Source organism: Roseateles cavernae (assembly GCF_040187885.1).
Lineage (GTDB): Bacteria > Pseudomonadota > Gammaproteobacteria > Burkholderiales > Burkholderiaceae_C > Roseateles_E > Roseateles_E cavernae.
The window spans coordinates 155902-270108 of the sequence record NZ_JBDPLH010000005.1 but is presented as its reverse complement, the minus strand read 5'-3'; the positions used below and the strand labels follow the sequence as shown (position 1 = coordinate 270108).

Below are 114207 nucleotides of genomic sequence, written 5' to 3'. Positions count from 1 at the left end.
CGCCAGGCCATCAATGCGCCGATGCAGGGCACGGCCGCCGACCTGATCAAGCTGGCGATGATCGCGGTGCAGAAGGCGCTTGACGAACAGGGCAAGGCCACCCGCATCATCATGCAGGTGCACGACGAACTGGTGTTCGAGGTGCCCGAGGCCGAGCTGGACTGGATCAAGACCGAGGTGCCGAGGCTGATGGCCGGCGTGGCCGCGCTGAAGGTGCCGCTGCTGGCCGAGGTGGGGGTCGGGTCGAACTGGGATGAGGCGCACTGAAGCGCGCTAAGACGCACTCAGGCGCCGCGCTCAGAGGCCGGCGCCCAGCCGCTCCTGGCGCCGGTGCAGAAAGGCTTGCGCCATGCCCGACTCGGGCTGCAGGCGCTGGCCGATATAGAGCTCCTGGCGGCGCTCGGCGATCTGGGTGCGCAGCCGGCTGGCCATCACGGCCAAGGGGTCCAGGCCCTTGGCCTCGGCCTGGACGATGGCCTTGCAGAGCTGGTGCATGGGGTGCGCGGCCAGCGCCACCAGATGGGCTTGCACGACGCGCAGCCGGCCCTGCACCGCGAGCTCGCTGCGGCGCAGCCATTCGAGCACCGCATCGGCATTGCCGCCGGTGACTTTGACCGGATGCTCGCCGGCGGCCAGCAGCAGGGTTTCGAGCCGGCTACGGTCATTGGCTGCATAGGCCTCGTTGACCGTCATCATCGCCTGCTCGCGGTGGCGGCGCTCGGCATCGCTGGGCGCCAGGTCGGGGTGCAGGCGCATGGCAGCACGCCGGTACAGCTGCTTCAGCGAGGGCGGGGCCAGCTCGACCAGGCCGCCCTCGGGCTCGGCCGGCGGCGGCGCGCCCATCGGCAGCTGCGGGATCTGCGGCAGCGCGGTGGCCTGCGGTGCGCGCGGTTCGCGGGCATCGACGCCGTTGCGGCGCAGCGCCTCGTAGAGGTATTGGGTGGCACAGAAGAGCTGCGATTCCAGCGCGTCCAGCTCCAGATAGAGCGGCCCCAGGGCCTCGATATAGCGACCGACAAAGGCCTGCACCTGATCGCGCAGCGCGCCGAACTCCTGCTCCTGCGTCAGCAGGTAGCGCTGCAGATCGCCCAGCTGGGCGCGGCGGCGCGAAAGCTCGTGTGGCGTGATGGCCCGGCTGCTCATCATGGCGATAGAAATCCCTGTGTCCCTGTGCGGCTGATTGTGGGGCCTGGCGGGCCGGCTTCAAAGTAGAAACAGCCCGCATGCGGGCTGTTTTTTTGGGGCTTGGTGCTCAGGGCTGGGAGGCCGGTGCGCTGGGTGGCAGCGCCGCTGGTTCGGAGGCCGCGAGCGCCGGGGCTGACGCTTCGGCTGCCGGGGCCACGACCGGCACCGCCGGCTTGGTGCTGGCGGCCGTCATCGGCAGCAGCGGCACGATCAGCAGCGCGACGATGTTGATGATCTTGATCAGCGGGTTGACGGCCGGGCCGGCGGTGTCCTTGTAGGGATCGCCGACGGTATCGCCGGTCACCGCGGCCTTGTGGGCCTCGCTGCCCTTGCCGCCGTGGTGGCCGTCCTCGATGTATTTCTTCGCGTTGTCCCAGGCGCCGCCGCCGGTGCACATCGAGATCGCGACGAACAGGCCGGTGACGATGGTGCCCATCAAGAGCCCGCCCAGCGCGGCCGGACCCAGCAGCAGGCCGACCAGGATAGGCACGACCACCGGCAGCAGCGAAGGCACGACCATCTCCTTGATCGCGGCCGAGGTCAGCATGTCGACCGCCGCGCTGTAGTCGGGCTTGCGCTGGCCGGCCATGATCTGGCCGTCCTGGAACTGGCGCCGCACCTCGACCACCACCGATCCGGCCGCACGGCCCACCGCCTCCATCGCCATCGCACCGAACAGATAGGGGATCAGGCCGCCGATGAAGAGGCCGACGATGACCTTGGGATCGCTCAGGTCGAAGGCGATGCTCATGCCGCGCGCTTCCAGCGAGTGGGTGTAGTCGGCAAACAGCACCAGCGCGGCCAGGCCGGCCGAGCCGATCGCATAGCCCTTGGTGACGGCCTTGGTGGTGTTGCCCACTGCGTCCAGCGGGTCGGTCACATCGCGCACGCTCTTGGGCAGCTCGGCCATCTCGGCGATGCCGCCGGCGTTGTCGGTGATCGGGCCGTAGGCGTCGAGTGCAACGACGATGCCGGCCATGCTCAGCATCGCGGTGGCGGCCACCGCGATGCCGTAGAGGCCGGCCAGCTGGTAGGCGGCGATGATGGCCAGGCAGACGAACAGCACCGGCCAGGCGGTCGAGCGCATCGACACGCCGAGGCCGGCGATGATGTTGGTGCCGTGGCCGGTGGTCGAGGCCTGGGCGATGTGCTTGACCGGCGAGTACTGGGTGCCGGTGTAGAACTCGGTGATCCAGACCAGGGCGGCGGTCAGCACCAGGCCCACGGCGCAGGCGCCGAACAGGCGCAGCTGTGTGCCGGCCCCGAGCGCGTCATCGGGCACCGCCGCCTTGGTGACGAAGTAGAAGGCGATCAGCGACAGCACACCGGCCACCGCCAGGCCTTTGTAGAGCGCCGGCATCACGTTCTTCATGCCCGGCGAGGCCTTGACGAAGCCGCAGCCGATGATGGAGGCGATGATGGAGACGCCGCCCAGCAGCAGCGGGTAGAGCACGGCCGCCATCGGCGCCGCAGTCACGACCAGCGCGCCCAGCGCCATCGTCGCGATCAGGGTGACCGCGTAGGTTTCGAACAGATCGGCCGCCATGCCGGCGCAGTCGCCGACGTTGTCGCCGACGTTGTCGGCGATCACGGCCGGGTTGCGCGGGTCATCCTCGGGGATGCCGGCCTCGACCTTGCCGACCAGATCGGCGCCGACATCGGCGCCCTTGGTGAAGATGCCACCGCCCAGGCGCGCGAAGATCGAGATCAGCGAGGAGCCGAAGGCAAAGCCCAGCAGCGGCTTCAAGGTGGCCGGATCGACCTTCTCGCCGCCGCTCAGGTACCAGAAGAACAGGCCCACGCCCAGCAGGCCCAGACCGACGACCAGCATGCCGGTGATCGCGCCGCCCTTGAACGCGACATTCAGCGCTGGGCCTATGCCCTGGGTGGCGGCCTGGGCGGTGCGCACATTGGCGCGCACCGAGACGTTCATGCCGATGAAGCCGCAGGCGCCCGACAGCACGGCGCCGATCACGAAGCCGATGGCCGAGGTCAGGTCCAGGAAGACCGCGATCAACACGGCCAGCACGATGCCGACGACGGCGATCGTCTTGTACTGACGGGCCAGATAGGCGGCCGCACCCTGCTGGATGGCGGAGGCGATTTCTTGCATGCGGGCGTTGCCCGCGTCCTGACTCAGGATCCAGCTGCGTTGAATAAACCCATACAAGACTGCGGCGAGGCCGCAGGCCAGCGCGAAGTACAGCGCCAAACTCGTCGACATGTAGATGTCTCCTCTGTTGTATCTGCCGTTTTGGATGAACGCCCGCACACAACGCCAGTCCCGCACGCTTGAACAGGTCGGTCGGCGCATGCTAAGGGAGCGGCCCGCCCCGGCGATTGAGCGTTTACCAGTGGATCGGTCGCCGACACGGGTGTCAGGCGCTGGCAAGGCCTGCCGCTAGAATTCGGGTTTCCCCTGGCGTTTCAAAAATCATGAGCCTGCACAACGTGACCCCCGGCGCCAAGGCGCCCGAGCAATTCAATGTCGTCATCGAAATCCCGATGAACGCCGACCCGATCAAGTACGAGGTCGACAAGGAAAGCGGCGCGCTGTTCGTCGACCGTTTCATGACGACGGCGATGCACTATCCCTGCAACTACGGTTATATCCCGCGCACGCTGGCCGATGACGGCGATCCGGTTGACGTGCTGGTGATCACGCCCTTCGCGCTGACCCCGGGCGTGGTCGTGACCTGCCGCGCCATCGGCGTGCTGCAGATGGACGACGAAGCCGGCGGCGACGCCAAGCTGCTGGCCGTGCCGATCGACAAGGTGCTGCCGATCTACTCGCACTGGCAAAAGCCCGAGGACATCAACCAGATGCGCCTGAAGGCCATCCAGCATTTCTTCGAGCACTACAAGGACCTGGAAGCCGGCAAGTGGGTCAAGGTCAAGGGCTGGGAAGGCCCGGAGGCTGCCAAGGCCGAGATCGTGTCCGGTCTGGCCAACTATGCCAAGGCTGAGCAGAAGTAAGCAAGACCTGCCCCCCCGGTTGAAGAAAGCCCCGCCCGCAAGGCCGGGGCTTTTTTACGCCTTGAACGGGCGGTGCTCTTCCAGTTCGTTGACGTAGCCACGCATGGCCTGCCCCTCCCTGGCGAGGAAGTCGCCGACCGCATCGCGAAAGTCGGGGTGGGCCAGCCAGTGGCTGGAACCGGTGGCCACCGGCATCAGCCCGCGGGCCATCTTGTGCTCGCCCTGGGCTCCGCCCTCGAAGCTGTGGAAACCGTTCTCTATGCACCAAGTCAGCGGCTGGTAGTAGCAGGCGTCGAAGTGCAGGCAGGAGATGGTCTCGGTGGCGCCCCAGTAGCGACCATAGGCATGGCCGCGCTCGGGGTCCAGCGCGAGCAGCGATGCCGCCACGCGCTCCTCACCCCGCCGGGCGATGAAGAGCAGCCAGTGCTCGGCCATGGTCTCGGCCATGGCCTGGAAGAAGGCCCGCGTCAGATAGGGCGTGCTGTGGTGGGCGCGGTAGGTCAGCCGGTAGCAGTGGTAGAAGAAGTCCCAGTCCTCGGCCCGGATCTGCGCACCGCGCCGGGCCTCGAAGACGATGCCGGCCTCGCGTACCTTGCGCTGTTCCTGCTGGATCTTCTTGCGCTTGTCGCGCTGCATCGTGGCCAGGAATTCCTCGAACGAGCCATAGGGCGGGGGTTCGCGGTTGCGCCAATGGAACTGCACGCCGCTGCGCGCCATCCAGTCCTGCTGCTGCGCGGCGGCCTGGTCCGGCGCGTCGCCGAACAGCAGATGGGCCGAGGACAGGCCCTGCTGCTCGGCCAGCGCCTGCAGTCCTCGCATCAGCAGCGCGCGGGCCTCGTCATCGCGCGCCAGCAGCCGGCTGCCTGGCACCGGCGTGAAGGGCACGGCCACCAGCAGCTTGGGGTAGTAGTCCAGGCCATGGCGGCGGTAGGCATCGGCCCAGGCCCAGTCGAACACATACTCGCCGTAGGAGTGGCTTTTCAGATAGGCCGGGCAGGCGGCGATCAGGGTCTGCTCGTCTTGCCAGGCGCTGAGGTAGAGCGGCTGCCAGCCGGTGGCCTCGACGGCCGAGCCGGAATCGTGCAGGGCCTGCAGGTACTCGTGGCGCATGAAGGGCGTCGGCCGGGCCGATGCCGCCAGCAAGGCGTTCCAGGCTTCGGGCGCCAGGGCTAGGGGGTTGTCATCAACGCGCAGCGTCGCAGGGGAGGGTTTCATGGATCAACAAATCTTAGGGGCAAGCGCAATTCCTTCGCTTTGATGGCAGGATTCGTCCATGCGTTTCGACAACCTCTACAACCACGATTTCGCCCGCGTCGCCGTCGGCGTGCCGCTGTGCCGGGTCGCCGACCCGGCCTATAACGGCCAGCAGACCGCCGCGCTCTTGATCGAGGCGGCGGCCAGCGGTGCGGCCGTGGCGGCCTTCCCCGAGCTGGGCCTCTCCAGCTATAGCTGCGACGATCTGTTCCACCAACGCGCGCTGCTGGACGGCTGCGAGGCCGCGCTGGCTGCGGTGCTGCGGGCCTCGGAAGCGCTGCCGACGCTGGCCATCGTCGGCATGCCGCTGCGGGTCGAGCAGCGCCTGTTCAACTGCGCCGTCGTGCTGCAGCGCGGCCGGCTGCTGGGTGTCGTGCCCAAGACCTATCTGCCCAACTACGGCGAGTTCTACGAAGCGCGCCAGTTCAGCGCGGCCGAGGAGGCCACCGTCGGCGAGATCACACTGCTGGGCCAGCGTGTGCCTTTCGGCAGCCAGCAGCTGTTCGCGGCCGCCGATCTGCCACTGCTGCGCGTGCATGTGGAGATCTGCGAGGACGTCTGGACGCCGATCCCGCCGTCCTCCTTCGCGGCGCTGGCCGGCGCGACCGTGCTGGTCAATCTGTCGGCCTCCAACGTCATCGTCGGCAAGGCCAACTACCGCCGGCAACTGGTCGCGCAGCAGTCGGCGCGCTGCCTGGCGGCCTATGTCTACAGCTCGGCCGGGGCCGGCGAATCGAGCACCGATCTGGCCTGGGACGGCCAGGCCCTGATCTACGAGAACGGCGAGGCGCTGGCCGAGTCGGCACGCTTCCAGCGCCGCTCGCAGCTGATCACGGCCGATGTCGACCTGGAGCGGCTGGCGCGCGAGCGCATGCGCCAGACCAGCTTCGGCCAGTCGGTGCGCAGCCACGCCGCCGCCGTCAAGGCGCATCGCACGATCGAGTTCGACCTGGACATCGAGCGCGAGGCGCCGCTGGCCTTGCAGCGCAGGGTCGAGCGTTTCCCGTATGTTCCGGCCGATCGCGGCCGCCGCGACGAGCGCTGCGAGGAGGTCTACAACATCCAGGTGCAGGCCCTGGTGCAGCGGCTGGCGTCCAGCGGCATCGCCAAGCTGGTCATCGGCGTGTCCGGCGGGCTCGATTCCACCCATGCCTTGCTGGTGGCCGCGCGGGCGATGGACCAGCTGGGCCTGCCGCGCAGCCATATCCTGGCCTACACCATGCCCGGCTATGCCACCGGCGAGCGCACCCGCGACCAGGCCTGGCGGCTGATGCGGGCGATCGGCTGCAGCGCGTCCGAGATCGACATCCGACCCAGCTGCGAGCAGATGCTGAAGGACCTGGGCCATCCCTACGCGGACGGCAAGCCGGTCTACGACATCACCTTCGAGAACGTGCAGGCCGGCGAGCGAACCAACCACCTGTTTCGCCTGGCCAACCACCAGGGCGCGCTGGTGCTGGGCACTGGCGATCTGAGCGAGCTTGCCTTGGGTTGGTGCACCTATGGCGTGGGCGACCATATGTCGCACTACAACGTCAACGCCAGCGTGCCCAAGACCCTGATCAAGTACCTGGTGCGCTGGGTGGCCGAGACCGGTCAGCTGGGCGAGGCCGACCACCAGGTCTTGCTGGACATTCTGGATACCGAGATCAGCCCCGAGTTGGTCCCCATCACACCCGGTTCGGGCAGCGAGGGTCAGGTCTTGCAAAGCACCGAGGCCATGATCGGGCCCTACGAGCTGCAGGACTTCCACCTGTTCTACACGCTGCGGCACGGCTATGCGCCGAGCAAGATCGCTTTCCTGGCGCGCCATGCCTGGGGCTCGCGCGAGCGCGGCGCCTGGCCGGACGAGGCCCATGTGCAGCGCAACGAGTACACGCTGGCCGAGATCAAGCGGGTGTTGCGCATCTTTGTGCAGCGTTTCTTCAAGGGCAGCCAGTTCAAGCGCAGCTGTGTGCCCAACGCGCCCAAGGTGGGCAGCGGCGGTTCGCTGTCGCCGCGGGGCGATTGGCGTGCGCCCAGTGATTCGGAGTCGGCGATCTGGCTGGCCGATCTCGATCGCATCCCCGATTAGGCCCCGGGTTCGTGCTTAAATCACAAACAGTTCAAATCCCCTCGGAGCCCCCGCCATGAAGCAAATCACCGCCATCATCAAGCCCTTCAAGCTGGACGAAGTCCGTGAGTCGCTGGCCGAGGTCGGCGCCTCGGGCCTGACCGTCACCGAGGTCAAGGGTTTCGGTCGTCAGAAAGGTCATACCGAGCTGTACCGCGGCGCCGAGTACGTGGTCGACTTCCTGCCCAAGGTCAAGGTCGAGGTGGTGGTCAAGGACGAGGATGTCGAGCGCTGCATCGACGCCATCCTGAAGGCCGCAAAGACCGGCAAGATCGGCGACGGCAAGATCTTTGTGACTCCGGTCGAGCAGGTGGTGCGCATTCGCACCGGCGAGACCGACGAAGCGGCGGTCTGAGCGCTGCGGCCTCGCCCGGTCAGCTCAGCGCTTGACCGGGCGCTGGGTGATCAGCCGGGTGCCGCAGATCGCATCATGCAGGAACTGGCGCTGCGGATGCAGCCAGGCCAGCGCCGCGTAGGCGAGCACACCGGCGAACAGACTGCCGAAGATCGCACCCAGGCCATGCAGGCCCAGGAGCCAGACGCTCAGCAGCGCCGGCAGAAACCACAGCCAGCTGAGCAGATAGCGCGCCAGCGCGCGCCATTGACCCAGCGGGCGCTGCTGGCTGTCGACGACACGGATATGCCAGGCCTTCATCGCCACCGTCTGGCCGCCGTGCGACCAGAACCAGATGAAGTAGATGCCCAGCACGATGAACAAAAAGGCCTGCAGCCCATGCTGGCCCTGCATCGCATGGCGCTGCTGAGTCAGGGTCGAATACAGATAGCCCGAGATGAAGACCACGCCGAACAGCAGCACGCCTTCGTAAATGAAGCAGGCCAGGCGGCGGGCCACGCCGGGGGCGGCGTCGCCGGCTGCGCCGCGAGAAGATTCAGTCATCGGTGGATCAATTGTTGTCTGAGGCGCGTGGCCGGGCCGGCTTGGGCAGCAAGGTGGCGCTGTCGACCAGGCTGGCATCGAAGCCGGGCTTGACCCGGCCTGTCGGGCGCTGAGCACCCTTGCCCTGATTGATGAGCACCGTGCTGGCGCCGGGCTTGGCCTGCAGCAGCGTCGGGCCCAGCGGCAGCTCGGGCTGGTTCTTGGGCAGCACAGGGACCATCAGCGGCTGTGCGGTGGGCGGCGCCGGCGCCTTGGTGGCGGGGCGCGCGCCCGGCTTGCTGCCGCTGGTCGGCTGGCTCAGCTTCTGGGCGGCCTTGTCGGCCAGCTCCTGGCGACGCTCGGTGGGCAGGGCCTGGTAAGCCTCCCATTTGGCCTGCCGCTCGTCGGCCTTGAGTTCGCGCGCGGCGCGAAAACCGAGGCGGGCCTGCTGGCGCTCGGCCGGGCTCAGCTTGGCCCAGCTGCTGATGCGCTCCTGCACGCGCAGCTGCTCATCGGCCGGCAGGCTGGGATAGCGGGCCGCCAGTTCCAGCCATTTACCCTTGCGGGACGGGTCCATCTCGCTCCACTCGCCCTCCAGCGCCGCGAGCAGATGCTGCTGGCTCGGCTTCAGTGTCTGCCACTGGGCGCCGGAATCGATGGCGGCTGGTTTTCTGACCGGCAGCGCTGCGGAGGCTCCGACCGCCGGCTCAGACGGCGGCGCCGTCTCCGTACCGGTCGGCGGCGGCATTGGAGATTGGGCCTGGGCCTGGGCCGAGGCGATCAGCACGGCGGTGCCGAGGGCCCGCAGCATGGAACGGGCGAGAGGAGGAGCGACGGAAAGGGCTGAGCGCAGCGTCGGGGCAGGACATGTCATGCGGCCGGCTCGTTACTTCTGCTCGCGCGCTTGCTGTTGCTGCTGCTCGGGCGGCTGCTGGGCCTGCTCCTCGTCGCTGAGGTACTCCCGGAAGCCCGGATCGCCATAGGCGGCCGGCGGCAACTGGTCGGAGAGCAGGGCGGCATCCACTTCGGCGGCTGCGGTGATCTGCTGGTACCACTGGCTGTGCTGGATCAGCAGCAGGCCCAGGACCAGCAGCAGCAGCGGCAGCAAGGAGGCCAGCTTGAGCCAGCGACCGCCGCCGGGGCCGCGCAAAGCCAGGCTCGCGCCACCTTGCTGCACCGCCTCGGTGGCGAGCTGCGGCTGCGCGGCGCGGGCGCTGCGCGCCTTCAGCAGGGCCTGCTCGCGGGCGAAGCGCAGGCGCTCGCTGACGTCTTGCGACAGCTGCTCACCCTGTTCGGTCAAGCCTGCGGCGACGCGCAGGCCAAAGCGTGACACGAGGGTGTCCTGCTCCTGTGCGAGATGCGAACGCTGAGGCTTGTTCATAGTGTGATTCCCTTGGCCTTCAATGATTTTGCAAGCGAATGGACGGCCCGGGAGCAATGCGTCTTGACACTGCCCTCCGAACATCCCATCACGGATGCGGTCTCCGCCACATCCAGCTCTTCCCAGTAACGCAGCAGAAAGGCTTCGCGTTGACGCGTTGGCAACTCCGAGACTTCCTTGTCGATCGCCTGCAGGATTTGCTGTCTCGACACCTCATCTGCTGCGCTCAGCGCCCCGAGGGCACCGTCGCGGGTTTCGAGCGATTCCAGCAGGTCGAAGTCGCCATCGGCATCTGCAGACTCGAAGTCTGACATGTTCTGCATCACGGCGCGTCGCACCTTTTGCCGGCGGAACCAGTCCATCGTCGCATTCGACAAGATGCGCTGGAACAACAGCGGCAGCTCCGCCGCCGGGCGGTCGAAGTATTTTTCGGCCAGGCGGATCATGGCGTCCTGCACGATGTCCAGGGCGGCATCGTCATCGCGCACCATATAGGCGCTGCGTTTGAACGCCCTTTTTTCGACGCTGCGGAGGAATTCGTTGAGTTCTTTGTCGGTGGCCAAAAGTTTGGCGGGCGAGCCCTGAGCTGGCGAAAACGCCGCGAATTATTGCATTAGGCCCGTCAGTCTCCGTCGAAATGGCGAATAAGCGGCAAGTCCGTGCATAATGCTGCTTCGCACAAGAGCTGAATTTGGTCTTTAGCTGGCCGCCCGACTGGGGCGCCACCTTTTTGATCGCGCAGGCTCCACATCCGCCTCACGAGGGCGCGAGAAGGAGCACCAATGGTTTTTCGTCAGAGAAATTCACAGAGGTTCGAAATGGACATGTCTAGCGCGGAAGTCAAGCGTGCCACCGCGGCACAACTGCATTCCCCCCCATCTTCCCCCGCGTCTTCGGAGCTGAACGGCTCGGAGATCCTCGTTCGCTGCCTGCAGGCCGAAGGTGTCAAATACCTTTGGGGCTACCCGGGCGGCGCAGTGCTGTACATCTACGACGCACTGTACAAACAAGACACCATCCAGCATGTGCTGGTGCGCCATGAGCAGGCAGCGGTCCATGCGGCCGACGGCTATGCCCGCGCCACCGGCGATGTCGGCGTGGCCCTGGTGACCTCGGGCCCCGGCGTCACCAATGCGATCACCGGCATCGCGACCGCCTATATGGACTCGATCCCGATGGTGATCGTGACCGGCCAGGTGCCGACACCGGCCATCGGCCTGGATGCCTTCCAGGAATGCGACACCGTCGGCATCACCCGCCCCATCGTCAAGCACAACTTCCTGGTCAAGGATGTGCGCGATCTGGCGATGACGATGAAAAAGGCCTTCCACATCGCCCGCACCGGCCGGCCCGGCCCGGTGGTGGTGGACATCCCCAAGGATGTGTCGCTGTACAAGACGCACTTCGCCTATCCGCAGCATGTGGAGATGCGCAGCTACAACCCGGTGCGCAAGGGTCATTCCGGCCAGATCCGCAAGGCGGTGCAGCTACTGTTGCAGGCCAAGCGCCCCTATATCTACACCGGCGGCGGCGTGGTGCTGGGCGAGGCCTCGGCCGAGCTGCGCGAGCTGGTGAACCTGCTGGGCTATCCCTGCACCAATACCCTGATGGGTCTGGGTGCGATGCCGGCGAGCGACCCGCGCTTCCTGGGCATGCTGGGCATGCACGGCACTTACGAAGCGAATATGACGATGCAGAACTGCGATGTTCTGCTGGCCGTCGGCGCCCGCTTCGATGACCGCGTGATCGGCAACCCGCAGCACTTCGGCTCGGTCGAGCGCAAGATCATCCATGTGGACATCGACCCCTCGTCGATCTCCAAGCGGGTGAGGGTGGACATTCCCATCGTCGGCGACGTCAAGGACGTGCTGCAGGAGCTGATCCATCAGCTCAAGGAAGCCCAGGCCAGGCCCGACAGCCAGGCGCTGAACAGCTGGTGGAGCCAGATCAACGAGTGGCGTGGGCGCGACTGTCTGGCCTATGACAAGGACAGCGCCGTCATCAAGCCGCAGATGGTGGTCGAGACGCTGTGGAACCTGACCCGCAACCGCGACACCTATGTGACCTCGGACGTCGGCCAGCACCAGATGTGGGCCGCGCAGTTCTACGGCTTCGAAGAGCCGCGCCGCTGGATCAACTCCGGCGGCCTGGGCACGATGGGCGTGGGCCTGCCCTATGCGATGGGCATCAAGCTGGCCAAGCCGGAGTCGGATGTGTTTTGCATCACCGGCGAAGGCTCGATCCAGATGTGCATCCAGGAGCTGTCGACCTGCAAGCAGTACAACACGCCGGTCAAGGTCGTCTCGCTGAACAACCGCTACCTGGGCATGGTGCGGCAGTGGCAGGAGCTGGACTACGGCAAGCGCTATTCGCACAGCTATATGGAAGCGCTGCCTGACTTCGTCAAGCTGGCCGAGGCCTATGGCCATGTCGGCCTGCTGGTCGAGAAGCCCGGCGATGTCGAGGGCGCGCTGCGCGAGGCGATGCGCCTGAAGGATCGCACCGTGTTCCTGGACATCCGCACCGATCCGACCGAGAACGTCTGGCCCATGGTCAAGGCGGGCAAGGGCATCTCGGAAATGCTGCTGGGGTCCGAAGACCTCTGAGTTTCGACAAGCCAGGCCGGGGCCGCTGCGTTACCGCGTAGGGCCGAAAGCCTGGTCGACGAATCCCAGGGCCCGGACCGACTCCCTTTCAATCGAAGAGCGTGGCCAAGAGCCGTCGGTTACCGCCGCCGGCTTGAAGAGCGCGAAGGACGAGACTCTATGAAACACATCATTGCACTGCTCATCGAGAACGAGCCGGGCGCGCTGTCGCGCGTCGTCGCGCTGTTCTCGGCCCGCGGCTACAACATCGAGAGCCTGACGGTGGCGCCCACCGAGGATCCCTCGCTGTCGCGCATGACCATCGTCACGACCGGCTCGGACGAGGTGATCGAGCAGATCACCAAGCACCTGAACCGGCTGATCGAGGTGGTCAAGGTGGTCGACCTGACCGAAGGCAACTTCACCGAACGCGAGCTGATGCTGATCAAGGTGCGCGCGGTCGGCAAGGAGCGCGAGGAGATGAAGCGCACCGCCGACATCTTCCGTGGCCGCGTCATCGACGTCACCGAGAAGACCTACACGATAGAGCTGACCGGCACGGCCTCCAAGCTCGACGCCTTCATCGGTGCGCTGGACCGCGGCTCCATCCTGGAGACGGTGCGCACCGGCACCAGCGGCATCGGCCGCGGCGAGCGCATCCTGCGCGTCTGAGTTTCTAGATTTTCCCCACCCAACAACACCCGACCCGTTTTTTCCTGGAGCACGACATGAACGTTTATTACGACAAGGACGCCGACCTGAGCCTGATCAAGGGCAAGAACGTCACCATCATCGGCTACGGCTCACAAGGCCATGCCCACGCGCAAAACCTGAACGACAGCGGCGTCAAGGTCACCGTCGGTCTGCGCCGCGGCGGCGCGTCCTGGGCCAAGGCCGAGAACGCCGGCCTGAAGGTCGCCGAGATCGCCGATGCGGTCAAGGCTGCCGACGTCGTGATGATTCTGCTGCCCGACGAGCAGATCGCCGAGGTCTACAAGCGCGAAGTCGAGCCCCATATCAAGCAAGGCGCCTCGCTGGCCTTCGCCCACGGTTTCAATGTCCACTACGGCCAGGTCACGCCGCGTGCTGATCTGGACGTCTGGATGGTCGCCCCCAAGGCCCCGGGCCACACGGTGCGCGGCACCTACACCCAAGGCGGCGGCGTGCCCCACCTGATCGCCGTCTATGCCGACAAGACCGGCAAGGCCCGTGACTTGGCGCTGAGCTACGCCTCGGCCAACGGCGGCGGCAAGGCCGGCATCATCGAGACCAACTTCCGCGAAGAGACCGAAACCGATCTGTTCGGCGAGCAGGCCGTGCTGTGCGGTGGTGCCGTCGAGCTGATCAAGGCCGGCTTCGAGACCCTGGTGGAAGCCGGCTACGCGCCCGAGATGGCCTACTTCGAGTGCCTGCACGAGTTGAAGCTGATCGTCGACCTGATCTATGAAGGCGGTATCGCCAACATGAACTACTCGATCTCGAACAATGCCGAGTACGGCGAGTACGTGACCGGTCCCAAGGTCGTCACCGAAGCCACCAAGGAAGCGATGCGCCAGTGCCTGAAGGACATCCAGACCGGCGAATACGCGAAGAGCTTCATCCTCGAGAACAAGGCCGGCGCACCGACGCTGCTGAGCCGCCGCCGCCTGACCTCGGAGCACCAGATCGAGCAGGTCGGCGAGAAGCTGCGCGCGATGATGCCCTGGATCAAGAAGAACCGCCTGGTCGACCAGAGCAAGAACTGATCCGTCAAGCCGGATTCGAAAGCCGCGAAGCCCTCAGGCCTCGCGGCTTTTTCTATGGAGTGCCTGTTGTATCCTCCCGCCCCATGACCGAACCGAACAAGAAGAGCCCGACCGAGCTGCTGTACGAGGACGAGGACACCGTGCCGGCGCCGGTGCGCCCGCGTCGCAAGGGCATTTATGTGCTGCCCAATGCCATCACGCTGGCGGCACTGTTCTCCGGCTTCTACGCCATCGTGATGTCGATGAATGGCCGCTTCGAGCTGGCCTGCATCGCAATCTTCTGCGCCGCCGTGCTGGACAGCCTGGACGGCCGCGTTGCGCGCATGACCAATGCACAGAGCGCCTTCGGCGAGCAGATGGACAGCCTGTCGGACATGGTCAGCTTCGGCGCGGCGCCGGCGCTGATCGTCTATGTCTGGGCCTTCAAGGACATGGGCAAGCTCGGCTGGATTCCGTCCTTTGTCTATATCTCGGGTGCGGCGCTGCGCCTGGCGCGCTTCAACGTCAATATCGGCGTGGTCGACAAACGTTTCTTCCAGGGCCTGCCCAGCCCGGCCGCCGCGGCCATCGTGATCGGCATGATCTGGGCCTTCGATGACTATGGCTTCAAGCAGGTCACCCATCTGCCCTGGGTGGTCTGGACCGCCTTCGGCATGACCTTGTTCGCCGGCTTGTCGATGGTGACCAACGCGCCCTTCTACAGTTTCAAGGTCGTTGGCGCCCGGCGCACCGTGCCCTTCGTGGTGCTGGTCGCGATCGCGCTGGCCATCGTGCTGATCAGCCAGAACCCGCCGCTGGGCCTGTTCGCGATCTTCTGCGCCTATGGCCTGTCGGGCTATGTGATCTATTTCTGGCGCAAGGCCAAGGGCAAGCAGGTCAGCATGATTGCCACATCGACCGACGAGCCCGATGAGCAGGGCCTGCATCGCTGAACTCACGTGCTATATTCATCGCCCATGAAGACCTTGTTCGCGTTCGCGCTGCTACTACTAGGTGAACCTCGGGTTCGCTGATCGCGCACGTCCAAGCGTTTTTGATCTCAACGGCCCGTATGCACCCTGCAGCGGGCCGTTGGTCTTTTCGAGTCTGCAGGTTGCGATCCAGACTCACCAGGAAGCAAGATCCATGTTGAAGCAACCCAACGTCAAGTACCGCGCCTTCCCTGCCATCGGTCTGCGCGACCGGACCTGGCCGGACGCCCAGCTGAGCCGCGCACCGATCTGGCTGAGCACCGATCTGCGCGATGGCAACCAGGCCTTGATCGAGCCGATGGATGCCGAGCGCAAGCTGCGCATGTTCGAGATGCTGGTGCGCATCGGCTTCAAGGAGATCGAGGTCGGTTTCCCCTCGGCCTCGCAGACCGATTTCGACTTCGTGCGCCTGCTGATCGAGCAGAACCTGATCCCTGATGACGTGACCATCCAGGTGCTGACCCAGGCGCGCCAGCCGCTGATAGCGCGCACCTTCGAGTCGCTGCGCGGTGCGCGCCGCGTCATCGTCCATCTCTACAACGCGGTGGCGCCGGTGATGCGCCAGGTCGTCTTGGGCATGGACGAGGACCAGATCGTCGCGCTGGCCGTCACGCACACGCAGATGATCCGCCGCATGGCAGAGGAGCAGCCAGAGACCGAGTTCCGGTTCCAGTACTCGCCCGAGATGTTCTCCGGCACCGAGCTGGCCTTCTCCAAGCGCGTCGTCGATGCGGTGACCGAAGCCTGGGGCGCAACGCCCCAGCGCAAGGTCATCATCAATCTGCCGGCCACCGTCGAGCACTCGACGCCCAATATCTTTGCCGACATGGTCGAGTGGATGCACCGCCATATCGAGCGCCGCGATAGCGTCGTGCTGTCCATCCATCCGCACAACGACCGCGGCACCGGCACGGCCGCGGCCGAGTTCGCGCTGATGGCCGGCGGCGACCGCATCGAGGGCTGCCTGTTCGGCAGCGGCGAGCGCACCGGCAATGTCGACATCGTCAATATCGCGCTGAACCTCTACACGCAGGGCGTCTCGCCCGAGCTGGACTTCTCCGACATCGACGAGGTGCGCCGCTGCGCCGAGCATTGCACCCAGCTGCCGGTGCATCCGCGCCATCCCTATGCCGGCGATCTGGTCTACACCTCGTTCTCGGGCTCGCACCAGGACGCGATCAAGAAGGCCTTCGCCGCCCGCAAGGACGGCGACATCTGGGACATGCCCTATCTGCCGGTCGATCCCAAGGACCTGGGTCGCAGCTATGACGCGGTGATACGCGTCAACAGCCAGTCGGGCAAGGGCGGCATCGCCTATCTGCTGGAGGCCGAGTACGGCGTCGAGCTGCCGCGCCGCCTGCAGATCGAGTTCAGCCAGGTCGTGCAGGCCGTGATGGACGACAGCGGCAAGGAACTCAGTGCCGCCGACATCTGGGGCATCTTCGACCGCGAGTACGGCATCAGCGCCGGTGCGGCCCTGCATCCGGCGATCAGCGAGTCGGCCGAGGGCCGGGTCAGCCTGCGCGCCAGCGCCGATCTGCGCGAGCGCCAGCTGCAGGTGCAGGGCGAGGGCAGCGGCCCGATCGACGCCTTCATCAACGGCTTGAACGCCCAGCTGAGCACCGCCGTGCGCGTGCTCGACTATCACGAGCATTCGATAGGCAGCGGCGCCGACGCCAAGGCCGTGGCCTATCTGGAGCTGCGCATCGGGGACGCCCTGACACTCTTCGGTGTCGGCATCGACGCCAATATCGTCTCGGCCTCCTTGAAGGCCATCAGCGCCGGCCTGCGCCGCGCCGCCGAGCGCGGCCAGTTGCAGTTCGCCACCTCCATCACCGCCTGAACAAATCCACCGGGAGCCCGCTCATGAGCCAGCAGCTGATCATTTTCGACACCACCTTGCGCGACGGCGAGCAATCGCCCGGCGCCTCGATGACCAAGGACGAGAAGCTGCGCATCGCGCGCCAGCTGGAACGGCTCAAGGTCGATGTGATCGAGGCCGGCTTCGCGGCCTCCAGCAATGGCGACTTCGAGGCTGTCAAGGCGATTGCCGACGCGGTGCGCGACAGCACGATCTGCTCGCTGGCGCGCGCCAATGACCGTGACATCGCGCGCGCGGCCGAGGCGCTGAAGGGCGCGGCGCGCTCGCGCATCCACACCTTCATCGCCACCAGCGAGCTCCATATGGAGAAGAAACTGCGCATGACGCGCGAGCAGGTGCTGGAGCAGGCCATCCAGGCGGTGCGCTTCGCCCGCAATCTGACCGACGATGTCGAGTTTTCGCCCGAGGATGGCTACCGCTCCGATCCAGAGTTCCTGGCCCGCGTCGTCGAGGCGGTGATCAAGGAGGGGGCGCGCACGATCAACATCCCCGACACGGTCGGCTATGCGATCCCCGAGCTCTACGGCAATTTCATCAAGACCCTGCGCGAGCGCGTGCCCAACGCCGACCAGGCGATCTGGAGCGTGCACTGCCACAACGACCTGGGCATGGCGGTGGCCAACTCGCTGGCCGGCGTGATGATAGGCGGCGCGCGTCAGATCGAATGCACGATCAACGGCCTGGGCGAGCGCGCCGGCAACTGCTCGCTGGAAGAGGTGGTGATGGCGGTCAAGACCCGCCGCGACTACTTCGGCCTGGACGTCGGCATCGACGCGACCCAGATCGTCGCGGCCTCGCGCCTGGTCTCGCAGACCACCGGCTTCGTGGTCCAGCCCAACAAGGCCGTGGTCGGCGCCAATGCCTTCGCCCATGCCTCCGGCATCCACCAGGACGGCGTGCTGAAGGCGCGCGACACCTACGAGATCATGCGGGCCGAGGATGTGGGTTGGAGTGCCAACAAGATCGTGCTGGGCAAGCTCAGCGGCCGCAATGCCTTCAAGCAGCGCCTGCAGGAACTGGGTATCGCGCTGGAGTCCGAGGCCGAGATCAATGCCGCTTTCGTGCGCTTCAAGGATCTGGCCGACCGCAAGAACGAGATCTTCGATGAGGACATCATCGCGCTGGTGATGGACGAGTCGGTCACCGCCGAGCAGGAGCATTACCGCCTGCTGGCCCTGTCCCAGCACTCGGAAACCGGCGAACGCCCCCATGCCAAGGTCGCTTTTGCGGCCGGCGGCGTCGAGCACCATGCCGAGAGCGACGGCAACGGCCCGGTCGACGCCAGCCTGCGCGCCATCGAGTCCAAGGTCCAAAGTGGCGCCGAGTTGCTGCTCTATTCGGTCAATGCCATCACCAGCGGCAGCACAGAATCTCAGGGCGAAGTCACGGTGCGTTTGCAGCACGCCGGGCGCGTGGTGAACGGCGTTGGTGCCGACCCCGATATCGTCGTGGCCTCGGCCAAGGCATATTTGAGCGCACTGAACAAGCTGCAAAGCAAGACCGAAAGAGTCGCGGCGCAGGGCTGAACCGGGGCCGGTTGGGAACTAAGTTACGCGATGCTTCACTTTAGGAGGCGTGCATAAGTTTTTGATCTTGCCCGACTTTTTCCTTTGACCTACACTTGCGACGCAAGCATTGGGGGCTGGATTGAAGACTTTTGTGACTTTGTTGTCGAGCGCGGTGATGAGCTGCGCCCTCATGGCCGGCGGAGCGCTGCTGCCGACCCAGCAAGCCCATGCGGCCAGCGCCAGCAAGAGCAGCGGCAAGGCCGGCAAGACGGTGCGCAAGGCCAAGCCCGCCTCCCGCACGTTGCGCGCGCCGCGCAAGGCCGTGATGGCCGCCGCCCCGGCCCGGCCCTCGTTTGGCCAGATCTACGGCCTGCACGCGGTCGAAGACCCGCTCGATCTGAAGTCCAGCGTGGCCCTGGTGATGGACCAGGAGACCAACGAGGTGCTGCTGTCCAAGAATTCCCAGGCGGTGTTGCCGATCGCGTCCATCACCAAGCTGATGACGGCCCTGGTCGTTGTCGAGGCCAAGCAGCCGCTCGACGAGATGCTGACCGTCACCGACGAAGACATCGATACCGAGAAGGGCACCCGCTCGCGTCTGGCGATCGGCACCACCTTGAGCCGCAGCGAGATGCTGCATCTGGCGCTGATGTCGTCCGAGAACCGCGCCGCCAATGCGCTGGGTCGCCACTATCCCGGCGGCCTGAAGGCCTTTGTCGCGGCGATGAACCAGAAGGCGCAGACCCTGGGCATGAGCGACACCCATTATGTCGAGCCCACCGGCCTGTCCAGCCGCAATCAGAGCAGCGCCAAGGATCTGGCCGCGCTGGTGCGGGTGGCGCATGAGTTTCCGCTGCTGCGCGAGCTGTCGACTTCCAAGGAGCATCTGGTGACCCTGGGCCGTCGCCAGGTGGCTTTCCACAGCACCAACGGCCTGGTGCGCAGCGGTTCCTGGGATATCGGCCTGCAGAAGACCGGCTTCATCAACGAGGCCGGCCGCTGCCTGGTGATGCAGGTGCAGATGGCCGGCCGCAAGCTGATCCTGGTGTTCCTGGACTCGGCCGGCAAGTACTCGCGTATCGGCGATGCCGAGCGGGTGCGCAAATGGATCAGCGCCAATCCCGAAGCCAGCGCCGTGCTGCCGGGCATCTCGGGCTGAGTTCCTAGCCCAGCCATTCAACAGAAAGCGCGCCACTGGCGCGCTTTTCTTATGGAGCGCTGGGTGTCAGCCGCGGTAGCCGAGCGCCTGCGAGATCTGGGCGGCGGTCTCGCGCAGCCGCGCCAGCCAGCTCTCCTCCAGCCGGTCCGCCGGCGCCGAGATCGACAGGCCGGCGATCAGCTTGCCCTGGTCGTCATAGATGCCGGCGGCCATGCAGCGCACGCCCAGCTCCAGCTCTTCGTCGTCGCGCGCCACGCCGCGCTGGCGCACCAGGGCCATTTCGCGCTCCAGTGCGCTGATCTCGGTCAGGCTATTCCGGGTGTGGCCGGCCAGGCCGGTGCGGGTCGCGTAGGCGCGCACCCGCTGGGCGTCGTCGCTGGCCAGGAAGAGCTTGCCCACCGAGGTCAGGTGCAGCGGCGCTCGGCCACCGACGGCCCGCACCACCTGCATGCCCGAGCGTTCGCTGTAAGTGCGCTCGATATAGACGATCTCGTCACCCTGGCGCACCGACAGATTGACCGGCTGATGGGTGAATTTGTGCAGCTCGCGCATAGGCCCCAGCGCCGCATCGCGCACATCCAGCCGCGCCTTGACCAGATTGCCCAGCTCCAGCAAGCGCATGCCCAGCCGATAACTACCGGCCTCGGGCCGGTCGACGAAACGGCCGATCGCCAGGTCGTTGAGAATGCGGTGCGCCGTCGAGGGGTGGAGACCGGTGGTTTCGCTGATCTGCTTCAGTGAAACGGGGTCTTGATGGCTGGCCAGAACGTCCAGCAAGGTAAAGGCGCGTTCCAGGACTTGAACTGCGGGCGTCTGCCCCTCTTTGTTTTTCATGCTTTCATTGTGCGGGATTTTGTGAATTTTCTACATGGCGAAATGAAGACAGCGGCCGCGCTGCTGGCCGGGCTGATGCTGGTGGCCACCGCCCAGGCCCAGTCCCCAGCCTCGCCGCAATGGCTGCGGGTGCCACCGACCGCAGGCCGGCTGACGGCCGCCGATATTGCCGTCGTGATCAACACGGCCGATCCCTATTCGGTGGCGGTGGGCGAACATTACGCCCGGCGGCGCGGCTTGGCCGCCGAGCAGGTCCTGCGGGTCGAGCTGCCGCTGCGGCCGAGCTTGAGCCCGGCCGAGTTCGATGAACTGCAGGCACAGTTGCAGCGCCGCCTGCCGGGTCGGGTACAGGCACTGGCGCTGGCCTGGAGCCAGCCCTATGCGGTGGCCTGCAACTCCATCACCGGCGCGCTGGCGCTGGGCTTTCAGGCCGAGCTCTGCAAGCAGAGCTGCGCGCCTTCCAAGCCCTCGCCCTATGTGGCCTATACCGGCCACAAGCCCTTCAGCGATCTCGGCTGGCGGCCGGCCATGCTGCTGGCCGCGCGCTCGGTCGAGCAGGCCCGGGCGCTGATCGACCGCGGCGTGGCCGCCGACCACAGCCTGGCGCAGCGCGGCACGCCGCCGGTGCAGGCGGTGTTCGCCAGCACGGCCGACAAGGCCCGCAATGTGCGTGCGCCGCTGTTTCCGCCGCCGGGTCGGCTGTGGGCCTGGGGCGTCGAGGTGCGCCAGCTCGATCAGGACCAGTTGCCGCCGCTGGCCGAGGTGGTGCTCTACCAGACCGGGCTGGCGCGGGTCGAGGGCCTGGACCAGATCCCTTTCCTGCCCGGCGCGCTGGCCGATCATCTGACCTCGCTGGGCGGGCAGTTGGAGCGCACCAGCGGCCCGCAGATGAGCGCGCTGGACTGGCTAGCGGCGGGGGCCACAGCCAGCCACGGCGCGGTCAGCGAGCCCTGCAACCATCTGCAGAAGTTCCCGCATCCGCAGCTGCTGTTGCTGAACTATCTGCAGGGCGTCAGTGCGCTCGAGGCCTATTGGCGCAGCGTGCTCTGGCCGGCGCAGAGTGTGTTCGTCGGCGAGCCGCTGGCGGCACCGTTTGCGCGCCAGCCGGATCAGCCCTGATCAGCCTTGCTGGATGGCGGCCGCAGCCGCCTGACCCGCGCGCACCGCGCCCTCCAGCGTGGCCGGGTAGGGGCCGTCGATATAGTCGCCGGCCGCCCATAACCCCGGCGCGATCACCGCCGGCGGGCGCCGCAGCCCCGGCGTGCAGGCAAAGGTGGCGCGCTTCTCGGCCAGTACCCGCAGCACGCTCGGCGGGCTGTGCCAGCGCAGCACCGCCAGCGCCTGGGCCAGCACCGCGCTGCCGGCGGCCTCCAGGCCGCGCTCGATCCAGGGCGCGGCGCCGCTGATCACAAAAGCGAAGCGGCCGCTGGCATGGCCGAGCTGGCCGAGGTCGAAGACGAACTGGGCCGGCGCCTCAGGGCCTTCGTGCAAGGCCAGCATCGGTGCAGGCAGCGCCGAGCCGGGGCTTTCCAGATAGACGGTCACGATGGGCTCAAAGCGCAGCCCGCGGGCCAGCGCGGCCCAGCCGGGCGCAAGCGGCTCGGCCAGGCGCGCGGCCTCGGTGGCGCTGCAGGCCAGGATCACGGCGTCAAAGCCTTCGCCATCGACCCGGCCATGGGCATCGACATGATCGACGCGCCGGCCCAGCCGCAGCTCAACGCCGCGCGCGCGCAGCCATTGCGCCGCCGGCTCGGCCAGCAGCTCGCTCAAGGGCAGGCGCGGCAGCAGCAGGTCAGCCGAGCCGCGGCCGCTGAACAACGCATCGCGCAGCACGCGCAGAAACACCGCCGCGCTGGCCTCGGTCGCCGGCGTGTTCAGCGCGGCCACGCACAGCGGGTCGATCAGCTCCTGCCGCACCGGCGCGGGCAGGCCGCGGCACAGTGTGTCAACGCTGAGCTCCTCATCGCAGCGAAACCCCGCCAGCGCCCAGCCCAGGCTGGCGCGCAGCAGCGCCAGCCGGGCAGCAAGCGGCCAGGCCCGGCAAGCCAGCACCGCGCGGGTGAAGGCGATCAGCGGCGGCCCCGGCGGCAGGCGCAGGCCCTCATGCTCGGGATAGCGCAGCCGCAGCGGCGCGCGCCACAGCGCCACCTCGGGGTCCACGCCGACCCGGCGCATCAGCGCCAGGCTCTCCACATAGGCGCCGATCAGGATGTGCTGGCCGTTGTCCAGCCGTGGCGGCTGCGCCAGGCTGCGTGCGCGGCCGCCCAGCTGCGGCGCCATCTCGATCAGCGTGACGCGGCGCCCGGCGTCGGTGGCCCGCACCGCCGCCGCCAGGCCGGCCCAGCCGCCGCCGATGACGGCGACGCGCTTCACCGGCCGCGCCAATTGGTCTTCATCGCGATCCAGAGCTTGCGCAGCGGCGTCAGCGAGATGCGCTGATGCAGCACCTGGAACTGCTCGGCCTCGATCTCCCGCAGCAGCGCGCGGTAGATATGGGCCATCATCAGCCCGGGCTTTTGCGTGCGGCGGTCGGTCTCGGGCAGCAGCGCGAAGGCTTCGTCGTAGAGCGCATGGGCACGCCGGGCCTGGAACTGCATCAGCGCGCTGAAGCGCTCGCTATAGCCCCAGGGCTTCTCGCGCTTGAGGATCTCGTGGGCCTTGACGTCGAACTGCTGCAGCTCCGAGATCGGCAGATAGATGCGGCCGCGCCGCGCATCGTCGCCGACGTCGCGGATGATATTGGTCAGCTGCAGGGCCTGGCCCAGCTTGTGGGCGTAGGCGATGGTGGCCGGCTCGCTGCGGCCGAAGATGCCGGAGGCCACCTCGCCGACCACGCCGGCCACCAGATGGCAGTAGCGCTGCAGGCCCGGGTAGTCCAGATAGCGGGTCTGCTCCAGGTCCATCTGGCAGCCCTCGATGACCGCCATCAGATGCTCGAGCCGGATGTCGTAGTCGGCCACATGGGGCATCAGCGCCTTCATCGCCGGATGCTGGGGCGAGCCGGCAAAAGCGCCGGCCGCTTCCTTGCGCCACCAGGCCAGCTTGGTGGCGGCGATGCCGGGGTCCTGGATCTCGTCGACCACATCGTCGATCTCGCGGCAGAAGGCGTAGAAGGCGGTGATCGCGGCGCGGCGCGGCGGCGGCAGAAAGAGGAAGGCGTAGTAGAAGCTCGACCCGCTCTTGGCCGCCTTGTCCTGAACGTATTGCTCGGGTGTCACTGGGCCTCCACGCGAGCGTTCTGGCCCGCCTTCATACGCAGGGCCCGCCACAGCATCGTGGGCAGGTCTATCGCATGCAGACGGGGGCGGGTGAGCAGGGTGGCGTGATCCATGGCCTTGATTTTCGCAAGAATGCGCAGGCCGCCTTGTACCACCAGGCGCAGCTCCCAGCCGGCCCGGCCGGGCAGGCGGTGTACCAGCGGCGCGCCCTCGTGCATCAGGCGCTCGGCCCAGTCGCACAAGTCGCGCAGCAGGGCGCGGGCGGCGGGGCTGTCTTCGCAGCGCTGCAGGGCCTCGGCGCTCAGGCCGTGGCGTGCCAGGTCTTGCTGGGGCGCGTAGGCGCGGCCGCGCGGGCCGTCGCGGCTCATGTCCTGCCAGAAATTGATCAGCTGCAGGCTGGAGCAGATCGCGTCCGACTGGCGCAGCGCCTGTGCGTCGCCGACGCCATACAGATGCAGCAGCAGCCGGCCGACCGGGTCGGCCGAGCGGCGGCAGTAATCGAGCAGCTCGGCGCGGTCGGCATAGCGGGTCTTGACCAGGTCCTGCTCGAAGGCGTCCAGCAGCGCTTCGAGCAGGGGCAATGGCAGCCGGTGGCGCTGCAGCACCGGGCCCAGTGGCGTGAAGACGCGGGCGGCCCAGCGCGGCGAGGGCGGCTGGCCCCGCGAGACCGCCTGCAGATCGGCGCGGTATGCGCGCAGCTCGGCCAGGCGCTGCTCGGCCGAGGCCTCGCCTTCGTCGGCGATGTCGTCGGCGGTGCGGGCGAAGTGGTAGATCGCGGCAATGGCCGGGCGCAGGGCCGGCGGACAGAGCCAGGAAGCGACGGGAAAATTTTCGTAGTGTTCTATGCTCACGGCCGGCATTGTGTGCGCAGCCGGAGGGTGTGCCGATGCGCGAGGTCGCCAAAACAAGGCACAGCCGGGTTTGACAGGCCTCAAAGCGACAAATACATTACTGACCAATTAGTCAGTTACTGCGGCGCTGCCGGCTTTGATGAGGTTACCCATGTCCCAAGTCCAATCCCTGGGTCTGCTGCTGGCGTCGGCCCTGCTGCTGTCCGCCTGCAGCAAGCCCGCTCCCGCGCCCGAGCCCGAGCGGGCCGTGCGCACCCTGGTGGTGGCCAGTGACAGCGCCGGGCTGACCCATGAGTACGCGGCCGAGCTGCGCGCCCGCACCGAGTCGCGCCTGTCCTTCCGGGTCAGCGGCAAGCTGCTGGAGCGCCGCGTCAATCTGGGCGATGCCGTCAAGCCGGGTCAGCTGCTGGCCCGCATCGATGCGCAGGACCTGCTGCTGGCCCAGGACGCGGCGCGCGCCGGCATGCAGGCCGCCCGCGTCAACCGCGATCAGGCCGGTGCCGACTACAAGCGTTTCATCGAGCTGCACCAGCAGGGCTTCATCAGCGCGGCCGAGTTGGAGCGGCGCGACGCCGCCTTCAAGGCCGCTCAGGCCCAGCTGGACCAGGCCAAGGCGCAGTCCAGCGCGCAGAGCAATCAGTCGGCCTATGCGCAGCTGACGGCCGATGCCGGCGGTGTGGTGACGGCGGTGTATGCCGAGCCGGGCATGGTGGTGGCGGCCGGCACGCCGGTGCTGCAACTGGCCCATGCGGGGCCGAAAGACGTGGTGTTCTCGGTGCCCGAGCAGATGATCGCCAGCCTGCGCGCGGCGGCCAGCCGGCCCGGCGCGCTGACCGTCAAGCTCTGGGGCAGCGAGCAGGCGGCGCAGCCGGTGCAGCTGCGCGAGGTGTCGGCGGCGGCCGATCCGACCACGCGCACCTTCCTGGTCAAGGCCGATGCCGGCAAGCTCGATGCGCGGCTCGGCCAGACGGCGACCGTGCTGCTGGAGCTGCCCAAGCAGGCCCATGTGATCAAGCTGCCGCTGACGGCGGTGCTGGAGCAGCAGGGCAAGACCTCGGTCTGGCTGCTCGACGGCAAGACCATGACGATCAAGCTGCAGCCTATCCAGGTGGCCGGTGCCGACGGCAATGAGGTGGTGGTGTCCGGCGGGCTGGCGCCCGGCCAGGAAGTCGTGACCGCCGGTGTCCATGTGCTGACGGCGGGCCTGAAGGTCAAGCGTTATGCCGAGCCCGCAGCCGCGGCCGCTTCCCGTTAAGAACAAGGCCAGGCGCGCATGAGCACTTCGACCAAGCCCTATGTGGGCTCACGCTTCAATGTGTCCCGCTGGGCCTTGGAGCATCCGGCCCTGACCCGCTATCTGATGGTGGTGCTGATGGTGATGGGCTTTGCCGCCTATTTCCAGCTGGGCCAGGACGAGGATCCGCCGTTCACCTTCCGCATCATGGTGGTCCAGGCCTTCTGGCCCGGCGCGACCGCGCAGCAGGTGGCCGAGCAGGTGACCGACAAGATCGAGAAGACGCTGCAGGAGGTGCCGCATGCCGACAAGATCCGCAGCTTCACGAAGCCGGGCGAGTCGCTGACCCTGTTCCAGCTGAAGGACAGCACGCCGGCCAAGGAGGTCGCGGGCACCTGGTATCTGGTGCGCAAAAAGGTCGGCGATATGCGCCACACCCTGCCCCAGGGGGTGCTCGGGCCGCTGTTCAATGACGAATTCGGCGATGTCTACGGCTCCATCCTGGCGCTGTCGGCCGATGGCTTCAGCCGCGAGGAATTGCGCGAGCATGCCGACCGGGTGCGGGCCCAGCTGCTGAAACTGCCCGATGTCGCCAAGGTCGAAACCTTTGGCGCCCAGGCGGAAAAACTCTTCATCGAGATCTCGCAGAAGCGCCTGGCCGAGCTGGGCCTGGACTTCGGCCAGGTGATCAATCAGCTCGGGGCGCAGAACGCGGTCGAGGGCGCCGGCGTGCTGAATGCCGGCAGCGGCAATCTGCAGGTCCGTATCGGCGGCCAGCTCAATTCGGTGCAGGCGCTGAAGGACTTTCCGATCCGCGCGATCAATCCGGCCACCGGCATCGCCAGCAGCATCCGCCTGTCCGACATCGCCGAGATCAAGCGTGCCTACGCCGACCCGCCGTCCATCATGGTGCGCCACCAGGGCAAGGATGTGGTGGCGCTGGGCATCTCGATGTCCAAGGGTGGCGACATCATCGCGCTGGGCAAGGCACTGCAGGCAGCCAGCGCCAAGATCCGCAAGGAGCTGCCGGCCGGCATCGAGCTGGCGCAGATCCAGGATCAGCCGCAGGCGGTGACGCGCTCGGTCAACGAGTTCGTGCAGGTGCTGATCGAGGCGGTGGTGATCGTGCTGGCGGTCAGCTTCATCGCGCTGGGTCTGCACACCAAGCCGCTGCGCATCGACATCTGGCCCGGCCTGGTGGTGGCGATCACGATCCCGCTGGTGCTGGCGATCACCTTTGTGACGATGTTTTACTGGAGTGTGGGCCTGCACAAGATCTCGCTGGGCTCGCTGATCATCGCGCTGGGCCTGCTGGTCGACGACGCCATCATTGCGGTCGAGATGATGGTGCGCAAGCTCGAAGAGGGCTACGACAAGATGCACGCCGCGACCTTTGCCTATGACGCGACGGCAATGCCCATGCTGACCGGCACCCTGATCACGGCGGTGGGCTTCCTGCCCATCGGCATGGCCCAGTCGGCCACCGGTGAATACACCTTCGCGATCTTCGCGGTGACGGCGGCCGCGCTGGTGATCTCCTGGGTGGTGTCTATCTATTTCGTGCCCTATCTGGGCTCGCTGCTGCTGCGCAGCCATGTGGCCGGCGAGGGTGGGGCGCATGAGCTGTTCGACACGCCGTTCTACAACCGCTTCCGCCGCCTGGTGCTGTGGTGCGTGCAGAACCGCTGGAAGACCATCGGCATGACGGTGCTGATCTTCGCGCTGGGTCTGGTCGGCATGGGGCGGGTGCAGCAGCAGTTCTTCCCGGACTCCAGCCGCCCAGAGATCCTGGTCGACTTCACGCTGCCCGAGGGCGCGACGATAGAGCAGAGCCGCGCGATCGCGCAGCGCTTCGAGGCACGCATGATGAGCGAGCCGGGCGTCGATTCGGTCAGCACCTGGATAGGCAGCGGCGTGCCGCGCTTTTATCTGCCGCTGGACCAGATCTTCCCGGCGCCCAACGTCAGCCAGGCCATCGTACTGCCGAAGAACCTGCGCGAGCGCGAGGCCTTGCGCAAGCGCCTGCCGGCGCTGGTGGCGGCCGAGTTCCCCGAGGTGCGCAGCCGCGTCAAGCTGCTGCCCAATGGGCCGCCGGTGTCGTATCCGGTGCAGTTCCGCGTCGCCGGCAGCGATGTCGCGACCGTGCGGCTGTGGGCCGACCAGGCCAAGGCGATTCTGCGCGCCAACCCGAATATGCGCGGCGTCAACGACAACTGGAACGAGTCGGTCAAGTCCCTGCGCCTGGAGGTTGATCAGGACAAGGCGCGTGCGCTGGGTGTCAGCAGCCAGAGCCTGGCGCAGGCCTCGCGCACCCTGCTGTCCGGCAGCACGATAGGTCAGTACCGCGAGGGCGACAAGCTGATCGACATCGTGCTGCGCCAGCCGCTGGCCGAGCGCGAGGCCATCACCGATCTGGGCAATGCCTATGTGCCGACCGCCAGCGGGCGCAGCATTCCGCTGACCCAGATCGCCAAGGTCAGCTTCGAATGGGAGCCGGGTCTGCTGCAGCGCGAGGGCCGCAACTACGCGATCACGGTGCAGGGCGATGTGGCCGAGGGCCTGCAAGGGGCCACGGTCTCGGCCCAGATCTGGCCGCAGCTCAAGGAGCTGCAGGCCAAGATGCCGCTGGGCTATTCGATCGATGTGGCCGGGGCGGTGGAGGAGAGCAGCAAGGGCCAGGGCTCGATCGCGGCCGGTGTGCCCATCATGCTGTTCATCACCTTCACCTTGCTGATGCTGCAGCTGCAGAGCTTCTCGCGCTCGATGCTGGTGTTCCTGACCGGGCCGCTGGGCATCGCCGGCGTGGCGGCGGCGCTGCTGCTGCTGGACCGGCCCTTCGGCTTTGTCGCGCTGCTGGGCGTGATCGCGCTGATGGGCATGATCATGCGCAACTCGGTGATCCTGATCGACCAGATCGAGCAGGACCGCGAGCGCGGCGTGCCGGCCTGGCAGGCGATTGTCGAGTCGGCCGTGCGGCGCTTCCGGCCTATCGTGCTGACGGCCGCGGCCGCCGTGCTGGCCATGGTGCCCCTGTCGCGCTCGGTGTTCTGGGGGCCGATGGCGGTGGCCATCATGGGTGGCCTGATCGTCGCGACCGCGCTGACCCTGCTGGCGCTGCCGGCGATGTATGCGGCCTGGTTCCGCATCCAGCGCCCCAGCGAGGCGGCGTCGCGCTTCTGACGGTCCGGGTTTACCTGGGCCAAATTTTCATGCCGGCGAGAGGCTACAATCTCCGGTTTGCCGAATTGCCACAGGGTTGAGGCGGCGCCGGGGATCTTCTTCGGCGTCAACACAATCCTGGATCCACTCGCGCGGGTGGCGAAATTGGTAGACGCACCAGGTTTAGGTCCTGACGCCTTCACGGGCGTGCCGGTTCGAGTCCGGCCCCGCGCACCAGATAACTTTGTATTGAGTCAACTATGGCTGTCACCGTCGAAACCCTCGAAAAGCTCGAACGCCGCATCACGCTCACGCTGGCGGCCGCTGACATCAACAGCGAAGTCGAAACCCGTTTGAAGAAGCTGGCCCGCACGGTCAAGGCCGACGGCTTCCGCCCCGGCAAGGTGCCGATGAGCGTGGTCACCCAGCGTTATGGCTACTCGGTCCAGTACGAGGTCATGAACGACAAGCTGGGCGAGGCCTTCTCCAGCGCCGCCAACGAAGCCAAGCTGCGCGTGGCCGGCATGCCCCGCATCGCCCAAAAGGACGAGGCCGGCGAAGGCCAGATGGCGTTTGACGCCACCTTCGAGGTCTATCCCGAGGTCAAGATCGGCGACCTGTCGGCCGCCGAAGTCGAGCGCATCGGCAGCGAAGTGACCGATGCCGCGATCGACAAGACCGTCGAGATCCTGCGCAAGCAGCGTCGCACCTTCGCTCAGCGCGCCGCCGCCGAGGCTGCCAGCGACGAGGACCGCGTCACGATCGACTTCGAAGGCAAGATCGACGGCGAGCCCTTCGCCGGCGGCAAGGCCGAGGCCTTCCAGTTCATCATCGGCGAAGGCCAGATGCTGGAAGCCTTCGAGAAGGCCGTGCGTGGCATGAAGTCGGGCGAGTCCAAGACCTTCCCGCTGGCCTTCCCTGAGGACTACCACGGCAAGGACGTGGCCGGCAAGGAAGCTGACTTCCTGGTGACCTTGAAGAAGATCGAGGCCCAGCATCTGCCCGAAGTGAACGAGGCCTTTGCCAAGTCGCTGGGCATCAAGGAAGCCACGGTCGAGGCGCTGCGCGCTGACATCAAGAAGAACCTCGAGCGCGAGGTCAAGTTCCGCGTGCTGGCCCGCAACAAGGGCGCCGTGATGGACGCCCTGGTGGCTTCTGCCGAGCTGGATGTGCCGAACGCGCTGATCGCCAGCGAGACCGAGCGCCTGGTCGCCAATGCCCGCGAGGATCTGAAGAAGCGCGGCATCAAGGACGCCGACAAGGCGCCGATCCCCGAGGAGCTGTTCAAGCCCCAGGCCGAGCGCCGCGTGCGCCTGGGCTTGGTGGTGGCCGAGCTGGTGCGCGCCAACAGCCTGCAGGCCAAGCCCGAGCAGCTGCAAGCCCATATTGAAGAGCTGGCGCAGAGCTACGAGAAGCCGGCCGAGGTGGTGCGCTGGTACCTGAGCGACCGCGAGCGTCTGGCCGAGGTCGAGGCCGTCGTGATCGAGAACAATGTGACGGACTTTGTGCTGTCCAAGGTCAAGGTCACCGACAAGGCCCTGCCGTTCGACGAGCTGATGGCGACCGCCAACTGAGCGTTGGTCTGAGCTGAGCGCAAGGGCGCCGCGCCGCAAGGCCGGCGCCTTTGCCCTTTCTGCGGCCTCCCGTCTTGAAGCGACATAATCAGCCCCAATAACAAAGCATCACTTGCGAGGAAATTCATGAGCGCGCTGGAAACAAGCAATCTGGGCATGGTGCCCATCGTCATCGAACAATCGGGCCGCGGCGAGCGCGCCTATGACATCTACAGCCGCCTGCTGCGTGAGCGCATCGTCTTCCTGGTCGGCCCGGTCAATGACGCGGTGGCCAATCTGGTGGTGGCCCAGCTGCTGTTTCTGGAAAGCGAAAATCCGGACAAGGACATTTCCCTCTATATCAACTCCCCCGGCGGTAGCGTCTCGGCCGGCATGTCGATCTTCGACACGATGAATTTCATCAAGCCCCAGGTGGCGACCCTGTGCATGGGCATGGCGGCCAGCATGGGCGCCTTCCTGCTGGCGGCCGGCGCCAAGGGCAAGCGCATGTCGCTGCCCAATGCCAAGATCATGATCCACCAGCCGCTGGGCGGCGCCCAGGGTCAGGCCACCGATATCGAGATCCATGCCCGCGAGATCCTGAAGACCCGCGAGCAGCTCAACCGCATCCTGGCCGAGCGCACCGGTCAAAGCCTGGAGAAGATCCAGCTGGACACCGAGCGCGACTATTTCATGTCCGCTCCCGAGGCGCAGAGCTACGGCCTGATCGATCAGGTGCTCGAAAAGCGCCCCTGAGCTCGGGGCCGGACTCAACTGGTGCTGGATCGGGGCCCTTATCGACGCAAGGGCCCCTTCGGCGTTTGAACTATCATCCCATCAGGCACTCACGCCTGAATTTGAAGCAGATCCATGGCCGAGAAAAAAGGCAACTCCAGCGAAAAAGTCTTGTACTGCTCCTTCTGCGGCAAGAGCCAGCATGAGGTGAAGAAGCTTATCGCCGGCCCGTCGGTATTCATCTGCGACGAGTGCATCGAGCTGTGCAACGACATCATTCGCGATGAAGTGCCGACCGACAGCACGCCGGCGCGCGCCAGCAAGTCCGATCTGCCCGTGCCCAGCGAGATCAAGGCCAGCCTCGACAACTATGTGATTGGCCAGGACGTCGCCAAGCGCACCCTGGCGGTGGCGGTCTACAACCACTACAAGCGCCTGCGCCATATGGCCGGCAACAAGGATTCGGTCGAGCTGTCCAAGAGCAACATCCTCCTGATCGGCCCCACCGGCTCCGGCAAGACCTTGCTGGCCCAGACCCTGGCGCGCCTGCTGAATGTGCCCTTCGTGATCGCCGATGCGACCACGCTGACCGAGGCCGGCTATGTCGGCGAGGATGTCGAGAACATCATCCAGAAGCTGCTGCAGAACTGCAATTACGACGTCGAGCGTGCCCAGCGCGGCATCGTCTACATCGACGAGATCGACAAGATCAGCCGCAAGGCCGACAACCCCTCGATCACCCGTGATGTCTCGGGCGAGGGTGTGCAGCAGGCCTTGCTGAAGCTGGTCGAAGGCACGATGGCTTCGGTGCCGCCGCAGGGCGGGCGCAAGCATCCGAACCAGGACTTCCTGCAGATCGACACGACCAACATCCTGTTCATCTGCGGCGGTGCTTTCGATGGCCTGGAGAAGGTCATCCAGAACCGTTCCGAGAAGTCGGGCATCGGCTTTGGCGCGACGGTCAAGACCAAGACCGAGCGCCGCGTCTCCGAGGTCTTCCGCGAGGTCGAGCCCGAGGATCTGATCAAGTTCGGTCTGATTCCCGAACTGGTCGGCCGTCTGCCGGTCGTGGCCACCCTGGGCGAGCTGACCGAGGACGCGCTGGTGCAGATCCTGACCGAGCCCAAGAACGCCTTGCTGAAGCAGTACCAGCAGTTGTTCGCGATGGACGGTGTGGAGCTGGAAGTGCGACCCTCCGGTCTGGCGGCGATCGCCCGCAAGGCCCTGGCTCGCAAGACCGGTGCCCGCGGCCTGCGCTCCATCATGGAGCAGTCGCTGATCGACACCATGTTCGAACTGCCCGCCCTGGATGGTGTGGCCAAGGTGGTGCTGGACGAGCACAACATCGAGGAAGAGGCCAAACCCCTGCTGGTGTATCGCGAGCAGGCCAAGGCCAGCGCCTGATCTATCCTTCCCCTTCGGCGTCTTGCATTTACCCCCTCAGGCCGCAGATGGGCCTGAGAAAGAGAGGTTTTCATGTCCGGTCATCCCGTTCTGCCCGCCGAACCCATCACCCTGCCGCTGCTGCCGCTGCGCGATGTGGTGGTGTTCCCGCATATGGTGATCCCGCTGTTCGTGGGGCGCCCCAAGTCCATCAAGGCTTTGGAAGCCGCGATGGAAGCCGGTCGTCAAATCATGCTGGTGGCCCAGAAAGCCGCCGGCAAGGACGAACCCAAGCCCGACGATATGTTCGAGGTCGGCTGCGTCTCCAGCATTCTGCAGATGCTCAAGTTGCCCGACGGCACGGTCAAGGTGCTGGTCGAGGGCCTGCAGCGCGCCAGCACCAGCAGCATCACCGAGACCGAGGAGCACTTTGTTGCCGAGGTCGTGCCGATCCCGCCGGAGGCCGATACCAAGCCCGAGGCCGAGGCGCTGCGCCGTGCGGTGACCCAGCAGTTTGACCAGTACGTCAAGCTCAACAAGAAGATCCCGCCCGAGATCCTGACCTCGATCGCCGGCATCGACGATGCCGGTCGCCTGGCCGACACCATCGCCGCGCATCTGCCGCTCAAGCTCGACGCCAAGCAATCGGTGCTGGACCTGTCCGAGGTCGGCAAGCGCCTGGAGAAACTGCTCGATCTGCTCGAGCACGAGGTCGATATCCTGCAGGTCGAGAAGCGCATCCGTGGCCGCGTCAAGCGCCAGATGGAGAAGAGCCAGCGCGAGTACTACCTGAACGAGCAGGTCAAGGCGATCCAGAAGGAATTGGGCGACGGCGAAGAGGGCGCGGACCTCGAAGACCTGGACAAGAAGATCCAGGCCGCCCGCATGCCCAAGGAAGCCCGCAAGAAGGCCGACAGCGAGCTGAAGAAGCTCAAGCTGATGTCGCCGATGTCGGCCGAAGCCACCGTGGTGCGCAACTACATCGAGACCCTGGTCAACCTGCCCTGGAGCAAGAAGACCAAGATCAAGTACGACCTCAGCAATGCCGAAGGCGTGCTGAACGAAGACCATTACGGTCTGGACAAGGTCAAGGACCGCATCCTCGAATATCTCGCGGTGCAGCAGCGCGTCGACAAGGTCAAGGCGCCCATCCTGTGCCTGGTCGGCCCCCCGGGTGTCGGCAAGACCTCGCTGGGTCAGTCGGTGGCGCGCGCCACCGGCCGCAAGTTCGTGCGCATGGCCTTGGGCGGTGTGCGCGACGAAGCCGAGATCCGCGGCCACCGCCGCACCTATATCGGCTCGATGCCGGGCAAGGTGCTGCAGTCGCTGTCCAAGGTCGGCACGCGCAATCCGCTGTTCCTGCTCGACGAGATCGACAAGCTGGGCATGGACTTCCGCGGTGATCCGTCATCGGCGCTGCTGGAGGTGCTCGACCCCGAGCAGAACCACACTTTCGGCGACCATTACGTCGAGGTCGATTTCGACCTCAGCGATGTGATGTTCGTGGCGACCTCGAACTCGATGAACATCCCGCCGGCCCTGCTGGACCGGATGGAGGTCATTCGCCTGTCCGGCTACACCGAGGACGAAAAGGTCAATATCGCCCAGCGCTACTTGCTGCCCAAACAGCGCAAGAACAATGGCGTCAAGGACGAGGAGATGGACGTCACCGAGTCGGCCATCCGCGGCATCATCCGCTACTACACCCGCGAGGCTGGCGTGCGCTCGCTGGAACGCGAGATCTCCAAGATCTGCCGCAAGGTGGTGAAGAATCTGGCGCTGAAGACCGTCGAGGGCCAGGCCGTCGTCACCGAGGACAACCTCAACGACTTCCTGGGCGTGCGCAAGTACGACTTCGGCCGTGCCGAGAAGAAGAACCAGGTCGGCCAGGTGGTCGGTCTGGCCTGGACCGAGGTGGGCGGCGATCTGCTGACCATCGAGGCCACGGCGATGCCGGGCAAGGGCAACATCATCCGCACCGGTTCGCTGGGCGATGTGATGAAGGAATCGGTCGAGGCGGCCCGCACCGTGGTGCGTTCGCGCGCCCGCCGCCTGGGCATCAAGGACGAGGCCTTCGAGAAGCGCGACGTGCACATCCATGTGCCCGATGGCGCGACGCCCAAGGACGGCCCTAGCGCCGGCGCGGCGATGACGACGGCCTTTGTCTCGGCGCTGACCGGTATCCCGGTGCGTGCCGATGTGGCGATGACCGGCGAAATCACGCTGCGTGGCGAGGTCACCGCGATCGGCGGCCTGAAGGAAAAGCTGCTGGCTGCGCATCGTGGTGGCATCAAGACCGTGATGATCCCGGAAGAGAACGTCAAGGACCTGCAGGACATTCCGGAGAACGTCAAGAACCAGCTCGAGATCGTGCCGGTGCGCTGGATCGATCGGGTGCTGGAGGTGGCGCTGGAGTCGATGCCGGTTGCGCTGCCTGATGAAGAGCCGGCCGTGGCGGCCAAGGCCGAAGCGGCCGTGGCGGCGCCTCCGGCGGCGACGCACTGAGATTTGAGTCATGCAAGGCCTCGAGGCCTTGCATGAGTTCTAAAATCCGGTATAGAATAGCTGCTTCAGCGCAAACGGCGCAGGACGATTGAAGAAATTCAAACATCCAGCGAGCAGTGTGTTGAAACAATGCGGGTGTAGCTCAGTTGGTAGAGCGCGACCTTGCCAAGGTCGAGGTCACGAGTTCGAGCCTCGTTACCCGCTCCAGGCATATAAATGGGAAGCCCCGGCTTCCCATTTCCATCAGTGCTTCACCAAAAGCAGTGATGGCGGTAAGAAAATCTGATTTCTAAGGCGCGGTAGCAAAGCGGTTATGCCCCGGATTGCAAATCCGGTTAGTCCGGTTCGACTCCGGACCGCGCCTCCAAGAATTCAATGCGGGTGTAGCTCAGTTGGTAGAGCGCGACCTTGCCAAGGTCGAGGTCACGAGTTCGAGCCTCGTTACCCGCTCCAGAAAACCGGTTCGCGCCGGGTTCGGCCACCAGGCCGGATAAAATGCGGCAAATGAAATGCGGGTGTAGCTCAGTTGGTAGAGCGCGACCTTGCCAAGGTCGAGGTCACGAGTTCGAGCCTCGTTACCCGCTCCAGAATACCGGTTCGCGCCGGGTTCGGCCCCCAGGCCGGATAAAATGCGGCAACTGAAATGCGGGTGTAGCTCAGGTGGTAGAGCGCGACCTTGCCAAGGTCGAGGTCACGAGTTCGAGCCTCGTTACCCGCTCCAAAATGAAAAGGGAAGCCTGATGGCTTCCCTTTCTCATTTGTGCCGCAGTGATAATGCAGCCCACGCCCGGGTGGTGAAATTGGTAGACGCAGCGGACTTAAAATCCGCCGACCTTGCGGTCGTACGGGTTCGATTCCCGTCCTGGGCACCATGCCCTTCGAGGGCCATAAAGACCAACGAGGGGTGGCTGTGGGACTGTTTGCGCAAGAGTTGCTGAATCCGGGCGTCAAGAAACGTGAGGTGTTCGGCTGGTCGATGTATGACTTCGCCAACTCGGGCTACACCACGGTGGTGCTGACGGCCGTCTACAACGCCTACTTCGTCGGCGTCATCGCGCAGTCCAGCGCTTCGGCTACCCTGCTGTGGACCGCGCTGATCGCGCTGTCCAGCTTTCTGGTGATGCTGATCATGCCGGCGTTGGGGGCATATGCCGATGCGCGCGCGGCCAAGAAGCGGCTGCTGATGCTGATGACGGCCGGCTGCGTCATCTCGACGATAGGGCTGGGCTTGGCCGGCCAAGGGCAGCTGGCCTGGGCCGCGCTGGCGGTCGTCGTCTCCAATACCTGCTATGCCTGCGGCGAGGCTTTGATCGGCGCCTTCCTGCCCGAACTGGCGCGGCGCGATTCGCTGGGGCGGGTGTCCGGCTGGGGTTGGGCCTTCGGCTACTTCGGCGGCATGCTCGCGCTGGGCCTGAGCCTGGCCTATGTGCTGCATGCGCAGGCGGCGGGGCTGAGCGCCAGCGAGTTCGTGCCGGTGACCATGTACATCACGGCCGGTGTCTACGCGCTGGCCGCGCTGCCGACCTTTCTGCTGCTGCGCGAACGGGCCCAGCCGCAGCAGTCAGCGACGCAATCGGCGCTGAGTCGCCTGAAGGCATCCTGGCAGCGGGCGCGTCGCTACCCCGATTTCATGCGCTTTCTGGCCTGTGGTGTCAGCTATCAGGCGGGCATTGCCGTGGTGATCGCCTTGGCAGCGGTCTATGCCGAGCAGACCCTGGGCTTCAAGCAGGCCGAGACCATGGCTTTGGTGTTCCTGGTCAATATCGCGTCGGCGGTCGGGGCCTTTGTTTTCGGCTATTTCGAGGATCGTGTCGGCCACAGCCGGGCCTTGAAGTTCACCCTGCTGGGCTGGGTGGCGATGATCCTGCTGGCCTTTGTCGCCCAAGGTCCGGCGTTGTTCTGGGTGGCTGCCGTGTTGGCGGGCCTGTGCATGGGCTCGAGCCAGTCCTGCGGCCGAGCGATGGTCGGTGCGCTGGCGCCGCCGGCCAGCCTGGCCGAGTTCTTCGGCCTGTGGGCTTTTGCGACCCGGCTGGCGGCCGTCGTCGGGCCGCTGACTTATGGCCTGGTGACCTGGTTGACGGCCGGCAATCACCGCCTGGCCATCCTCAGCACCGGCGTCTTCTTCCTGCTGGGCTGGTGGGTGTTGGCCGGTGTCAATGTGCAGCGCGGCACGGCGGCCGCGCGCGCCTAGATATGGACCTGGCGCGTTGATGGCGCGGTCCCGCCCAGCGCGCTACAGGCTAGGCGCTTGAGTACGGCGGGGTCGCCGGTGCTTTCCAGGATCAGGCTCGGTTGGCCATCACCGGCCCAATAGCGCTGGGCCTGCTTGGCAACGGCCGCCTCGATCTTCAGCAACTGGACCTCTGGGCCCAGTGCTTGCTGGAACAGGGGCTGGACCAGCGGGTAGTGGGTGCAGCCCATCAGCACGGTGTCGACACCGGCCTCGCGCAGCGGTGCGCAGCAGCGCTCGATCAGGTCCCGCAGGGCCGGACTGCCCAATTCACCGGTCTCGATCAGGTCGGCCAGTCCGGGGCAAGGCTGGCTGAAGACTTGGACGCCTCGGGCATGGGCCTCAATCAAGGTTTGGTAGCGCGCACTGGTGATGGTGGCGGGTGTGGCCAGCACGCCGATGCGGCCATTGCGGCTGGCCGCCACGGCCGGCTTGATGCCGGGTTCGATGCCGATGATGGGCAGCTCGGGCCAGCGCTCGCGCAAGGCGTTGACCGCGTGGGCGGTGGCCGTATTGCAGGCGACGACCAGCATCACCGCGCCTCGGTTCAGCAGGTACTCGCCGATCACCAGGCTGCGGGCGGCGATGAAGTCGCTGCTTTTCTCGCCATAGGGTGCATAAGCGGTATCGGCCAGATAGTGCAGCGGCGCGCCCGGCAGGGCCTCGCGCAATTCGCGCAGCACGGTCAGGCCGCCGACGCCGGAATCGAAAACGCCCAGGCAGGGGGAAGTGAGGCTGGAGGTGCTTGTCATCAGGTTGCGCAGTCTAGTTTGTCGGACCCCTCGCGCCCAAGACGTCGCTAGAATAGAACGGTCGTGCTATTTTTTCGGACATTTGACGCCTGGATGACTCAGCGTTGCCGGGGCTGGCCCGTAGAATCCGATTAACGTTAACGTCAATTAGCCTTGGAGTACTTCGATGAAGGTCTTGGTTCCTGTCAAACGAGTGGTCGATTACAACGTCAAGGTGCGCGTCAAGAGCGACGGCACCGGTGTGGACATCGCCAATGTGAAGATGTCCATGAACCCCTTTGACGAGATTGCCGTCGAAGAGGCCGTGCGCCTGAAGGAAAAAGGCGTGGTTACCGAGGTGATCGCCGTCTCCTGCGGCGTGACCCAGTGCCAGGAAACCCTGCGCACCGCGATGGCCATCGGCGCCGACCGCGCCATCCTGGTCGAGACCGACGCCGAGTTGCAGCCGCTGGCCGTGGCCAAGATCCTCAAGGCCCTGGTCGACAAGGAACAGCCGCAGCTGGTGATCCTCGGCAAGCAGGCCATCGACGACGATTGCAACCAGACCGGCCAGATGCTGGCCGCGCTGGCTGGCCTGCCGCAGGGCACCTTCGCCTCCAAGGTCGAAGTCGCCGACGGCAAGGTCTCCGTGACCCGCGAGGTCGACGGCGGCCTGGAAACCGTCAAGCTGAACCTGCCGGCGGTGATCACGACCGATCTGCGCCTGAACGAGCCGCGCTACGTGACCCTGCCCAACATCATGAAGGCCAAGAAGAAGCAGCTCGACATGGTCAAGCCGGCCGATCTGGGCGTGGACGTGGCGCCGCGCATCAAGACTCTCAAGGTCGAGGAGCCGCCCAAGCGCAGCGCCGGCATCAAGGTGCCGGATGTGGCCACGCTGGTGAACAAGTTGAAGAATGAAGCGAAGGTGATCTGAGATGACTGCTCTGGTAATTGCTGAACACGACAACGCCTCCATCAAGGGCGCGACGCTGAACACCGTCACCGCTGCCGCCGCCTGCGGTGGTGATGTCCATGTGCTGGTGGCCGGCTCCAATGCCGCCGCCGCTGCCGCTGCCGCCGCGCAGATCGCCGGCGTCAGCAAGGTGCTGCACGCCGACGCTGCCCAGCTGGCCGATGGCCTGGCCGAGAACCTGGCCGCGCAAGTGGTCGCCATCGCCGGTGGCTACAGCCACATCCTGTTCCCGGCCACCGCCTCGGGCAAGAACGTCGCGCCGCGCGTCGCGGCCCTGCTGGACGTGGCCCAGCTGAGCGATGTCACCAAGGTCATCAGCGCCGACACCTTCGAGCGCCCGATCTACGCCGGCAACGCGATCGCCACCGTGCAGTCGAGCGACGCCACCAAGGTGCTGACCGTGCGCACGACCGGCTTTGACGCCGCCGCCGCGGGCGGTTCGGCCGCCGTCGAAACGCTGGCCGCCCCCGCCGATTCCGGCAAGAGCAGCTTCGCCGGCCGTGAAGTGACCAAGAGCGACCGCCCCGAGCTGACCGCCGCCAAGATCATCGTCTCCGGTGGCCGCGCCCTGGGCAGCAGCGACAAGTTCAACGAAGTGCTGACCCCGCTGGCCGACAAGCTCGGCGCAGCGCTGGGCGCCTCGCGCGCCGCCGTGGATGCCGGCTACGCGCCCAATGACTGGCAGGTCGGCCAGACCGGCAAGATCGTGGCGCCCCAGCTCTATATCGCCGCCGGCATCTCCGGCGCGATCCAGCACCTGGCCGGCATGAAGGACTCCAAGGTGATCGTCGCGATCAACAAGGATCCGGAAGCGCCGATCTTCTCGGTGGCCGACTACGGCCTGGAAGCCGATCTGTTCACCGCCGTGCCCGAGCTGATCAACGCCCTCTGAGCGCCCGCTCGAAACCGATGAAGGGCGCCCGACTGTCTGGTCGCGGCGCCCTTGTTGTATCTGGAGAGAAGACACCATGAGCTACCGTGCCCCCGTCAAAGACATGCTGTTCAATATGCAGGAGCTTGCCGGCCTGCAGGCGCTGACCGAGATCCCGGCCTTTGCCGACTTCGGCATCGATACGGCCCAGGCCGTGCTGGAGGAATGTGCCAAGCTCAATGAGGATGTGATCGCGCCGCTGAACTTCGAGGGCGACAAGAACCCCTCCTACTTCAAGGACGGTCAGGTCTTCACGACCCCGGGTTTCAAGGAGGCCTTCCGCCAGTTCGCCGACGGCGGCTGGCAGGGCTTGCAGCACCCGACCGAATTCGGCGGCCAGGGCCTGCCCAAGACCATAGGCGCGGCCTGCGGCGAAATGATCAACAGCGCCAATGTCAGCTTCGCCTTGTGTCCGCTGCTCAGCGATGGCGCCATCGAGGCCCTGCTGACGGCGGGCAGCGATGAGCAGAAGGCCATCTACTTGCCCAATCTGGTGGCCGGCAAGTGGACCGGCACGATGAATCTGACCGAGCCGCAGGCGGGGTCAGATCTTGCCCAGGTGCGCACCCGCGCCGAACCGCAGCCCGATGGCAGCTACAAGATCTTCGGCACCAAGATCTTCATCACCTATGGCGAGCACGATATGGCCGAGAACATCGTCCATCTGGTGCTGGCCCGCGTGGTCGGAGCGCCCGAGGGCGTCAAGGGCATCAGCCTCTTCATCGTGCCCAAGTTCCTGGTCAATGCCGACGGCTCGCTGGGTGCGCGCAATGACGCGCACTGCGTCTCGATCGAGCACAAGATGGGCATCAAGGCCAGCCCGACGGCGGTGCTGCAGTTCGGCGACCATGGCGGCGCGATCGGCACCCTGGTCGGCCAGGAGAACCGCGGCCTCGAGTACATGTTCATCATGATGAACGCCGCCCGCTTCGGCGTCGGCGTGCAGGGCATCGCGGTGGCCGAGCGGGCCTATCAGAAGGCGGTCGGCTACGCGCGCGACCGCGTCCAGTCGCGACCGGTCGACGGCTCGGTGGCCGGCAGCGCCGCCATCATCCATCACCCCGATGTGCGCCGCATGCTGATGACGATGCGCGCGCTGACCGAGGGCTGCCGTGCGATGTCCAGCGTGGCAGCCGCAGCCTATGACGCGGCCCACCACCATCCCGACGCCGACACGCGCAAGCAGAACCAGGCCTTCTACGAATTCATGGTGCCGCTGGTCAAGGGCTACAGCACCGAGATGAGCCTGGAGGTCACCGACCTCGGCGTGCAGGTGCATGGCGGCATGGGCTTCATCGAGGAGACCGGTGCGGCCCAGCACTACCGCGACGCCAAGATCCTGACGATTTACGAAGGCACGACCGCGATCCAGGCCAATGACCTGGTCGGCCGCAAGACCACGCGCGACGGTGGACAGCTCGCCCGCGCCATTGCCGGCCAGATCGAGGCCACCGAAGGACTGCTGAAGCAGCGCAGCAGCGCGGCATCCAAGGCCGTGGCCAAGCGCCTGGGCGCGGCCCGCCAGGCCTATCTCGATGTGGTGGACTTCATCGCCGCCCAGGGCAAGGGCAATCCGAACGCGGCCTATGCCGGCTCGGTGCCCTATCTGATGCTGGCCGGCAATCTGGTGGCCGGCTGGCAGCTGGCGCGCGCGCTGATCGTGGCCGAGGACAAGGTCGCCGCCGGCGAGGAGCTCCCCTTCATGAGCGCCAAGATCGCGACGGCGCGCTTTTATGCCGAGCACATCCTGAGCCGCAGTTCGGGCCTGCGCGACGCCATCGTCGAAGGCGCCGACAGCGTCACCGCGCTGGCGCTGGACGCCTTCTGATCCCACTGACACAACGAACGGAGACCTTTGTGGCCCTGCCTCCCGCCCTGCAAAACCTGCCCCTGCCCATCATCGGCTCGCCGCTGTTCATCATCAGCAATCCCAAGCTGGTGATCGAGCAGTGCAAGGCCGGCGTCGTCGGCTCGATGCCCGCACTCAATGCCCGTCCGGCCGAGTTGCTGGACGAGTGGCTCAACGAGATCACCACCGAGCTGGCGGCCTATAACAAGGCGCACCCCGACAAGCCGGCCGCGCCGTTTGCGATCAACCAGATCGTGCACAAGAGCAATGACCGCTTGGAGCACGATATGGCGCTGTGCGCCAAGTACAAGGTGCCCATCATCATCACCTCGCTGGGCGCGCGCGAGGATGTCAATGCCGCCGTGCATGCCTGGGGTGGTGTCGTGCTGCACGACATCATCAACAACAAGTTCGCGAAGAAGGCGATCGAGAAGGGCGCCGACGGCCTGATCGCGGTGGCGGCCGGGGCCGGCGGCCATGCGGGCGTCAAGAGCCCGTTTGCGCTGATCCAGGAAATCCGCGAGTGGTTCGATGGCCCGATCGCGCTGTCGGGTGCGATCGCCAGCGGCGATGCGGTGCTGGCCGCCCAGGCGATGGGCGCGGACTTCGCCTATATCGGCTCGGCCTTCATCGCGACCGAGGAGGCGCGCGCCACCGAGGCCTACAAGCAGATGATCGTCGCCTCCAACAGCGATGACATCGTCTACAGCAATCTGTTCACCGGCGTGCACGGCAACTATCTGCGCGGCTCCATCGTCAATGCCGGCATGGACCCCGACAAGCTGCCCGAGAGCGACCCCAGCGCGATGAACTTCGGCGGCGACTCGAAGAAGGCCTGGAAGGACATCTGGGGCAGCGGCCAGGGCATCGGTGCGGTGCGCGAGATCGTGCCAGCACGAGCGCTGGTCGATCGTCTGGCGCGCGAGTACCGGGCGGCCCGCGAGCGTCTCGCCCTGGCCTGATACGGCGCCTGCATTGAAAAGGGCCACCCTCGGGTGGCCCTTGGCGTTGAGGCGCTGCGCTGCCTACTTGATGTTGGTGAAGCGCGCTTCCGGGCGGTCGTCCGAGCGGTGCACGGTCGAGACGCCCTTCTTCATCGCCCAGGGGCGCATCTGGTGGTGGATGGGGATGAACAGATGCTCGTCGCGCATGCGCAGCAGGGCCTCGCGGATCAGACCGTTGCGCTTGCTGACGTCGGACTCGATCTTCATCGCATCGGTCAGCTGGTCGATCTTGGCGTCGCTGATGCGGAAGTAGTTCCAGTTGCCATCGGCACCGGTGGTCTTGGTGCGCACCAGGGACTGGATGGTGTAGAGCGCGTCATAGGTCGGCACGCCCCAGCCGAACAGGAAGAGCTGGTGCTCGAAGCCCTGGATCTTGGGGCTGAAGGTCGACATCGGCTCGGTCTGCAGCCTGGCCTTGATGCCTATCCTGGCCCACATCGAGACCACCGCCTGGCAGATCTCCTCGTCGTTGACGTAGCGGTTGTTCGGGCAGTTCAGCGGCACCTCGAAGCCGTCCGCATAGCCGGCCTCGGCCAGCAGCTTCTTGGCCTTGTCGGCATCGACCTTCAGCGGCGTGTCGATGTCCGGTGTGTTGCCGTTGACGCCCGGGGCGACCATGAGGCCGGCCGGCACCGACAGGCCGCGCATGATGGCGCGCTTGATCGCCTCGCGGTCGATCGCCACCGACAGGGCCTCGCGCACGCGCTTGTCCTTCAGCGGGTTCTTGCCCTTGATGTTGGAGCCGCGGATCTCGTCGCTGCCCTGGTCCATCGCGATGAAGATGGTGCGGATCTCGGTGCCTTCCAGCACCGCCAGCTTGGCGTCGTTGCGCAGCTTCTGCACGTCCTGGGTCGGCAGGTCGGTCAGCAAGTCCACCTCGCCGGACAGCAGGGCCGCGACGCGGGTGGCGTCGGACTTGATCGGCGAGTAGGTGACGCTGTCGACATTGCTGGCGTTGGCGGCATCCCACCAGTCCTTGTTGGCCACCATGCTGATCTTCTGGTCGGGCTGCCAGCCGGTGATCTTGTAGGGGCCGGTGCCGTTGGTGTTGCGGGTCGCGAAGGTCTCTTCCTTGACCTTCACGTCCGGCAGGTTGACCGACTTGTTCTTCTCCGCCCAGCTCTTGCTGACCATGCGGAAGTCGACGATGTTGCGCAGCAGGATGGGGTTCGGGGCCGACAGGATGAAGTCCACTGTGTGGCTGTCGATCTTCTTGATCTCGGCGATGCCGTTCACGAAGGCCTGCAGGGTGCCCTGGGGCTGCTTGATGCGGGCCAGCGAGAACACCACGTCGTCGGCGGTGAAGGGGGTGCCGTCATGGAACTTGACACCCTTGCGCAGCTCGAAGCGCACCTGGGTCGGGCTGATCTGGGTCCACTTGGTGGCCAGTGCGGGCTCGATCTGGTAGGTCTTGCTGTAGCGGGTCAGGCCTTCATAGGCATGGGCCAGGATGGCGCTGGTGGTGCCATGGTTCTGCGAATGCGGATCCAGGGTCAGCACATCGTTCTGCGCGGCCCAGTGCAGCGGCACGGCCTGCACACCGCTGGCGGCCATCATGCCAAGCGAGAGGCCCAGCGACAGGCACAGCGCGGCCAGCTTGAACTTGCGATTCGGCATCTTCTTCCTCCGTGGAATACTGAAAAGCGGGCATCCTAGCCCGGCATCCACGGAGCAGCTCTACTGACTTGCCCGGGGCAGATGCCCCGGGCGGCCACGGCTTACTTGATGTTGGTGAAGCGCGCTTCCGGACGGTCATCCGAGCGGTGCTCGGTCGTCACATTGGCGCGCATCGCCCAGGGGCGGACCTGGTGGTGCAGGGGCACGAACAGGTACTCGTCGCGGGTGCGCAGCAAGGCCTCCCGGATCATCGCGTTGCGCTTGGGGATGTCGACCTCGGTCTTCATCGCATCGACCAGCTGGTCGATCTTGGCGTCGCTGACCTTGGAGTAGTTGAAGTTGCCGTCGGCACCGGTGGTCTTGGTGCGCACCAGCGACTGCAGCGCGTACTGCGCGTCATAGGTGGCCACGCCCCAGCCCAGCATGTACAACGAGGTGTCGAACTTCTGGAAGGTCACGCTGTGCTGGGCCATCGGCGTGGCCACCAGGCGGCCCTTGACGCCGATCTTGGCCCACATCGCGACGACGGCCTGGCAGACCTCTTCGTCGTTGACGTAGCGGTTGTTCGGGCAGTTCATCTGGATCTCGAAGCCCTCGGGGTAGCCGGCCTCGGTCATCAGCTTCTTGGCCTTGTCGACATCGACCTTGAGCGGCTGGTCGATGTCCGGCGTGTTGCCGTTGACGCCCGGCGCCACCATGATGCCGGCCGGGATCGACAGGCCGCGCATGATGGTGCGCTTGATCGCCTCGCGGTCCACGGTCAGGTTCAGCGCCTCGCGCACGCGCTTGTCCTTGAAGGGGTTCTTGCCCTTGACATTGGAGCCCTTGAGTTCGTCACTGCCCTGGTCCAGCGCCAGGAAGATGGTGCGCACCTCGGGGCCTTCGACGACCTTGAGCTTGGGGTCGGACTTGAGCTTGGCGACGTCCTGCGTCGGCAGGTCGGTCAGCAGGTCGACGTCGCCGGACAGCAGGGCGGCCACGCGGGTCGGGTCCGACTTGATCGGCAGGTAGCTGACCTCGGTAATGTTGCTGGCGCGGGCCTTGTCCCACCAGTCGGGGTTCTGCACCATCGCGATCTTCTGGTCGGGCTGCCAGCCGGTGATCTTGTAGGCGCCGGTACCCATCACATTGCGTGAGGCGAAGTTGTCTTCCTTGGCCTTGTAGTCCTGGGTGTTGACGGTGTTGTTCTTCTCCGCCCAGGCCTTGCTCATGATGCGGAAGTCGATGATGTTGCGCAGCAGGATGGGGTTGGGCGCTTCCAGGATCAGATCGACGGTGTGGCTGTCGATCTTCTTGACCTCCTTGATGCCGGTCACATAGATCTGCATCGTGCCCTGGGGCTGCTTGATGCGGCCGAAGGAGAACACCACGTCGTCGGCGGTGAAGGGCGTGCCGTCATGGAACTTGACACCCTTGCGCAGCTCGAAGCGCACCTGGGTCGGGCTGATGAAGGTCCATTTGGTGGCCAGGGCCGGCTCGACATCGTATTTGTTGCTGTAGCGAGTCAGACCCTCATAGGCGTGCATCAGGATCGCATTGGTGGTCGCATGGTTCTGCGAGTGCGGGTCCGTCGTCAGGATGTCGTTTTGCGCTGCCCAACGCAGCGGTACGGCATGGGCCGAGGTCGCGGCCAACAGGCCCAGGGCCAGCGAAATCGAAGCCAGCTTGAGCTGATGATTCATAGTCTGCGCACTCCACAACTGTTAGGAAGATTGATCCTAGCCCTTGGGTCTGTGCGCTGCTCTAGTGGCTTGCCCGGGTCTCAGTGCGGGCGCTGTTCGCCCGGCGCTGGCTGCACCAGCAGATCGGCATCACAACCCTTGCCGGCGGCGATCATGCGGCGCGCCCAGGCGCCGATCAGGCGGTTCAGCCAGCGTGGCCCCGGGCGGGCCCAGCCCAGGGCCGTCAGCGGCTCGATCAGCATGCCGCAGACATAGCGCCCGCCCTCGTCCGACCAGCGCAGGGCCGCGCAGGCGCCGTGCCGACGTCGGCTCGCCAGCACGCCCACGGGGCAGGGCTCGGCCAGGCAGCAGACGCCGCAGCCATTGCATGTCGCGCCCAAGGCCGGCTTGGGCGGCGCCTCGGGGTGGATGTGGATGAGCTGGGGCATGGGCCACTGTAGAGCAGCGCGTCGCAAAAAGCCGACCTTGGGGTCGGCTGTGGTGTGCGGCCGGCTTACTTCTTGACGCCCAGCTCGCGCAGCCGCTCTTCCAGATAGGCGTGGGCGGTGTAGCGGTCCGACAGCACGACCTCGTCGCGCGGGTGCAGGAACAGCGGCAGCGAGACCCGGCTCTTCTTGGCGCCGTCGCCCGTCGGGTTGACGACGCGGTGCTGGGTCGACGGGTAATAGCCCTGTGAGGCTTCCTGCAGCATGTCGCCGATATTGATGATCAGCATGCCGAAGTCGCAGGGCACGTCGAACCATTCGCCGTCCTTGCCCTGCACCTGCAGGCCCGGCTCGTTGGCGGCCGGCAGGATGGTCAAGAGATTGATATCGCCATGCGGGGCGGCGCGCAGCGAGCCGGCCGGCTCGTTGCCGGTCAGCGGCGGATAGCGCAGCACGCGCAGCAGGGTCAGCTGGCTGTCCTGGATCATCTGGGACAGCGGTTCGCGGTAATGCCTGGCGATCTCGGCCGGCGTGTAGCGCTCGACCCAGGACAGCAGTTCCTGCGCGAGGCCGTTGGCCTGGCTGTAGTACTGCATCGCATCTTCCTTGAGCGGCGCCGGAATGCGGCCCCAGGGGTAGATGTGGAAGTACTCCTTGATGTCCTTCTGGGTGAAGCCCTTGGCGGTCTCCGAGATCTCGGTGGAGAAGTAGCCGTCCTGCTTCTCCTTCGAGAAGTCGTACTGGTGCTTCTCGTCGCCGTTGAAGAAGCCCAGCCAGTCGGCATAGATCTTCTCGACCAGGGCCTGCTGGATCGGATGGTTGACGAGCACGCCGAAGCCGGTTTCGTGCAGCGAGCGGGTGAACTGCTCGGCCGCGTCGGCGGCGCGGTAGTCGACGACTTTGACTTGCATGGGATCTCCTCGATAGTGTCCCGACGCCAAGCCATTCAATCGCGGGGCTGTGGCGCGCGAGCTGAAGTCTAGGCCAAGCTCGCCAGGTTCGCAAACGTTTGCCGACAAAGATGAAGCGAGGGCACTGCGCCAAAAGAGACTTCAGTTCGAGGACCACATGGCCGAAACTCCCGGCGTGAAAGTCTCACGATGCAAAAGCGCCGCCGGGCTCCTAGGGTTAGCCAGGAGTGCTACAGTCCGCCCCTTGAGACTTGAGGTCCTTCCCGTCCCCTTTTCTGGCAACAGTGAAGGCGGGTCGCAATCCGCCAACCGGTCGAGCCGTGTCGCGGAAGGTTTATTTACCAGCCAAATCCCTGGAAGCCGGGGTAAGAGGTGAGCGAAATGATGCAGCAATACAGGTCGAATTCGTACCTGTTCGGGGGCAATGCGCCCTACGTCGAAGAGATGTACGAGGCCTACCTCGACAACCCGGGCTCCGTGCCCGACAACTGGCGGGCGTATTTCGACGCCCTGCAGCATGTGCCTGCCACCGATGGCAGCGATGGCCGCGATGTGGCCCATGCGCCGGTGATCGAATCCTTCGCGCAGCGCGCCAAGGCCAATGCCTTCGGCAACAAGGCCTCCGGCGCCGAACTGGCCGTGGCCCGCAAGCAGGTCCATGTGCAGTCGCTGATCGCCGCCTACCGCAATGTCGGTTCGCGCTGGGCCGACCTGGACCCGCTCAAGCGCACCGAGCGCCCCAAGATTCCCGAGTTGGAGCCGGCGTTCTATGACCTGAGCGAGTCCGATATGGACATCTCGTTCAGCGCCACGAACACCTATTTCTCCAAGGCCGAGACCATGACCCTGCGCGAGATCGTGCAGGCCTTGCGTGAGACCTATTGCAGCTCCATCGGCGCGGAGTACATGCACATCACCGACCAGGTGGAGAAGCGCTGGTGGCAGGAGCGCCTGGAGTCGGTGCGCGCCAAGCCCGCCTTCTCGGCCGAGAAGAAGCAGCACATCCTCGGCCGCCTGACCGCCGCCGAAGGCCTGGAGCGCTATCTCCACACCAAGTACGTCGGCCAGAAGCGTTTCTCGCTGGAAGGCGGCGAAAGCTTCATCGCGTCGATGGACGAGCTGGTGCAGCGCGGCGGCGAGATGGGCGTGCAGGAAATCGTCATCGGCATGGCCCACCGCGGCCGCCTGAACGTGCTGGTCAACACCCTGGGCAAGATGCCCAAGGATCTGTTCGCCGAGTTCGAGCACACCGCGCCCGAGGACCTGCCGGCCGGTGACGTCAAGTACCACCAGGGCTTCTCCAGCGATGTGACCAGCCCCGGCGGCCCGGTCCACCTGAGCCTGGCCTTCAACCCCTCGCACCTGGAAATCGTCAACCCGGTCGTCGAAGGCTCGGTCAAGGCCCGCATGGACCGCCGTGGCGATGCCAGCGGCGCGCAGGTGCTGCCGGTGCTGGTGCACGGCGACGCCGCCTTTGCCGGCCAGGGTGTCGTGATGGAGACGCTGGCGCTGGCCCAGACCCGCGGCTACTACACCGGCGGCACGGTGCACATCGTCATCAACAACCAGATCGGCTTCACGACCAGCGACCCGCGCGACAGCCGCTCGACGCTGTACTGCTCCGACGTCGTCAAGATGATCGAAGCCCCGGTGCTGCACGTCAACGGCGACGATCCGGAAGCCGTCGTGCTGTGCACGCAATGGGCGCTGGAGTACCGCCAGCAGTTCAAGAAGGACGTGGTCGTCGACATCGTCTGCTTCCGCAAGCTCGGCCACAACGAGCAGGACACGCCGGCGCTGACCCAGCCGCTGATGTACAAGAAGATCGCCGCCCACCCCGGCACCCGCAAGCTCTATGGCGACCGTCTGGTGGCCCAGGGCGTGCTGGGTGCCGATGGCCCGGACGCGATGTTCAAGGCCTTCCGCGCCGCGATGGACGAGGGCCGCCACACGGTGGACCCGGTGCTGACCAACTTCAAGAGCAAGTACGCGACCGACTGGTCGCCGTACCTGGGCAAGAAGTGGACCGACAGCTGCGACACCGCGCTGCCGGTGGCCGAGTTCAAGCGCCTGGCCGAGAAGATCACGACCATCCCCGCGAACTTCAAGGTGCATCCGCTGGTCGAGAAGGTGATCGCCGACCGTGCGGCCATGGGCCGTGGCGAGATCAATATCGACTGGGGCATGGGCGAGCACATGGCCTATGCGTCGCTGGTGGCCTCCGGCTATCCGGTGCGCCTGTCCGGTGAGGATTGCGGCCGCGGCACCTTTGTGCACCGCCACGCGGTGCTGCACGACCAGAACCGCGAGAAGTTCGACGAAGGCACTTACATCCCGCTGCAAAACGTTGCCGAGGGCCAGGCCCCCTTCGTCGTGATCGACTCCATCCTGTCCGAAGAGGCGGTGCTGGGCTTCGAGTACGGCTATGCCAGCGCCGATCCGGTGACCCTGACGATCTGGGAAGCCCAGTTCGGCGACTTCGTCAACGGCGCCCAGGTCGTGATCGACCAGTTCATCGCCTCCGGCGAAGTCAAGTGGGGCCGCTCCAATGGCCTGACCCTGATGCTGCCGCACGGCTACGAAGGCCAGGGCCCGGAGCACAGCTCGGCACGCCTGGAGCGTTTCATGCAGCTGGCCGCCGACAACAATATGCAGGTGGTGCAGCCGACCTCGGCCTCGCAGATCTTCCACCTGCTGCGTCGTCAGCAGCTGCGCATGTTCCGCAAGCCGCTGATCATCATGACGCCGAAGTCGCTGCTGCGTAACAAGGACGCCACCTCGCCGGTCAGCGAATTCACCAAGGGTGAGTTCAAGACCGTGATCAGCGAGCAGAACGCCGAGATCGACGCCGCCAAGGTCAAGCGCATCGTGGCTTGCTCGGGCAAGGTCTACTACGACCTGGTCAAGGCGCGTGGCGACAAGAAGGACGTGGCCATCATCCGCGTCGAGCAGCTCTATCCCTTCCCGCACAAGGCCTTCTCGGCCGAGATCAAGAAGTACCCGAACGTCACCGACATCGTCTGGTGCCAGGACGAGCCGCAGAACCAGGGCGCCTGGTTCTTCGTGCAGCACTACATCCACGAGAACATGGTGGAAGGCCAGAAGCTCGGCTACGCCGGTCGTCCGGCCTCGGCCTCGCCGGCGGTGGGTTATGCCCATCTGCACCAGGAGCAGCAGAAGGCGCTGCTGGATCAGGCCTTCGGCAAGCTCAAGGGCTTCATCCTGACGAAGTAAGTTTGTGACCGCCCCGGCCCACCGCAACAGGTGCCCAGCCGGGGCGCGACGCTTCAAGAACAGAAAGCAATAGACATCATGGCAATCGTAGAAGTCAAAGTTCCCCAGCTGTCCGAGTCCGTCGCCGAAGGCACGCTGATCTCCTGGAAGAAGAAGCCCGGCGAAGCCGTGGCCATCGATGAGATCCTGGTCGAGATCGAGACCGACAAGGTGGTGCTGGAAGTGCCGGCCCCCAGCGCCGGCGTGATGGCCCAGATCGTCAAGAACGACGGCGAGAGCGTGGTCAGCGAGGAAGTCATCGCCCGCATCGACACCGACGGCCAGGCCCAGGTCAGCCCGCTGGAAGTCAAGGCCGTCGTGGCCACCGCACCGGCCGCGCCGGCGGCCACCGGCGGCAACAAGGGCGATGTGGCGATGCCCGCCGCCGCCAAGATCCTGGCCGAGAAGGGCCTGGCCGCCACCGATGTGGCCGGCTCCGGCAAGGACGGCCGCGTCACCAAGGGTGATGCGCTGGCCGCCTCGGCCAAGCCTGCTGCCGCCCCGGCCATCGCCGTGGCCGCTGCGCCGGCCGTCGCCAAGCCGCTGCCGGCCGTGGCCGCGCCGGTGGCCCCGAACCTGGGTGACCGCCCCGAGCAGCGCGTTCCGATGACTCGCCTGCGCGCCCGCGTCGCCGAGCGTCTGCTGCAATCGCAATCGACCAACGCCATCCTGACCACCTTCAACGAGGTGAACATGGCGCCGGTGATGGAGATGCGCAAGAAGTTCCAGGAGAAGTTCGAGAAGGAACACGGTGTCAAGCTGGGCTTCATGAGCTTCTTCGTCAAGGCCGCCGTGGCCGCGCTGAAGAAGTACCCGGTGCTGAACGCCTCGGTCGACGGCAACGACATCGTCTACCACGGCTTCTTCGACATCGGCATCGCCGTCGGCTCGCCGCGCGGCCTGGTCGTGCCCATCATCCGCAATGCCGACCAGCTGAGCTTTGCCGACATCGAGAAGACCATCGCGTCCTTCGGCCAGAAGGCCAAGGACGGCAAGCTGTCGATCGAAGAGCTGACCGGCGGCACCTTCTCGATCTCCAACGGCGGTACCTTCGGCTCGATGCTGTCGACCCCCATCATCAACCCGCCGCAGTCGGCCATCCTGGGCGTGCACGCGACCAAGGACCGCGCCGTCGTCGAGAACGGCCAGGTGGTGGTGCGCCCGATCAACTATCTGGCCATGTCCTACGACCACCGCATCATCGACGGCCGCGAAGCCGTGCTGGGCCTGGTGACGATGAAGGAAGCGCTGGAAGATCCGGCCCGCCTGCTGTTCGACATCTAAGCCGGAGACGAGATCAATGAGCGCTAAGCAATTCGATGTCGTCGTGATCGGCGGCGGCCCCGGCGGCTATATCGCCGCCATCCGCGCGGCCCAGCTGGGCTTCAACGTGGCCTGCGTGGACGAGTGGAAGAACGACAAGGGCGGCCCCGCTCCCGGCGGCACCTGCACCAATGTCGGCTGCATTCCGTCCAAGGCCTTGCTGCAGTCCAGCGAGCACTTCGACCATGCCAACCACCATTTTGCCGACCACGGCATCTCGGCCGACAACGTCAAGATCGACATCGCCAAGATGCTGGGCCGCAAGGACCAGGTGGTCAAGCAGAACAACGACGGCATCCTCTACCTGTTCAAGAAGAACAAGGTGAGCTTCTTCCACGGCCGCGGCTCCTTTGTCGCAGCCAAGGACGGCGGCTATGAGCTGAAGGCCGGCGACGAGACCCTGCAGGCCAAGCATGTGATCCTGGCCACCGGCTCGAACGCCCGCGCGCTGCCGGGTGCCGCCTTCGACGAGGAGAACATCCTGTCGAACGACGGTGCCTTGCGCATCGGCGCGGTGCCCAAGAAGCTGGGCGTGATCGGCTCCGGCGTGATCGGCCTGGAAATGGGTTCGGTGTGGCGCCGCCTCGGCTCCGAAGTGACCGTGCTGGAAGGTCTGCCGACCTTCCTCGGCGCGGTCGACGAGTCGGTCGCCAAGGAAGCCGCCAAGCTGTTCAAGAAGCAGGGCCTGAAGATCGAGCTGGGCGTCAAGATCGGCGAGGTCAAGTCGGGCAAGAGGGGTGTGGCTGTCGCCTACACCGACGCCAAGGGCGAGGCTCAGACCCTGGAAGTGGACAAGCTGATCATCTCGATCGGCCGGGTCCCGAACACCATCGGCCTGAACGCCGAAGCCGTGGGTCTGAAGCTCGACGAGCGCGGTGCCATCATCGTCGACGACGACTGCAAGACCAGCCTGCCCAATGTCTGGGCGGTCGGCGATGTGGTGCGCGGCCCGATGCTGGCGCACAAGGCCGAGGAAGAGGGCGTGGCCGTGGCCGAGCGCATTGCCGGCCAGCATGGTCATGTCAACTTCAACACGATTCCCTGGGTCATCTACACCAGCCCGGAAATCGCCTGGGTCGGCCGCACCGAGCAGCAGCTGAAGGCGGACGGCGTGGCCTACAAGGCCGGCCAGTTCCCCTTCCTGGCCAATGGCCGGGCGCGTGCGCTGGGCGATACCAATGGCTTCGTCAAGTTCCTGGCCGATGCCAAGACCGACGAGATCCTGGGCGTGCACATCATCGGCCCCTTCGCCTCCGAGCTGATCTCGGAAGCCGTGGTCGCGATGGAGTTCAAGGCCTCGGCCGAGGACATCGCCCGCATCTGCCATGCGCACCCGAGCCTCAGCGAGGCGACCAAGGAAGCCGCGCTGGCCGTCGACAAGCGCACCCTCAACTTCTGATCGCCGCAGGCGTTTCAAAGTGAAAGGGGCGGCCTCGGTCGCCCCTTTGCCTTGCTGGATTCCCGATGACTTCTGTGACCGAGCTCTATCAGCAGACCCTTGCCGAGCGTGGCTACACGGCCGACGCGGCGCAGCTGCGCGCGATCGCCTCGCTGCAGCGCTGCCAGGACGAATGGGCCGACTACAAGGCACGCCGCAGCAATGCGGTGACCAAGCTGCTGGTGCGCCCGCCGCTGCCACGCGGCGTCTATATGTACGGCGGCGTGGGCCGGGGCAAGAGCTTTCTGATGGACTGCTTCTTCCAGGCCGTGCCGCTGACGCGCAAGACCCGGCTGCACTTCCACGAGTTCATGCGCGAGGTGCACCGCGAGCTGCAGGACCTCAAAGGCATTGCCGACCCGCTCGAGGAGCTGGGCAAGCGCATCGCCAAGCGTTTCCGGCTGATCTGCTTCGACGAGTTCCATGTCTCGGACGTCACCGACGCGATGATTCTGCACCGGCTGCTGGACTCGCTGTTCAAGCACCGCGTCTCCATCGTCACGACCTCGAACTTCCACCCGGACGGTCTCTATCCCAACGGCCTGCACCGCGACCGCATCCTGCCGGCCATCGAGCTGCTCAAGGACAAGCTCGAGGTCATCAATGTCGATGCCGGCACCGACTACCGGCGCCGCAGCCTGGACCATGTCGAGCTCTATCACACGCCGCTGGATGCGGCGGCCGACGCCTCGCTGAGCCAGGCCTTCGAGTCGCTGGCCGAGGCCCGCGACGAAGACCCGCTGCTGCATATCGAGCATCGCGAGCTGCGTGCGCGGCGCCGCGCCGGCGGCGTGGTCTGGTTCGATTTCCAGACCCTGTGCGGCGGCCCGCGCTCGCAGAACGACTATCTGGAGCTGGCCACCCAGTTCCACACGCTGATACTCTCCAATGTGCCGGCGATGCCGCCGCGCCTGGCCAGCGAGGCGCGGCGCTTCACCTGGCTGGTCGATGTGCTGTATGACCGGCGCGTCAAGCTGCTGATCTCGGCGGCCGTGCCGCCCGAGCAGCTGTATACCGAGGGGCCGCTGGCCCATGAATTCCCGCGCACCATCTCGCGCTTGCAGGAAATGCAAAGCTCGGAATACTTGTCGCTGGCCCGCCGCGAGGTGGATACCTCGCTGACCTGAGGAACCATGCCATGTCCAAGACCTCCCTGCTGCTGAGCCTGATGCTGCTGAGCGCCGCGTCGGCCGGTGCGGCCGGCGAGCGCGAGGCGCTGGCCGAGCAGCGCCGGCACATCGAGGCCCGACATGCCAAGGCGCAGCAGGCCTGCGCGCCGCGCTTCAATGTCAATGCCTGCGAGCAGCAGGCCCGGCTGGAGCGTTCGGCGGCGCTCAAGCCGCTGCTGGCGCGTGAGCAGGAGCTGGACAGCGCGCAGCGCCAGGCGCGCGCCCAGGCCCAGCGCGAGCGGGTGCAGGCCAAGCAGCAGGCCTTTGCCAGCGAGGACGGCAAGCGCATGCAGCGCTCCTTGCTGGCCGACCTGCCAAAGCCGGCTGCGGCCGCTTCCAAGCCGCATCGCGTCGTCGATGAGCAGGCCCATGGTCGCGCGGTGCAGGCCGAGATCGCGCGCGGCGAGCGCGCCGCAGAACGGCGTCGCCAGCAGGCGGCCGAGCGCCAGCAGGAGGCCCAGGCGCGGCGCGCGGCGGCACAAAAGCGTCAGCAGCAGCGTGCGCAGTCCAGCAAGCCGGCGGCCAGCCTGCCGCAGCCGACGGCGGACGAGATCGCCAAGCTGCCGCCGGCCAAGCCCTAGCCCCGCAGGGAACTCAGGCCAGCGCTTCGACCCGTACGATGGCCAGCGACAGGTTGTCGCCGGCACCGTGGGCGCGCTGACGCGCCTTCTCGATCAGCAGCTCGGCGGCCTCGCGCGGCGGCAGGCCGTGCATCACGGTGCCCAGCTCGCGCGGGCTGAAGTAGTGCCATAGCCCGTCGCTGCAGGCCAGCAGGCTGTCGCCAACCTGCAGCTGCTCGGTGATGTCCAGGCTGGGCGTCGGGTCCTGCACCGTGCCCAGGCAGCCGGTCAGCAGATTCGACTGCGGATGCACGGCGGCCTCGGCCTCGCTGATCTGGCCCTCGTCGATCAGGCGTTGCACAAAGGAGTGGTCCAGGCTGCGCTTGAGCATCTCGGCGCCGCGGAAATGGTAGAGCCGCGAGTCGCCGGCATGCACCCAGTGGCAGCGCCGGTCCGGGCTGACCAGAAAGGCCGCCAAGGTGCTGTGCGGCTCCTCCTCGGTGGCGATGGCGGTCAGCTTGATCATCAGATGGGCTTCGGCCGCCATCTGGGCCAGGAAATCGGCCGGCGGCTCCTCGCCGGGCACATAGCGCTCGAACAGCTGGCCGGCGGTCAGCACCACCTGGTCGGCCGCCTTGCGCCCGCCGCTCTTGCCGCCCATGCCGTCGGCCAGCACGGCCAGCAGGCAGCCGGTCTGGCGCGCGTGGGTAAACACCTCGACCTGGTCCTGCTGATAGAGGCGGTCCCCGCGATGGGTGCCGGTGGCGGCGCTGAGTCGAAATCCGGGGGAGCTGCGCGTCATGGGAAGAACTGTGGGTTTCGCAAAAACTATAATCGTCAACCGATGTCCAGCGTGCACTCAGCGCGCCATCCGTGCCAGCTTACCCTTTCATGGATGAACAGCTTCACTCTTTATCGCGCCGCCTGATCGAATTGCGCATGGAACACGCCGATCTGGATGTGATGATCGATCGGCTGGCCCAGCAGCAACCGCTCGACGAGCTGGCGCTGCGGCGGCTGAAGAAGCGCCGCCTGGCGCTGCGCGATCTGATTTCCCGCCTGGAGCAGGCCAATGACCCGGCCGAACCGGCCTGAACGAGGCACAGCCTGTTGAGCGAACAAGAAGCGGCGTTCCTGCGCGACCAGGACGACATCAGCGAGAAGGTCGAGAAGAGCGAGCTGGAGCAATGGGTGGCCGCCGCCTTCGACCGTGGCGGCCCGCTGTCCCGGGCCGATCCCGGCTATTCGCCGCGCGAGCCCCAGCTGCTGATGAGCCAGGCGGTCGCCCGGGCGATGGCGCGGCGCGAGGCCCTGGTGGTGGAGGCGGGCACCGGCGTCGGCAAGACCTTTGCCTATCTGGTGCCGGCCCTGCTGTCGGGCGGCCGCGCCCTGATCAGCACCGCGACCAAGAGCTTGCAGGATCAGCTTTTTCTGCGTGATCTGCCGCGCCTGTGCGAGGCCTTGCAGACGCCCACCCGCATCGCCTTGCTGAAGGGCCGCAGCAGCTATCTGTGCCTGCATCGGATGAAGCATGCGCGCCACAGCGCCGAGCTGCCGGACCGGCGCGCGGTGATGCTGCTGGCCCGCGTCGAGCAATGGGCGCAGCAGACCGTCAGCGGCGATCTGGCCGAGATGGAGGGCCTGGACGAGCGCTCGCCCATCATCCCCATCGTCAGCTCGACGCGCGACAACTGCCTGGGTTCCGACTGCCCCGAGTTCCGCGCCTGCCATGTGGTGAAGGCGCGCCGCGAGGCGATGGAGGCCGATGTGGTGGTGGTCAACCACCATCTGTTCTTTGCCGATATGGCGTTGCGCGACAGCGGCGTGGCCGAGCTGCTGCCCGGGGTCGATGTTGCGGTATTCGACGAGGCCCACCAGCTGCCCGAGGCCGGCGTGCAGTTTCTCGGCACCATGCTGGGCACGGGCCAGCTGCTGGACTTCGCCCGCGATGTGCTGGCCCAGGGCCTGAGCGAGGCACGCGGCCTGCAGGACTGGCAGGGCCTGCACGCCGGACTGGAGCGGGCCGCGCGCGAGCTGCGCCTGGCCTGCGCCGGCTCGATGAAGGAGGTGCGCGGCATCCTGAAGCTGCGCTGGCAGGAGCGCGCCGGCAAGCCCGGTTTCGCCCCGGCACTGGGCGAGGTGGCGCGGATGGCCGATCTGGCGGTCGAGATGCTGGCCACGGTCAACGAGATCTCGCCCGACTTCGTGCGCCTGCACGAGCGCGCTCAGCAGCTGGCCGAGCAGGCCCGGCATTTCGCGGCGGCGCCCGAGGCCGGCGATGTGCGCTGGATCGATCTGAGCCCGCACCAGGCGCGCCTGGTCGAATCGCCGCTGGACATCCGCGATGCGATGCAGGAGCAGCTGGCGGGGCCACCGAAAGCCTGGATCTTCACCTCGGCGACGCTGGGCGACGATGAGCGGCTCTCCTGGTTCACCGAGCCGGCCGGCCTGGACAGCGCGCGGGTGCTGCGCGTCGGCAGCCCCTTCGACTATCCCGCGCATGCGCGGCTCTACGTCCCGCGCGGCTTCCCCAAGCCCAGCGAGCCCGATCACCCGCTGGAGGTGGCGGCAATGGCGGCGCGCTGTGCCCGCGCGCTGGGTGGCCGCACCTTTGTGCTGACCACCACCTTGCGCGCCTTGCAAAGCATCGGCGACGCCTTGCGCGAAGAGTTCGAGCGCGGCTTCGATGCGATCAAGGTGCTGGTCCAGGGCGCGGCGCCCAAGCGCTTGCTGCTGCAGCAGTTCATGGCCGACCCCTGTGCGGTGCTGGTCGGCTCGGCCAGCTTCTGGGAGGGCATCGATGTGCCCGGCGACGATCTGCAGTGCGTGCTGATCGACAAGCTGCCGTTCCCGCCGCCCAGCGACCCGCTGGTCGAGGCCCGCGTGCAGCGGCTCGAAGCCGCCGGCCGCAATGCCTTTGCCGAGTTCTTCATCGCCGAGGCCGCGATCGCGCTGAAGCAGGGCGGCGGCCGGCTGATACGCAGCGAGACCGACCGTGGCCTGCTGATCGTCTGCGATCCGCGCATGGCCGGCATGAACTACGGCCGGCGCCTGCGCGAGGCCTTGCCGCCGATGACGCGGCTGGCCAGCGAGGACGAGGCGCTGGACTGGCTGCGTCTGCTGGCCGCCGAGCGGGCGTAAGGGCGGGCGTAAAAAAGCCCGCTGCTGCGGGCTTGGTCTTCAGCGCTGCGGCTTACCAGACCTGCCACCAGGCGCGCTTCTTGCCGGCAAAGCCGGCGCTCAGATAGGCGCTGTCCGGAAAGTTCTGCTTCAGCACGCGCTCGGCGTCGTCGCGCAGCGGCTTCAGGTTCAGCTTCTCGTAGCTTTGCATCATGATGTAGAGCGCCTCCTCGGCCGACGGTGCGCGCTGGAACTCGGTCACCGCCTGCTGGGCGCGGTTGGCCGCCGCGACATAGGCGCCGCGGGTGTAGTAGTAGCGCGCCACATGGACCTCGTAGCTGGCCAGCGTGTTGGTGATGTAGTCGACGCGCAGGCGCGAGTCGTCGGCGTACTTGGAGTCGGGGAACTGCTCGGCGACCTGCTTGAAAGCCAGCAAGGCATCGCGCGAGGCCTGCTGGTCGCGCTCCGAGATGTCCTGGCGGGCCAGGCGGCCGAACAGGCCCAGGTCCTCGTTGAAATTGACCAGGCCCTTCAGGTAGAGCGCGTAATCCAGCGCCGCGCTTGACGGGTTGTTCTTGATGAAGCGGTCCAGCGTGACGATGGCGGCGGCGCGCTCGCCGCTGCGGTACTGGGCCCAGGCCAGATCGAGCCCGGCCTGCTGCGCCATCAGCGTGCCGGCGGCGCGGCCTTCGATGCGCTCCAGCGTCTTGATGCCGCGGTCGTAGCTGCCGCTGGCGATGTCGGCCTTGGCGTCTGCGTACAATTTGTCCAGATTGGCCTGCGAGTTCGGATCATCCGCCGGAGTGGAAGAGCAGGCCGCCAGCAAGGCCAGGGCGCCGGCCGCGACCAACGTGGCGAGCCGCGAGGCGGTTGCTGGGTTCGCCGGCGCCTGGAGGCGCTGCACGCAGTTTTCTGTCATGGTCCATGCCGGTGCCATGGCACCGAACTTCAGCTGAAATTGGAGAATTGATTATATGGTTCAGGCCTCGCCTGCCCTGGAGCTCTCGTCCGAGAGCGACGCCAGTGAAGAATTACAAGAACTCGAACAGGCGGAACAGCGCGAGGCCATGGTGGATGAGGCCGGCCATGGCCAGCGCCTGGACAAGTGGCTGGTGGCTCTGGCGCCGGAGTTTTCGCGCAACCATCTGCAGAGCCTGATCGAGCGCGGTCATGTGCAGATCAACGGCCAGGTCGCCACCAGCGCCTCGCGCAAGCTGCAGGCCGGCCAGCGCGTGCAGGTCGAGTTGCAGCCGACTGCCGAGAGCCGTGCCTTCCGTGCCGAGCCGCTGGCGTTGAACATCGTCTTCGAGGATGAGCATCTGATGGTGCTGGACAAGGCGCCGGCCATGGTTGTTCATCCGGCCGCCGGCAACTGGTCGGGCACGGTGATGAACGGCCTTCTGGCCCATCATCCGGCCGCCGCGACCCTGCCGCGCGCCGGCATCGTGCACCGCCTGGACAAGGACACCTCGGGCCTGATGGTGGTCGGCAAGACCCTGGAGGCGGTCACCGCGCTGACCCGCATGATCGCGGCCCGCGAGGTGCATCGCGAGTATCTGGCGCTGACCCACGGCCGGGTGCCGGAGCAGATGACGGTCGATGCGCCGCTGCGGCGTGATCCGGCCTCGCGGGTCAAGATGGCGGTGCTGTCCAGCGGCAAGCCCTCCCGCACCGACGTCTATGGCCTGGCCCAGACCGAGATCGAGAACCGCAGCTACAGCGCCGTGCACTGCGTGTTGCACAGCGGCCGCACCCACCAGATCCGCGTCCATCTGGCCAGCAAGGGCTACCCTCTGGTGTCCGATGCGCTCTATGGCGGCGCGCCGGCTTTCGGCCTGGCGCGCCAGGCCCTGCATGCGGCGCGGCTGAGTTTTGCCCATCCGATCCAGGGTCGGCCGCTGGTGTTTGATGCGCCGCTGCCACAGGATTTGGCCAATAGTTGGGCTTTGGCCGGGCTGCCGATGCCGGAGCTGCCGCCGTTGGCGGATTGAGCGCGCTACAATCGTGGCAACTTGGTTCAGCCGAGCGCGGCGGATGTCGTACCAATCCGCAGCGGCGCCTGGACCGAGGCCGTGCAGGCCATGCTCATCCCCGTGAGGGCTAGTTTGAAACCGCTCGGCCGATATGCCCCGCCTCCCATGCCGCTGAACAGGTCAGCCCCGGGGCCGGTTGCCCTGACCCGAACAGCCCGCTGAGAACAGCGACTCGATCAATGCCCGCCCGTACCGGTGAGCCAGCCGACAGCAGTCGATGAACACACAGGATGCAAAGCGCGTCCTCGAGACCGCGCTGATTTGCGCCCAGCAGCCGCTCACCTTGCGTGAGCTGCGTACCTTGTTTGCCGACGGCGTCGGCCCGGATACCGTGCGCAGCCTGCTGGACGAGCTGGTGCGCGACTGGGACGGGCGGGGCGTCGAACTGGTGGCGGTGGCCTCGGGCTGGCGCTTCCAGAGCCGACCGGAGCTGCGCGAGTATCTGGACCGCCTGCATCCGGAGAAGCCGCAGCGCTATTCGCGGGCCGTGATGGAGACGCTGGCCATCATTGCCTACCGTCAGCCGGTGACGCGTGGTGATATCGAGGACATCCGCGGCGTCGTGGTGTCCACACAAATTGTCAAACAGCTGGAGGACCGGGGCTGGATCGAGGTGATAGGCTATCGCGAGGCGCCGGGTCGTCCGGCCCTGTATGCGACGACCCGCCAGTTTCTCGATGACCTCGGGCTGTCCAATCTGGAGCAATTGCCCCTGTTGAGTGCCGGTGGCGAGCCGGGCCCCGAGTTGGGCCAGCTGCTGCAGGCACAGAGTTCGCTGCTGGAAGACGGCAGCCAAGAGGCGCAGGCTGCCAGCGCGCCTGCCGCCGCATCTGAATCCGAATCCGCGCCCATGGCTTCCCATGCGGGCGCTCCCGTTCCGGCTCTGCCGGACTCCGACCCTGAAGCCACCGAGAAGGTGCAAGCCGACGCATGAATTCCAACGACACCGATCCCAAGGCCGCCGAGGCCCCGAGCGACGCTCCCGAAGCCGCGCCGAAGCGACGCCGTGCGCCGGCGCGCGCCAAGGCCGAGGCCGTGGTCGAAGCAGCGGCGCCTGAGGCTGCGGCCGAGGCCAAGCCTGTGAAGCCGCGCGCACCGCGCAAGACGGCGGCCAAGAAGGTCGATGAGGCTGTGGCCGAATCGGTGATCGAGGCGGCGGCGCCGGTCGAGGCTGCCGTGGCCGAAGAGGCTGTGGTGACCAAACGCCGCGCACCTCGCAAGACGGCGCTCAAGACCGAATCGCTCGACGCAGCGCCGGTGCAGCTGACGCTGGAGGCGGCGCCTGTCGCCGAGCCGGTCGCTGTCGATGCCGGCGAGGCCCAGGAGTCGGCGGAGAGTGCCGAGGGCGCAGAGGGTGCCGAGTCTGCTGGCGAGCGCGAGCCGCGTGGCAACCGCAACCGCCGTCGTGGCCGCAAGGATCGCAATGAGGCTGCCGATGGTGCCGAGTCTCGCGAAGCCCGTGAGCCCCGTCCTCCGCGTCAGGACGCCGTCGCGCCCGAGCAATTGCAGGCCGAGACGGTCGAACGCTTTGCCCAGGTGCTGGCCGGCGAGTTCGATGCGGCCGATGAGGAGCCGGTGGCCGAGGTCGAGGAGCAGGAGGTCGAGACCAAGCGCGTGCTGGCGCCCGAGCCCGATGCCCCCAAGCTGCAGAAGGTGCTGGCCCAGGCCGGCATCGGCTCGCGCCGCGATATCGAGGACATGATTGCCGAGGGCAAGATCGAGGTGAACGGCGAGGTGGCCCATATTGGCCAACGCATCTCCTTCGGTGACCGCGTCCATGTGGCCGGCAAGCCGATCAAGGTGCGCATCTCGCCGCCGCCGCCGCGCATCCTGGCCTATCACAAGCCGACCGGCGAAGTGGTCAGCTTCAATGACCCGGAAGGCCGTCCCACCGTGTTCCGCCACCTGCCCAAGCTCTATCAGGGCAAATGGCAGTCGGTCGGCCGGCTGGATCTGAACACCGAAGGCCTGCTGCTGTTCACCAACTCGGGTGAGCTGGCCAATCAGCTGATGCACCCGCGCTTCGGCGTCGAGCGCGAGTACGCGGTGCGCGTGCTGGGCACGCTCAGCGACGAGCAGCGCAGCCGCCTGTTGGAAGGCGTGATCATCGAAGGCCAGAAGGCCGGCTTCAAGAGCATCGAGGACGGCGGCGGCGAGGGTGTCAATCGCTGGTATCGCGTGGTCATCACCGAAGGCCGCAACCGCGAGGTGCGCAAGCTGTTCGAGGCCGTTGGTCTGGTGGTCAGCCGCCTGATCCGCATCCGCTACGGCACCGTGGTGCTGCCGCGCGGCCTCAAGCGCGGCGTCTGGGTCGAGCTGGGCGAGGACGATGTGCGCGTGATCCGCCGACTGGCCGGTGGCCCGCAGCAGCCGCGGGACGCGCAGCGCGAACCGCGTGAGCCTCGCGACGGGCAGGCGCCGCGTGGCGAGCGCGGTGGCCAGCCGCGCAATGAGCGCGAGCGTGGCAACGAGCGCTCGAACAATCGCCGCAGCGACGGCCGCCAGGCCGGCGTCGGTCCGCGCCCGAGCCGTCCGGAGGCGCCGCGCGAGCGTGCGCCCGAGCGCCCGTCCGAGCGTTTCAATGAGCCGCGTGCCAACGAGCGCCCGGACCGCGACGACGAGGATGGTGACGATTTCATCCCGCGCAATATCAATCCGCTGGAGCAGACCTTCGACCGCCGTTTTGCGACCGGCAGCAAGCGCATTCCGCAGGGCTTCGGTGCCGGCGGCAGCGCTCAGGACCGGGGCGGCAACCGTGGCGGCGGCAACAAGGGCGGCCCGCGCGAGCCCGATCCGATGCAGACCTCGGTCGGCTATATCGGCGGTGATGCCTTTGTGCGCCGTGGTGGCGGCGGCGGTGGCCGCTCCGGCGGTGGTGGTGGTGGTGGTGGTGGTGGTGGTGGCCGCAGCGGCGGGGGCGGCGGTCGCTCCGGCGGCGGCGGTGGCCGTGGCGGCGGCTTTGGCGGCCGCAACCGTTGAGTTCCCGGTGCCGGCCTTCATGAGGCCGGCATCTTCAGGCATTACAATCCAAGGCTTTGCCAAGCCCCAAGATTTCAGGACATATTCAGGAGAATAACCATGGCTATCGAACGTACCCTTTCTATCATCAAGCCCGATGCCGTGGCGAAGAACGTCATCGGCCAGATCTACGCCCGCTTTGAAGGCGCCGGCCTGAAGGTGGTTGCCGCCAAGATGGCACATCTGTCGCGTGGCGAGGCCGAGGCCTTCTACGCCGTGCACAAGGCACGCCCCTTCTTCAACGATCTGGTGACCTTCATGATCTCCGGCCCGGTGATGATCCAGGCGCTGGAAGGCGAAGGCGCGATCCTGAAGAATCGCGATCTGATGGGCGCCACCGATCCGAAGAAGGCCGAGAAGGGCACGATCCGCGCCGACTTCGCCGACAGCATCGATGCCAACGCCGTGCACGGCTCCGACGCTGCCGAGACGGCCGCTCAAGAGATCGCTTTCTTCTTCCCCGGCATGAATGTCTACAGCCGTTAAGACGGCCCAATGCCTCTTGTGCTCTGGCCTTGAGGCTGGATCAAAGAGGTAAACAATGGACGCGGCCAACCTGCTCGGTTTGACGAACCTGCTCGGTTTCGATCTGGAGGGTCTGGCCGCGTACTGCGAGCAGCTGGGTGAGAAGCGCTTTCGCGCCACCCAGCTGTTTCGTTGGATCCATCAAAAAGGCGCATCTGACTTCACTCAGATGTCCGACCTGGCCAAGTCGCTGCGCGACAAGCTGGCCACCCGGGCGCACATTGCTGCGTTGCCGGTGATTTCCGAACATGTCTCGACCGACGGCACGATCAAGTGGCTGTTCGATGTCGGGGCTGGTGATGCGGTCGAAGCGGTGTTCATCCCCGAAGACGACCGTGGCACCCTGTGCATCTCCTCTCAGGCCGGCTGTGCGGTGGGCTGCCGCTTCTGCTCGACCGGCCACCAGGGCTTCAGTCGCAATCTGGACACGGCCGAGATCATCGCCCAGCTCTGGTTTGCCGAGCACAGCCTGCGCAAACGCCTGAATACCGAAGAGCGCGTCATCTCCAATGTCGTGATGATGGGCATGGGCGAACCGCTGCAGAACTACAGCGCCCTGGTGCCGGCGCTGAAGATGATGCTGGACGATCATGGCTACGGCCTGTCGCGCCGTCGCGTGACGGTCTCGACCTCGGGCGTCGTGCCGATGATCGACCGGCTGCGCGACGATTGCCCGGTGGCGCTGGCCGTGTCGCTGCACGCGCCGACCGACCCCTTGCGCGACCAGTTGGTGCCGCTGAACAAGAAGTACCCGATTGCCGAGCTGCTGGAGGCCTGCAATCGCTATCTGGACAAGGCGCCGCGCGACTTCATCACCTTCGAGTACTGCATGCTGGACGGCGTCAACGACACGCCGGAGCAGGCGCAGGAGTTGGTGGCGCTGTTGCGCGGCCATGTCTCCTGCAAGATCAATCTGATTCCCTTCAATCCCTTCCCGGCCTCGGGCCTGAAGCGCAGCTCGAACGAGCGCGTCAAGGCCTTTGCCGAGGTGCTGATACAAGCCGGCCTGATCACGACGATACGCAAGACCCGTGGCGACGATATCGACGCCGCCTGCGGTCAGCTGGCGGGCGAGGTACAGGACCGCACCCGTGCCCATGTGCGCATGGTGCGGGCGCCGGTCAGCGTGGTCCGCCCGAACCGCCCCGTCTAGCCCTCCCACCAACCTCGACACCCTCAATGAACCAGCTTCTGCAGCTTCCGGTCTTTCGTGCGGCAACGATGGCGCTGTTGCTGGCCCTGCTGGCTGCCTGTGCGGGCGGCCCGCGCGGTCAGACGGCCGAGGTGCGTACCGCCTCGGATCAGACCGATGCCGACCGCCGCGCTGCGGTGCGCATTGAGCTGGCCTACGGCTACTTCTCGCGCGGCCAGTACAGCACCGCGCTGGATGAGCTCAAGCAGGCCCTGCAGGCCAAGCCGGACATGCGCGAGGCCCTGAATTTGCGTGGCCTGGTCTATGCGGCGCTGGGCGAGATCCCGCTGGCCGAGGAGAGCTTTGCGCGCGCGCTGAGCCTGAATCCGCGCGACCCCGATACGCTGCACAACTACGGCTGGTTCCTGTGCCAGCAGCGCCGCTGGCCCGAGTCCTATGCCCAGTTCGATCTGGCGCTGGCCCAGCCGCAGTACCGCGGCCCCTCGCGCTCGCTGCTGGCCAAGGGCGTCTGCGAACTGGCGGCCGGCCAGTTGCCGGCCGCCGAGAAGACGCTGGCGCGCGCCTTCGAGATCGACCCGGGCAACCCGGCCATCGCCGTCAATCTGGCCGATGTGCTGTATCGCGGCGGGCAGTTCGAGCGGGCGCGCTTTTATGTGCGCCGCGTCAACGCCCAGCCCGAGCAAAGCAGCGCGCAAAGCCTGTGGCTGGCGCTGCGCATCGAGCGACGCCTGGGCAACAGCGCCTCGGTGGACGAGTTGAGCCAGCAGCTGCGCCGCGGCCATGCGCAGTCGCCCGAGGCGCTGGCCCTGGACCGGGGTCGATTTGATGAGTGAAGGGGAGCGCATGTCTTCGATCCTGAGCGAGGCCGAGGCCCCGCCGCTGGCCGTCCCAAGCCCGCAGAGCGCCGGCGCCTGGCTGCGTGCGGCACGCATGGCCCAGGGCCTGCACATCGCGGCGCTGGCGGCGCAGCTGAAGGTGCCGCAGGCCAAGCTGGAGGCCCTGGAGGCCGACCGCTACCAGGATCTGCCGGACCTGACCTTTGCGCGCGCGCTGGCCAAGGCCATGTGCCGGGTGTTGAAGGTCGATGCGGCGCCGGTGCTGGCGCTGCTGCCGCGCGGCGATGAGGCGGGCCTGGACCGCGTGTCGCGCGGGCTGAACCAGCCCTTCCGCGAGCGCCCGGGGCGCGAGGACTCGGTGTCGCTGGACTGGCTCAAGCGCCCGCTGGTGTGGGCGCCGGCCGGCCTCTTGCTGGCCGCGCTGCTGATCTATCTGCTGCCGACCCAGTGGCTGGGTTCGCTGGATTCCTTCGGTGAGGGCGCGATGGAGCAGGGTACGGCCCAGCCGGTGCCCGCGGCGCCGGCCGCCAGCGCGGATGCCGCGCCCGTGCCCGCCGAAACCACGGGCTCGGCCCCGGCCGCCATCGTCGCTGCGCAGACGATCACCGCCGCACCACTGGCTGCGCCGGTGGCGAGTGCGGCGCCGGTCGCCGTCAGCGCCAGCGCCAGCGCGCCGGTGCTGGCCGTCGGCCAGGTGCCGCTGAGCATCAAGACCTCGGCCGAGTCCTGGGTCGAGGTGGTCGATACCAAGGGTCAGGTCTTGTTTTCCAAGCTGATGCGCCCCGGCGAATCGGCCGCGCTGGCGGCCCAGCCGCCGCTGCGGCTGCGGGTGGGCAATGTCTCGGGCACCGAGATCACGCTGCGCGGTGCGGCCGTCGATCTGGCGGCGCAGGCCAAGGACAATGTCGCGCGACTGGAGTTGAACTGAACATGATTGACACGCAAAGCACGATTGCCCAGGCCATCGAGGCGGCCAACCCGGCCGCGCGCCGCTCGCGCCAGGCCACGGTGCGCTGGGGTTCGCGTCTCGTGACGGTGGGGGGCGCTGCGCCGGTGCGGGTGCAGTCGATGACCAATACCGACACGGTCGACGCGATCGGCACCGCCATCCAGATCAAGGAACTGGCGATCGCCGGCTCGGAGATGGTGCGCATCACCGTCAACACGCCCGAGGCCGCCGATGCGGTGCCGGCGATCCGCGAGCAGCTCGACCGCATGGGTATCGATGTGCCGCTGATCGGCGACTTCCATTACAACGGCCATCGCCTGCTGACCGAACACCCGGCGATGGCGCAGGCGCTGTCCAAGTACCGCATCAACCCCGGCAATGTCGGCAAGGGCGACAAGAAGGACCGCCAGTTCGCGATGATGATCGAGGCGGCGGTCAAGTATGACAAGGTCGTGCGCATCGGTGTCAACTGGGGCAGCCTGGACCAGGAACTGCTGGCCCAGATGATGGACGAGAACGCGCTGCGCGCCGAGCCCTGGGACGCCAAGCAGGTGATGTACCAGGCGCTGGTGCAGTCGGCCCTGAGCTCGGCCGACTATGCGCGCGAGCTGGGCCTGAACCCCGACAACATCATCATCAGCTGCAAGGTCAGCGGTGTGCAGGATCTGATCTCCGTCTATCGCGCGCTGGCCGCGCGCTGCGACTATGCGCTGCACCTGGGTCTGACCGAGGCCGGCATGGGCACCAAGGGCACGGTGGCTTCCAGCGTGGCCTTGGGCATCCTGGCCCAGGAAGGCATTGGCGACACCATCCGCGTCTCGCTGACCCCGCAGCCCGGCGAGTCGCGCACTCAGGAGGTGGTGATCGCCTCCGAGATCCTGCAGTCGCTGGGCCTGCGCGCCTTCAATCCCAGCGTCACCGCCTGCCCCGGCTGCGGCCGCACGACCAGCACCACCTTCCAGGAGCTGGCCAAGCAGATCGACGACTTCCTGCGCGCGCAGATGCCTGTCTGGCGCAGCAAGTACCCCGGCGTCGAGAACATGAAGGTGGCCGTGATGGGCTGCATCGTCAACGGCCCCGGCGAGAGCAAGCATGCCGACATCGGCATCAGCCTGCCCGGCACCGGCGAGGCCCCGGCTGCGCCCGTCTTCATCGACGGCGAGAAGGCCCTGACCCTGCGCGGCGAGAACATCGCCACCGAGTTCCACGCGCTGGTCGAGAACTACATCGAGAAGCGCTTCGGCGCCACGGCTTGAATCCATGACTGAGCAGAAGAAGATGCAGCCGCTGCAGGCGGTGAAGGGCATGAATGACATCCTGCCGCCGGAATCGGCGCGCTGGGAGTGGCTGGAGGCGAAGATGCGCAGCGTCTTGCAGCGCTATGGCTATCAGAATGTGCGCACGCCCATCGTCGAGCCGACGGCGCTGTTCGTGCGCGGCATCGGCGAGGTGACCGACATCGTCGAGAAGGAGATGTACGCCTTCGAGGACCGTGCCGACAAGCACGGCCAGGCCGAGCATCTGGCGCTGCGTCCCGAGATGACGGCCGGCGTGGTGCGGGCGATGATCGAGCACAGCTATCTGCGCGACTCCGGCCGGCGCCTGTACTACTTCGGCCCGATGTTCCGCCGCGAGAAGCCGCAGAAGGGCCGCTACCGGCAGTTCCACCAGATGGGCGTCGAGGCGCTGGGCTTCAATGGCCCGGACGTCGATGCCGAGGTGATACTGATGGGCAGCCGCCTGCTGCGCGAGCTGGGCCTGGTCGAGGACGAGCATGTGCGTCTGGAGCTGAACTGCCTGGGCTCGCCGGACGAGCGCCGTGCCCACCGCGAGGCCCTGATTGCGCACCTGGAGGCGCACAAGGAATTGCTGGACGAAGACAGCCAGCGCCGCCTCTACACCAACCCGCTGCGCGTGCTGGATACCAAGAACCCGGCGCTGCAGGAGATGGCCAATGCGGCGCCTCGGCTGCTGGACTTCCTCGGCGACGCCTCGCTGGCGCATTTCAACGGCGTGCGTGCCATCCTCGATGCGGCCGGCGTCAAGTACACGATCAACCCGCGCCTGGTGCGCGGCCTGGACTATTACAACCTGACCGTGTTCGAGTGGATGACCGACAAGCTCGGCTCGCAGGGCACGGTCTGTGGCGGCGGCCGCTATGACGGCCTGATCGAGCAGCTGGGCGGCAAGCCGGCGCCGGCGGTGGGCTTCGGCATGGGCCTGGAGCGCATGCTGCTGTTGCTGGAAGAGGTCGGTGCGCCGGTCGAGGTGCCGCAGCCGGATGCCTACGCCATCGTGCCCTCGGCCGAAGGCCTGCCGCAGGTGATGGTGGCGCTGGAGCAGCTGCGTGCCGCCGGCGTCTCGGTGGTCCTGCATCCGGGCCAGTCCAGCATGAAGTCGCAGTTCAAGAAGGCCGACGCCTCGGGTGCGGCCTTCGCGCTGGTGTTCGGTACCGACGAACTGGCCCAGGGCCTGGTGGCGGTCAAGCCGCTGCGCGACGCGGCGGCCGCTCAGTTCACCCGCAGCCTGGCCCAGGTGGCCGACTGGGCCGGCGAGCTGCGGCTCAACGCATAATCGCGGCTCATTCCTTCCCCCTCTTACAAGAACACTTTCCCTCATGGCGTCTCATCTCGATCTGGAAGAACAGGAACAGCTGGACCAGCTGAAGGCCTTTTGGAAGCGCTACGGCAACCTGATCACCTGGGGCCTGACCCTGGCGCTGACGGCATTCGCGGGCTGGAATGGCTGGAATTACTGGCAGCGCGAGCAGGCCGTCAAGGCCGCCGCGATGTTCGATGAGCTGGACCGCGGCGTGCAGGCCGGCGATGCCGAGCGCGCCGGGCGCGTCTTTGCCGATATGAAGGAGCGCTTCCCGCGCACCGCCTACACCGCCCAGGCGGCGCTGCTGGCCGCCAAGGTGCAGACCGACAAGGGCCAGCTGGATGCCGCCAAGGCCAGCCTGGCCTGGGCCGCCGAGTCGGCCGGCGAGGGTGAGTACCGCGATATTGCGCGTCTGCGTCTGGCCGGCTTGCAGCTCGATGCCAAGCAGTATGACGAGGCCGCCAAGACCCTGGATGGCGTCAAGTCGGCCGACTTTGCCGCGCTGGTGGCGGATCGCCGTGGCGACCTGGCCGTGCTGCAGGCCAAGCCGGATCAGGCCAAGACCGAGTATCTGAAGGCCTATGCCGCGATGGACAAGACCCTGGACTACCGCCGCCTGATCGAGGCCAAGCTGGCCACGCTGGGCGTGACCCCGCCCGATGAGGTGGCCGCCGCCGCATCCGGAGCCGCGAAATGAGGGCCGCCGTCAAACCGCTGAGTGGCCTGCTGCTGGCCGTCGCGCTGAGCGCCTGCTCGGTCTTCAATCCTTCCAACGCACCCAAGCCGGCGCCGCTGGAGGCCGTGGCTTCCGCGGGCGCCGAGCGCGTGGTCTGGAGCCTCAAGCAGGACGGCCTGCAGTTCCCGCTGTCGATCGCGACCGCCGGCCAGCAGTTCATCGTCGCCAGCTCGGACGGCGTCGTGCAGTCGCTGCAGGCCGACAGCGGCGCGCTGCTGTGGCGCGGCGAGGCCGGTGCCAAGCTCAATGCCGGCGTCGGCAGCGACGGGCGCTTTGCCGCCGTCGTGACCCGCAACAACGAGCTGGTGGTGCTGGACGCCGGCCAGCCGGTCTGGCGCAAGACGATGACCTCGACCGTGCGCGCCGCGCCGCTGGTGGCCGGCGAGCGCGTGTTCGTGCTGACGGTGGATCGCCAGGTGCTGGCCTTCGATGCGCTCGACGGCCGCCGCCTGTGGGACCTGCGCCGCCCCGGCGATCCGCTGACCTTGCTGCAGCCCGGTGTGATCGCGGCCTACAAGGACACGCTGGTGGTCGGGCAGGGCGCCCGTCTGGCCGGCGTCGATCCGCTGCGCGGCACCTTGCGCTGGGAGGCCAGCGTGGCCAACCCGCGCGGCACCAACGAGGTCGAGCGTCTGGCCGATCTGGTCGGCCCGCTGCTGCGCCAGGGCGAGATCCTGTGCGCCCGCGCCTTCCAGTCGGCGGTGGGCTGCGTCAATGCCGAGCGCGGCAGCGCGCTGTGGAGCCGCAATACCGGCGGCACCCAGGGGGTCGGCGGTGATGCCCAGTTCGTCTTCGGTGCCGATGGTTCGGACCGCCTGACCGCCTGGAAGATCGCCAACGGTGATGTGGCCTGGACGGCAGAGCAGTTCCTGAACCGCAAGCTCAGCGCGCCGCTGAGCATGGGCAGCAGCCTGCTGATCGGCGATTTCGAAGGCTATGTGCACATCGTCGCGCGCGACACCGGCAAGACCCGCGCGCGCCTGGCCACCGATGGTTCGCCCATCGTGGCCGCGCCGGTGGCCCTGGGTGGCACCGTGCTGGTTGCCACCCGCAATGGCGGTTTGTTTGCGATCAAGCCTGAATAAGGCCGAGCAAGCGCGCCGCTCAACGTCAGAGAAAAGAACAAGAAGATCATGAAACCCGTCATCGCCCTGGTCGGCCGCCCCAATGTGGGCAAGTCCACGCTGTTCAACCGCATGACCAAGAGTCGTGACGCCATCGTGGCCGACTTTGCCGGGCTGACCCGCGACCGCCATTACGGCGATGGCCGCCTGGGCGCGCGCGACTTCATCGTCATCGACACCGGCGGCTTCGAGCCCGACAGCACGACCGGCATCGTCAAGGAGATGGCCAAGCAGACCCGCCAGGCGGTGGCCGAGGCCGACGCGGTGGTCTTCGTCGTCGATGTGCGCACCGGCCTGTCGGGCCAGGATCAGGACATCGCGCGCTATCTGCGCCAGGCCAATAAGCGCATCTTCCTGGCCGTCAACAAGGCCGAGGGCATGAGCGAGTCGCCGCTGCTGGCCGAGTTCCATGAGCTGGGCATGGGCGAGCCGCATCCGATTTCGGCGGCCCATGGCCAGGGCATCCGCAGCCTGCTGGAGGCGGTGCTGGAGCTCTTCGAGTTCGAGGAGGACGAGGAGGCCGGGCCGGAAGAAGATGGCGTGATCCGCCTGGCCGTGGCCGGCCGCCCGAATGTCGGCAAGAGCACGCTGATCAACACCTGGCTGGGCGAGGAGCGCCTGGTGGCCTACGACATGCCCGGCACGACGCGCGATGCGATCTCGGTCGACTTCGAGCGCAACGGCCAGAAGTTCCAGCTGATCGACACCGCCGGCCTGCGCCGCAAGGGCAAGGTGTTCGAGGCGATCGAGAAGTTCTCGGTGGTCAAGACCCTGCAGGCGATTGCCGATGCCAATGTCGTGCTGCTGCTGCTGGACGCGACCCAGGGTGTGTCCGACCAGGACGCCCATATCGCCGGCTACATCCTCGACAGCGGCCGCGCAGTGGTGCTGGCCGTCAACAAATGGGATGCGATCGACAGCTACCAGCGCGAGCAGCTGCAGCGCTCGATCGAGCAGCGTCTGGCCTTCCTGAAGTTCGCGCCCATCCACAATATCTCGGCGCTCAAGCGCCAGGGCCTGGGCCCGCTGTGGAACGCGATGGCCGACGCCTACGCCTCGGCCTTCAAGAAGATGACCACGCCGGTGCTGACCCGCCTGATCCAGGAAGCGGTCGAGCACCAGACGCCCAAGCGCAGCGGCCATTTCCGGCCCAAGCTGCGCTACGCCCACCAGGGTGGCATGAATCCGCCCATCGTGATCGTCCACGGCAACTCGCTGGAGGGCATCACCGAGGTCTACAAGCGCTATCTGGAGGGCCGCATCCGCGCCCACTACAAGCTGACCGGTACGCCGCTGCGCATCGAGATGCGCTCGTCAAAGAATCCGTTCGCCGATAAAGAATAAAGACGATTCCGGCATTCGGGGCAACCCTGCTTTCCCTGTGTTAAGGTGGAAGCCTTCCAACCCAACTCCCCTTCCAACACGGAGCATATCGTGAGCAACAAAGGCCAACTCTTGCAAGATCCCTTCCTGAATCTGCTGCGCAAAGAGCATGTGCCGGTGTCCATTTACCTGGTCAACGGCATCAAATTGCAAGGGCATATCGAGTCCTTCGACCAGTACGTGGTCTTGCTGCGCAATACCGTGACGCAGATGGTTTACAAGCACGCCATTTCCACCGTGGTGCCCGGTCGCGCGGTGAATTTCCACGCTGCCGATGGCGGCGCCGGCGAAGCCACTTGAACGCGCGGGGCAGCAGCCCCATCGCAAAACCTTGAGTTCCTCCCCATCCTCCACGCTCGCGTCGCCGCCCTCTGAGGCGGCGCGCGCCATTCTCGTCGGCGTCGATTTCGGCCGTTCCTCGAGCTACGCATCGACCTTTGATCCCACCCTGGACGAGCTGGCCTTGCTGGCCGAATCGGCCGGCGACACGCCGGTGGCCAAGGTGATTGCGCGCCGGCAGGCGCCCGATGCGGCGCTGTTTGTCGGCTCCGGCAAGGCCGACGAGATCAAGCTGCTGGTGCAGGCGCACCAGGCGCACACGGTCCTGTTCGACCAGGCGATCTCGCCGGCCCAGCAGCGCAATCTGGAGCGCGTGCTCGGCGTGCCGGTGGCCGATCGCACCGCGCTGATTCTTGAAATCTTCGCGGCCCGGGCGCAAAGCCATGAGGGCAAGCTGCAGGTCGAGCTGGCGCGGCTGCAATACCTGGCCACGCGCCTGGTGCGGCGCTGGAGCCACCTGGAGCGGCAGAGCGGCGGCATCGGCATGCGCGGCGGCCCCGGCGAGGCCCAGATCGAGCTGGACCGCCGCATGATCGACGACCGCATCAAGGTCACCAAGGAGCGGCTCAGGAAGGTGCAGCGCCAGCGCACGACCCAGCGCCGTGCGCGCGAGCGCAACAGCGTGTTCCGCGTCTCGCTGGTCGGCTACACCAATGCCGGCAAGTCCACGCTGTTCAATGCGCTGGTCAAGGCGCGCGCCTATGCGGCCAACCAGCTGTTCGCGACCCTGGACACCACCACCCGCTCGCTGTACCTGGAGGCGGCCGGCGCCAGTGTCTCGCTGTCCGACACGGTGGGCTTCATCCGCGATCTGCCGCACAAGCTGGTCGAGGCCTTCAAGGCCACCTTGCAGGAGGCGGCCGAGGCCGATCTGCTGCTGCATGTGGTGGATGCCGCCAGCGCGACGCTGGACGAGCAGATGGTCGAGGTCGAGCGGGTGCTCGACGAGATCGGCGCCGCCGACATCCCGCAGATCCTGGTCTACAACAAGCAGGACATGCTGGACGAGAATCAGCGGCCGCGTGCGGCGCTGGACTGGATCGAGCGTCCGGGCGGCCTGCGGGTGCCGCGCGTGTTTGTCAGTGCGCTGACCGGCCAGGGCCTGGATGTGCTGCGGGCCCAGATCGTCGCGGCCATGGGCATCGTGCCGGCCGCAGACTTGAATGCGCAAGAGCTGACCCCATCTGAAGCAGGCGAAAGTGCGGATCAAAGTGCGGAAAATGCCGCCACCGCTCTACAACATCAATGACAGGCAAGAGCATGAATACCTTTGAGCCCGTGAGCGCCGCCCAGCCTGGGCAGCGACTCAGCGCCCTGGCGGCAGCCACGCGAGCCTTGATCGGCGGTCTGCTGCGCCGTGACTGGCGTGAGGGCCGCCATCTGAGCAATGGCCGCAACGATGGCCCGCCGGACCTGGACGAGCTCTGGCGCGACTTCAATCGCAAGCTCAGCGGCATGTTCGGCGGCAAGGGCGGCGGCAACAACACCCCACCCAGCGGCGGCGGTGGCAATGGCTTCCAGCCCGATATGAAGAGCGCCGGCATCGGTGTCGGCCTGATCGCCGGCGTGGTCGCGCTGGGCTGGCTGGGCAGCGGCTTCTACATCGTGCAGGAAGGCCAGCAGGCGGTCGTGACTTCCTTCGGCAAGTACAGCAAGACGGTCGATGCCGGCTTCAACTGGCGCCTGCCCTATCCCTTTCAGGCCAATGAAATCGTCTCGGTGACCCAGCTGCGCTCGGTCGAGGTGGGCCGCAATGCGGTGGCCCAGGCCACCGGCCTGCGCGACTCCTCGATGCTGACCCTGGATGAGAACATCGTCGACATCCGCTTCACCGTGCAGTACCGGCTGAAGGATTCGCGCGAGTACCTGTTCGAGAACCGTGGCCCCGACGAGGCGGTGATCCAGGCGGCCGAGTCGGCCGTGCGCGAAATCGTCGGCAAGAGCAAGATGGACTCGGTGCTCTACGAGCAGCGCGATGCGATCGCTGCCGAGCTGGCCAAGTCGGTGCAGAACCAGCTGGACCGGCTCAAGGCCGGCATCCTGGTGGCCAATGTCAATGTCCAGAACGTGCAGGCGCCCGAGCAGGTGCAGGCCGCGTTCGACGATGCCTTCAAGGCCGGCGCCGACCGCGAGCGCCTGAAGAACGAAGGCCAGGCTTATGCCAACGACGTGATCCCCAAGGCCCAGGGCACCGCCGCTCGCTTGCGCGAGGAGGCCGAGGGCTACAAGTCGCGCGTGGTGGCGCAGGCCGAGGGTGATGCACAGCGCTTCAAGAGCGTGCTGACCGAATACCAGAAGGCGCCGGCGGTGACCCGCGACCGCCTCTACATCGACACGATGCAGCAGGTCTACTCCAATGTCAGCAAGGTGATGGTGGACAGCCGCAACGGCTCCAACCTGCTTTATCTGCCGCTGGACAAGCTGATCCAGCAGGCCGGCGGCACCGTGACCGCCTCGGTGCCGACGCCGGCCGCCGTGCCCGACAGCACGACGCCGAGCGGCAATGCCGATGTGCGTTCGCGCGACGGTCTGCGCAGCCGTGACCGTGACGGTCGTTGAGGCAAGGAAGACAACACTATGAATCGCATTGCCTCCATTGTTGCCGGCGCCCTGATCGCCTTCATGCTGGCCAGCTCGACCCTGTTCATCGTTGACCAGCGCCAGTTCGCCGTGGTCTATGCGCTGGGTGAGATCAAGGAAGTGGTCACCGAGCCGGGTCTGAAGTTCAAGATGCCGCCGCCGTTCCAGAACGTGGTGTTCCTGGATCGCCGCATCCAGACCCTGGACAGCCCCGATTCGCGCGCCATCTTCACGGCCGAGAAGAAGAGCCTGGTGATCGACTGGCTGGTCAAGTGGCGGGTTTCCGAGCCGCGCCAGTTCATCCGCAATAGCGGCACCGACATGCGCAATGTCGAGACCCGGCTGAGCCCCATCGTGCAAGCCGCCTTCAACGAGGAAGTGACCAAGCGCACCGTGCTGGCCGTGCTGGCCACCGAGCGCGAGAAGGTCATGACCGATGTGCTCAAGCGCCTGGAGGACGAGGCCAAGCAGTTCGGTATCGAGGTGGTGGACGTGCGCATCAAGCGCGTCGATTTCGCCGCCAACATCACCGACTCGGTCTACCGCCGCATGGAGTCCGAGCGCAAGCGCGTCGCCAACGAGCTGCGCTCGACCGGCGGCGCCGATGGCGAGAAGATCCGCGCCGACGCAGATCGTCAGCGTGAGGTCATCGTGGCCGAGGCCTACCGCGATGCGCAGAAGATCAAGGGTGAGGGCGACGCCAAGGCCTCGGCCCTGTATGCCGAAGCCTTTGGCCGCGATCCGCAGTTTGCCCAGTTCTATCGCTCGCTGGAGGCCTATCGCTCGAGCTTCCGCAACAAGTCGGATGTGATGGTGGTCGACCCCAGCAGCGACTTCTTCAAGGCCATGCGCGGTGGTGGCCCTGCGGCGCCCGCCAAGAGCGGCAAATAAGCCGAGCTCATGGGCGACGCCTTGCTGGGCGCGCTGGCCCTGATGCTGGTGATCGAAGGGCTGCTGCCCTTCATCAACCCCGGCGCCTGGCGGCAGGTGTTCGCCCGCATGCTGGCGATGAGCGACGGGCAGATCCGCTTCGTCGGTCTGTCCAGCATCATCGCCGGCCTGCTGCTGCTCTACGCCTTCTGGGGCTGATCCGCTGCCGCGCTCGGGCTTTCGCCGGGCGGTCGCACGGGACCGGTACAATGCCGTTTTTAACCGCCCCCTGAACTCCATGTCCTCTGCTTGGCTGCTGCCCGAGCACATCGCCGACGTGCTGCCTTCCCAGGCGCGCCGCATCGAAGAGTTGCGCCGCGAGTTGCTGGATATGGCGCGTACCTACGGCTGTGAGCTGGTGATGCCTCCCTTGCTGGAGCATCTGGATTCGCTCTTGTCCGGCACCGGCCGTGAGCTCGATCTGAAGACCTTCAAGCTGGTCGATCAGCTCTCCGGTCGCAGCCTCGGCGTACGCGCCGACACCACCCCCCAGGTGGCCCGCATCGATGCCCATCTGCTGAACCGCGCCGGCGTGACCCGCTTGTGCTACTGTGGTCCGGTGCTGCATACCCGGCCGGCTGGCCTGCACGCGACACGCGAGCCGCTGCAGTTTGGCATCGAGATCTATGGCCATGCCGGCCTGGAGGCCGATCTGGAGGTGCAGGAGTTGGCGCTGGATGCCTTGCAGCGCGCTGGCGTGCGCGATATCGCGATCGATCTGGGCGATGCACGTCTGGTTCAGGGCCTGCTCGGTGAGGTGCAGCCGGCACCGGCGGTGCTGAACGACATCGTCGCGGCGCTGGCGGCCAAGGACGCGGCCGCGCTGCGCCTGCTGACGCGCGAGCTGCCGGCTGCGGCCGGGGAGGGCCTGCAAGCCCTGCTGTCGCTGTATGGCGGCATCGAGGTGCTGGCGCAGGCGCGCGAGCGCCTGCCCAGGACGCCGGCCGTCACGGCGGCGCTGGACGATCTGCAATGGCTGGCCACGCATCTGCAGCAGACCCATCCCGAGGTCAGCCTCGGCTTCGATCTGGCCGATCTGAGCGGCTATGCCTACTACAGCGGCGTGCGCTTCGCGCTCTATGCCGCCGGCTCCAGCGACGCGGTGCTGCGCGGCGGCCGCTATGACGAGGTCGGCGCGGTGTTCGGCCGGCGCCGTCCGGCCGTCGGCTTCAGCCTGGATCTGAAGGTGCTGGTGGCGCTGAGCCCGGCCAGTGCGCTGCGTGCGGCGGTGCGGGCGCCCTGGGGCGAGGACGCGAGTCTGCGCGCGGCGGTCCGCCGGCTGCGCGAGCTGGGCGAGACGGTGGTGTGCATGCTGCCTGGGCATGAGCACGAAGGCGACGAATTCGACTGCGACCGCGAACTGGTGCGCGTCGACTCTCAGTGGGTGGTGCGCGCGCTCTGAGCCGCGTGTCGCCGAAACAAACTTAGCGAGCGGGTTTTTTATGACGAACAGCGAAATAGCGCGCGGCCGTAATGTGGTCGTTGTGGGCACCCAGTGGGGTGACGAAGGCAAGGGCAAGGTGGTCGACTGGATGACCCCGCACGCCCAGGGCGTGGTGCGCTTCCAGGGCGGCCACAACGCCGGCCATACCTTGGTGATCAAGGGCGTGAAGACCGCGCTGCAACTGATCCCCTCGGGCATCATGCGCGACGGCGTGGCCTGCTATATCGGCAACGGTGTGGTGCTGGACCCGACCCATCTGCTGGGCGAGATCGAGCGCCTGGAGAAGGCCGGCGTCGAGGTGCGTTCGCGCCTCTACATCTCAGAGTCCTGCCCGCTGATCCTGCCTTTCCATGTCGAGGTCGACAAGGCCCGCGAGGCGCTGCGCGAGAGCAGCGGCAGCGGCAAGATCGGCACCACCGGCAAGGGCATCGGCCCGGCCTATGAGGACAAGGTCGCGCGTCGCGCGTTGCGCGTGCAGGACCTGAAGCATCCCGAGCGTTTCGCGAAGAAGCTCAAGGAGCTGCTGGAGCTGCACAACTTCGCGCTGACCGGCTACCTGAAAGGCACGGCGCTGGAGTTCCAGCCGATCTACGACCAGGCCATGAAGATGGCCGAGGTGCTCAAGCCCATGATGGCCGACGTGGGCTATCTGATCCACAAGGCCCACCAGGCCGGCGCCAACATCCTGTTCGAAGGCGCACAAGGTACCCTGCTGGACATCGACCACGGCACCTACCCCTATGTGACCTCGAGCAACTGCGTGGCCGGCAATGCCGCCGCCGGCGCCGGCGTCGGACCGCAGATGCTGCACTACATGCTGGGCATCACCAAGGCCTACACGACGCGCGTCGGCTCGGGCCCGTTCCCGACCGAGCTGGAGTGGGAGAAGGAAGGCACGGTCGGCTATCACCTGGCCACCGTCGGCCAGGAGCGTGGCACCGTGACCGGCCGCGCCCGCCGCTGCGGCTGGCTCGACGCCGCCGCACTGAAGCGCTCCATCATCATCAACGGCATCAGCGGCCTGTGCATGACCAAGCTGGACGTGCTGGACGGCCTGGCCGAGGTCAAGATGTGCATCGGCTACGAGCTCAACGGCCAGATGATCGACATCCTGCCGCTGGACGCCGACGACATCCTGGCCTGCAAGCCGGTGTTCGAGACCTTCCCGGGCTGGACCGAAACGACTTTCGGCATGACCGACTGGGATGCGCTGCCGCTGAATGCGCGCCGCTATCTGGAGCGCGTGCAGGAGGTCATCGGCGCGCCGATCGCGATGGTCTCGACCGGCCCCGACCGCGACCACACCATCGTGCTGCGCCATCCCTACCAGGCCTGAGCCTGAAACCCTCAAGACCTGACCCCATAAGGAGAAAAACCCCATGTTGACCGACGACGGCAAGCATTTGTACGTGTCCTGGGACGAATACCACATGCTGATCGAGCGCCTGGCGCTGAAGGTCCATGCGTCCGGCTGGGAGTTCGACCAGATCCTGTGCCTGGCCCGTGGCGGCATGCGCCCCGGCGATGTGCTGTCGCGCGTGTTCGACAAGCCGCTGGGCATCATGTCGACCAGCTCCTACCGTGCCGAGGCCGGCACGATCCAGGGGCGGCTGGACATCGCAAAATACATCACGATGCCCAAGGGCGAGCTGGCCGGCCGCGTGCTGCTGGTCGATGATCTGGCCGATTCGGGCGTGACCCTGCGCGCCGTGGTCGAGCGCCTGCGCGGCATGCCCTCGATCAGCGAGCTGCGCTCGGCGGTGATCTGGACCAAGGGTGTGTCCAGCTACACGCCGGACTACTATGTCGAGATGCTGGAGACCAGCCCCTGGATCCACCAGCCTTTCGAGGAGTACGACGATTTGCGGCCGGACGCGCTGGCCAAGAAATTCGCCGTCTGAGACTCTGGGCCCGACGATACCGATGACAGCCAAGCCGACCTCGCAAGCATGCCGGGTCGGCTTTGTTGTATCTGCGCGCCGCTGCGCCGTACTCGGTGGCTCGGGCTCGTTCGGAAATGAAAAAGGCCAGCACAATGTGCTGGCCTTTTATGTTTGGTGCCCAGGAGAGGACTCGAACCTCCACGGAGTTACCCGCTAGTACCTGAAACTAGTGCGTCTACCAATTCCGCCACCTGGGCTTTCAGGAAAGCAAGGATTCTATCATCAAAAATATCAAGTCCTCAAGCGCCACGCAGAGTGCGGGCGCAACGAATGCGGCGCTGCTCAGCGAGGTCGAAGGCACGGTGCAAGGCCACCGCGACGGGCACGGCTTTCTGCTGCCCGATGACGGGCCGCCGGACATCTACCTGTCCTCGCAGGAAATGCATGCGGTGATGCACGGCGACCGCTTGCGCGTGCGCATCGTGCGCATGGACAAGCGCGGCCGACCCGAGGGCCGGGTGCTCGAGATCCTGGAGCGCAAGAAGCGGCCCATCATCGGCCGCTTGCTGCTGGAGTCGGGCATCTGGATCGTGGCGCCGGAAGACCGGCGCATGGGCCAGGACATCCTGATCCCGAAGAACGGCATCGCCAATGCGGTGGCCGGTCAGGTGGTGGCGGTCGAGTTGACCGAGCCGCCATCGCTGTATTCGCAGCCGGTCGGTCGCGTGGTCGAGGTGCTGGGCGAGATTGACGATCCCGGCATGGAGATCGAGATCGCGGTGCGCAAATACGATGTGCCGCATGCCTTCAGCGCCGAAACCCTGGCGCAGGCCGCCAAGCTGCCCGACCGCTTGCGCGCGGTGGACCTGAAGCAGCGTGTCGACCTGCGCGATGTGCCGCTGGTGACCATCGACGGCGAGGATGCGCGAGACTTCGATGACGCCGTCTACTGCGAGCCGCACAAGCAGGGCCGTGGCAAGAATGCCTTCAGCGGCTGGCGCCTGCTGGTCGCGATCGCCGACGTCAGCCATTACGTCAAGCCCGGCGAGCCGCTGGACCACGATGCCTACGAGCGCGCCACCTCGGTCTACTTCCCGCGCCGCGTGATCCCGATGCTGCCGGAGAAGATCTCCAACGGCCTGTGCTCGCTGGTGCCTTATGAGGACCGCCTGTCCATGGTCTGCGACATGCTGGTCACCCAGGAGGGGGTCACGCATGCCTATCAGTTCTACCCGGCGGTGATACGCTCGCACGCGCGCTTCACCTACACCGAGGTGGCCTCGGTGCTGGCCAATACCCATGGCCCGGAAGCCGCCAAGCGCAAGGAGTTGGTGCCGCATCTGCTGCATCTGCACGAGGTCTATCGCGCGCTGCTGGCGGATCGCAAGAAGCGGGGTGCGGTGGATTTCGAGACCACCGAGACGCAAATCATCTGCGACGACAACGGCCGCATCGAGAAGATCGTGCCGCGCACCCGCAACGAGGCCCACCGTCTGATCGAGGAGGCCATGCTGGCCGCCAATGTCTGCGCGGCCGATTTCATCGCCGGCGCCAAGCACCACTCGCTGTTTCGCGTCCACGAAGGTCCGACGCCGGAGAAGCGCATCGCGCTGCAGGCCTATCTGCGCGCCTTGGGCATCGGTCTGGGCATCAGCGACGACCCCAAGCCCGGCGAGTACCAGGCCATCGCCGCAGCGACCAAGGACCGGCCCGACGCCCAGCAGATCCACAGCATGCTGCTGCGCTCGATGCAGCAGGCCGTCTACACCTCGGCCAATGCCGGCCATTTCGGTCTGGCTTACCAGGCCTACACCCACTTCACCAGCCCGATCCGGCGCTATCCCGACCTGTTGGTGCACCGGGTCATCAAGGCCATGCTGGGCGGCAAGCGCTATCTGCTCGATGCGGCCAAGATGAATGTGCCGATGCCGGCACAGCGCCCCGGCCGCGCCAAGCCCGTCAATCCGGCCACGGTCAGCAATGATCTGGAGCGCTGGGAGGTCGTCGGTGCGCATTGCAGTGCCAACGAGCGTCGTGCCGACGAGGCCTCGCGCGATGTCGAGGCCTGGCTCAAATGCCGCTATATGCGAGAGCATCTGGGCGAGGAGTTCAGCGGCACCGTCAATGCGGTGACCAGCTTCGGTCTGTTCGTGCAGCTCGATGCCCTCTATGTCGAGGGCCTGATCCACATCACCGAGCTGGGTGGCGAGTACTACCGCTTCGACGAGGTGCGCCAGGAGCTGCGCGGCGAGCGCACCGGCATCCGCTACGCGACCGGCGCCAAGGTACGCGTGCAGGTCAGCCGGGTCGACCTGGACGGCCGCAAGATCGACTTCCGTCTGGTGCAGGACACGGACGAGGCGCGCCTGGTGGCACGGGCACTGCGCGACAAAGGCGCCAGCGACCGGGCCGCAGCGCTCGCGCCCGAATCGGCCAGCGAGGCGCTGGAGCAGGTGCGTCGCCAGGACCGTGAGCTCAAGGCCGAGCTCAGGGCGGGGCGCAAGGCGGGCGGCAAGAGCGGAGGCAAGGGCGCCAAGTCGGCGGCCCACCCGGTCAAGGCGGCGCGCAAGACGGCGCGCGCCGGCGGCGTCAAGAGCACCGAGACGCGCAAGCGCCGCTGAGCGGCCTCAGTCGCTGGCGTGCAGCGCGTGCATGCCCTCGATCAGATCGGCGGCCCTCAGCGGGCCGCCTTTTTGGGCGTCGCCCGCCAGCCCGTGCCAGCAGGCGGCGGCGCAGGCGAGGGTGTGAGTGGCGGCCGGGTCGTCGCCGCGATATTGCGCCCACAAGCCGCCCAGCCAGCCGGCCAGCACATCGCCGGTGCCGGCTGTCGCCAGCGCCGCACTGCCGCTGCCGTTGATGGCCGGCACTTGCTGCGGGCTGGCGATCACCGTGCCCGAGCCCTTCAGCAGCACGGTGCAGCCGAATTCCAGGCTCAGCGCCTGTGCGGCGCCGAGCCGGTCGGCCTGTACCTGGGGGGTATCGGCCTGCAGAAGTCGTGCAGCCTCCAAGGGGTGTGGGGTCAGCAGGCTGGGGTGACCCAGGCTCTGGCGCCCGCGCAGCAACTGGCGCAGATGGGCGTCGGCGGCGATGGCATTGAGCGCGTCGGCATCCAGCACCAGGCGGCGGGCGTGCCGCAGCAGATCGGGCAAGGGGGCCGCGATCGCCGCGCCGCCGCCGCAGCCTGCCACCACGATATGGTGCTGCCAGCTGTCCGGGAACTGCAGCAGTGATTCCGACCAGTTCATCAGCTCGGGCCGGTCCTGCGGCGCGGCGACCCCGGCCTCGGCCTGCAGCAGGCAGGCGTAGACGCGGCCGGCGCCCGCCGCCAGGGCCGCGCGCGCCGCCAGCCAGGCGGCGCCGCGCATGCCGGCGGCACCGCCGACCACCAGCACATCGCCCCAGCTGCCCTTGTGGCTGGCGTGCCCGCGCGGTCCGCTGAGTCGCCGCCAGTCGCGCAAGGCCTGCCGCCCCAGCAGCTGCGCATCGGCGCTGCCGGCCGGTAGGTGGCCCAAATCGTCCCACCAGATCTCGCCGCACAGGCTGCGGCCCTCGGCCGTGAACAGGCCGGGCTTCAAGCTCAGCAGCGCCAGCGTGTGCTGCGCCTGCACGCTCAGCGAGGCCCGGCCGCTGTCGCCATCCATGCCGCTGGGCAGGTCCACCGCCAGCGTCGGCGCAGGGTGGTGGTTGATCAGGCGAATCGCTTCGGCGACGGCGCCGTCGGGAGTGCGGCTCAGTCCCATACCCAGCAGGGCGTCGATCAGTAGATCGGCCTTGGGCGGGCTGGTCGGCAGCACCGTCTCGATCGCCAGGCCGGCCGCCTGCGCCTGCTGCAAAGCCCAGCCGGCATCGGGTGGCGCGGCGCGGCCGGCAGTGCTGCACAGGCTGATGCGCACCTGCTTGCCGGCGGCCTGCAGCAGCCGGGCGGCCACCAGGCCGTCGCCGCCGTTGTTGCCGGGCCCGCACAGCAACCAGATCTGGCGGGCATGCGGTTGCAGTGCCAGCGCCAGCTTGGCGATGGCGGCGCCGGCGCGCTGCATCAGCTCGTGAGGTCGGGTCGCCTGCAAGGCCTGGGCCTCGATCGTGCGGCTGCTGGCCGTGCGATGCAGCGGCAGGTGCTCGAGCGATCGCAGGGCGGGGCGCATGAGGGCAGATTAGCGCAAACGGCCGATGTCCAGGCCCTCGACATCGACGCCCGGTGATAGCCCCGCGAGCTGATCGGCCAGCACGCGCGCCGAACCGCAGGCCAGCGCCCAGCCGCTGCTGCCGTGGCCGAGGTTCAGCCAGACGCCGGCCGCGCCGCTGGCGCCCAGCACCGGCGGGCCGTCGGGCAGCATCGGGCGAGCACCCTTCCAGCGCTGCGTCTGCGTTGTGTGCGTGGCGCCGGGAAACCAGTCGTGCAGCACCTTGTGCAGGGTGGCGATGGACTTGGCATTGAAGGTGGCCGGATCGCCGCCCAGCTCGGCGCTGCCGGCCACGCGCACGCGCTGGCCGATACGGCTGATCGCGACCTTGTAGCGCTCGTCCATCAGGCCGGCGCGCGGCCCCAGATCGGGGTGGGCCTCGAGCTGGCGCAGCGGCGCGGTGATCGAGTAGCCGTGCACGGCGGCCAGCGGCAGCTTCAGGCCCAGTGGGCGCAGCAGCGTGGCCGAGCCCATCGCGGCGCAGACGATGATGGCATCGAAGCGCTCCTGCTGCGGCTCGATGGGCTGGGGCAGGGTGGACGGACCTTCGCGGCTGGCGGCCTCGTTGCGCACGATCTGACCCTCGTCGGGTGGCGTGTACTCATGCACCAGCAGCGGCGCGCTGCCCGGCTCGATGCGGCGCACCGTCGTGTGGAAACGAAAGCGCACGCCCAGACGCTGGGCCTCACCGCGCAGCAGATGGGTGAACTGGCGGCAGTTGCCGACCTCGTCCTGCGCCAGATGAATGCCGCCGGCCAGTGCGGTGTCCGGATTCAGGCCGGGCTCGACGGCCCGGCATTGAGTGGCGTCCAGCAGCTTGTGGGCCACACCGAGCTCGCCCAGCAGTTGCAGGCCCGGCTGGGCCGCGGCCAGCTCGCGCGCGCTGCGCAGCAGCACCAGATAGCCGTCGGCGCGCTCGTAGTCCAGCTGCAGCTGCTGGCGCAGCATGCGCAGGCGCTCGGCGCTGTAAGCCGCCAGCCCATGCATGCGGCGCCGGTTCGTGGCATGGGTCTTGGGCTTGCAGGCCCGCCACCAGCGCCACAGCCAGGCCAGTGTGGCGGCGCTGGGCGGGCCGCCCAGCCGCGCCGCGGCATGGCTGGCGAACAGCTGGCGCAGCAGCTTGCCCGGCATGCCCGGTGCGGCCCAGGGGCCGACATAGCCGGGCGCGACGATGCCGGCGTTGGCAAAGCTGGTCTCGGCCGCGACGCTGCCGCTGCGCTCGAACACGGTGACCTCGTGGCCGTCCGCGCCGAGCTCGTAGGCGGTGCTGACGCCGATGATGCCGGCGCCTATGACTGCGATGCGCATCTCAGCCTCCCCGCTTCTGATCGGCGGGCTCGGCGGCCACAGGTTCTTGCATCGCGTCGGCGGCTCGCACGGGGCCGCTGTGCAGGCCTTGCGGGGCGCCGCTCAGGTTGTGGGGCATGGGTCGTGTATACTCTTTGGGTTTTGCTGTTTGCGAGTCTGCTCATCCGGGCGGGAGGCAACGCAAAACTAATCGCAAACCGGCTATCGAAAGGTGTTGCTGCTGCTTGAAGTGTGCAGGGCAATTCGAGCCGGATTTTAGACACAACCTTCGGAGTTACCCATGTCCGTTACGATGCGTGAAATGCTGGAAGCCGGCGTCCACTTTGGTCACCAAACCCGCTTCTGGAACCCCAAGATGGCCCCGTATATCTACGGCCATCGCAACAAGATTCACATCATCAACCTCGAGAAGACGCTGCCCGCGTTCGAAGAGGCGATGAAGTTCGTGCGCCAGCTGTCCGCCAAGCGCGGCACCGTGCTGATGATCGGCACCAAGCGCCAAGCCCGTGAAGTGATCGCCCTGGAAGCCCAGCGCGCCGGCGTGCCTTATGTCGACCAGCGTTGGCTGGGCGGCATGATGACCAATTTTAAGACGGTCAAGGGCTCGCTGAAGAACCTGAAGGACATGCAAGCCCAGGTCGACGCCGGCACCCAGCCCGCGATCAAGAAGGAAGCGCTGATGTTCCAGCGTGACCTGGCCAAGCTGGAAAAGAACATCGGCGGCATCCAGGACATGGGCGCCCTGCCGGACGCGATCTTCGTGATCGACGTCGGCTATCACAAGATTGCCGTGGCCGAAGCCAAGAAGCTGGGCATTCCGGTGATCGGCGTGGTTGACACCAACCACTCGCCCGAAGGTATCGACTACGTGATCCCCGGCAACGATGACTCGGCCAAGGCCGTGGCCCTGTACGCCAAGGCCGTGGCCGACGCGGTGCTGGAAGGCCGTGCCAACGCCGGCAACGAGCTGGTGCAAGCCGTGGCCCCGGCCGGCGACGAGTTCGTGGAAGTCAGCGAAGGCGCTTAAGCCTTCAGCGCCTAGGTGAGAGGGGGCTGAGTTCAGCCCCCTTTTTTCAAAGCAAATGCAAAAGGGTGCGGTGGGGCGAAAGCACACGGCGCTCGCAAGAAACGGAGAAAGAAAATGGCTGCTATTACCGCAAGCATGGTCGGCGAGCTGCGCGCCCGCACCGATGCACCGATGATGGAATGCAAGAAGGCCCTGACCGAAGCCGAAGGCGATCTGGTCCGTGCCGAGGAAATCCTGCGTGTCAAGCTGGGCAACAAGGCCGGCAAGGCTTCGTCGCGCGTGACCGCCGAAGGCGTGGTTGCCACCGCCGTGGTCGGTGCCAATGGCGCGCTGCTGGAAGTCAACTGCGAGACCGACTTCGTCTCGAAGAACGACGCCTTCCTGGCTTTCGTCAACGCCTGTGCCGGCCTGATCGCCGAGCAGGCGCCGGCCGACGTGGCCGCGCTGTCGGCCCTGCCGCTGTCGCAAGAAGGCTTCGGCCCGACCGTGGAAGATGTGCGCAAGGGCCTGATCGGCAAGATCGGCGAGAACATGTCGATCCGCCGCTTCCAGCGCTACGCCTCGGGTGCCAAGCTGGCTTCCTATCTGCACGGCACCCGCATCGGCGTGGTGGTCGAGTTCGACGGTGACGAAGTCGCCGCCAAGGACGTCGCCATGCATATCGCCGCGATGAAGCCGGCCGCGCTGTCGTCGGCCGATGTGCCGGCCGAGCTGGTCGAGAAGGAGCGCAAGATCGCTGCCGAGAAGGCTGCCGAGTCCGGCAAGCCGGCCGACATCGTCGCCAAGATGGTCGAGGGTTCGGTGCAGAAGTTCCTGAAGGAAGTCTCGCTGCTGGACCAGGTCTTCGTGAAGGCCGCCGACGGCAAGCAGACCGTGGGCGCGATGCTCAAGGACAAGGCCACCACGGTGAAGGGCTTCACCCTGTACGTGGTGGGTGAGGGCATCGAGAAGAAGGTGGACGACTTCGCCGCCGAGGTGGCCGCTCAGGTGGCCGCCGCCAAGGGGCAGTAAGCCCCGGCAGAAATAAAGGGCGCCAGTGGCGCCCTTTACACTTGTGCCCGCGACTTTGGACCCACGAGGTCTGGAAGAATCGCGGCACTCAACAGCATTGACGAGGTAAGAATGCCCGCGCATAAACGCATCCTGCTCAAACTCTCCGGCGAGGCCCTGATGGGCGACGACGCCTACGGCATCAACCGCGCCACCATCGTGCGCATGGTGCAGGAGGTGCGGGAGATCACGCAAATGGGCGTCGAGGTGGCCGTCGTGATCGGCGGCGGCAACATCTTCCGCGGCGTCGCCGGCGGCTCGGTGGGCATGGATCGCGCCACCGCCGACTACATGGGCATGCTGGCCACGGTGATGAATTCGCTGGCCCTGGCCGACACGATGCGCCAGGAAGGCATGACGGCCCGCGTGATGTCGGCCATCGCGATCGAACAGGTGGTCGAGCCCTATGTGCGCCCGAAGGCCTTGCAATACCTCGAAGAAGGCAAGGTGGTGATCTTCGCGGCCGGCACCGGCAACCCCTTTTTCACGACCGATACCGCCGCCGCGCTGCGTGGCGCCGAGATCGGCGCCGAGATCGTGCTGAAGGCCACCAAGGTGGACGGTGTCTACAGCGCCGACCCCAAGAAGGACCCGAACGCCACGCGCTACTCGCGCATCAGCTTCGACGAGGCCATCGCCAAGAACCTGCAGGTGCTGGACGCCACTGCCTTCGCGCTGTGCCGCGACCAGAAGCTGCCGATCAAGGTGTTCAGCATCTTCAAGCCGGGTGCGCTCAAGCGCGTCGTGATGGGCGAAGACGAAGGCACGCTGGTCCACGTGTGAGGCGGGCCCCGCGTTAGAGACTAAGACAGAGCAAGGTCAAGAATCATGAGCACTGCAGATATCAAGAAGACGGCCGAACAGAAGATGGCCAAGTCGGTGGAGTCCTTCAAGAGCGAGTTGCAGAAGATACGCACCGGTCGCGCCCACCCCGGCATCCTCGACCAGGTCAGCGTCGACTATTACGGCTCCATGGTGCCGATCTCCCAGGTGGCCAATGTCACCCTGGTCGATGCCCGCACGATCAGCGTCCAGCCCTGGGAAAAAGGCATGGGCGCCAAGATCGAGAAGGCGATCCGCGAGTCGGATCTGGGCCTGAACCCCGCCACCCAGGGTGATCTGATCCGCGTGCCTATGCCGGCGCTGACCGAAGAGCGCCGCCGCGACCTGACCAAGGTGGTGCGCAATGCCGGTGAGGACGCCAAGATCGCGGTGCGCAATCTGCGCCGCGACGCCAACGAGCAGGCCAAGAAGCTGCTGAAGGACAAGCTGATCACCGAGGACGACGAGCGTCGCAGCACCGACGAGGTGCAGAAGCTGACCGACCGCACGATCGCCGAGATCGACAAGCTGATCTCCGGCAAAGAAGCCGAGATCATGGCGGTTTGAGCGGAAGCGCTGCGGTGACTATCGAGAGCAAGGCGGTCCCCCGCCACGTCGCCATCGTGATGGATGGCAATGGCCGCTGGGCGAAGAAGCGCTTTCTGCCGCGCTTCTTCGGCCACAAGCAGGGCGTCGATGCCCTGGTCAAGGTGGTGCAGGCCTGCATCGACCGCGACATCGAGTATCTGACCGTGTTTGCCTTCTCCAGCGAGAACTGGAAGCGACCCAGCGACGAGGTCTCGGGCCTGATGGGCCTGGTGCTGGCGGCGGTGTCGCGCTATCTGGCGCGCATGGGTGCGATGGGGGTGCGCATCCGCATCGTCGGCGACCGCGAGGCGGTGTCCGACAAGCTGCGCAATGCCTGGAACGAGGCCGAGGCCTCGACCCGCCACAACAGCAAGCTGACGCTCAATGTCGCCTTCAACTACGGCGGCCGCTGGGACATCGTGCAGGCCACCAAGGCCGCGATCAAGGCCGGCGTGCCGGCCGAGGAAATGACCGAGGCCAAGCTCGGCGAGTTCATGGCGATGAGCTACGCGCCCGATCCGGACCTGTTCATCCGCACCGGTGGCGAGGTGCGCATCAGCAACTTCATGCTCTGGCAGGTGGCTTACACCGAGTTCGTGTTCTCCGACTGCCTGTGGCCGGAGTTCGGCGAGGCCCAGCTGGATGCGGCGATCGCTGCCTTCCGCGCGCGTGATCGGCGCTTTGGCGGCGTCAAGGAAGTGCCGGCTGCGGTTGGCGCCTGAGCATGCTCAAACAGCGCATTCTCACGGCCCTGGTGCTGCTGGCGGTTCTGCTGCCGGCCCTGTTCGCGGCCTCGCCCTGGCCGTTCGCGCTGCTGACCCTGGTGATGATCGCCGCAGCGGGCTGGGAGTGGTCGCGGCTGAACGGTCTGCCCGGCCTGCCGGCCCTGTTGTTCGGCGCCGGTATTGCCGGCCTTTGTGCCGGGACCTTGCTGGCCATGGGCCTGAGCGCGCCGCCGGCCTGGTGCTGGTGGCTGGCGGCCCTGATCTGGGTGCTGGGCGGGGCCTATGCGCTGCGCGGCGGGCCGGCGGCCTGGCCGCAGGCTTCCAAGCCCTTGCGGCTGATTCTCGGCGCGCTGGCGCTCTGGGCTGCCTGGCTGGCGATGGCCCAGGCCAAGGCCGTCGGCATCAATTTCCTGCTGTCCATCTTCTGTCTGGTCTGGATGGCCGATATCGCGGCCTATTTCGGCGGGCGGACCTTCGGCCGTCGCAAGCTGGCGCCAGCGATCAGCCCCGGCAAGAGCTGGGAGGGCGTCTGGACCGGCATGCTGGGCGTGCTGCTGCTGGGCTTTGCCTGGGCTTTTGGCATTGATCGCCAACTGGCGGTCGATTCGCCCAGTCTCTATCAGCTGCTGCTGCGGGCTCAGACCTTGCCCGTTGGCGTGCTGGCCCTGCTGTTCCTGAGCTGCATGAGTGTGGTCGGCGATCTGTTCGAGTCCCTGATCAAGCGGGCCGTCGGTGCCAAGGACAGCAGCCAGCTGCTGCCCGGCCATGGCGGCGTGCTGGATCGGGTCGATGCCTTGCTGCCGGTGTTTCCGCTGGCCCTGGCCCTGAGTTCTCTGAGTCATCTGAAATGAATCTGTCCCAACGTCAGCGTGTTTGCGTGCTCGGCGCCACCGGCTCGATCGGCGTCAACACCTTGGACGTGCTGGCCCGCCACTCGGACCGCTACGAGGTGTTTGCGCTCAGCGCGATGAGCCGGGTCGACGAGTTGGCCGCGCAATGCCTGCAGCATCGGCCCCGTTTTGCCGTGCTGCCCGATCCGGTCCTGGCGGCCCAGCTGCGCCGCCTGCTACGCGAGCAAGGCTTGAAGACCGAGGTGCTGGACGGCCCGAACAGCCTGGCCGAGATCGCCGCCCACCCTGAGGTCGATGCGGTGATGGCTGCCATCGTCGGCTCGGCCGGCCTGGCGCCGGCCATCGCTGCCGCGCGCGCCGGCAAGAAGCTGCTGCTGGCCAACAAGGAAGCCATCGTGCTGGGCGGCGCGCTGTTCATGCAGGCGGTCGATCAGGGTGGCGCCAGCCTGCTGCCGATCGACAGCGAGCATTCGGCCATCTTCCAGTGCCTGCCCGAGGACCGCTCGACCTGGCATCAGCGGCTCGACCACATCGTGCTGACCGCGTCCGGCGGCCCTTTCCGCCAGCGTGATCCGGCCAGCCTCGCGGCCGTCACGCCCGACGAGGCCTGCGCCCATCCGAACTGGGTGATGGGTCGCAAGATCTCGGTCGATTCGGCGACCATGATGAACAAGGCGCTGGAGGTGATCGAGGCACGCTGGCTGTTCGGCCTGAGGCCCGAGCAGATCAAGGTCGTGATCCATCCGCAGAGCATCATCCATTCGATGGTGGTGTGCCGCGACCAGTCGGTGCTGGCCCAGCTCGGCACGCCCGATATGCGGGTGCCGATTGCCTATGGCCTGGCCTTCCCGGAGCGCATCGCGACCGGCGCCAAGACCCTGGACCTGGTCGGCGGACCCTCGCTGACCTTTGAGGAGGCCGACGCGATCCGCTTCCCCGGCCTGCACCTGTCCTGGCAGGCCTTGCGCGCCGCCGAGGGCGCGACCGCGGTGCTGAACGCCGCCAACGAGGAGGCGGTTGCCGCCTTCCTGGAGCGGCGCCTGCGCTTTGATCAGATCCACCAGATCAACCAGCGCAGCCTTGAGGAGCTGCATCCCGAGGCCGGTGAATGCGCCAGCGTCGAGGGCCTGCTGGTGCTGGACCAGCGCGCCCGCCGTCATGCCCGGGCGCTGATGCAGGGTCTGGCCGCGTGATGGTCACGATCCTGGCTTTTCTGCTGACCCTGGGCGTGCTGATCGTCGTGCACGAGTGGGGGCACTACCGCGTGGCCAAGGCCTGCGGCGTCAAGGTGCTGCGCTTTTCGGTGGGCTTCGGCCGCGTGATCTGGCGGCGCCAGAGCGGGCCCGATGCCACCGAGTTCACCCTGTCGGCCCTGCCGCTGGGCGGTTATGTGCGCATGCTCGACGAGCGCGAGGGCCCGGTGGCGCCGCACGAGCGCGCCCAGGCCTTCAACAACAAGCCGCTGCGCCAGCGCGCCGCCATCGTTGCGGCCGGCCCGGTGGCGAACTTCCTGCTGGCGATCGCCCTGTTCGCGGCGGTCAATCTGATGGGTGTCGATGAGCCCAAGCCCGTGCTGGGCGCGCCGCTGGCCGGCAGCCTGGCCGAGCGGGCCGGCATGCGCGTCGGCGACTGGGTGCAGGCGACCTCGCGCGATGGCCAGGACTGGACCGAGCTGCAGTCGCTGCCCGAGCTGCGCTGGCAGCTGACCCAGGTGCTGTCCGATGGCGGCAAGCTGCATCTGAGCGTCAGCGATGCGCAAGGCCATGGCCGGCGCGTGTTGGTGCTCGACACCGAGGCCTTGCGGGGCCGCGAGCTCGATGCGCAGCTGATGCGCGAGGTGGGCCTGGGCGGTGCTTTCAGCGAGCCGGTGCTGGGCGAGCTGGTGGCCGGTGGCGCTGGGGCGCAGGCCGGGCTGCAGCGCGGCGACCGGGTGCTCAGTGTCGATGGCCGGCCGGCCGGTGATGCGGCCGCGCTGCGCGAACTGATACGCGCCAGCGCCCAGGGCGTCGAGGGTGAGCGCGCGCCCGCGATGCAGTGGCAGGTCGAGCGCGCGGGTCAGGTCTTGGTGCTGGAGGTCAGGCCGCGCATCGTCAACGACGCCGGCCAGCGCCTGGGCCGCATCGAGGCCATGCTGGGTTCGGCGCCCGAGTTGGTGACGGTCAGCCATGGGCCGCTGGATTCGCTGTGGCTGGGTGCCAAGCGCACCTGGGATGTCTCGACGCTGACCCTGACAACCTTCGGCCGCATGCTGATCGGCGAGGCCTCGCTGAAGAACCTCAGCGGGCCGATCACGATTGCCGACTATGCGGGCCAGTCCGCCAAGCTGGGCCTGACCCAGTACCTGAGCTTTCTCGCGCTGGTCAGCGTCAGCCTGGGTGTGCTGAACCTGCTGCCGCTGCCGATGCTCGATGGCGGACACCTGATGTATTATCTTTTCGAGGGTTTGAGCGGCCGCCCCGTTTCGGAATGGTGGCTCCGGCAGCTGCAACGCGCTGGCGTGTTGGTCATGCTGCTGATGATGACTCTGGCCCTTTCCAATGACATGGCCCGCCTGCTGGGCCTGCACTGATCTCACATGTCCTCATCTCATTGCAAGTCTGCGCTGATGCGCCCGTCAATCCTGGCTTTGGCGTTGGCCGCCGCGCTGCAGTCGGGCGCCGCCTGGGCCGTCGATCCTTTTGTGCTGAAGGACATCCGCGTCGAGGGTCTGCAGCGCACCGACCCCGGCACCGTGTTCGCATCGCTGCCCTTCCGCATCGGTGACACCTACAACGACGAGAAGGGCGTGGCCGCGCTGCGCGCGCTGTTCGCGACCGGCCTGTTCAAGGATGTGCGCATCCAGATCGACGGCGACTCGGCCGTGGTCGTGATCGAGGAGCGGCCCATCATCGCCAATGTCAGCTTCATCGGTCTGAAGGAGTTCGACACCGAGGCGCTGACCAAGTCGCTGAAGGACGTGGGCATCGGCGAAGGCAAGCCCTTCGACAAGGCCCTGGCCGACCGCGCCGAGCAGGAGCTGAAGCGGCAATACCTGACCCGCAGCCTGTATGGCGCCGAGGTCAGCACCACCATCACGCCGCTGGAGCGCAACCGTGTCAACGTCAGCTTTGCCGTGACCGAGGGCGAACCGGCCAAGATCGGCGAGATCCGCATCCTCGGCTCCAAGGTGTTCTCGGAGAGCACCTTGACCGGGTTGCTGGAGCAGACCACCAGCGGCTGGCTGACTTGGTATACCAAGACCGACCGCTACTCGCGCGCCAAGCTCAATGCCGATCTGGAGACGCTGCGCTCCTACTATCTGAATCGCGGCTATCTGGAGTTCGCCGTCACCTCGACCCAGGTGACGATCTCGCCGGACAAGCAGAGCATCAATATCGCGATCACCGTCAACGAAGGCCAGCCCTACACGGTGACCGAGGTCAAGCTCGAAGGCGAGTTCCTCGGCCGCGAGGAAGACTTCAAGAGCCTGATCGCGCTGAAGCCCGGCGAGCCCTATCGCGGCGAGGCCGTGGCCCAGACAACCCGGCTCTTTACCGATCTTTACGGCACCTATGGCTACGCCTTTGCGCGCGTCGAGAGCCGGCCCGAGATCGACCGCGCCACCGGCCAGGTGGTCGTGACCTTTGTGGCCGAGCCGCAGCGCCGCGTCTATGTGCGCCGCGTCATCATCTCCGGCAACACGCGCACCCGCGACGAGGTGATACGCCGCGAGTTCCGCCAGTTCGAGTCGGCGTGGTACGACGGCCGCCGCATCAAGGCCTCGCGCGACCGCGTCGAGCGCCTGGGCTATTTCAAGGAAGTCGAGATCGACACCACCGAGGTGCCGGGTGCGCCCGACCAGGTCGATGTGACGCTGACGGTCGAAGAGCGCCCGACCGGCAACATCATGGTCGGCGCCGGCTACTCCAGCGCCAACAGCCTGTCGCTGTCGGGCTCGATCAAGCAGGACAATGTGTTCGGCTCGGGCAACTACCTGGGCATCGAGGTCAACACCGCGAAGACCGGCCGTGCGCTGGTGCTTAGCACGGTGGACCCGTATTTCACGGTCGACGGCGTGTCGCGTGCGATCGATCTGTTCTACCGCACGACCAAGCCGATCAACACGCTGGGCGAGGAGTACGAGCTGGTCAGCCATGGCGCCGCCGTGCGCTTCGGCGTGCCCTTCTCCGAGGTCGACACGGTGTTTTTCGGCCTCGGCTACGAGCTGACCCGCATCACCACCTCGGCCGGCCTGCCCAATAGCTACTTCCTGTTCCGCCATCAGTTCGGCTCGTCCAGCATGGCGATCCCGTTCACGATCGGCTGGCAGCGCGACGACCGCGACAGCATCCTGTCGCCGACCTCGGGCAAGTACCAGCGCGTCAATCTGGAGCTCAGCGCGGTCGGCGATTCGCGCTATGCGCGTGCCAATCTGCAATACCAGCACTACATCCCGCTGGGCAACAAGTTCACGCTGGGCCTGAACAGCGAGCTGGGCTGGGGCAAGGGCATCGGCGGTCGCCCCTACCCGATCTTCAAGAACTTCTATGCCGGCGGCCTGGGTTCGGTGCGGGTCTTCGAGGCGAATTCGCTCGGCCCAGTCGACGTGACCGGCTCCTATTCGGGCGGCAGCCGCCGTATCAATGTCAACGCCGAGCTCTATGTGCCCGTTCCAGGGGCTGGCAATGACAAGACCTTCCGCTTGTTCGGCTTCATGGATGCCGGCAATGTGTGGCGCGATGGTGAGAAGATCACCGGCGACTCGGTACGGGCCTCGGCCGGTATCGGTTTGAGCTGGCTTTCTCCCATGGGGCCGTTGAAGATGAGCTATGGTTCGCCGGTGCGCAAGAAGCCCACGGATAGAATCGAGAAATTCCAATTCCAGATCGGGACTGCATTCTGATGAAGAGCAAGCTGTTGAAATCGGTGGCCTTGGCCGCCATGGTGTGTGCATCGACGCTGTCGGCGCAGGCGCAAGAAGTGAAGATCGGCTACGTCAACAGCGAGCGCGTGATGCGTGAGGCCAATCTGGCCAAGGCAGCACAGCTCAAGCTGGAGGCCGAGTTCGGCAAGCGCGAGAAAGAGCTGAAGGATCTGGAAACCAAGCTGCGCGGCGCCGCCGACAAGCTGGAGAAGGATGCCCCGACGCTGGGCGAGGCCGAGAAGACCCGTCGCCAGCGCGATCTGGTCGAGGCCGACCGCGACCTGCAGCGCAAGCGCCGCGAGTGGCAGGAAGACCTGACCCAGCGCAAGAACGAAGAGCTGTCGGTGCTGGTCGAGCGGGCCAACAAGGTCATCAAGCAGATCTTCGACGCCGACAAGTACGACCTGATCGTGCAGGATGCGCTGCACGCCAGCAACCGCATCGACATCACCAAGAAGGTGATCGACGCGCTCAACTCGCAGAAGTGAGCTTCAGCGCCCCGCTGAACGAAGTGATCGCCGCCCTGGGCGGCGATCTTGTTGGTGCCTCCGATCTGCGCCTCGCGCGCATCGGGCCGCTGGAGGGCGCGGACGCCGCCACCATCGCCTTTCTGGCCAACCCGCGCTACCGCTCGCAGCTGTCGGCCAGCCAGGCCGGCTGCGTGATCGTGGGCCCGGCGATGGCCGAGGCCGCTGCCGAGCGCGGCGGCGCCTACATCGTCACGCCCGATCCCTATCTCTACTTTGCCCGGCTGACCCAGTGGTGGGCCGCGCGGGTGCGTCCGTCCGCGCCGGCCCGCATTCACCCGAGCGCGGTGATCGATCCTGATGCCGAGCTGGGCGAGGGCGTGGACATCGGGCCGCTGGCCGTGATCGAGGCCGGTGTGCGCATTGCTGCCGGCGCGCGCATCGGCGCACACTGCGTGCTCGAGCGCGGCGCCAGCGTCGGCGCCGACAGCCGATTGGCGCCGCGCGTCACGCTGGGCTTTGACTGCCGCATCGGCGCGCGCTGCATCGTGCACAGCGGCGCGGTGATCGGCGCCGACGGCTTCGGCTTCGCGCCCACAAAATCGGATGACGGGCAGGGCCGCTGGGAAAAGATCGAGCAGCTCGGCGCGGTCGTCATCGGCGACGATGTCGAGATCGGTGCCAACAGCTGCATCGACCGCGGTGCGCTGGGCGACACGGTGCTGGAAGATGGCGTCAAGCTCGACAACCTGGTGCAGATCGGTCACAACGTGCGCGTCGGCGCCCACACGGCGATGGCCGGCTGCGCCGGCGTGGCCGGCAGTGCCGTCATCGGCAGGCAATGCACGGTGGGCGGTGGCGCCATCGTGCTGGGCCATCTGAGCCTGGCCGATGGCGTGCATGTCTCGGCTGCCACCGTCGTGACCCGCTCGATCGCCAAGCCCGGCACCTATAGCGGTGTGTTTCCCTTCGACGACAATGCGAGCTGGGAAAAGAACGCCGCCACATTGAGACAATTGCACGCGCTGCGTGAGCGCCTGCGGGCGCTTGAAAAGAAGTTATGACGACATCCATGGACATCCATCAGATCCTCAAGAAGATCCCGCACCGCTATCCGCTGCTGCTGGTCGATCGCGTGCTGGAGATCGAAAAAGGCAAGCGCATCCGCGCGCTGAAGAACGTCAGCATCAACGAGCCGCACTTCCTCGGCCATTTCCCGCACCGCCCGGTGATGCCCGGTGTGCTGATGCTGGAAGCGCTGGCCCAGGCCGCCACCGTGCTGACCCTGGTCAGCCTGGATGCCGAGCTGGACGACAAGACGGTCTGCTATTTCGCCGGCATCGACGGCGCGCGCTTCAAGCGTCCGGTCGAGCCGGGCGACCAACTGGTGCTGGACGTCACCTTGGACCGCGCCAAGGCCTCGATCTACAAGTTCACCGGCAAGGTCTGGGTCGGCGAGGAGCTGGCCTGCGAGGCCGAGCTGATGTGCACGATGCGCCGCATCGACTGCTGAACCCGTCGGAGTCGCGAGCCATGTCCAAGATCCATCCGACGGCCCTGATCGACCCCAAGGCCGAGCTGGACAGCTCGGTCCAGGTGGGCCCCTACACCGTCATCGAGGCCGGCGTGAAGATAGCCGCCGGCACGACGGTGGGGGCGCACTGCGTGCTGCAGGGGCCGACGACGATCGGCCGCGACAACCAGATCTTCCAGTTCTGCTCGATCGGCGCGGCGCCGCAGGACAAGAAGTACGCCGGCGAGCCGACGCAGCTGATCATCGGCGACCGCAATGTGGTGCGCGAGTTCTGCACCTTCAACCGCGGCACGACGCAGGACGACGGCATCACTTCGCTGGGCGACGACAACTGGATCATGGCCTATGTGCATCTGGCCCATGACTGCAAGGTCGGCAACAAGACCATCTTCGCCAACAACGCGCAGCTGGCCGGCCATGTGCATGTCGGCGACTGGGCCATCCTCGGCGGCTTCACCGTCGTGCATCAGTTCGTCCATATCGGCGCGCACAGCATGACGGCCATGGGCTCCATCCTGTTCCAGGACCTGCCGCCCTTCATCATGGCGGCCGGCAACACTGCGGAGGCGCGCAGCTTCAACCAGGAAGGCCTGAAGCGCCGGGGCTTCACGCCCGAGCAGATCAATGCGGTCAAGCAGATGTACCGCATCCTCTACCGTCGCGGTCTGACCGTGGCCCAGGCCGAGATCGAGATGGCCGGCCTGCAGGCCTCGCATCCCGAGGCCAAGGACACGGTGCAGCTGATGCGGGACTTCCTGCACGGCGCCACGCGCGGCATCATCCGCTGACACGATGAAGGACACCGCGCCCCGCTTTGGCATGGTGGCCGGCGAGGCCTCCGGTGATCTGCTCGGCGGCCTGCTGCTGCCGGGGCTGCGCCAGCGCTGGCCGGACCTCACCGCCCAGGGCATCGGCGGCCCCCGCATGGCCGCCCAGGGCTTCGAGGCCTGGTGGCCGCACCACAAGCTCTCGGTTTTCGGCTATGTCGATGCCTTGCTGCATTTGCGCGAGATCCTGTCTATCCGCCGGCAGCTCGCCGCCCGGCTGCTGACCGATGCGCCGCAGGCCTTCATCGGCATCGACGCGCCCGACTTCAACTTCGCGCTGGAGGCGCAGCTGAAGGCCGCCGGCATCAAGTCCATCCACTTCGTCTGCCCCTCGATCTGGGCCTGGCGCGGCGAGCGTGTCGACAAGATCCGTCGCTCGGTCGACCATGTGCTGTGCCTGTTCCCCTTCGAGCCCGAGCTGCTGCAGCGCGCCGGCATCGCGGCGAGCTATGTCGGCCATCCGCTCGCCGATGCGATCCCGCTGGAGCCGCCCAAGGCGGCCAGCCGTGCGGCGCTGGGCCTGGGCGAGGGCGATACCGTCGTGGCCCTGCTGCCGGGCAGCCGCAAGAGCGAGATCCGCTACATCGCCGCGCCGCTGCTGCAGGCCGCGCTGCTGATGCAGCGCGCGCGGCCCGGGCTGCGCTTCGTGATGCCGGTGGCGCCGGGGCTGCGCGAGCTGATCACGCCGCTGCTGCCAACGGGGCTGGATCTGCTGCTGCTCGATGGCCGCTCGCATGAGGCGCTGGCCGCCTGCGACATCACGCTGGTGGCCAGCGGCACGGCGACCCTGGAGGCCGCGCTGTTCAAGCGCCCGATGGTGATTGCCTACCGCATGCACTGGCTCAACTGGCAGCGCATCAAGAGCCGGCGCTACCAGCCCTGGGTGGGCCTGCCCAATGTGCTGGCCAATGAGTTTCTGGTGCCCGAGCTGCTGCAGGACGAGTGCACGCCGGCGGCGCTGGCGCGTGAGGGCCTGGCCTGGCTGAACGACGATGCGCGCTACGCGCGGGCGCAAGCGCGCTTCCAGCAGCAGCACGAGACCCTGCGCTGCAACACGGCTCAGCTGGCCACCGCTGCGATCGCGAAGGTCATCGGCCATGCCTGAGCCCATGCCGCAACAGCTGGGCCTGAGCTGGGACGCGCCCGGCCTGGTCGCCGGCGTCGACGAGGCCGGCCGCGGCCCGCTGGCCGGGCCGGTGGTGGCCGCGGCGGTGATCCTCGACGAGCTGCACCCAATCCTGGGCCTGGCCGACTCCAAGGTGCTGACCGAGAAGAAGCGCGAGCGCCTGTTCGATGAGATCCGCGCGAAGGCGCTGTGCTGCTGCATCGCCGAGGCCAGCGTCGAGGAGATCGACCGGCTCAACATTTTGCAGGCCACAATGCTGGCGATGCGTCGTGCGGTCGAGGGCCTGCGGCTCAAGCCCACCAAGGTGCTGGTCGACGGCAACCGCCTGCCGGTGCTGAAGATCCCGGCCGAGGCCATCGTCAAGGGCGATTCGAAGGTGCAGGCGATCTCGGCCGCCTCCATCCTGGCCAAGGTCACGCGCGACCGCCAATGCCTGGCCATGCACGAGTTGCATCCCGAATATGGCTTCGCCGGCCACAAGGGCTATCCGACCGCCGACCATCTCGCGGCCCTGCGCGCCCATGGCGCGTGCGCCTGGCACCGGCGCAGCTTCGGCCCGGTGCGACAGTTGCTGGAATCCTCATGAGCCAAGTTCTGCACATCACCTCGCGCGACAACCCGGTGCTGCAGCGCCTGCGCAAACTCTCGCAGGACGGCAGCGCCTACCGCAAGCTGGGTTCGGTCTGGCTGGAGGGCGACCATCTGGTGCGCGCCTGCCTGCAGCGCGGCCATGCGGTGAACCTGGCGGTGGTGACCGAGACCGGTTATGCCCAATCGCCCGCGCTGCAGGCCTTGGCCGATGCCGCGCCCAAGGTGCTGGTGGTGCCGGACGCCCTGTTCAAGACACTCAGCGGCCTGGAGTCGCCGGCGCAGATCGGCTTCGAGGTTCCCCATGCCGAGGGCCAGATCTTGACGCCGGGCCTGGACTCGGTGGTGCTGGACCGGCTGCAGGATGCCGGCAATGTCGGCACGATTCTGCGCAATGCGGCGGCGATGGGCTTCCGCCAGATCCTGGCCTTGAAGGGCACGGCCGCACTGTGGAGTCCCAAGGTGCTGCGCGCCGGCATGGGCGCGCATTTCGGCCTGCGCCTGATCGAGGGCCTGGCCCCGTCCGATCTCGACACGCTGGGCGTGCCCCTGGTCGCGACCAGCTCGCATGCCGGCCAGCAACTGCATCAGCTTCAGCTACCCAGTCCTTGCGCCTGGGTCATGGGCCATGAAGGGCAGGGCGTGCAGCCCGAGCTGATGCAGCGCTGCGCGCTGACCGTGGGCATTCCGCAGCCGGGCGGCGAAGAGTCGCTGAATGTCGGCAGCGCGGCGGCGATCTGCCTGTACGAATCGGCGAGGCAGCGGCTACAGGGCTAGCGCGATCACGCCGCCGGCGATGCAGCCGGCGCCCAGCAGTCGCCAGTGGCGCTCATCTTCCTTGAGCAACTGCCCGCCCAGCAGGGCCGCGACCAGCATCGACAGCTCGCGCATCGGCGCCACCCGCGACAGCGGTGCCAGTTGCATCGCGTACAGCACCAGCAGATAGGCCGTCGGGCTCAATACCGCCATCATCAGTACATAGGGCCATTGCCGCTTCAGCGCCGGCATGAAGCCGGCATGGTCGCGCAGCACGGCTGGCAGGGCGAAGGGGAGACGGAAGACATTGCCCACCCAGGAGATCAGCAACGGAGAAACCAGCAGCACCTTGATCGCATAGGCGTCCACCACGGTGTAAGCGGCAATCGTGAATCCGGTCAGCGCTCCCCAGAGAATGCCGAGTCGTCGGCGCGCGCGGGCCTCGGCACTGCCGACGCTGCGCCACAGCTCCGGACCGGCCGCGATCAGCACGATGCCGGCCACGATGGCGGCCAAGCCCAACGCGCCATGCAGGCCGAGGCTTTCGCCCAGCAGCAGTACGGCGGCGAGACTGGAAAGCAGCGGTCCGCTGCCGCGCGCCACCGGGTAGACGATGTTCAGGTCGGAGACCCGGTAGCCCTTCAACAAGCTATTGAAGTAGGCCAGATGCAGCACCGCGCTGGCCAGCGCGCAGAGCCAGACTTCCAGCGACCATTGTGGCAACTCCTGCCAGCCCATATAGAGCGCAGCCGGCGCCCACAATACGCTGATGCCAAGGGTGCTGGCCAGGACGAAATGGTGGTCGCCCTTGGCCCTCTTGGCACCCAGGTTCCATAGCGCATGCAAGACCGCCGCCAGCAGCACCAGCGCCAAGGCGGACAGGGGCATCAGTAGATCAGCCGATCCGGCCGGATGTCGCGCAGAATCGTCGTCGCGATTTCCTCGATGGACTTGTGCGTCGACGACAGCCAGGCGATGCCGTCGCGCTTCATCATCTTCTCGGCCTCGTTGATCTCGTAGCGGCAGTTTAGGATATCGGCGTACTTGCTGCCGGGGCGGCGTTCGTTGCGGATCTGCGAGAGCCGCTCCGGGTCTATGGTCAGGCCGAAGCACTTGCTCTTGTGCGGCGCCAGCGAGGCGGGCAGCTTGCCGCGCTCGAAGTCCTCGGGGATCAACGGGTAGTTGGCGGCCTTGACGCCGTGCTGCATGGCCAGGTACAGCGAGGTCGGTGTCTTGCCGCTGCGCGACACGCCGACCAGGATGACATCGGCCACATCGAGGTTCTTGGCCGACTGGCCGTCATCATGGGCCAGCGAGAAATTGATGGCCTCGATGCGATCGTGATATTCCTGGCTGCGGGCGATGTCGGAGAAGCGGCCGACCCGGTGGTTGGACTTGACCTCGAACTCGTCTTCCAGCGGCTCGATGAAGGTGCCGAACATGTCCAGCACCCGGCCGGTGCAGTGGTCGCGCATGATCTTTAGCACATCACGGTCGACCAGGGTCGCGAACACGATGGCGCGCTTGCCCTCGCGCTCGCCGGTCTCATTGATCTCGCGCACCACCGCATAGGCCTTCTCGGCCGTGTCGACAAAGGGACGGCGCACATGGCGCGGCTTGGTCGGAAACTGGGCCAGGATGGAGTTGCCGAAGGTCTCGGCGGTGATGCCGGTGCCATCCGAGACGAAATACACGGTGCGATTGGGCATAGGGTGCTGCTTCTAAGTGCCTGGACATCATAGTGGCGCTTGCCCGTAGAATCGGCGCCAACATCCCGCGACGCCCATTCTCCATGCAGCCCGCCCGCCTCCTACAAGAATCCAGAAATGGTGGAGCCGTGGCTGTGCGCGTCCAGACCGTGAATCTCACGGTGGGAGCCCCGAATTTTCAACATCACGGAGCCTTCCCATGTCTGCACGTTTTGAGTCGACCGCCCTGGTCGTCCCGTTTGAACATCTGAGAATGAGCGATGTCGAGGTCGTTGGCGGCAAGAACGCCAGCCTCGGCGAAATGATCTCGCAGCTCTCCGCCACCGGTGTGCGTGTGCCCGGCGGCTTTGCCACCACGGCCCACGCCTTCCGCGAGTTCCTCAAGTACGAGGGCCTGGACAAGCGCATCGAGGCGCGCCTGTCCACGCTGGATACCGACGATGTGCGCGCGCTGGCCGAGGCCGGCGCCGAGATCCGCGGCTGGCTGGAGGCGCAGCCCTTCCCGGCCGAGCTGGAAAAGGCCATCCGCAGCTCCTTCGCGCAGCTGACGGCCGACAACCCCGGCGTGTCCTTCGCCGTGCGTTCCTCGGCGACCGCCGAAGACCTGCCCGACGCCTCGTTCGCCGGCCAGCAGGAGACCTTCCTGAACGTGATCGGCATCGAGGAGGTGCTGCACAAGATGAAGGAGGTGTTCGCGTCGCTGTACAACGACCGCGCGATCAGCTACCGCGTGCACAAGGGCTTTGCCCATGCCGATGTCGCGCTGTCGGCCGGCGTGCAGCGCATGGTGCGTTCCGACCTGGGCTCGGCCGGCGTGATGTTCACGATCGACACCGAGAGCGGCTTCAAGGACGTGGTCTTCATCACCTCCAGCTACGGCCTGGGCGAGACGGTGGTGCAGGGCGCTGTCAACCCTGACGAGTTCTATGTTCACAAGCCGGCGCTGAAGGCAGGCAAGCTGCCCATCATCCGCCGCAACCTCGGCTCCAAGCTGATTCGCATGGAGTTTGCGACGCCGGACGAGAAGGCCGCCTCCGGCAAGCTGGTCAAGACCGTGGACACCGTGCCCGAGGCGCGCAACCGCTACTCGCTGACCGACACCGAGGTGATCGAGCTGGCCAAGTACGCGATGATCATCGAGCAGCACTATCAGCGCCCGATGGACATCGAGTGGGGCCGCGACGGCGTCGATGGCCAGATCTACATCCTGCAGGCCCGGCCCGAGACGGTGAAGAGCCAGGCCGAGGGTCAGGCCGAGCTGAGCTACAAGCTCAAGGGGCAGAGTGCGGTGCTGGCCGAGGGCCGCGCGATCGGCCAGAAGATCGGCACCGGCCCGGTGCGCCTGGTCGAGAGCATTGCCGATATGGGCCGGGTCCAGCCCGGCGATGTGCTGGTCACCGACATGACCGACCCGAACTGGGAGCCGGTGATGAAGCGCGCCAGCGCCATCGTGACCAACCGCGGCGGCCGCACCTGCCACGCCGCCATCATCGCGCGCGAGCTGGGCATCCCGGCCGTGGTCGGCTGCGGCGACGCGACCGAGAAGCTCAAGGACGGCCAGTTGGTGACCGTGGTCTGCTCCGAGGGCGACACCGGCTTCATCTACGACGGCCTGCTGGAGACCGAGGTCAGCGAGGTGCATCGCGGCGAGCTGCCGTACTGCCCGATCAAGATCATGATGAACGTCGGCAACCCGCAGCTGGCCTTCAACTTCGCCCAGATGCCCAGCGCCGGCGTCGGCCTGGCGCGGCTGGAATTCATCATCAACAACAATATCGGCGTCCACCCCAAGGCCATCCTCGACTATCCGAATATCGATGCCGACCTGAAGAAGGCGGTCGAGTCGGTGGCGCGCGGCCACGCCTCGCCGCGCGCCTTCTATGTGGACAAGCTGGTCGAGGGGGTCGCGACGATCGCGGCCGCCTTCTTCCCGCGCCCGGTGATCGTGCGTCTGTCCGACTTCAAGAGCAATGAGTACCGCAAGCTGATTGGCGGCTCGCGCTATGAGCCCGATGAAGAGAACCCGATGCTGGGCTTCCGCGGCGCCTCGCGCTATATCAGCGGCGAGTTCTCCGACGCCTTCGCGATGGAGTGCGAGGCGCTCAAGCGCGTGCGCAACGAGATGGGTCTGAGCAATGTCGAGATCATGGTGCCCTTCGTGCGCACCGTGAAGCAGGCCGAGCGCGTCGTCGCGATGCTGGCCGAGCGCGGCCTCAAGCGCGCCGCGTCGGGCGGCCAGGACGGGCTGCGCATCATCATGATGTGCGAGGTGCCGTCCAACGCCATCCTGGCCGAGGCCTTCCTGGAACATTTCGACGGCATGTCGATCGGCTCCAACGATCTGACCCAGCTGACTTTGGGCCTGGACCGCGACTCGGGCCTGGAGCAACTGGCCGGCGATTTCGACGAGCGCGACTCGGCCGTCAAGGCGCTGATCTCGCGCGCGATCACCGCCTGCCGCGCCACCGGCAAGTACATCGGCATCTGCGGCCAGGGCCCCAGCGACCATCCGGACTTCGCCGACTGGTTGGCGCAGGAGGGCATCGTCTCGATCTCGCTGAACCCGGACTCGGTGATCGAGACCTGGCAGCGCCTGGCCAAGCGCTGAGCCGCTTGAATGAAAGCAAAAAAAGCCCGCGACAGCGGGCTTTTTTCTTGCTGGGGGCGGGCCTCAGCGGTCCGGCGAGCCGACCACCGCCAGGGTCTGGGTGCCGGTGACGATCATGCGCACCATGATGACCAGTTGCTCGGTCAGCTCGGGCAGCTTGTCGTGGGGCATGTCCATCGCGGTGGAGCCGATCGCGAAGACCAGCCGGGTGATGGCCTTGGCGGTCAGCGCCGGCTCGTAGAGGCCGGTGTTGTTGGATCTGGCAAAGCGGATCAGGTCGACGCGCAGCTCTTCCTCGAAGAACAGCAGCTGCCGGTCCACCGCATGCTTGAAGGCGTCCGAGCCGACGGTGCCCTCGCGCAGCAGGATGTGCAGCAGCCGGTCGTCCGAGCGCAGCTGTTCCATGAAGGCCTGGACGGCGCTGCGCACCACGGAGCTGCCGTCGCTGGCGCGCCGCCGTGCCTCGCCGATGATGTCGCGCAGCGACTGGCCGGCCATGTCGATCAGGGTCACGGCCAGCTCGTCCATATCGCGGAACTGGCGGTAGAAGCTGTTCGGCGCAATGCCGGCCTCGCGGGCCACCTCGCGCAGGCTCAGGGTCGAGACGCTGCGGTGTGGCCCGACCAGCTTCAGTGCGGCCTGCACGATGTCCTCACGCGAAATCACCGCCTTGCGGCCCGGGCCCGCGGGGGCGAGGGGGTCCGGCAAGGTGTCGGCGGGGCTGAGTAGAAGGCTTGTCATGGTGGTGTGCGAGAGTGCGCATCATACCGAAGGGCGATTGATATACATCTGTATAGACGAATGTGTTTATGCCCGTATACTGTCTCCCGAATCTTGCCGGCCTTGATGGGGCCGCGCCGAACGGAGTGTTTTTCGTGTCTTCTGTTGCTCCAGCGCGCGTCGGATTGCTCCGCCGCCTCGCCAAACCCCTTGTCGACCCCGCTGTCTTTGACTTCTGGCTCGGCCATCTGAACCGCACCTGGACCTGGGAGCGGCCGCTGGCGCGCGTGGTCGAGCGGCGGGCCGAGTCCTCCGACGCCGTCACGCTGGTGCTCAAGCCGAATCGCCACTGGCGTGGCTTCAGGCCCGGCCAGCATCTGAATATCGGTGCCGAGATCAAGGGTCGGCTGGTAACCCGCAGCTACAGCCTGACCGACATTCCCCGCCGTGACGGCCGCATCGCGATCACCGTCAAGCGGGTCGCGGGCGGGCTGCTGTCCAACCATCTGTGCGACGAGGTCCGGGTCGGCGATGTGCTGCCGCTGGACCAGGCTTATGGCGAGATGGGTTTGCCGGCCAAGCCGCAGGGCGACTGGCTGTTCCTGGCCGCCGGCAGCGGCATCACGCCGCTGATGGGGCTGACTCGCGCGCTGGCTGCCGATGGCATGCCGGCCTCGCTGACCATGATCTACTGGGCCCAGACGGCCGAGCAGCTGTGCTTTGCCGAGGAGCTGCAAGCGCTGGCGGCCCGCGAGCCGCGCTTCAAACTGCATCTGCAGCTGACCCAGGACCCGACGACGCCGGCCACGCGCATCGCTGCGGCCCCGCTGGAGGCGCTGCTCGGCCCGCTGGCCCAGCTCGGCGAGCTGCAGGTGCTGGGCTGCGGCCCCGGCGGTTTTGTCGAGACGGCGCGCCAGCTGCTGCGCCCGCATGTGCAGAGCTTCCAGGCCGAGGCCTTCTCGCCGGCCGCGCCACTCAATGTCGACAATGCCCATCAAGTCACCTTGCAGCTGCGCCGCAGCGGCCGCAGCCTGACGATCAGCTCGGGCGACAACCTGCTGAGCGCGCTGGAGGCTCAAGGGCTGCGCCCGCCCTCGGGTTGCCGCATGGGCATCTGCCACAGCTGCGTCTGCACCAAGCACGAGGGCCTGGCCCAGAACATCGACACCGGTGAGCGCGATCACGAGCCGAACAGCGCCTTGCGCCTGTGCGTGAGCCGTGCCTGCAGCGACATCAGCCTGGATCTTTGAGAACAAGATGAGCAAATCCCTGACCCGCAATCTCGCCAATGACGAACTGGAGAAGTTCGGCGCCGAGATCGAAGCCCTGCGCGCCAAGACCGTGGCCGATCTGGGCGAGCGCGATGCGCGCTATATCCGCAATATCTTCAAGGCCGTGCGCTGGACCGAGTTCGCCGGCCGCGCGCTGCTGATGATCGGTGCCTTTCTGCCGACGCCCTGGTTGATCGGCTGCTGGGTACTGGGCACGCTGAGCCTGGCGCTGTCCAAGATCATGGACAATATGGAGCTGGGCCACAACGTCATCCATGGTCAGTACGACTGGATGGGTGACCCCCACCTGAAGGGCAAGCAGTTCGAGTGGGACATCATCGGCACCAGTGACAACTGGCGCAAGACCCACAACTTCCGCCACCACACCTACACCAATATCCACGGCCTGGACGACGACATCGGCTATGGCGTGTTGCGCCTGTTCCCCGAGCAGCGCTGGACCCCGGCGGCGCTGTTCCAGCCCTTGTATGCGCTGGTCTTTGCCGCGCTGTTCCAGTGGGGCGTCGCGATCCAGGACCTGCGCCTGGGCCAGCTGTTCGGCAAGCGCAAGAAGGCCGCGCGCGCCGAGTTGCGCCGCGCCGGCGTGCCGGTGCTCAAGAAGATGAGCCGCCAGCTGATCAAGGACTATCTGATCTTCCCGCTGCTGGCCGGCCCGGGCTTTTTGGTGGTGGCCAGCGGCAATCTGGTGGCCAACGGTCTGCGCAATATCTGGACCTACACCATCATCTTCTGCGGCCACTTCACGACCGACGTCGAGACCTTCCCGAAGGGCGTGCTGAAGAACGAGACCCGCGCGCACTGGTACTGGCGCCAGATCCGCGGCTCGTCGAACCTGGCGGGTGGTTTTGTGCTGAACACCCTGTCCGGCAATCTGAGCCACCAGATCGAGCACCATCTGTTCCCCGATGTGCCGGCCAACCGCTATGTCGAGATGGCGCCGGTGGTGCGCGATATCTGCAAGCGCTATGGCGTGCACTACAACACCGGCTCGCTGCCCGTGCAGTTTGGCCAGGTGATCTGGCGCATCCTGCGCCATGCGTTGCCCAGCAGCCCGCGCGCCAGCCGCCTGGCCAGCGCGAACTCCTAAGTCCTGACCATCCGGGCGAGGGGCGTGCGCGCCCCGGGTTCGCCGCTATAGCCGCGGCGTGCGGGCACCCGCATGATGCCGGCTTGAAAACAAGAGCCCGCGCGTGAGCATCCCCACCGCCCCGTCCGCCACAGCCACGCCCGCCACAGGATTGAAGGCGCGGCTGAACCGCATCTATGCCTGGTACACGCTGGGCTTTGTGCTGTTCGTGCTGCTGCTGGCCCTGCTGGAGCGGCTGGGCCTGTCCAAGAGCTGGATCGGCTTTTCCTTTCTGTTCGCCACCGTCGGCGTCTACGCCGGTATCGGCGTGCTGAGCCGCACCACCGACGCGACCGAGTACTACGTGGCCGGCCGGCGCGTGCCGGCCTTCTACAACGGCATGGCCACCGGGGCCGACTGGATGAGCGCGGCCAGCTTCATCGGCATGGCGGGCACCCTCTACCTGTCCGGCTACAGCGGCCTGGCCTTTGTGCTGGGCTGGACCGGCGGCTTCTGCCTGGTGGCCCTGTGCCTGGCGCCCTATCTGCGCCGCTTCGGTCAGTTCACCGTGCCCGACTTTCTGGGCGAGCGCTACGGCAGCAATGCGGTGCGGCTGATCGCGGCGCTGTCGGCGATCGGTGTGTCCTTCATCTATGTGGTCGCGCAGATCTATGGCATTGGCCTGATCACGACGCGGCTCTCGGGCCTGACCTTCGAGATCGGCGTTTTCGTCGGCCTGGGCGGGGTGCTGGTGTGCTCCTTTCTCGGCGGCATGCGGGCGGTCACCTGGACCCAGGTGGCGCAGTACATCATCCTGATCATTGCTTACTTGGTGCCGGTGATCTGGCTCTCGGTCAAGCAGACCGGAGTGCCGGTGCCGCAGGCCGTCTATGGCTATCAGGTGCAGAAGATCAGCGAGCGCGAGCGCGAGCTGGTGAGCGACCCGGCCGAGCAGCAGGTGATCCAGGCGCTGCGCGAGCGGGTGCAGGCCTATGAGCGCAAGCTGCGCGATGTGCCGGCGGCGCTGGCGCGCGAGCGGGCCGAAGCCTTGCGCCATGTCGCCCGCCTGAAGGCCGAGGATGCGCCGCTGGCGCAGATCCAGGCGGCCGAGAAGCGTCTGGCGGCCCTGCCCAAGACGCCGGCCGAGGCGCGCGAGCTGTGGCTGCGGCTGATGGCCGCCGACGAGGCCCGCGCCAGGCCGCTGGCCGGCATGCCGCCGCATGCCCAGGCCTTTGCCGGCGACCCGGCCGGCGATGCCCAGCAGGTGCAGCTCTTCGATGAATCGCGCCGCAACTTCCTGGCCCTGGTGTTCTGCCTGATGGTGGGCACCGCCGGCCTGCCGCACATCCTGAACCGCTGCTACACCACGCCCTCGGTACGCGAGGCGCGCGAGTCGGTCGGCTGGTCGCTGCTCTTCATCGGCCTGCTGTATTTCACGGCGCCGGCGCTGGCGGTGATGGTCAAGTTCGAGGTCTTCAACACCCTGGTCGGCACGCCGTTCGACCAGTTGCCGGGCTGGATCGCGCAGTGGGGCAAGGTGGACCCGGGCCTGCTCTCGGTCAGCGACATCAATCGCGACGGCGTCCTGCAGCTCGGCGAAATGTATATCGGCAGCGATATCGTGATGCTGGTGACACCCGAGCTGGCCGGGCTGCCCTATGTGGTCTCGGGCATGGTGGCGGCCGGCGGGCTGGCCGCCGCGCTGTCCACCGCCGACGGCCTGCTGCTGACGATCTCGAGCGCGCTGGCGCATGACGTCTACCACCGCATCATCAACCCCCGTGCCTCGGCGACCCAGCGGGTGATGATCTCCAAGACCTTGCTGCTGCTGACGGCGCTGGCCGCGGCGGCGGTAGCGGCACAAAAGCCGGCCGACATCCTGCTGCTGGTGTCGGCGGCGTTTTCCTTTGCCGGCGCCGCCTTTGTGCCGGCCCTGGTGCTGGGCGTGTTCTGGAAGCGCGCCAATCGCTGGGGCGCAATGGCCGGCATGCTGGTGGGCCTGGGCGTGACGGCCTACTACATGATCACCGCCCATCCCTGGCTGCATGCGGCGCTGAAGCTGCCCGGCGTGCCCGAGCTGTGGTGGGGCATACAGCCGATCTCGGCCGGCGTGTTCGGCGTGCCGGCCGGCGCGGCGGCCATCGTCATCGTCAGCCTGCTGAGCCCGGCGCCGCGCCGCGCCCAGCAGGAATTCGTCGATGCGGTGCGCATGCCGCCTTGAGCGGTCGAGAAAGAGGGCTTCAAGGTCTCTGGCCCACGGCGCATTGCGGCCGCATCGCAGTTCGCGTTATACTCGCGGGCTTTCCCCCTTGCCGTACCCACGATTGCTGACGCTGTGGGGCGGCTTCCTCAGGCCGGGCGGGTTCACGAGAGCCCAGCGGTCTGGAATCCACAAGGAGTATCTATGCGTCATTACGAGATCGTTCTGCTGATCCATCCGGATCAAAGCGAACAAGTTCCGGCCATGCTGGAACGCTACAAGGGCCTGATCACCGCTGGCGGTGGTGCTGTGCATCGCGTCGAAGATTGGGGTCGCCGTCAACTGGCCTACCTGATCCAGAAGCTGGCCAAGGCCCATTACCTGTGCCTGAACATCGAGTGCAGCAAGGAAACCTTGGTTGAGCTCGAGACCGGCTTCCGCTTCAACGACGCCGTGCTGCGTCACCTGACCGTCGTCAAGCCCAAGGCTGAGACCACCCCGTCGGTGATGATGAAGTCGGTCGAGCGTGAAGAGGCTCGCAAGGCGCCTCAGCAAGAAGCCCACGCCTAAGCGCTGGTGACGCTCGCGCAGCCCAACGCGCAAACGCCGGTGAATCAACTGGTTTTGCAAGCGCAGCTGCTTGAGCTGGGACTGATCAGATACACGCCGGCCGGCCAGACGGCCCTGGACTTCAGCTTGAAGCATGAATCCCAGGTGCAGGAAGCAGGCAGGCCCCGCAAGGTCTCGATGGAGATACGTGCGGTGGCCATCGGTGAGATCTGCAAGCGCGTTCAGGCGCTTGGTGTCGGAGGCAATGCCCTGTTCACGGGTTTCCTCAGCGCCATGCGCAACGGTCGTGGAACGATCTTCCACATCACCGCCCTGACGCCCGGTCCCACGCCACATTGTTCGAATCCGGATTGAATTGAAAGAGGTCTAATATGCCCCCGCCACGTGGTAAAGGTCGCTTCTCCAAAGACAAGAAGCCCAAGCGCAACCAACAATCGCTGTTGTTCCGCCGCAAGCGTTTCTGCCGCTTCACCGTCACCGGTGTCGAGCAGATCGACTACAAGGACATCGACACCCTGCGCGACTTTGTCGGCGAAAACGGCAAGATCACGCCCGCTCGTCTGACCGGCACGCGCGCTTTCTTCCAGCGTCAGCTGACGGTTGCCATCAAGCGCGCGCGCTTCCTGGCCATGCTGCCGTACAGCGACCAGCACAAGGTCTGAGGAGACACCCAACATGCAAATCATCCTGCTTGAAAAGGTCGCGAACCTCGGCAACCTCGGCGACGTCGTCAAGGTCAAGGACGGCTACGCCCGCAACTTCCTGATCCCGACCCGCCAGGCACGCCGTGCTACGGCCGCCGCGATCAAGGAATTCGAAGCCAAGCGCGCCGAACTGGAAAAGGCCGCCGCCGAGAAGCTGGCCGCCGCCCAAGCCCTGGGCGACAGCATGAACGGCAAGACTGTGCGCATCAGCCAGAAGGCTGGCGTGGACGGCCGTCTGTTCGGCTCGGTCACCAATGCCGACATCGCCGATGCGCTGAGCAAGCTGGGCTTCGCCGTGAGCAAGTCGCAGATCCGTCTGCCGCTGGGCCCGCTGAAGGCCGTCGGCGAGTTCGCCGTCAGCGTCGCTCCGCACACCGATGTGGTGTCGGAAGTGACCGTGCAAGTGGTTGCCGAGGCAGAATAAGCCCAACGCGAGCAAACCCCGATTGGTGTGACCTGAACAGGGCTGCACCATCAGAAAAGCCGACGACTTTCGAGCCGTCGGCTTTTTGCCTTCTGGGCGGATGAGTTGTTCATCCGCTATTCAGCGCTTTTGCACAGCTTTATCCACAGAGCCCTGAAACCGCCATGTCTGCGATCTTCTCCTCTGCTCCCACTCCCAGCGGTCACGACGATGAAGTGGCCCGCCTGCGCGTGCCGCCGCATTCGGTCGAAGCCGAGCAAAGCGTGCTCGGGGGGCTGCTGATCGACAACACCGCCTGGGACCGCGCCGGCGATATGCTGACCGACGCCGACTTCTACCGCTACGAGCACAAGCAGATCTATGCCTCGATCGGCAAGCTGATCAATGCCGGCAAGCCGGCCGATGTGGTGACGGTGTTCGAGGAGCTGACCTCGCTTGGCAAGGCCCAGGACTGCGGCGGCCTGGCCTATCTGAACGATCTGGCGCAAAGCGTGCCGAGCGCCGGCAATCTGCGCCGCTATGCCGAAATCGTCCGCGAGCGCGCGGTGCTGCGCAAGCTGGTCAGTGCCAGCGACGAGATCGCCAGCGCGGCGCTCAACCCGCAGGGGCGGGCGGTCAAGGACATCGTCGACGAGGCCGAAGGCAAGATCTTCCGCATCAACGAGGAAGGCAATCGCAGCGGCCAGGGCTTCCAGAGCATGGACAACCTGGTCGTCGCCTTGATCGACCGTGTCAACGAGCTGGCCGAGAACGGCGCCGAGGACGTGACCGGCGTGCGCACCGGCTTCTACGACCTCGACAATATGACCGCCGGCCTGCAGCCCGGCGACCTGATCATCCTGGCCGCACGCCCCTCGATGGGCAAGACCGCCTTCGTCGTCAATATCGGCGAGAACGTCGCGATCAACGAAGGCCTGCCGGTCGTCATCTACTCGATGGAAATGGGCGCGGCCCAGCTGGCGCTGCGTATGGTGGGCTCGGTCGGGCGCATCGACCAGAGCCGCCTGCGCCTGGGCCGACTGGCCGACGACGAATGGGGCCGCCTGTCCGAGGCGGTCGACAAGCTCGGCAAGGCCCATATCTATATCGACGAAAGCCCCGGCCTGTCGCCCAGCGAGGTGCGCGCCCGTGCGCGTCGCCAGGCCCGCATCAGCGGCCAGCTCGGCCTCATCATCATCGACTACCTGCAACTGATGAGCGGCAACGGCGGCAACGAGGAAAACCGTGCCACCGTGATCGGCGAGATCTCGCGCGGCCTGAAGGCGCTGGCCAAGGAGCTGAAGTGCCCGGTGATCGCGCTCTCGCAGCTGAACCGCTCGGTCGAAACCCGGCCCGACAAGCGGCCGATGATGTCCGATCTGCGCGAGTCCGGCGCCATTGAGCAGGATGCCGACATCATCATGTTCATCTACCGCGACGAGTACTACACCAAGGATGAATGCAAGGAGCCGGGCGTTGCCGAGATCATCATCGCCAAGCAGCGTAACGGCCCGGTCGGCACGGTCAAGCTGGCCTTTGCGCGCCAGCACACCAAGTTCGAGAACCTGGCGCCCGGCTATGTGAGCCCCGGCGGCGACGAATACTGAGCGGCCTCTCGACAAGTCCTGGCATGCTGTATAAATTAACAGTATGCCAATCAAGCAGCCCGACCCGAGCCAAGCGACCGTCCAGAAGGGGCGTGGCAGCGCCTGGCAGATCGCCCACCGTTTCGAGCGCGCCGAGCGCGAGGTCTTCGATGATGGCTGGGGCACGCTGGACCAGTGCGCCGAAGAAGAGCATCTGGCGCCGCAGACCGAGATCATCGAGGAGCGCGCGCGCAGCATCATCTCCAGCAACCAGTCGCCCGACATCAGCTTTGATCGATCGATCAATCCCTACCGGGGCTGTGAGCATGGCTGCATCTACTGCTTTGCGCGCCCGACCCACAGCTATCTGAACCTCTCGCCGGGCCTGGACTTCGAGACCAAGATCATCGCCAAGGTCAATGCGGTGGAGCGCCTGCGCGCCGAGCTGAGCAAGCCAGGCTACCGGCCGCTGTCCCTGGTGCTGGGCACGGCCACCGATGCCTACCAACCGGTGGAGCGGCGCCTGGGTCTGACGCGCGGGCTGATCGCGCTGCTGAGCGAATGCCGGCACCCGTTTTCGCTGGTCACCAAGTCATCGGGCGTCGAGCGCGATCTGGACCTGATCGCGCCGCATGCGGCGCGCGGCCTGGCCTCGGTCTATCTGTCTATCACCACCCTGGACCCGCAGCTGGCGCGGCTGATGGAGCCGCGCGCC

The 114207-nt window shown here is 66.6% G+C and carries 100 protein-coding genes and 8 tRNA genes (1 of these 108 only partly in view); 84 read left to right on the top strand and 24 right to left on the bottom strand.

The features are described 5' to 3' along the window. Positions 1-267 carry the 3' portion of a DNA polymerase I gene (gene polA / locus ABGI63_RS16255; RefSeq protein WP_349743376.1) on the top strand. The gene continues 2493 nt to the left of window position 1, outside the view, so 267 of the gene's 2760 nt are visible here — the last part of the coding sequence; the start codon falls outside the window, past its left edge; it ends in the stop codon at positions 265-267. Between the two features lie 30 nt (positions 268-297). On the opposite strand, the gene ABGI63_RS16250 is transcribed toward polA, so the two are convergent. Both ABGI63_RS16250 and ABGI63_RS16245 read right to left on the bottom strand, forming a co-directional pair. Further along, entirely contained in the window at positions 298-1146 is an 849-nt protein-coding gene (locus tag ABGI63_RS16250) for a J domain-containing protein (RefSeq protein WP_349743375.1), read from the bottom strand. A 106-nt stretch (positions 1147-1252) separates the two neighbouring features. Next, positions 1253-3409 carry a sodium-translocating pyrophosphatase gene (locus ABGI63_RS16245; protein ID WP_349743374.1) on the bottom strand — a complete coding sequence of 719 codons (2157 nt, stop codon included), beginning with the start codon at positions 3407-3409 and terminating at the stop codon, positions 1253-1255. 212 nt (positions 3410-3621) lie between these two features. Between ABGI63_RS16245 and ppa the strand changes: the two genes are divergently transcribed. Next, positions 3622-4161 carry an inorganic diphosphatase gene (gene ppa, locus ABGI63_RS16240; RefSeq protein ID WP_137941702.1) on the top strand — a complete coding sequence of 180 codons (540 nt, stop codon included), beginning with the start codon at positions 3622-3624 and terminating at the stop codon, positions 4159-4161. Between the two features lie 54 nt (positions 4162-4215). Here ppa and ABGI63_RS16235 read toward each other — a convergent pair whose 3' ends face one another. Beyond that, positions 4216-5376 (bottom strand): GNAT family N-acetyltransferase, encoded by a 1161-nt coding sequence (locus ABGI63_RS16235; RefSeq protein WP_349743373.1) that lies wholly within the window; start codon positions 5374-5376, stop codon positions 4216-4218. Positions 5377-5434: 58 nt separating this feature from the next. Between ABGI63_RS16235 and ABGI63_RS16230 the strand changes: the two genes are divergently transcribed. Both ABGI63_RS16230 and ABGI63_RS16225 read left to right on the top strand, forming a co-directional pair. Beyond that, positions 5435-7489 carry an NAD(+) synthase gene (locus tag ABGI63_RS16230; protein ID WP_349743372.1) on the top strand — a complete coding sequence of 685 codons (2055 nt, stop codon included), beginning with the start codon at positions 5435-5437 and terminating at the stop codon, positions 7487-7489. 55 nt (positions 7490-7544) lie between these two features. Beyond that, on the top strand, positions 7545-7883 hold the full coding sequence (locus ABGI63_RS16225) for a P-II family nitrogen regulator (RefSeq protein WP_102769755.1): 339 nt from the start codon (positions 7545-7547) through the stop codon (positions 7881-7883). A gap of 24 nt (positions 7884-7907) precedes the next feature. Here ABGI63_RS16225 and ABGI63_RS16220 read toward each other — a convergent pair whose 3' ends face one another. The 4 genes from ABGI63_RS16220 to ABGI63_RS16205 all read right to left on the bottom strand — a co-directional run bounded on the left by ABGI63_RS16220 (position 7908) and on the right by ABGI63_RS16205 (position 10349). After that, entirely contained in the window at positions 7908-8426 is a 519-nt protein-coding gene (locus tag ABGI63_RS16220; RefSeq protein WP_262969599.1) for an RDD family protein, read from the bottom strand. Positions 8427-8433: 7 nt separating this feature from the next. Next, positions 8434-9216, bottom strand: a complete 783-nt coding sequence (locus tag ABGI63_RS16215) for a DUF3106 domain-containing protein (RefSeq protein WP_349743371.1) — start codon at positions 9214-9216, stop codon at positions 8434-8436. Between the two features lie 75 nt (positions 9217-9291). Next, positions 9292-9786: a DUF3619 family protein gene (locus ABGI63_RS16210; RefSeq protein ID WP_137941707.1), complete on the bottom strand. Its 495-nt coding sequence runs from the start codon at positions 9784-9786 to the stop codon at positions 9292-9294. Then, positions 9783-10349, bottom strand: coding sequence for an RNA polymerase sigma factor (locus ABGI63_RS16205; protein WP_137941708.1), 567 nt, complete (start codon positions 10347-10349; stop codon positions 9783-9785). Before ABGI63_RS16205 ends, ABGI63_RS16210 begins: the two co-directional genes overlap by 4 nt. A gap of 255 nt (positions 10350-10604) precedes the next feature. Here ABGI63_RS16205 and ABGI63_RS16200 point away from each other — a divergent pair, with 255 nt between their 5' ends. From ABGI63_RS16200 to pbpG, 7 genes are all read left to right on the top strand, one after another. Then, entirely contained in the window at positions 10605-12392 is a 1788-nt protein-coding gene (locus ABGI63_RS16200; RefSeq protein WP_137941709.1) for an acetolactate synthase 3 catalytic subunit, read from the top strand. Positions 12393-12551: 159 nt separating this feature from the next. Next, positions 12552-13043, top strand: a complete 492-nt coding sequence (ilvN, locus tag ABGI63_RS16195) for an acetolactate synthase small subunit (RefSeq protein ID WP_137941710.1) — start codon at positions 12552-12554, stop codon at positions 13041-13043. A gap of 56 nt (positions 13044-13099) precedes the next feature. Continuing rightward, positions 13100-14116: a ketol-acid reductoisomerase gene (gene ilvC / locus ABGI63_RS16190; protein ID WP_137941711.1), complete on the top strand. Its 1017-nt coding sequence runs from the start codon at positions 13100-13102 to the stop codon at positions 14114-14116. Positions 14117-14199: 83 nt separating this feature from the next. Continuing rightward, positions 14200-15048: a CDP-diacylglycerol--serine O-phosphatidyltransferase gene (pssA, locus tag ABGI63_RS16185; RefSeq protein ID WP_349743370.1), complete on the top strand. Its 849-nt coding sequence runs from the start codon at positions 14200-14202 to the stop codon at positions 15046-15048. 193 nt (positions 15049-15241) lie between these two features. Next, complete coding sequence (gene leuA, locus ABGI63_RS16180; protein ID WP_349743369.1) at positions 15242-16930, top strand: 2-isopropylmalate synthase; 1689 nt, start codon at positions 15242-15244, stop codon at positions 16928-16930. Positions 16931-16953: 23 nt separating this feature from the next. Next, positions 16954-18495, top strand: coding sequence for a 2-isopropylmalate synthase (locus tag ABGI63_RS16175; protein WP_349743368.1), 1542 nt, complete (start codon positions 16954-16956; stop codon positions 18493-18495). A gap of 157 nt (positions 18496-18652) precedes the next feature. After that, positions 18653-19636: a D-alanyl-D-alanine endopeptidase gene (gene pbpG / locus ABGI63_RS16170; RefSeq protein ID WP_349743367.1), complete on the top strand. Its 984-nt coding sequence runs from the start codon at positions 18653-18655 to the stop codon at positions 19634-19636. Between the two features lie 66 nt (positions 19637-19702). On the opposite strand, the gene ABGI63_RS16165 is transcribed toward pbpG, so the two are convergent. After that, positions 19703-20470 (bottom strand): IclR family transcriptional regulator, encoded by a 768-nt coding sequence (locus ABGI63_RS16165; protein WP_349743366.1) that lies wholly within the window; start codon positions 20468-20470, stop codon positions 19703-19705. A 42-nt stretch (positions 20471-20512) separates the two neighbouring features. Here ABGI63_RS16165 and ABGI63_RS16160 point away from each other — a divergent pair, with 42 nt between their 5' ends. Then, entirely contained in the window at positions 20513-21589 is a 1077-nt protein-coding gene (locus ABGI63_RS16160) for a TIGR03790 family protein (protein WP_349743365.1), read from the top strand. On the opposite strand, the gene hpnE is transcribed toward ABGI63_RS16160, so the two are convergent. From hpnE to hpnC, 3 genes are read right to left on the bottom strand one after another with little or no spacing between them, the layout of a single operon-like run. After that, positions 21590-22843 carry a hydroxysqualene dehydroxylase HpnE gene (gene hpnE, locus ABGI63_RS16155; RefSeq protein WP_349743364.1) on the bottom strand — a complete coding sequence of 418 codons (1254 nt, stop codon included), beginning with the start codon at positions 22841-22843 and terminating at the stop codon, positions 21590-21592. Then, positions 22840-23688 (bottom strand): presqualene diphosphate synthase HpnD, encoded by an 849-nt coding sequence (gene hpnD, locus ABGI63_RS16150; protein WP_269840585.1) that lies wholly within the window; start codon positions 23686-23688, stop codon positions 22840-22842. Before hpnD ends, hpnE begins: the two co-directional genes overlap by 4 nt. Continuing rightward, entirely contained in the window at positions 23685-24548 is an 864-nt protein-coding gene (gene hpnC / locus ABGI63_RS16145) for a squalene synthase HpnC (protein WP_349743363.1), read from the bottom strand. The genes hpnD and hpnC overlap by 4 nt, the downstream gene beginning before the upstream one ends. A gap of 142 nt (positions 24549-24690) precedes the next feature. Between hpnC and ABGI63_RS16140 the strand changes: the two genes are divergently transcribed. The 14 genes from ABGI63_RS16140 to ABGI63_RS16075 all read left to right on the top strand — a co-directional run bounded on the left by ABGI63_RS16140 (position 24691) and on the right by ABGI63_RS16075 (position 37299). Further along, positions 24691-25794 (top strand): efflux RND transporter periplasmic adaptor subunit, encoded by a 1104-nt coding sequence (locus tag ABGI63_RS16140; protein ID WP_349743362.1) that lies wholly within the window; start codon positions 24691-24693, stop codon positions 25792-25794. 18 nt (positions 25795-25812) lie between these two features. Next, positions 25813-28953 (top strand): efflux RND transporter permease subunit, encoded by a 3141-nt coding sequence (locus tag ABGI63_RS16135; RefSeq protein WP_349743361.1) that lies wholly within the window; start codon positions 25813-25815, stop codon positions 28951-28953. Between the two features lie 129 nt (positions 28954-29082). Beyond that, positions 29083-29169: transfer RNA gene (locus ABGI63_RS16130), tRNA-Leu, on the top strand. Between the two features lie 23 nt (positions 29170-29192). Further along, on the top strand, positions 29193-30506 hold the full coding sequence (tig, locus tag ABGI63_RS16125; protein ID WP_262969586.1) for a trigger factor: 1314 nt from the start codon (positions 29193-29195) through the stop codon (positions 30504-30506). Between the two features lie 126 nt (positions 30507-30632). Continuing rightward, entirely contained in the window at positions 30633-31241 is a 609-nt protein-coding gene (gene clpP, locus ABGI63_RS16120; protein ID WP_137941723.1) for an ATP-dependent Clp endopeptidase proteolytic subunit ClpP, read from the top strand. 114 nt (positions 31242-31355) lie between these two features. Further along, positions 31356-32624 carry an ATP-dependent Clp protease ATP-binding subunit ClpX gene (clpX, locus tag ABGI63_RS16115; protein WP_137941724.1) on the top strand — a complete coding sequence of 423 codons (1269 nt, stop codon included), beginning with the start codon at positions 31356-31358 and terminating at the stop codon, positions 32622-32624. Between the two features lie 72 nt (positions 32625-32696). Beyond that, positions 32697-35108, top strand: coding sequence for an endopeptidase La (gene lon / locus ABGI63_RS16110; protein ID WP_349743360.1), 2412 nt, complete (start codon positions 32697-32699; stop codon positions 35106-35108). Positions 35109-35239: 131 nt separating this feature from the next. Next, positions 35240-35315, top strand: a tRNA-Gly gene (locus ABGI63_RS16105). Between the two features lie 86 nt (positions 35316-35401). Next, positions 35402-35475, top strand: a tRNA-Cys gene (locus ABGI63_RS16100). A gap of 10 nt (positions 35476-35485) precedes the next feature. Continuing rightward, positions 35486-35561: transfer RNA gene (locus tag ABGI63_RS16095), tRNA-Gly, on the top strand. A 58-nt stretch (positions 35562-35619) separates the two neighbouring features. After that, positions 35620-35695, top strand: a tRNA-Gly gene (locus ABGI63_RS16090). Between the two features lie 58 nt (positions 35696-35753). Further along, positions 35754-35829: transfer RNA gene (locus ABGI63_RS16085), tRNA-Gly, on the top strand. A 64-nt stretch (positions 35830-35893) separates the two neighbouring features. Then, positions 35894-35980, top strand: a tRNA-Leu gene (locus ABGI63_RS16080). Then, positions 35980-37299, top strand: a complete 1320-nt coding sequence (locus tag ABGI63_RS16075; protein WP_432767429.1) for an MFS transporter — start codon at positions 35980-35982, stop codon at positions 37297-37299. Before ABGI63_RS16080 ends, ABGI63_RS16075 begins: the two co-directional genes overlap by 1 nt. Here ABGI63_RS16075 and murI read toward each other — a convergent pair. Beyond that, positions 37296-38090, bottom strand: a complete 795-nt coding sequence (gene murI, locus ABGI63_RS16070; RefSeq protein ID WP_349743358.1) for a glutamate racemase — start codon at positions 38088-38090, stop codon at positions 37296-37298. The genes ABGI63_RS16075 and murI overlap by 4 nt on opposite strands. A 166-nt stretch (positions 38091-38256) precedes the next feature. On the opposite strand from murI, the gene ABGI63_RS16065 reads away from it, so the two are divergent. The 4 genes from ABGI63_RS16065 (at position 38257) to ABGI63_RS16050 (ending at position 42787) form a co-directional block, all read left to right on the top strand. Continuing rightward, a complete protein-coding gene (locus tag ABGI63_RS16065; RefSeq protein ID WP_349743357.1) occupies positions 38257-39006 on the top strand; it encodes an electron transfer flavoprotein subunit beta/FixA family protein in 750 nt (249 codons plus the stop codon). Between the two features lies 1 nt (position 39007). Continuing rightward, the gene (locus tag ABGI63_RS16060; protein WP_349743356.1) at positions 39008-39937 is read left to right on the top strand and encodes an electron transfer flavoprotein subunit alpha/FixB family protein; all 930 of its coding nucleotides are present in this window, start codon (positions 39008-39010) and stop codon (positions 39935-39937) included. A gap of 76 nt (positions 39938-40013) precedes the next feature. Next, positions 40014-41804, top strand: coding sequence for an acyl-CoA dehydrogenase (locus tag ABGI63_RS16055; protein WP_349743355.1), 1791 nt, complete (start codon positions 40014-40016; stop codon positions 41802-41804). Positions 41805-41833: 29 nt separating this feature from the next. After that, complete coding sequence (locus ABGI63_RS16050) at positions 41834-42787, top strand: NAD(P)H-dependent flavin oxidoreductase (RefSeq protein WP_349743354.1); 954 nt, start codon at positions 41834-41836, stop codon at positions 42785-42787. A 63-nt stretch (positions 42788-42850) separates the two neighbouring features. Here the strand turns inward: ABGI63_RS16050 and ABGI63_RS16045 are convergent, their stop codons facing one another. The 4 genes from ABGI63_RS16045 to ABGI63_RS16030 form a co-directional block, all read right to left on the bottom strand. Beyond that, positions 42851-44446: an ABC transporter substrate-binding protein gene (locus ABGI63_RS16045; protein ID WP_349743353.1), complete on the bottom strand. Its 1596-nt coding sequence runs from the start codon at positions 44444-44446 to the stop codon at positions 42851-42853. 101 nt (positions 44447-44547) lie between these two features. Next, positions 44548-46128 (bottom strand): ABC transporter substrate-binding protein, encoded by a 1581-nt coding sequence (locus ABGI63_RS16040; protein WP_349743352.1) that lies wholly within the window; start codon positions 46126-46128, stop codon positions 44548-44550. A gap of 80 nt (positions 46129-46208) precedes the next feature. Further along, positions 46209-46556 (bottom strand): hypothetical protein, encoded by a 348-nt coding sequence (locus ABGI63_RS16035; protein WP_349743351.1) that lies wholly within the window; start codon positions 46554-46556, stop codon positions 46209-46211. Between the two features lie 65 nt (positions 46557-46621). Continuing rightward, a complete protein-coding gene (locus tag ABGI63_RS16030; RefSeq protein WP_349743350.1) occupies positions 46622-47464 on the bottom strand; it encodes an isopenicillin N synthase family dioxygenase in 843 nt (280 codons plus the stop codon). A 381-nt stretch (positions 47465-47845) separates the two neighbouring features. Here ABGI63_RS16030 and ABGI63_RS16025 point away from each other — a divergent pair, with 381 nt between their 5' ends. From ABGI63_RS16025 to ABGI63_RS16005, 5 genes are all read left to right on the top strand, one after another. Next, positions 47846-50698, top strand: coding sequence for a 2-oxoglutarate dehydrogenase E1 component (locus ABGI63_RS16025; protein WP_349743349.1), 2853 nt, complete (start codon positions 47846-47848; stop codon positions 50696-50698). Positions 50699-50776: 78 nt separating this feature from the next. Further along, positions 50777-52021 carry a 2-oxoglutarate dehydrogenase complex dihydrolipoyllysine-residue succinyltransferase gene (odhB, locus tag ABGI63_RS16020; RefSeq protein WP_349743348.1) on the top strand — a complete coding sequence of 415 codons (1245 nt, stop codon included), beginning with the start codon at positions 50777-50779 and terminating at the stop codon, positions 52019-52021. Positions 52022-52037: 16 nt separating this feature from the next. Further along, positions 52038-53459, top strand: coding sequence for a dihydrolipoyl dehydrogenase (lpdA, locus tag ABGI63_RS16015; RefSeq protein ID WP_349743347.1), 1422 nt, complete (start codon positions 52038-52040; stop codon positions 53457-53459). Between the two features lie 65 nt (positions 53460-53524). Continuing rightward, a complete protein-coding gene (gene zapE, locus ABGI63_RS16010) occupies positions 53525-54625 on the top strand; it encodes a cell division protein ZapE (RefSeq protein WP_269840573.1) in 1101 nt (366 codons plus the stop codon). 11 nt (positions 54626-54636) lie between these two features. Next, the gene (locus ABGI63_RS16005) at positions 54637-55248 is read left to right on the top strand and encodes a hypothetical protein (protein WP_349743346.1); all 612 of its coding nucleotides are present in this window, start codon (positions 54637-54639) and stop codon (positions 55246-55248) included. Positions 55249-55261: 13 nt separating this feature from the next. Here the strand turns inward: ABGI63_RS16005 and ABGI63_RS16000 are convergent, their stop codons facing one another. Further along, positions 55262-56029 carry a PP2C family protein-serine/threonine phosphatase gene (locus ABGI63_RS16000; protein ID WP_349743345.1) on the bottom strand — a complete coding sequence of 256 codons (768 nt, stop codon included), beginning with the start codon at positions 56027-56029 and terminating at the stop codon, positions 55262-55264. An 89-nt stretch (positions 56030-56118) separates the two neighbouring features. On the opposite strand from ABGI63_RS16000, the gene ABGI63_RS15995 reads away from it, so the two are divergent. Both ABGI63_RS15995 and yoaA read left to right on the top strand, forming a co-directional pair. Then, positions 56119-56322: a YdcH family protein gene (locus ABGI63_RS15995; protein WP_349743344.1), complete on the top strand. Its 204-nt coding sequence runs from the start codon at positions 56119-56121 to the stop codon at positions 56320-56322. A gap of 57 nt (positions 56323-56379) precedes the next feature. After that, positions 56380-58368: a DNA repair helicase YoaA gene (gene yoaA, locus ABGI63_RS15990; protein WP_490424229.1), complete on the top strand. Its 1989-nt coding sequence runs from the start codon at positions 56380-56382 to the stop codon at positions 58366-58368. A 52-nt stretch (positions 58369-58420) separates the two neighbouring features. On the opposite strand, the gene ABGI63_RS15985 is transcribed toward yoaA, so the two are convergent. Continuing rightward, positions 58421-59266, bottom strand: a complete 846-nt coding sequence (locus ABGI63_RS15985) for an outer membrane protein assembly factor BamD (RefSeq protein WP_137941742.1) — start codon at positions 59264-59266, stop codon at positions 58421-58423. A 55-nt stretch (positions 59267-59321) separates the two neighbouring features. Here ABGI63_RS15985 and ABGI63_RS15980 point away from each other — a divergent pair, with 55 nt between their 5' ends. The 20 genes from ABGI63_RS15980 to ABGI63_RS15885 all read left to right on the top strand — a co-directional run bounded on the left by ABGI63_RS15980 (position 59322) and on the right by ABGI63_RS15885 (position 79899). Continuing rightward, complete coding sequence (locus tag ABGI63_RS15980; protein WP_349743343.1) at positions 59322-60338, top strand: RluA family pseudouridine synthase; 1017 nt, start codon at positions 59322-59324, stop codon at positions 60336-60338. 259 nt (positions 60339-60597) lie between these two features. Then, on the top strand, positions 60598-61314 hold the full coding sequence (gene scpB / locus ABGI63_RS15975) for an SMC-Scp complex subunit ScpB (protein ID WP_349743342.1): 717 nt from the start codon (positions 60598-60600) through the stop codon (positions 61312-61314). Then, positions 61311-63359 (top strand): pseudouridine synthase, encoded by a 2049-nt coding sequence (locus ABGI63_RS15970; protein WP_349743341.1) that lies wholly within the window; start codon positions 61311-61313, stop codon positions 63357-63359. The genes scpB and ABGI63_RS15970 overlap by 4 nt, the downstream gene beginning before the upstream one ends. A gap of 99 nt (positions 63360-63458) precedes the next feature. Next, positions 63459-63884: a nucleoside-diphosphate kinase gene (gene ndk, locus ABGI63_RS15965; protein WP_137941745.1), complete on the top strand. Its 426-nt coding sequence runs from the start codon at positions 63459-63461 to the stop codon at positions 63882-63884. A 55-nt stretch (positions 63885-63939) separates the two neighbouring features. After that, on the top strand, positions 63940-65076 hold the full coding sequence (rlmN, locus tag ABGI63_RS15960; protein WP_432767428.1) for a dual-specificity RNA methyltransferase RlmN: 1137 nt from the start codon (positions 63940-63942) through the stop codon (positions 65074-65076). Between the two features lie 26 nt (positions 65077-65102). Continuing rightward, entirely contained in the window at positions 65103-65909 is an 807-nt protein-coding gene (gene pilW / locus ABGI63_RS15955) for a type IV pilus biogenesis/stability protein PilW (RefSeq protein ID WP_349743340.1), read from the top strand. Between the two features lie 10 nt (positions 65910-65919). Beyond that, positions 65920-66840, top strand: a complete 921-nt coding sequence (locus ABGI63_RS15950; protein ID WP_349743339.1) for a helix-turn-helix domain-containing protein — start codon at positions 65920-65922, stop codon at positions 66838-66840. Positions 66841-66842: 2 nt separating this feature from the next. After that, positions 66843-68117 carry a flavodoxin-dependent (E)-4-hydroxy-3-methylbut-2-enyl-diphosphate synthase gene (ispG, locus tag ABGI63_RS15945; protein WP_349743338.1) on the top strand — a complete coding sequence of 425 codons (1275 nt, stop codon included), beginning with the start codon at positions 66843-66845 and terminating at the stop codon, positions 68115-68117. Between the two features lie 4 nt (positions 68118-68121). Then, positions 68122-69435 carry a histidine--tRNA ligase gene (gene hisS / locus ABGI63_RS15940; protein WP_349743337.1) on the top strand — a complete coding sequence of 438 codons (1314 nt, stop codon included), beginning with the start codon at positions 68122-68124 and terminating at the stop codon, positions 69433-69435. 43 nt (positions 69436-69478) lie between these two features. Continuing rightward, on the top strand, positions 69479-70159 hold the full coding sequence (locus ABGI63_RS15935; RefSeq protein ID WP_262969559.1) for a YfgM family protein: 681 nt from the start codon (positions 69479-69481) through the stop codon (positions 70157-70159). Further along, a complete protein-coding gene (bamB, locus tag ABGI63_RS15930) occupies positions 70156-71283 on the top strand; it encodes an outer membrane protein assembly factor BamB (RefSeq protein ID WP_349743336.1) in 1128 nt (375 codons plus the stop codon). Before ABGI63_RS15935 ends, bamB begins: the two co-directional genes overlap by 4 nt. Positions 71284-71331: 48 nt before the next feature. Continuing rightward, positions 71332-72666, top strand: a complete 1335-nt coding sequence (der, locus tag ABGI63_RS15925; RefSeq protein WP_349743335.1) for a ribosome biogenesis GTPase Der — start codon at positions 71332-71334, stop codon at positions 72664-72666. Between the two features lie 90 nt (positions 72667-72756). Then, positions 72757-73005 carry an RNA chaperone Hfq gene (hfq, locus tag ABGI63_RS15920; RefSeq protein ID WP_137941753.1) on the top strand — a complete coding sequence of 83 codons (249 nt, stop codon included), beginning with the start codon at positions 72757-72759 and terminating at the stop codon, positions 73003-73005. A 31-nt stretch (positions 73006-73036) separates the two neighbouring features. Further along, entirely contained in the window at positions 73037-74293 is a 1257-nt protein-coding gene (gene hflX, locus ABGI63_RS15915) for a GTPase HflX (RefSeq protein ID WP_349743334.1), read from the top strand. Positions 74294-74304: 11 nt separating this feature from the next. Further along, positions 74305-75603, top strand: coding sequence for an FtsH protease activity modulator HflK (hflK, locus tag ABGI63_RS15910; RefSeq protein ID WP_137941755.1), 1299 nt, complete (start codon positions 74305-74307; stop codon positions 75601-75603). 18 nt (positions 75604-75621) lie between these two features. Beyond that, positions 75622-76515 (top strand): protease modulator HflC, encoded by an 894-nt coding sequence (hflC, locus tag ABGI63_RS15905; protein WP_137941756.1) that lies wholly within the window; start codon positions 75622-75624, stop codon positions 76513-76515. Positions 76516-76524: 9 nt separating this feature from the next. After that, positions 76525-76713: a DUF2065 domain-containing protein gene (locus tag ABGI63_RS15900; protein ID WP_269840560.1), complete on the top strand. Its 189-nt coding sequence runs from the start codon at positions 76525-76527 to the stop codon at positions 76711-76713. 79 nt (positions 76714-76792) lie between these two features. Further along, a complete protein-coding gene (locus ABGI63_RS15895; RefSeq protein ID WP_269840559.1) occupies positions 76793-77956 on the top strand; it encodes an ATP phosphoribosyltransferase regulatory subunit in 1164 nt (387 codons plus the stop codon). A gap of 40 nt (positions 77957-77996) precedes the next feature. Further along, positions 77997-79334 carry an adenylosuccinate synthase gene (locus ABGI63_RS15890; RefSeq protein ID WP_137941759.1) on the top strand — a complete coding sequence of 446 codons (1338 nt, stop codon included), beginning with the start codon at positions 77997-77999 and terminating at the stop codon, positions 79332-79334. Positions 79335-79377: 43 nt separating this feature from the next. Beyond that, a complete protein-coding gene (locus tag ABGI63_RS15885; RefSeq protein WP_137941760.1) occupies positions 79378-79899 on the top strand; it encodes a phosphoribosyltransferase in 522 nt (173 codons plus the stop codon). Positions 79900-80053: 154 nt separating this feature from the next. Here the strand turns inward: ABGI63_RS15885 and ABGI63_RS15880 are convergent. Further along, a tRNA-Leu gene (locus ABGI63_RS15880) sits at positions 80054-80138 on the bottom strand. A gap of 105 nt (positions 80139-80243) precedes the next feature. Between ABGI63_RS15880 and rnr the strand changes: the two genes are divergently transcribed. Beyond that, on the top strand, positions 80244-82502 hold the full coding sequence (gene rnr, locus ABGI63_RS15875) for a ribonuclease R (protein ID WP_432767427.1): 2259 nt from the start codon (positions 80244-80246) through the stop codon (positions 82500-82502). A 6-nt stretch (positions 82503-82508) separates the two neighbouring features. Here the strand turns inward: rnr and ABGI63_RS15870 are convergent, their stop codons facing one another. Both ABGI63_RS15870 and ABGI63_RS15865 read right to left on the bottom strand, forming a co-directional pair. After that, entirely contained in the window at positions 82509-84023 is a 1515-nt protein-coding gene (locus ABGI63_RS15870; protein WP_349743333.1) for an NAD(P)H-hydrate dehydratase, read from the bottom strand. A gap of 9 nt (positions 84024-84032) precedes the next feature. Beyond that, a complete protein-coding gene (locus ABGI63_RS15865) occupies positions 84033-85370 on the bottom strand; it encodes an FAD-dependent oxidoreductase (protein WP_349743332.1) in 1338 nt (445 codons plus the stop codon). A 280-nt stretch (positions 85371-85650) separates the two neighbouring features. Between ABGI63_RS15865 and rpsB the strand changes: the two genes are divergently transcribed. The 16 genes from rpsB to ABGI63_RS15785 all read left to right on the top strand — a co-directional run bounded on the left by rpsB (position 85651) and on the right by ABGI63_RS15785 (position 100655). Next, positions 85651-86397, top strand: coding sequence for a 30S ribosomal protein S2 (gene rpsB / locus ABGI63_RS15860; protein WP_137941764.1), 747 nt, complete (start codon positions 85651-85653; stop codon positions 86395-86397). Between the two features lie 114 nt (positions 86398-86511). Then, positions 86512-87408, top strand: coding sequence for a translation elongation factor Ts (tsf, locus tag ABGI63_RS15855; RefSeq protein ID WP_137941765.1), 897 nt, complete (start codon positions 86512-86514; stop codon positions 87406-87408). Between the two features lie 111 nt (positions 87409-87519). Beyond that, positions 87520-88230: a UMP kinase gene (gene pyrH / locus ABGI63_RS15850; protein WP_137941766.1), complete on the top strand. Its 711-nt coding sequence runs from the start codon at positions 87520-87522 to the stop codon at positions 88228-88230. A gap of 45 nt (positions 88231-88275) precedes the next feature. Further along, on the top strand, positions 88276-88836 hold the full coding sequence (gene frr / locus ABGI63_RS15845) for a ribosome recycling factor (RefSeq protein ID WP_137941767.1): 561 nt from the start codon (positions 88276-88278) through the stop codon (positions 88834-88836). A gap of 14 nt (positions 88837-88850) precedes the next feature. Beyond that, complete coding sequence (gene uppS / locus ABGI63_RS15840) at positions 88851-89579, top strand: polyprenyl diphosphate synthase (protein WP_349743331.1); 729 nt, start codon at positions 88851-88853, stop codon at positions 89577-89579. A 2-nt stretch (positions 89580-89581) separates the two neighbouring features. After that, positions 89582-90433: a phosphatidate cytidylyltransferase gene (locus ABGI63_RS15835; RefSeq protein WP_349743330.1), complete on the top strand. Its 852-nt coding sequence runs from the start codon at positions 89582-89584 to the stop codon at positions 90431-90433. Next, positions 90430-91626: a 1-deoxy-D-xylulose-5-phosphate reductoisomerase gene (locus ABGI63_RS15830; protein ID WP_349743329.1), complete on the top strand. Its 1197-nt coding sequence runs from the start codon at positions 90430-90432 to the stop codon at positions 91624-91626. Before ABGI63_RS15835 ends, ABGI63_RS15830 begins: the two co-directional genes overlap by 4 nt. Continuing rightward, positions 91623-93002 (top strand): RIP metalloprotease RseP, encoded by a 1380-nt coding sequence (gene rseP, locus ABGI63_RS15825; protein ID WP_349743328.1) that lies wholly within the window; start codon positions 91623-91625, stop codon positions 93000-93002. The genes ABGI63_RS15830 and rseP overlap by 4 nt, the downstream gene beginning before the upstream one ends. Before the next feature lie 36 nt (positions 93003-93038). After that, positions 93039-95315 (top strand): outer membrane protein assembly factor BamA, encoded by a 2277-nt coding sequence (bamA, locus tag ABGI63_RS15820; RefSeq protein WP_349743327.1) that lies wholly within the window; start codon positions 93039-93041, stop codon positions 95313-95315. After that, positions 95315-95824 (top strand): OmpH/Skp family outer membrane protein, encoded by a 510-nt coding sequence (locus ABGI63_RS15815; protein ID WP_272645529.1) that lies wholly within the window; start codon positions 95315-95317, stop codon positions 95822-95824. Before bamA ends, ABGI63_RS15815 begins: the two co-directional genes overlap by 1 nt. Continuing rightward, positions 95821-96867, top strand: a complete 1047-nt coding sequence (gene lpxD, locus ABGI63_RS15810; RefSeq protein WP_349743326.1) for a UDP-3-O-(3-hydroxymyristoyl)glucosamine N-acyltransferase — start codon at positions 95821-95823, stop codon at positions 96865-96867. Before ABGI63_RS15815 ends, lpxD begins: the two co-directional genes overlap by 4 nt. Positions 96868-96875: 8 nt before the next feature. Then, positions 96876-97316, top strand: a complete 441-nt coding sequence (fabZ, locus tag ABGI63_RS15805) for a 3-hydroxyacyl-ACP dehydratase FabZ (RefSeq protein ID WP_137941774.1) — start codon at positions 96876-96878, stop codon at positions 97314-97316. A 20-nt stretch (positions 97317-97336) separates the two neighbouring features. Continuing rightward, positions 97337-98125 carry an acyl-ACP--UDP-N-acetylglucosamine O-acyltransferase gene (gene lpxA / locus ABGI63_RS15800; protein ID WP_137941775.1) on the top strand — a complete coding sequence of 263 codons (789 nt, stop codon included), beginning with the start codon at positions 97337-97339 and terminating at the stop codon, positions 98123-98125. A gap of 4 nt (positions 98126-98129) precedes the next feature. Further along, on the top strand, positions 98130-99269 hold the full coding sequence (gene lpxB, locus ABGI63_RS15795; RefSeq protein WP_349743325.1) for a lipid-A-disaccharide synthase: 1140 nt from the start codon (positions 98130-98132) through the stop codon (positions 99267-99269). Further along, a complete protein-coding gene (gene rnhB, locus ABGI63_RS15790; RefSeq protein WP_432767431.1) occupies positions 99238-99876 on the top strand; it encodes a ribonuclease HII in 639 nt (212 codons plus the stop codon). The genes lpxB and rnhB overlap by 32 nt, the downstream gene beginning before the upstream one ends. Further along, positions 99873-100655, top strand: a complete 783-nt coding sequence (locus ABGI63_RS15785; RefSeq protein WP_349743323.1) for a TrmH family RNA methyltransferase — start codon at positions 99873-99875, stop codon at positions 100653-100655. The genes rnhB and ABGI63_RS15785 overlap by 4 nt, the downstream gene beginning before the upstream one ends. Here ABGI63_RS15785 and ABGI63_RS15780 read toward each other — a convergent pair. Both ABGI63_RS15780 and ppsR read right to left on the bottom strand, forming a co-directional pair. After that, a complete protein-coding gene (locus ABGI63_RS15780; protein ID WP_349743322.1) occupies positions 100644-101522 on the bottom strand; it encodes an EamA family transporter in 879 nt (292 codons plus the stop codon). The two genes, ABGI63_RS15785 and ABGI63_RS15780, sit on opposite strands and share 12 nt — an antisense overlap. Then, on the bottom strand, positions 101522-102343 hold the full coding sequence (gene ppsR, locus ABGI63_RS15775) for a posphoenolpyruvate synthetase regulatory kinase/phosphorylase PpsR (protein WP_266005847.1): 822 nt from the start codon (positions 102341-102343) through the stop codon (positions 101522-101524). The genes ABGI63_RS15780 and ppsR overlap by 1 nt, the downstream gene beginning before the upstream one ends. 199 nt (positions 102344-102542) lie before the next feature. Here ppsR and ppsA point away from each other — a divergent pair, with 199 nt between their 5' ends. Further along, a complete protein-coding gene (gene ppsA / locus ABGI63_RS15770; RefSeq protein ID WP_349743321.1) occupies positions 102543-104951 on the top strand; it encodes a phosphoenolpyruvate synthase in 2409 nt (802 codons plus the stop codon). 63 nt (positions 104952-105014) lie between these two features. Here the strand turns inward: ppsA and fabR are convergent, their stop codons facing one another. Beyond that, positions 105015-105692: an HTH-type transcriptional repressor FabR gene (gene fabR, locus ABGI63_RS15765; RefSeq protein WP_349743320.1), complete on the bottom strand. Its 678-nt coding sequence runs from the start codon at positions 105690-105692 to the stop codon at positions 105015-105017. Between the two features lie 164 nt (positions 105693-105856). On the opposite strand from fabR, the gene ABGI63_RS15760 reads away from it, so the two are divergent. The 9 genes from ABGI63_RS15760 to ABGI63_RS15720 form a co-directional block, all read left to right on the top strand. Then, on the top strand, positions 105857-106921 hold the full coding sequence (locus ABGI63_RS15760; RefSeq protein ID WP_349743319.1) for a ferredoxin reductase: 1065 nt from the start codon (positions 105857-105859) through the stop codon (positions 106919-106921). Between the two features lie 7 nt (positions 106922-106928). Beyond that, complete coding sequence (locus ABGI63_RS15755; protein ID WP_349743318.1) at positions 106929-108050, top strand: fatty acid desaturase family protein; 1122 nt, start codon at positions 106929-106931, stop codon at positions 108048-108050. 103 nt (positions 108051-108153) lie between these two features. Continuing rightward, positions 108154-110250 carry a sodium:solute symporter family protein gene (locus tag ABGI63_RS15750; RefSeq protein WP_349743317.1) on the top strand — a complete coding sequence of 699 codons (2097 nt, stop codon included), beginning with the start codon at positions 108154-108156 and terminating at the stop codon, positions 110248-110250. Between the two features lie 183 nt (positions 110251-110433). Next, entirely contained in the window at positions 110434-110799 is a 366-nt protein-coding gene (rpsF, locus tag ABGI63_RS15745) for a 30S ribosomal protein S6 (protein WP_137941786.1), read from the top strand. A 6-nt stretch (positions 110800-110805) separates the two neighbouring features. Beyond that, the gene (gene priB, locus ABGI63_RS15740) at positions 110806-111153 is read left to right on the top strand and encodes a primosomal replication protein N (RefSeq protein WP_262969534.1); all 348 of its coding nucleotides are present in this window, start codon (positions 110806-110808) and stop codon (positions 111151-111153) included. 17 nt (positions 111154-111170) lie between these two features. Then, the gene (gene rpsR / locus ABGI63_RS15735; protein WP_137941787.1) at positions 111171-111461 is read left to right on the top strand and encodes a 30S ribosomal protein S18; all 291 of its coding nucleotides are present in this window, start codon (positions 111171-111173) and stop codon (positions 111459-111461) included. 13 nt (positions 111462-111474) lie between these two features. Beyond that, positions 111475-111927, top strand: coding sequence for a 50S ribosomal protein L9 (rplI, locus tag ABGI63_RS15730; protein WP_137941788.1), 453 nt, complete (start codon positions 111475-111477; stop codon positions 111925-111927). Between the two features lie 164 nt (positions 111928-112091). Next, a complete protein-coding gene (gene dnaB / locus ABGI63_RS15725; protein WP_137941789.1) occupies positions 112092-113513 on the top strand; it encodes a replicative DNA helicase in 1422 nt (473 codons plus the stop codon). Positions 113514-113556: 43 nt separating this feature from the next. Then, a partial coding sequence (locus tag ABGI63_RS15720) for a radical SAM protein (protein WP_349743316.1) occupies positions 113557-114207 on the top strand: 651 nt, incomplete at its 3' end.

Coding starts and splice junctions, on each gene's coding strand:
- lpxA (WP_137941775.1), top strand. CDS start 97,337: ATGTCCAAGATCCATCCGACGGCCCTGATCGACCCCAAGGCCGAGCTG.
- zapE (WP_269840573.1), top strand. CDS start 53,525: ATGACTTCTGTGACCGAGCTCTATCAGCAGACCCTTGCCGAGCGTGGC.
- hflK (WP_137941755.1), top strand. CDS start 74,305: ATGAATACCTTTGAGCCCGTGAGCGCCGCCCAGCCTGGGCAGCGACTC.
- ABGI63_RS15935 (WP_262969559.1), top strand. CDS start 69,479: ATGGCGTCTCATCTCGATCTGGAAGAACAGGAACAGCTGGACCAGCTG.
- ABGI63_RS15895 (WP_269840559.1), top strand. CDS start 76,793: ATGTCCTCTGCTTGGCTGCTGCCCGAGCACATCGCCGACGTGCTGCCT.
- ABGI63_RS16075 (WP_432767429.1), top strand. CDS start 35,980: ATGCCCTTCGAGGGCCATAAAGACCAACGAGGGGTGGCTGTGGGACTG.
- ABGI63_RS15970 (WP_349743341.1), top strand. CDS start 61,311: ATGAATTCCAACGACACCGATCCCAAGGCCGCCGAGGCCCCGAGCGAC.
- pbpG (WP_349743367.1), top strand. CDS start 18,653: ATGAGCTGCGCCCTCATGGCCGGCGGAGCGCTGCTGCCGACCCAGCAA.
- tsf (WP_137941765.1), top strand. CDS start 86,512: ATGGCTGCTATTACCGCAAGCATGGTCGGCGAGCTGCGCGCCCGCACC.
- ABGI63_RS16175 (WP_349743368.1), top strand. CDS start 16,954: ATGAGCCAGCAGCTGATCATTTTCGACACCACCTTGCGCGACGGCGAG.
- ndk (WP_137941745.1), top strand. CDS start 63,459: ATGGCTATCGAACGTACCCTTTCTATCATCAAGCCCGATGCCGTGGCG.
- ispG (WP_349743338.1), top strand. CDS start 66,843: ATGATTGACACGCAAAGCACGATTGCCCAGGCCATCGAGGCGGCCAAC.
- ABGI63_RS16220 (WP_262969599.1), bottom strand. CDS start 8,426: ATGACTGAATCTTCTCGCGGCGCAGCCGGCGACGCCGCCCCCGGCGTG.
- dnaB (WP_137941789.1), top strand. CDS start 112,092: ATGTCTGCGATCTTCTCCTCTGCTCCCACTCCCAGCGGTCACGACGAT.
- ilvN (WP_137941710.1), top strand. CDS start 12,552: ATGAAACACATCATTGCACTGCTCATCGAGAACGAGCCGGGCGCGCTG.
- ABGI63_RS16030 (WP_349743350.1), bottom strand. CDS start 47,464: ATGCAAGTCAAAGTCGTCGACTACCGCGCCGCCGACGCGGCCGAGCAG.
- bamA (WP_349743327.1), top strand. CDS start 93,039: ATGCGCCCGTCAATCCTGGCTTTGGCGTTGGCCGCCGCGCTGCAGTCG.
- fabR (WP_349743320.1), bottom strand. CDS start 105,692: ATGACAAGCCTTCTACTCAGCCCCGCCGACACCTTGCCGGACCCCCTC.
- hpnC (WP_349743363.1), bottom strand. CDS start 24,548: ATGCCGGCCGTGAGCATAGAACACTACGAAAATTTTCCCGTCGCTTCC.
- ABGI63_RS16230 (WP_349743372.1), top strand. CDS start 5,435: ATGCGTTTCGACAACCTCTACAACCACGATTTCGCCCGCGTCGCCGTC.
- ABGI63_RS15890 (WP_137941759.1), top strand. CDS start 77,997: ATGACGAACAGCGAAATAGCGCGCGGCCGTAATGTGGTCGTTGTGGGC.
- ABGI63_RS15980 (WP_349743343.1), top strand. CDS start 59,322: ATGGTTCAGGCCTCGCCTGCCCTGGAGCTCTCGTCCGAGAGCGACGCC.
- hisS (WP_349743337.1), top strand. CDS start 68,122: ATGACTGAGCAGAAGAAGATGCAGCCGCTGCAGGCGGTGAAGGGCATG.
- der (WP_349743335.1), top strand. CDS start 71,332: ATGAAACCCGTCATCGCCCTGGTCGGCCGCCCCAATGTGGGCAAGTCC.
- ABGI63_RS16060 (WP_349743356.1), top strand. CDS start 39,008: ATGACTGCTCTGGTAATTGCTGAACACGACAACGCCTCCATCAAGGGC.
- ABGI63_RS15785 (WP_349743323.1), top strand. CDS start 99,873: ATGAGCCAAGTTCTGCACATCACCTCGCGCGACAACCCGGTGCTGCAG.
- fabZ (WP_137941774.1), top strand. CDS start 96,876: ATGGACATCCATCAGATCCTCAAGAAGATCCCGCACCGCTATCCGCTG.
- pssA (WP_349743370.1), top strand. CDS start 14,200: ATGACCGAACCGAACAAGAAGAGCCCGACCGAGCTGCTGTACGAGGAC.
- ABGI63_RS16200 (WP_137941709.1), top strand. CDS start 10,605: ATGGACATGTCTAGCGCGGAAGTCAAGCGTGCCACCGCGGCACAACTG.
- ABGI63_RS15995 (WP_349743344.1), top strand. CDS start 56,119: ATGGATGAACAGCTTCACTCTTTATCGCGCCGCCTGATCGAATTGCGC.
- ABGI63_RS16000 (WP_349743345.1), bottom strand. CDS start 56,029: ATGACGCGCAGCTCCCCCGGATTTCGACTCAGCGCCGCCACCGGCACC.
- ABGI63_RS16065 (WP_349743357.1), top strand. CDS start 38,257: ATGAAGGTCTTGGTTCCTGTCAAACGAGTGGTCGATTACAACGTCAAG.
- clpX (WP_137941724.1), top strand. CDS start 31,356: ATGGCCGAGAAAAAAGGCAACTCCAGCGAAAAAGTCTTGTACTGCTCC.
- ABGI63_RS15900 (WP_269840560.1), top strand. CDS start 76,525: ATGGGCGACGCCTTGCTGGGCGCGCTGGCCCTGATGCTGGTGATCGAA.
- ABGI63_RS16055 (WP_349743355.1), top strand. CDS start 40,014: ATGAGCTACCGTGCCCCCGTCAAAGACATGCTGTTCAATATGCAGGAG.
- rpsF (WP_137941786.1), top strand. CDS start 110,434: ATGCGTCATTACGAGATCGTTCTGCTGATCCATCCGGATCAAAGCGAA.
- hflC (WP_137941756.1), top strand. CDS start 75,622: ATGAATCGCATTGCCTCCATTGTTGCCGGCGCCCTGATCGCCTTCATG.
- lon (WP_349743360.1), top strand. CDS start 32,697: ATGTCCGGTCATCCCGTTCTGCCCGCCGAACCCATCACCCTGCCGCTG.
- tig (WP_262969586.1), top strand. CDS start 29,193: ATGGCTGTCACCGTCGAAACCCTCGAAAAGCTCGAACGCCGCATCACG.
- ABGI63_RS16250 (WP_349743375.1), bottom strand. CDS start 1,146: ATGATGAGCAGCCGGGCCATCACGCCACACGAGCTTTCGCGCCGCCGC.
- ABGI63_RS16140 (WP_349743362.1), top strand. CDS start 24,691: ATGTCCCAAGTCCAATCCCTGGGTCTGCTGCTGGCGTCGGCCCTGCTG.
- ABGI63_RS15985 (WP_137941742.1), bottom strand. CDS start 59,266: ATGACAGAAAACTGCGTGCAGCGCCTCCAGGCGCCGGCGAACCCAGCA.
- ABGI63_RS15755 (WP_349743318.1), top strand. CDS start 106,929: ATGAGCAAATCCCTGACCCGCAATCTCGCCAATGACGAACTGGAGAAG.
- ABGI63_RS16135 (WP_349743361.1), top strand. CDS start 25,813: ATGAGCACTTCGACCAAGCCCTATGTGGGCTCACGCTTCAATGTGTCC.
- ppsA (WP_349743321.1), top strand. CDS start 102,543: ATGTCTGCACGTTTTGAGTCGACCGCCCTGGTCGTCCCGTTTGAACAT.
- ABGI63_RS16025 (WP_349743349.1), top strand. CDS start 47,846: ATGATGCAGCAATACAGGTCGAATTCGTACCTGTTCGGGGGCAATGCG.
- rplI (WP_137941788.1), top strand. CDS start 111,475: ATGCAAATCATCCTGCTTGAAAAGGTCGCGAACCTCGGCAACCTCGGC.
- ABGI63_RS16160 (WP_349743365.1), top strand. CDS start 20,513: ATGAAGACAGCGGCCGCGCTGCTGGCCGGGCTGATGCTGGTGGCCACC.
- ABGI63_RS16225 (WP_102769755.1), top strand. CDS start 7,545: ATGAAGCAAATCACCGCCATCATCAAGCCCTTCAAGCTGGACGAAGTC.
- ABGI63_RS16005 (WP_349743346.1), top strand. CDS start 54,637: ATGTCCAAGACCTCCCTGCTGCTGAGCCTGATGCTGCTGAGCGCCGCG.
- lpdA (WP_349743347.1), top strand. CDS start 52,038: ATGAGCGCTAAGCAATTCGATGTCGTCGTGATCGGCGGCGGCCCCGGC.
- clpP (WP_137941723.1), top strand. CDS start 30,633: ATGAGCGCGCTGGAAACAAGCAATCTGGGCATGGTGCCCATCGTCATC.
- ABGI63_RS16210 (WP_137941707.1), bottom strand. CDS start 9,786: ATGAACAAGCCTCAGCGTTCGCATCTCGCACAGGAGCAGGACACCCTC.
- murI (WP_349743358.1), bottom strand. CDS start 38,090: ATGACAAGCACCTCCAGCCTCACTTCCCCCTGCCTGGGCGTTTTCGAT.
- scpB (WP_349743342.1), top strand. CDS start 60,598: ATGAACACACAGGATGCAAAGCGCGTCCTCGAGACCGCGCTGATTTGC.
- odhB (WP_349743348.1), top strand. CDS start 50,777: ATGGCAATCGTAGAAGTCAAAGTTCCCCAGCTGTCCGAGTCCGTCGCC.
- leuA (WP_349743369.1), top strand. CDS start 15,242: ATGTTGAAGCAACCCAACGTCAAGTACCGCGCCTTCCCTGCCATCGGT.
- ABGI63_RS15950 (WP_349743339.1), top strand. CDS start 65,920: ATGTCTTCGATCCTGAGCGAGGCCGAGGCCCCGCCGCTGGCCGTCCCA.
- ABGI63_RS15835 (WP_349743330.1), top strand. CDS start 89,582: ATGCTCAAACAGCGCATTCTCACGGCCCTGGTGCTGCTGGCGGTTCTG.
- ABGI63_RS15830 (WP_349743329.1), top strand. CDS start 90,430: ATGAATCTGTCCCAACGTCAGCGTGTTTGCGTGCTCGGCGCCACCGGC.
- ABGI63_RS15780 (WP_349743322.1), bottom strand. CDS start 101,522: ATGCCCCTGTCCGCCTTGGCGCTGGTGCTGCTGGCGGCGGTCTTGCAT.
- ABGI63_RS15865 (WP_349743332.1), bottom strand. CDS start 85,370: ATGCGCATCGCAGTCATAGGCGCCGGCATCATCGGCGTCAGCACCGCC.
- ppa (WP_137941702.1), top strand. CDS start 3,622: ATGAGCCTGCACAACGTGACCCCCGGCGCCAAGGCGCCCGAGCAATTC.
- rpsB (WP_137941764.1), top strand. CDS start 85,651: ATGTCCGTTACGATGCGTGAAATGCTGGAAGCCGGCGTCCACTTTGGT.
- ABGI63_RS15870 (WP_349743333.1), bottom strand. CDS start 84,023: ATGCGCCCCGCCCTGCGATCGCTCGAGCACCTGCCGCTGCATCGCACG.
- bamB (WP_349743336.1), top strand. CDS start 70,156: ATGAGGGCCGCCGTCAAACCGCTGAGTGGCCTGCTGCTGGCCGTCGCG.
- rpsR (WP_137941787.1), top strand. CDS start 111,171: ATGCCCCCGCCACGTGGTAAAGGTCGCTTCTCCAAAGACAAGAAGCCC.
- frr (WP_137941767.1), top strand. CDS start 88,276: ATGAGCACTGCAGATATCAAGAAGACGGCCGAACAGAAGATGGCCAAG.
- ABGI63_RS16035 (WP_349743351.1), bottom strand. CDS start 46,556: ATGCCCCAGCTCATCCACATCCACCCCGAGGCGCCGCCCAAGCCGGCC.
- lpxB (WP_349743325.1), top strand. CDS start 98,130: ATGAAGGACACCGCGCCCCGCTTTGGCATGGTGGCCGGCGAGGCCTCC.
- ABGI63_RS16040 (WP_349743352.1), bottom strand. CDS start 46,128: ATGAATCATCAGCTCAAGCTGGCTTCGATTTCGCTGGCCCTGGGCCTG.
- ilvC (WP_137941711.1), top strand. CDS start 13,100: ATGAACGTTTATTACGACAAGGACGCCGACCTGAGCCTGATCAAGGGC.
- ABGI63_RS16215 (WP_349743371.1), bottom strand. CDS start 9,216: ATGCTGCGGGCCCTCGGCACCGCCGTGCTGATCGCCTCGGCCCAGGCC.
- ABGI63_RS16165 (WP_349743366.1), bottom strand. CDS start 20,470: ATGAAAAACAAAGAGGGGCAGACGCCCGCAGTTCAAGTCCTGGAACGC.
- ABGI63_RS15815 (WP_272645529.1), top strand. CDS start 95,315: ATGAAGAGCAAGCTGTTGAAATCGGTGGCCTTGGCCGCCATGGTGTGT.
- pyrH (WP_137941766.1), top strand. CDS start 87,520: ATGCCCGCGCATAAACGCATCCTGCTCAAACTCTCCGGCGAGGCCCTG.
- ABGI63_RS16235 (WP_349743373.1), bottom strand. CDS start 5,376: ATGAAACCCTCCCCTGCGACGCTGCGCGTTGATGACAACCCCCTAGCC.
- ABGI63_RS16245 (WP_349743374.1), bottom strand. CDS start 3,409: ATGTCGACGAGTTTGGCGCTGTACTTCGCGCTGGCCTGCGGCCTCGCC.
- ABGI63_RS15885 (WP_137941760.1), top strand. CDS start 79,378: ATGTTGACCGACGACGGCAAGCATTTGTACGTGTCCTGGGACGAATAC.
- rlmN (WP_432767428.1), top strand. CDS start 63,940: ATGGACGCGGCCAACCTGCTCGGTTTGACGAACCTGCTCGGTTTCGAT.
- ppsR (WP_266005847.1), bottom strand. CDS start 102,343: ATGCCCAATCGCACCGTGTATTTCGTCTCGGATGGCACCGGCATCACC.
- pilW (WP_349743340.1), top strand. CDS start 65,103: ATGAACCAGCTTCTGCAGCTTCCGGTCTTTCGTGCGGCAACGATGGCG.
- ABGI63_RS16045 (WP_349743353.1), bottom strand. CDS start 44,446: ATGCCGAATCGCAAGTTCAAGCTGGCCGCGCTGTGCCTGTCGCTGGGC.